Origin of the sequence: Streptomyces mirabilis (assembly GCF_018310535.1) — a bacterium.
Taxonomy (GTDB): Bacteria; Actinomycetota; Actinomycetes; order Streptomycetales; family Streptomycetaceae; genus Streptomyces.
In genome coordinates this window covers 6,418,889-6,532,299 of the sequence record NZ_CP074102.1, presented here as the reverse complement: position 1 = coordinate 6,532,299, position 113,411 = coordinate 6,418,889, and the positions used below count along the sequence as shown (strand labels likewise).

General features: G+C 70.8%; 107 protein-coding genes and 1 riboswitch (2 of these 108 running past the window's edge). Of the genes, 36 read left to right on the top strand and 71 right to left on the bottom strand.

All coding sequences use genetic code 11. The annotated features are described in order from the left end of the window. The 3 genes in view from SMIR_RS28815 to SMIR_RS28805 are tightly spaced (each overlapping or abutting the next) and all read left to right on the top strand, a layout consistent with a single transcriptional unit that may run on beyond the window. A protein-coding gene (locus tag SMIR_RS28815; RefSeq protein ID WP_168490564.1) for a PfkB family carbohydrate kinase crosses the window boundary here: on the top strand, positions 1-816 show its 3' portion. Its footprint begins 30 nt before the window's first position; the window shows 816 of its 846 coding nt (coding positions 31-846); its start codon lies beyond the left edge, outside the window; its stop codon occupies positions 814-816. After that, a complete protein-coding gene (locus SMIR_RS28810; protein ID WP_248002876.1) occupies positions 813-2,063 on the top strand; it encodes a CaiB/BaiF CoA transferase family protein in 1,251 nt (416 codons plus the stop codon). Before SMIR_RS28815 ends, SMIR_RS28810 begins: the two co-directional genes overlap by 4 nt. Beyond that, positions 2,060-2,896: an HpcH/HpaI aldolase/citrate lyase family protein gene (locus tag SMIR_RS28805; RefSeq protein WP_422664471.1), complete on the top strand. Its 837-nt coding sequence runs from the start codon at positions 2,060-2,062 to the stop codon at positions 2,894-2,896. Before SMIR_RS28810 ends, SMIR_RS28805 begins: the two co-directional genes overlap by 4 nt. 56 nt (positions 2,897-2,952) lie before the next feature. Here SMIR_RS28805 and lgt read toward each other — a convergent pair whose 3' ends face one another. From lgt to hisI, 11 genes are all read right to left on the bottom strand, one after another. Next, a complete protein-coding gene (gene lgt, locus SMIR_RS28800) occupies positions 2,953-4,056 on the bottom strand; it encodes a prolipoprotein diacylglyceryl transferase (RefSeq protein WP_212727559.1) in 1,104 nt (367 codons plus the stop codon). Positions 4,057-4,270: 214 nt separating this feature from the next. Then, entirely contained in the window at positions 4,271-5,047 is a 777-nt protein-coding gene (locus SMIR_RS28795; protein WP_168490565.1) for a DsbA family protein, read from the bottom strand. A 117-nt stretch (positions 5,048-5,164) separates the two neighbouring features. Continuing rightward, positions 5,165-5,980, bottom strand: a complete 816-nt coding sequence (trpA, locus tag SMIR_RS28790; RefSeq protein WP_168490566.1) for a tryptophan synthase subunit alpha — start codon at positions 5,978-5,980, stop codon at positions 5,165-5,167. Then, positions 5,977-7,269: a tryptophan synthase subunit beta gene (gene trpB / locus SMIR_RS28785; protein WP_168490567.1), complete on the bottom strand. Its 1,293-nt coding sequence runs from the start codon at positions 7,267-7,269 to the stop codon at positions 5,977-5,979. Before trpB ends, trpA begins: the two co-directional genes overlap by 4 nt. A gap of 185 nt (positions 7,270-7,454) precedes the next feature. Then, entirely contained in the window at positions 7,455-7,733 is a 279-nt protein-coding gene (gene trpM / locus SMIR_RS28780) for a tryptophan biosynthesis modulator TrpM (RefSeq protein ID WP_422664470.1), read from the bottom strand. A 7-nt stretch (positions 7,734-7,740) separates the two neighbouring features. Next, the gene (gene trpC, locus SMIR_RS28775) at positions 7,741-8,550 is read right to left on the bottom strand and encodes an indole-3-glycerol phosphate synthase TrpC (RefSeq protein WP_075026357.1); all 810 of its coding nucleotides are present in this window, start codon (positions 8,548-8,550) and stop codon (positions 7,741-7,743) included. Positions 8,551-8,708: 158 nt separating this feature from the next. Continuing rightward, positions 8,709-9,161: a DUF2752 domain-containing protein gene (locus SMIR_RS28770; protein WP_168490568.1), complete on the bottom strand. Its 453-nt coding sequence runs from the start codon at positions 9,159-9,161 to the stop codon at positions 8,709-8,711. Positions 9,162-9,275: 114 nt separating this feature from the next. Continuing rightward, positions 9,276-9,524: an HGxxPAAW family protein gene (locus SMIR_RS28765; protein WP_101405679.1), complete on the bottom strand. Its 249-nt coding sequence runs from the start codon at positions 9,522-9,524 to the stop codon at positions 9,276-9,278. A 169-nt stretch (positions 9,525-9,693) separates the two neighbouring features. Then, positions 9,694-10,347 (bottom strand): TIGR02234 family membrane protein, encoded by a 654-nt coding sequence (locus SMIR_RS28760; RefSeq protein ID WP_168490569.1) that lies wholly within the window; start codon positions 10,345-10,347, stop codon positions 9,694-9,696. 96 nt (positions 10,348-10,443) lie between these two features. Next, positions 10,444-11,922: an anthranilate synthase component I gene (locus SMIR_RS28755; RefSeq protein ID WP_101405677.1), complete on the bottom strand. Its 1,479-nt coding sequence runs from the start codon at positions 11,920-11,922 to the stop codon at positions 10,444-10,446. Between the two features lie 11 nt (positions 11,923-11,933). Further along, positions 11,934-12,359 (bottom strand): phosphoribosyl-AMP cyclohydrolase, encoded by a 426-nt coding sequence (gene hisI / locus SMIR_RS28750; protein WP_168490570.1) that lies wholly within the window; start codon positions 12,357-12,359, stop codon positions 11,934-11,936. 119 nt (positions 12,360-12,478) lie between these two features. On the opposite strand from hisI, the gene SMIR_RS28745 reads away from it, so the two are divergent. Then, complete coding sequence (locus tag SMIR_RS28745; protein ID WP_168490571.1) at positions 12,479-13,114, top strand: TIGR03085 family metal-binding protein; 636 nt, start codon at positions 12,479-12,481, stop codon at positions 13,112-13,114. A 64-nt stretch (positions 13,115-13,178) separates the two neighbouring features. Here the strand turns inward: SMIR_RS28745 and SMIR_RS28740 are convergent, their stop codons facing one another. From SMIR_RS28740 to hisD, 10 genes are all read right to left on the bottom strand, one after another. Further along, complete coding sequence (locus SMIR_RS28740; RefSeq protein WP_168490572.1) at positions 13,179-14,423, bottom strand: MFS transporter; 1,245 nt, start codon at positions 14,421-14,423, stop codon at positions 13,179-13,181. Positions 14,424-14,513: 90 nt separating this feature from the next. After that, the gene (locus SMIR_RS28735; RefSeq protein WP_168490573.1) at positions 14,514-15,101 is read right to left on the bottom strand and encodes an ArsR/SmtB family transcription factor; all 588 of its coding nucleotides are present in this window, start codon (positions 15,099-15,101) and stop codon (positions 14,514-14,516) included. 129 nt (positions 15,102-15,230) lie between these two features. Then, positions 15,231-15,986, bottom strand: coding sequence for an imidazole glycerol phosphate synthase subunit HisF (gene hisF, locus SMIR_RS28730; protein WP_168490574.1), 756 nt, complete (start codon positions 15,984-15,986; stop codon positions 15,231-15,233). Continuing rightward, the gene (locus SMIR_RS28725; protein WP_168490575.1) at positions 15,983-16,396 is read right to left on the bottom strand and encodes a RidA family protein; all 414 of its coding nucleotides are present in this window, start codon (positions 16,394-16,396) and stop codon (positions 15,983-15,985) included. Before SMIR_RS28725 ends, hisF begins: the two co-directional genes overlap by 4 nt. Continuing rightward, on the bottom strand, positions 16,393-17,118 hold the full coding sequence (gene priA, locus SMIR_RS28720) for a bifunctional 1-(5-phosphoribosyl)-5-((5-phosphoribosylamino)methylideneamino)imidazole-4-carboxamide isomerase/phosphoribosylanthranilate isomerase PriA (protein ID WP_067363806.1): 726 nt from the start codon (positions 17,116-17,118) through the stop codon (positions 16,393-16,395). Before priA ends, SMIR_RS28725 begins: the two co-directional genes overlap by 4 nt. Further along, complete coding sequence (hisH, locus tag SMIR_RS28715) at positions 17,115-17,762, bottom strand: imidazole glycerol phosphate synthase subunit HisH (protein ID WP_168490576.1); 648 nt, start codon at positions 17,760-17,762, stop codon at positions 17,115-17,117. Before hisH ends, priA begins: the two co-directional genes overlap by 4 nt. Next, positions 17,753-17,917 carry a CG2302 family histidine operon protein gene (locus tag SMIR_RS28710; protein ID WP_054231464.1) on the bottom strand — a complete coding sequence of 55 codons (165 nt, stop codon included), beginning with the start codon at positions 17,915-17,917 and terminating at the stop codon, positions 17,753-17,755. Before SMIR_RS28710 ends, hisH begins: the two co-directional genes overlap by 10 nt. Positions 17,918-17,921: 4 nt before the next feature. Beyond that, entirely contained in the window at positions 17,922-18,515 is a 594-nt protein-coding gene (gene hisB, locus SMIR_RS28705; protein ID WP_054217455.1) for an imidazoleglycerol-phosphate dehydratase HisB, read from the bottom strand. Further along, positions 18,512-19,627: a histidinol-phosphate transaminase gene (locus tag SMIR_RS28700; RefSeq protein ID WP_168490577.1), complete on the bottom strand. Its 1,116-nt coding sequence runs from the start codon at positions 19,625-19,627 to the stop codon at positions 18,512-18,514. Before SMIR_RS28700 ends, hisB begins: the two co-directional genes overlap by 4 nt. Further along, positions 19,624-20,949: a histidinol dehydrogenase gene (gene hisD / locus SMIR_RS28695; RefSeq protein WP_168490578.1), complete on the bottom strand. Its 1,326-nt coding sequence runs from the start codon at positions 20,947-20,949 to the stop codon at positions 19,624-19,626. Before hisD ends, SMIR_RS28700 begins: the two co-directional genes overlap by 4 nt. Positions 20,950-21,123: 174 nt before the next feature. On the opposite strand from hisD, the gene SMIR_RS28690 reads away from it, so the two are divergent. The 4 genes from SMIR_RS28690 to ybaK all read left to right on the top strand — a co-directional run bounded on the left by SMIR_RS28690 (position 21,124) and on the right by ybaK (position 25,162). Next, a complete protein-coding gene (locus SMIR_RS28690) occupies positions 21,124-22,701 on the top strand; it encodes an oxidoreductase (protein ID WP_168490579.1) in 1,578 nt (525 codons plus the stop codon). A gap of 160 nt (positions 22,702-22,861) precedes the next feature. Next, the gene (locus SMIR_RS28685; protein ID WP_422664528.1) at positions 22,862-23,893 is read left to right on the top strand and encodes a hypothetical protein; all 1,032 of its coding nucleotides are present in this window, start codon (positions 22,862-22,864) and stop codon (positions 23,891-23,893) included. Positions 23,894-23,904: 11 nt separating this feature from the next. Next, positions 23,905-24,645 (top strand): LON peptidase substrate-binding domain-containing protein, encoded by a 741-nt coding sequence (locus SMIR_RS28680; RefSeq protein WP_168490580.1) that lies wholly within the window; start codon positions 23,905-23,907, stop codon positions 24,643-24,645. Between the two features lie 13 nt (positions 24,646-24,658). Further along, positions 24,659-25,162, top strand: a complete 504-nt coding sequence (ybaK, locus tag SMIR_RS28675) for a Cys-tRNA(Pro) deacylase (RefSeq protein WP_168490581.1) — start codon at positions 24,659-24,661, stop codon at positions 25,160-25,162. A gap of 417 nt (positions 25,163-25,579) precedes the next feature. Here the strand turns inward: ybaK and SMIR_RS28670 are convergent, their stop codons facing one another. The 4 genes from SMIR_RS28670 to SMIR_RS28655 all read right to left on the bottom strand — a co-directional run bounded on the left by SMIR_RS28670 (position 25,580) and on the right by SMIR_RS28655 (position 29,678). Next, entirely contained in the window at positions 25,580-26,245 is a 666-nt protein-coding gene (locus tag SMIR_RS28670) for an AAA family ATPase (protein ID WP_168490582.1), read from the bottom strand. A gap of 34 nt (positions 26,246-26,279) precedes the next feature. Next, on the bottom strand, positions 26,280-27,101 hold the full coding sequence (locus SMIR_RS28665) for an ABC transporter permease (RefSeq protein WP_168490583.1): 822 nt from the start codon (positions 27,099-27,101) through the stop codon (positions 26,280-26,282). Between the two features lie 169 nt (positions 27,102-27,270). Then, positions 27,271-28,293 carry an ABC transporter ATP-binding protein gene (locus SMIR_RS28660; protein WP_177323972.1) on the bottom strand — a complete coding sequence of 341 codons (1,023 nt, stop codon included), beginning with the start codon at positions 28,291-28,293 and terminating at the stop codon, positions 27,271-27,273. 167 nt (positions 28,294-28,460) lie between these two features. After that, on the bottom strand, positions 28,461-29,678 hold the full coding sequence (locus SMIR_RS28655) for an NYN domain-containing protein (RefSeq protein ID WP_099925734.1): 1,218 nt from the start codon (positions 29,676-29,678) through the stop codon (positions 28,461-28,463). A 228-nt stretch (positions 29,679-29,906) separates the two neighbouring features. On the opposite strand from SMIR_RS28655, the gene SMIR_RS28650 reads away from it, so the two are divergent. Continuing rightward, positions 29,907-30,083 carry a hypothetical protein gene (locus SMIR_RS28650; RefSeq protein WP_167552113.1) on the top strand — a complete coding sequence of 59 codons (177 nt, stop codon included), beginning with the start codon at positions 29,907-29,909 and terminating at the stop codon, positions 30,081-30,083. Positions 30,084-30,186: 103 nt separating this feature from the next. Here SMIR_RS28650 and dnaE read toward each other — a convergent pair whose 3' ends face one another. Then, the gene (gene dnaE, locus SMIR_RS28645; RefSeq protein ID WP_168490585.1) at positions 30,187-33,726 is read right to left on the bottom strand and encodes a DNA polymerase III subunit alpha; all 3,540 of its coding nucleotides are present in this window, start codon (positions 33,724-33,726) and stop codon (positions 30,187-30,189) included. 270 nt (positions 33,727-33,996) lie between these two features. On the opposite strand from dnaE, the gene SMIR_RS28640 reads away from it, so the two are divergent. From SMIR_RS28640 to SMIR_RS28620, 5 genes are all read left to right on the top strand, one after another. Next, positions 33,997-35,340: a DUF2252 domain-containing protein gene (locus SMIR_RS28640; RefSeq protein ID WP_168490586.1), complete on the top strand. Its 1,344-nt coding sequence runs from the start codon at positions 33,997-33,999 to the stop codon at positions 35,338-35,340. 92 nt (positions 35,341-35,432) lie between these two features. Further along, complete coding sequence (locus tag SMIR_RS28635; RefSeq protein ID WP_212727558.1) at positions 35,433-36,116, top strand: hypothetical protein; 684 nt, start codon at positions 35,433-35,435, stop codon at positions 36,114-36,116. Positions 36,117-36,209: 93 nt separating this feature from the next. Beyond that, a complete protein-coding gene (locus SMIR_RS28630; protein WP_212727557.1) occupies positions 36,210-37,019 on the top strand; it encodes a thioredoxin domain-containing protein in 810 nt (269 codons plus the stop codon). 92 nt (positions 37,020-37,111) lie between these two features. Then, on the top strand, positions 37,112-38,782 hold the full coding sequence (locus tag SMIR_RS28625) for an alkaline phosphatase D family protein (protein ID WP_168490588.1): 1,671 nt from the start codon (positions 37,112-37,114) through the stop codon (positions 38,780-38,782). A gap of 101 nt (positions 38,783-38,883) precedes the next feature. Beyond that, entirely contained in the window at positions 38,884-39,237 is a 354-nt protein-coding gene (locus SMIR_RS28620) for a hypothetical protein (protein WP_054231476.1), read from the top strand. 124 nt (positions 39,238-39,361) lie between these two features. Here the strand turns inward: SMIR_RS28620 and SMIR_RS28615 are convergent, their stop codons facing one another. Continuing rightward, positions 39,362-39,931 carry a dienelactone hydrolase family protein gene (locus SMIR_RS28615; protein ID WP_212727556.1) on the bottom strand — a complete coding sequence of 190 codons (570 nt, stop codon included), beginning with the start codon at positions 39,929-39,931 and terminating at the stop codon, positions 39,362-39,364. Between the two features lie 99 nt (positions 39,932-40,030). Between SMIR_RS28615 and SMIR_RS28610 the strand changes: the two genes are divergently transcribed. Further along, entirely contained in the window at positions 40,031-41,182 is a 1,152-nt protein-coding gene (locus tag SMIR_RS28610) for a mechanosensitive ion channel family protein (RefSeq protein ID WP_212727555.1), read from the top strand. Between the two features lie 145 nt (positions 41,183-41,327). Here the strand turns inward: SMIR_RS28610 and SMIR_RS28605 are convergent, their stop codons facing one another. The 5 genes from SMIR_RS28605 to SMIR_RS28585 all read right to left on the bottom strand — a co-directional run bounded on the left by SMIR_RS28605 (position 41,328) and on the right by SMIR_RS28585 (position 46,287). After that, positions 41,328-42,914, bottom strand: coding sequence for a Na+/H+ antiporter (locus SMIR_RS28605; RefSeq protein WP_212727554.1), 1,587 nt, complete (start codon positions 42,912-42,914; stop codon positions 41,328-41,330). Between the two features lie 108 nt (positions 42,915-43,022). Beyond that, positions 43,023-43,511: a GNAT family N-acetyltransferase gene (locus SMIR_RS28600; RefSeq protein WP_168490592.1), complete on the bottom strand. Its 489-nt coding sequence runs from the start codon at positions 43,509-43,511 to the stop codon at positions 43,023-43,025. After that, positions 43,508-44,452, bottom strand: a complete 945-nt coding sequence (locus SMIR_RS28595; protein ID WP_097226191.1) for an RluA family pseudouridine synthase — start codon at positions 44,450-44,452, stop codon at positions 43,508-43,510. Before SMIR_RS28595 ends, SMIR_RS28600 begins: the two co-directional genes overlap by 4 nt. A 147-nt stretch (positions 44,453-44,599) precedes the next feature. Continuing rightward, a complete protein-coding gene (lspA, locus tag SMIR_RS28590; protein ID WP_168490593.1) occupies positions 44,600-45,196 on the bottom strand; it encodes a signal peptidase II in 597 nt (198 codons plus the stop codon). A gap of 92 nt (positions 45,197-45,288) precedes the next feature. Further along, complete coding sequence (locus SMIR_RS28585) at positions 45,289-46,287, bottom strand: TraR/DksA family transcriptional regulator (protein ID WP_212727553.1); 999 nt, start codon at positions 46,285-46,287, stop codon at positions 45,289-45,291. Positions 46,288-46,916: 629 nt separating this feature from the next. Here SMIR_RS28585 and ileS point away from each other — a divergent pair. Further along, on the top strand, positions 46,917-50,060 hold the full coding sequence (gene ileS, locus SMIR_RS28580) for an isoleucine--tRNA ligase (protein WP_168490595.1): 3,144 nt from the start codon (positions 46,917-46,919) through the stop codon (positions 50,058-50,060). A gap of 291 nt (positions 50,061-50,351) precedes the next feature. Here the strand turns inward: ileS and SMIR_RS28575 are convergent, their stop codons facing one another. The 16 genes from SMIR_RS28575 to rsmH all read right to left on the bottom strand — a co-directional run bounded on the left by SMIR_RS28575 (position 50,352) and on the right by rsmH (position 68,261). Continuing rightward, a complete protein-coding gene (locus tag SMIR_RS28575; protein WP_099923131.1) occupies positions 50,352-51,602 on the bottom strand; it encodes a DivIVA domain-containing protein in 1,251 nt (416 codons plus the stop codon). A gap of 46 nt (positions 51,603-51,648) precedes the next feature. Beyond that, positions 51,649-51,933 (bottom strand): YggT family protein, encoded by a 285-nt coding sequence (locus SMIR_RS28570; protein ID WP_075026383.1) that lies wholly within the window; start codon positions 51,931-51,933, stop codon positions 51,649-51,651. 51 nt (positions 51,934-51,984) lie between these two features. Then, positions 51,985-52,626: a cell division protein SepF gene (locus SMIR_RS28565; protein WP_101408202.1), complete on the bottom strand. Its 642-nt coding sequence runs from the start codon at positions 52,624-52,626 to the stop codon at positions 51,985-51,987. A gap of 129 nt (positions 52,627-52,755) precedes the next feature. Beyond that, entirely contained in the window at positions 52,756-53,475 is a 720-nt protein-coding gene (locus SMIR_RS28560) for a YggS family pyridoxal phosphate-dependent enzyme (RefSeq protein WP_168490596.1), read from the bottom strand. A 6-nt stretch (positions 53,476-53,481) separates the two neighbouring features. Then, positions 53,482-54,189, bottom strand: a complete 708-nt coding sequence (gene pgeF / locus SMIR_RS28555) for a peptidoglycan editing factor PgeF (RefSeq protein WP_212727552.1) — start codon at positions 54,187-54,189, stop codon at positions 53,482-53,484. Between the two features lie 26 nt (positions 54,190-54,215). Continuing rightward, positions 54,216-55,409, bottom strand: coding sequence for a cell division protein FtsZ (gene ftsZ / locus SMIR_RS28550; RefSeq protein WP_168490597.1), 1,194 nt, complete (start codon positions 55,407-55,409; stop codon positions 54,216-54,218). A 275-nt stretch (positions 55,410-55,684) separates the two neighbouring features. Further along, on the bottom strand, positions 55,685-56,470 hold the full coding sequence (locus SMIR_RS28545; protein ID WP_212727551.1) for a cell division protein FtsQ/DivIB: 786 nt from the start codon (positions 56,468-56,470) through the stop codon (positions 55,685-55,687). A 25-nt stretch (positions 56,471-56,495) separates the two neighbouring features. After that, complete coding sequence (gene murG, locus SMIR_RS28540; protein ID WP_101405646.1) at positions 56,496-57,587, bottom strand: undecaprenyldiphospho-muramoylpentapeptide beta-N-acetylglucosaminyltransferase; 1,092 nt, start codon at positions 57,585-57,587, stop codon at positions 56,496-56,498. Between the two features lie 6 nt (positions 57,588-57,593). Further along, a complete protein-coding gene (gene ftsW / locus SMIR_RS28535; protein ID WP_168490599.1) occupies positions 57,594-58,961 on the bottom strand; it encodes a putative lipid II flippase FtsW in 1,368 nt (455 codons plus the stop codon). A 120-nt stretch (positions 58,962-59,081) separates the two neighbouring features. Beyond that, positions 59,082-60,506, bottom strand: coding sequence for a UDP-N-acetylmuramoyl-L-alanine--D-glutamate ligase (gene murD, locus SMIR_RS28530; RefSeq protein WP_168490600.1), 1,425 nt, complete (start codon positions 60,504-60,506; stop codon positions 59,082-59,084). Beyond that, positions 60,488-61,558, bottom strand: a complete 1,071-nt coding sequence (mraY, locus tag SMIR_RS28525) for a phospho-N-acetylmuramoyl-pentapeptide-transferase (RefSeq protein ID WP_177323990.1) — start codon at positions 61,556-61,558, stop codon at positions 60,488-60,490. The genes murD and mraY overlap by 19 nt, the downstream gene beginning before the upstream one ends. Further along, positions 61,558-62,988, bottom strand: a complete 1,431-nt coding sequence (locus SMIR_RS28520; protein ID WP_168490601.1) for a UDP-N-acetylmuramoyl-tripeptide--D-alanyl-D-alanine ligase — start codon at positions 62,986-62,988, stop codon at positions 61,558-61,560. Before SMIR_RS28520 ends, mraY begins: the two co-directional genes overlap by 1 nt. A gap of 4 nt (positions 62,989-62,992) precedes the next feature. Further along, entirely contained in the window at positions 62,993-64,513 is a 1,521-nt protein-coding gene (locus SMIR_RS28515) for a UDP-N-acetylmuramoyl-L-alanyl-D-glutamate--2,6-diaminopimelate ligase (protein WP_168500958.1), read from the bottom strand. A 226-nt stretch (positions 64,514-64,739) separates the two neighbouring features. Continuing rightward, entirely contained in the window at positions 64,740-66,692 is a 1,953-nt protein-coding gene (locus SMIR_RS28510; RefSeq protein ID WP_283959563.1) for a peptidoglycan D,D-transpeptidase FtsI family protein, read from the bottom strand. 5 nt (positions 66,693-66,697) lie between these two features. Further along, positions 66,698-67,282 (bottom strand): cell division protein FtsL, encoded by a 585-nt coding sequence (gene ftsL / locus SMIR_RS28505; protein ID WP_212727549.1) that lies wholly within the window; start codon positions 67,280-67,282, stop codon positions 66,698-66,700. 22 nt (positions 67,283-67,304) lie between these two features. Then, on the bottom strand, positions 67,305-68,261 hold the full coding sequence (gene rsmH, locus SMIR_RS28500) for a 16S rRNA (cytosine(1402)-N(4))-methyltransferase RsmH (protein ID WP_168490602.1): 957 nt from the start codon (positions 68,259-68,261) through the stop codon (positions 67,305-67,307). 436 nt (positions 68,262-68,697) lie between these two features. Between rsmH and SMIR_RS28495 the strand changes: the two genes are divergently transcribed. The 4 genes from SMIR_RS28495 (at position 68,698) to SMIR_RS28480 (ending at position 74,291) form a co-directional block, all read left to right on the top strand. Next, a complete protein-coding gene (locus SMIR_RS28495) occupies positions 68,698-69,246 on the top strand; it encodes a beta-class carbonic anhydrase (RefSeq protein ID WP_168490603.1) in 549 nt (182 codons plus the stop codon). A 265-nt stretch (positions 69,247-69,511) separates the two neighbouring features. After that, positions 69,512-70,546, top strand: a complete 1,035-nt coding sequence (locus SMIR_RS28490; RefSeq protein ID WP_168490604.1) for an AAA family ATPase — start codon at positions 69,512-69,514, stop codon at positions 70,544-70,546. Then, complete coding sequence (locus SMIR_RS28485) at positions 70,546-71,907, top strand: DUF58 domain-containing protein (protein ID WP_168490605.1); 1,362 nt, start codon at positions 70,546-70,548, stop codon at positions 71,905-71,907. Before SMIR_RS28490 ends, SMIR_RS28485 begins: the two co-directional genes overlap by 1 nt. Next, positions 71,904-74,291 (top strand): transglutaminase TgpA family protein, encoded by a 2,388-nt coding sequence (locus SMIR_RS28480; protein ID WP_168490606.1) that lies wholly within the window; start codon positions 71,904-71,906, stop codon positions 74,289-74,291. The genes SMIR_RS28485 and SMIR_RS28480 overlap by 4 nt, the downstream gene beginning before the upstream one ends. A gap of 273 nt (positions 74,292-74,564) precedes the next feature. On the opposite strand, the gene SMIR_RS28475 is transcribed toward SMIR_RS28480, so the two are convergent. From SMIR_RS28475 to SMIR_RS28465, 3 genes are all read right to left on the bottom strand, one after another. Next, the gene (locus SMIR_RS28475; RefSeq protein ID WP_168490607.1) at positions 74,565-74,963 is read right to left on the bottom strand and encodes an SCO2097 family morphological protein; all 399 of its coding nucleotides are present in this window, start codon (positions 74,961-74,963) and stop codon (positions 74,565-74,567) included. A gap of 275 nt (positions 74,964-75,238) precedes the next feature. Then, positions 75,239-76,009: a methyltransferase gene (locus SMIR_RS28470; protein WP_097284314.1), complete on the bottom strand. Its 771-nt coding sequence runs from the start codon at positions 76,007-76,009 to the stop codon at positions 75,239-75,241. 165 nt (positions 76,010-76,174) lie between these two features. Then, on the bottom strand, positions 76,175-76,747 hold the full coding sequence (locus SMIR_RS28465; RefSeq protein WP_168490608.1) for an SAV_6107 family HEPN domain-containing protein: 573 nt from the start codon (positions 76,745-76,747) through the stop codon (positions 76,175-76,177). A gap of 165 nt (positions 76,748-76,912) precedes the next feature. Here SMIR_RS28465 and SMIR_RS28460 point away from each other — a divergent pair, with 165 nt between their 5' ends. From SMIR_RS28460 to SMIR_RS28440, 5 genes are all read left to right on the top strand, one after another. Continuing rightward, the gene (locus SMIR_RS28460) at positions 76,913-77,686 is read left to right on the top strand and encodes an ATP-binding cassette domain-containing protein (RefSeq protein WP_168490609.1); all 774 of its coding nucleotides are present in this window, start codon (positions 76,913-76,915) and stop codon (positions 77,684-77,686) included. Then, positions 77,658-79,742 (top strand): YhgE/Pip family protein, encoded by a 2,085-nt coding sequence (locus SMIR_RS28455; RefSeq protein ID WP_212727548.1) that lies wholly within the window; start codon positions 77,658-77,660, stop codon positions 79,740-79,742. Before SMIR_RS28460 ends, SMIR_RS28455 begins: the two co-directional genes overlap by 29 nt. 11 nt (positions 79,743-79,753) lie before the next feature. Then, positions 79,754-80,380: a TetR/AcrR family transcriptional regulator gene (locus SMIR_RS28450; RefSeq protein WP_168508203.1), complete on the top strand. Its 627-nt coding sequence runs from the start codon at positions 79,754-79,756 to the stop codon at positions 80,378-80,380. A 384-nt stretch (positions 80,381-80,764) separates the two neighbouring features. Further along, on the top strand, positions 80,765-81,379 hold the full coding sequence (locus SMIR_RS28445; RefSeq protein WP_168490612.1) for a DUF4126 domain-containing protein: 615 nt from the start codon (positions 80,765-80,767) through the stop codon (positions 81,377-81,379). Positions 81,380-81,424: 45 nt separating this feature from the next. Next, on the top strand, positions 81,425-82,918 hold the full coding sequence (locus SMIR_RS28440; protein ID WP_168490613.1) for a phytoene desaturase family protein: 1,494 nt from the start codon (positions 81,425-81,427) through the stop codon (positions 82,916-82,918). A 40-nt stretch (positions 82,919-82,958) separates the two neighbouring features. On the opposite strand, the gene SMIR_RS28435 is transcribed toward SMIR_RS28440, so the two are convergent. From SMIR_RS28435 to SMIR_RS28415, 5 genes are all read right to left on the bottom strand, one after another. Continuing rightward, a complete protein-coding gene (locus tag SMIR_RS28435) occupies positions 82,959-83,957 on the bottom strand; it encodes an SCO2102 family sporulation regulator (protein ID WP_168490614.1) in 999 nt (332 codons plus the stop codon). Positions 83,958-84,013: 56 nt separating this feature from the next. Continuing rightward, positions 84,014-84,937, bottom strand: a complete 924-nt coding sequence (gene metF / locus SMIR_RS28430; protein WP_101405626.1) for a methylenetetrahydrofolate reductase [NAD(P)H] — start codon at positions 84,935-84,937, stop codon at positions 84,014-84,016. Positions 84,938-85,095: 158 nt separating this feature from the next. Beyond that, positions 85,096-85,746 carry a thiamine phosphate synthase gene (gene thiE / locus SMIR_RS28425; protein WP_212727547.1) on the bottom strand — a complete coding sequence of 217 codons (651 nt, stop codon included), beginning with the start codon at positions 85,744-85,746 and terminating at the stop codon, positions 85,096-85,098. 132 nt (positions 85,747-85,878) lie between these two features. Continuing rightward, positions 85,879-86,250, bottom strand: a complete 372-nt coding sequence (locus SMIR_RS28420; RefSeq protein WP_101405624.1) for an Rv2175c family DNA-binding protein — start codon at positions 86,248-86,250, stop codon at positions 85,879-85,881. Between the two features lie 81 nt (positions 86,251-86,331). Then, positions 86,332-87,570, bottom strand: coding sequence for an NAD(P)/FAD-dependent oxidoreductase (locus tag SMIR_RS28415; protein WP_168490616.1), 1,239 nt, complete (start codon positions 87,568-87,570; stop codon positions 86,332-86,334). Between the two features lie 180 nt (positions 87,571-87,750). Further along, positions 87,751-87,862: riboswitch (TPP riboswitch) on the top strand. Between SMIR_RS28415 and thiO the strand changes: the two genes are divergently transcribed. The 5 genes from thiO to SMIR_RS28390 all read left to right on the top strand — a co-directional run bounded on the left by thiO (position 87,860) and on the right by SMIR_RS28390 (position 93,248). Beyond that, positions 87,860-89,065 (top strand): glycine oxidase ThiO, encoded by a 1,206-nt coding sequence (thiO, locus tag SMIR_RS28410; RefSeq protein WP_168490617.1) that lies wholly within the window; start codon positions 87,860-87,862, stop codon positions 89,063-89,065. (Overlaps the previous riboswitch by 3 nt.) Then, positions 89,062-89,262, top strand: a complete 201-nt coding sequence (gene thiS, locus SMIR_RS28405; protein WP_212727546.1) for a sulfur carrier protein ThiS — start codon at positions 89,062-89,064, stop codon at positions 89,260-89,262. The genes thiO and thiS overlap by 4 nt, the downstream gene beginning before the upstream one ends. Before the next feature lie 3 nt (positions 89,263-89,265). Next, positions 89,266-90,060 (top strand): thiazole synthase, encoded by a 795-nt coding sequence (locus tag SMIR_RS28400; protein ID WP_168490618.1) that lies wholly within the window; start codon positions 89,266-89,268, stop codon positions 90,058-90,060. Positions 90,061-90,317: 257 nt separating this feature from the next. Continuing rightward, entirely contained in the window at positions 90,318-92,285 is a 1,968-nt protein-coding gene (gene pknB, locus SMIR_RS28395; protein ID WP_212727545.1) for a Stk1 family PASTA domain-containing Ser/Thr kinase, read from the top strand. Between the two features lie 93 nt (positions 92,286-92,378). After that, positions 92,379-93,248: a deoxyribonuclease IV gene (locus SMIR_RS28390; protein ID WP_168490620.1), complete on the top strand. Its 870-nt coding sequence runs from the start codon at positions 92,379-92,381 to the stop codon at positions 93,246-93,248. A gap of 24 nt (positions 93,249-93,272) precedes the next feature. Here SMIR_RS28390 and SMIR_RS28385 read toward each other — a convergent pair whose 3' ends face one another. Then, complete coding sequence (locus tag SMIR_RS28385; protein WP_168490621.1) at positions 93,273-93,905, bottom strand: sulfite oxidase-like oxidoreductase; 633 nt, start codon at positions 93,903-93,905, stop codon at positions 93,273-93,275. Positions 93,906-94,060: 155 nt separating this feature from the next. Here SMIR_RS28385 and bfr point away from each other — a divergent pair, with 155 nt between their 5' ends. Further along, a complete protein-coding gene (gene bfr / locus SMIR_RS28380; RefSeq protein WP_101405618.1) occupies positions 94,061-94,540 on the top strand; it encodes a bacterioferritin in 480 nt (159 codons plus the stop codon). A 44-nt stretch (positions 94,541-94,584) separates the two neighbouring features. On the opposite strand, the gene SMIR_RS28375 is transcribed toward bfr, so the two are convergent. From SMIR_RS28375 to SMIR_RS28365, 3 genes are all read right to left on the bottom strand, one after another. Then, positions 94,585-94,836 (bottom strand): (2Fe-2S)-binding protein, encoded by a 252-nt coding sequence (locus SMIR_RS28375; protein ID WP_168490622.1) that lies wholly within the window; start codon positions 94,834-94,836, stop codon positions 94,585-94,587. Between the two features lie 149 nt (positions 94,837-94,985). Continuing rightward, a complete protein-coding gene (locus SMIR_RS28370; RefSeq protein WP_054231523.1) occupies positions 94,986-96,338 on the bottom strand; it encodes a class II 3-deoxy-7-phosphoheptulonate synthase in 1,353 nt (450 codons plus the stop codon). 139 nt (positions 96,339-96,477) lie between these two features. Then, entirely contained in the window at positions 96,478-97,683 is a 1,206-nt protein-coding gene (locus SMIR_RS28365) for a glycoside hydrolase domain-containing protein (protein ID WP_212727544.1), read from the bottom strand. Between the two features lie 124 nt (positions 97,684-97,807). Here SMIR_RS28365 and SMIR_RS44980 point away from each other — a divergent pair, with 124 nt between their 5' ends. Further along, on the top strand, positions 97,808-97,864 hold the full coding sequence (locus SMIR_RS44980; protein WP_071528813.1) for a trp operon leader peptide: 57 nt from the start codon (positions 97,808-97,810) through the stop codon (positions 97,862-97,864). A 128-nt stretch (positions 97,865-97,992) separates the two neighbouring features. Further along, the gene (locus SMIR_RS28355; protein WP_168490625.1) at positions 97,993-99,894 is read left to right on the top strand and encodes an anthranilate synthase family protein; all 1,902 of its coding nucleotides are present in this window, start codon (positions 97,993-97,995) and stop codon (positions 99,892-99,894) included. Positions 99,895-99,977: 83 nt separating this feature from the next. Here SMIR_RS28355 and SMIR_RS28350 read toward each other — a convergent pair whose 3' ends face one another. From SMIR_RS28350 to SMIR_RS28335, 4 genes are all read right to left on the bottom strand, one after another. Beyond that, positions 99,978-101,006 carry a 6-phosphofructokinase gene (locus tag SMIR_RS28350; RefSeq protein WP_101405614.1) on the bottom strand — a complete coding sequence of 343 codons (1,029 nt, stop codon included), beginning with the start codon at positions 101,004-101,006 and terminating at the stop codon, positions 99,978-99,980. 167 nt (positions 101,007-101,173) lie between these two features. Then, on the bottom strand, positions 101,174-101,866 hold the full coding sequence (locus tag SMIR_RS28345) for a response regulator (RefSeq protein WP_248002879.1): 693 nt from the start codon (positions 101,864-101,866) through the stop codon (positions 101,174-101,176). Then, entirely contained in the window at positions 101,863-103,098 is a 1,236-nt protein-coding gene (macS, locus tag SMIR_RS28340) for a MacS family sensor histidine kinase (RefSeq protein ID WP_168490626.1), read from the bottom strand. The genes SMIR_RS28345 and macS overlap by 4 nt, the downstream gene beginning before the upstream one ends. Positions 103,099-103,130: 32 nt before the next feature. Then, positions 103,131-103,901 carry a lysophospholipid acyltransferase family protein gene (locus SMIR_RS28335; RefSeq protein WP_249938492.1) on the bottom strand — a complete coding sequence of 257 codons (771 nt, stop codon included), beginning with the start codon at positions 103,899-103,901 and terminating at the stop codon, positions 103,131-103,133. 137 nt (positions 103,902-104,038) lie between these two features. Between SMIR_RS28335 and SMIR_RS28330 the strand changes: the two genes are divergently transcribed. Both SMIR_RS28330 and SMIR_RS28325 read left to right on the top strand, forming a co-directional pair. Then, complete coding sequence (locus tag SMIR_RS28330) at positions 104,039-104,869, top strand: alpha/beta hydrolase (protein WP_422664469.1); 831 nt, start codon at positions 104,039-104,041, stop codon at positions 104,867-104,869. Next, complete coding sequence (locus SMIR_RS28325) at positions 104,862-105,548, top strand: hypothetical protein (protein ID WP_168490627.1); 687 nt, start codon at positions 104,862-104,864, stop codon at positions 105,546-105,548. The genes SMIR_RS28330 and SMIR_RS28325 overlap by 8 nt, the downstream gene beginning before the upstream one ends. 9 nt (positions 105,549-105,557) lie before the next feature. Here SMIR_RS28325 and SMIR_RS28320 read toward each other — a convergent pair whose 3' ends face one another. From SMIR_RS28320 to SMIR_RS28295, 6 genes are all read right to left on the bottom strand, one after another. Continuing rightward, entirely contained in the window at positions 105,558-106,310 is a 753-nt protein-coding gene (locus SMIR_RS28320) for an endonuclease/exonuclease/phosphatase family protein (RefSeq protein WP_168490628.1), read from the bottom strand. Positions 106,311-106,547: 237 nt separating this feature from the next. After that, a complete protein-coding gene (locus SMIR_RS28315; protein WP_054231531.1) occupies positions 106,548-107,501 on the bottom strand; it encodes an ROK family glucokinase in 954 nt (317 codons plus the stop codon). Between the two features lie 54 nt (positions 107,502-107,555). Beyond that, positions 107,556-108,023, bottom strand: a complete 468-nt coding sequence (locus SMIR_RS28310; protein ID WP_101405610.1) for a DUF5304 domain-containing protein — start codon at positions 108,021-108,023, stop codon at positions 107,556-107,558. 57 nt (positions 108,024-108,080) lie between these two features. Beyond that, a complete protein-coding gene (locus SMIR_RS28305; protein WP_212727542.1) occupies positions 108,081-109,250 on the bottom strand; it encodes an ArsA family ATPase in 1,170 nt (389 codons plus the stop codon). A 164-nt stretch (positions 109,251-109,414) separates the two neighbouring features. Further along, the gene (locus tag SMIR_RS28300; protein WP_168490629.1) at positions 109,415-109,861 is read right to left on the bottom strand and encodes an SRPBCC family protein; all 447 of its coding nucleotides are present in this window, start codon (positions 109,859-109,861) and stop codon (positions 109,415-109,417) included. A gap of 107 nt (positions 109,862-109,968) precedes the next feature. Further along, on the bottom strand, positions 109,969-110,766 hold the full coding sequence (locus SMIR_RS28295) for a metallophosphoesterase family protein (protein ID WP_168490630.1): 798 nt from the start codon (positions 110,764-110,766) through the stop codon (positions 109,969-109,971). A 313-nt stretch (positions 110,767-111,079) separates the two neighbouring features. On the opposite strand from SMIR_RS28295, the gene SMIR_RS28290 reads away from it, so the two are divergent. After that, the gene (locus tag SMIR_RS28290) at positions 111,080-112,876 is read left to right on the top strand and encodes an AMP-dependent synthetase/ligase (RefSeq protein WP_168490631.1); all 1,797 of its coding nucleotides are present in this window, start codon (positions 111,080-111,082) and stop codon (positions 112,874-112,876) included. A gap of 19 nt (positions 112,877-112,895) precedes the next feature. Here the strand turns inward: SMIR_RS28290 and SMIR_RS28285 are convergent, their stop codons facing one another. Beyond that, positions 112,896-113,411, bottom strand: the end of a protein-coding gene (locus tag SMIR_RS28285; protein WP_527252127.1) for a GMC oxidoreductase. It continues 1,107 nt past the right edge of the window; only the last 516 of its 1,623 coding nucleotides appear in the window; its start codon lies beyond the right edge, outside the window; the stop codon is at positions 112,896-112,898.

The window sequence follows — 113,411 nt, the reverse complement described above, 5'->3', positions numbered from 1 at the left end:
AACATGGACCTCGTCGCGTACGTCGCGAAGGCCCCGCAGCGCGGAGAGACCGTGACGGGACGGGAGTTCCGTACGATCCCCGGCGGCAAGGGCGCGGGCCAGGCGGTGGCCGCGGCCCACGCGGGCTCCGACGTCTCGATGATCGGCGCGGTGGGCGCCGACGCCTTCGGCTCCCAGCTCCGTACGACCCCGGAGCTCCCCCAAGCTCTCGGCTTCGCTCGAGCAGGGGGGACCCCCATGGGCGTGGACACCGACCACCTGCGCACCACCGAGGGCCCGTCCGGCACGGCGCACATCGTCGTGGACGACGAGGGCGGCAACGCGATCGTCGTCGTCCCCGGTGCCGACGCCACCGTCGACCACCTCGCCCCCGGCGCCGACGCGCTGCTGCTCCAGCCCGAGATCCCGCCGGCCGCCGTCCTCACGGGCGCCGAGGCCGCGCGCCGCCACGACGTCCGGACCATCCTGACCCCCTCCCCCGTACAGTCCCTGCCGCCCGAACTCCTCGCCTCCATCGCCCTGCTCGACCAGGTACCCGAAGTCGTCGTCACCCTGGGCGCGGCGGGCAGTCCGTACGCGGCCCGCGGCGCCGAACCCCTCACCGTGCCCGCGCCCCGGATCACCGCCGTGGACTCGACCGGCGCGGGTGGCATCCTCGCGGTCGCGCCGGCGGAGGGCCGGCCGATGCGCGCCTCCCTCGCGTGGGCGTCGACGACCACGTCCCCGTCGGTGCAGCGCGCCGGCGCCTCGTCCTCGATGCCGTACCGCTCCGAGATCGACGCCCAGGCCGCCTCGAACACCCGGCACACCTCATGAGCGGGCATACGGATCACGAGGCGGGGACGGATCGCGGTCCGCTCACCGAGTCGGGGACGAGTCGTGGCCCGCTCACCGGGCTGCGCGTCCTCGACCTCGCCACCCTGTTCGCCGGACCGCTCGCCGCCACCATGCTCGGCGACTTCGGCGCGGAGGTCGTCAAGGTCGAGCACCCGGCCAAGCCCGACCCCTCCCGGGGCCACGGCCCGTCGAAGGACGGCATCGGCCTGTGGTGGAAGCTCCTCGGCCGCAACAAACGCACCATCACCCTCGACCTGTCCAGGCCCGGCGGCCGCGCCACCCTCCTGCGCCTCGCCGCCACCGCCGACGTGATCATCGAGAACTTCCGGCCCGGCACCCTGGAGAAGTGGGACCTGGGCTGGGCGGAGCTGTCGGCCGCCAACCCCCGCCTCGTCCTCGCCCGTGTGACCGCCTTCGGCCAGTTCGGCCCGTACGCGCACCGCCCCGGCTTCGGCACGCTCGCCGAGGCGATGAGCGGCTTCGCGGCGATCACCGGCGAACCGGACTCCCCGCCGACCCTCCCGCCCTTCGGCCTGGCCGACTCGATCGCGGGCCTGGCGACGGCGTACGCCGTCATGGCCGCGCTCCGCGCCCGCGACGCTTCGGGCCGCGGCCAGGTGGTCGACATGGCGATCATCGAGCCGATCCTCACCGTGCTCGGCCCACAGCCGCTCTGGTACGACCAGTTGGGCCACGTCCAGCCCCGCACCGGCAACCGCTCCGCGAACAACGCGCCCCGCAACACCTACCGCACGGCGGACGGCTCCTGGGTCGCCGTCTCGACCTCCGCCCAGTCGATCGCCGAGCGGCTGATGCGGCTGGTCGGACGCCCGGAGCTGATCGAGGAACCGTGGTTCGCGACGGGCGCCGACCGGGCCCGCCACGCGGACGTCCTGGACGAGGCGGTGGGCACCTGGATCGCCCGCCACCGCCGCGAGGAGGTCCTGGACGCCTTCGAGAAGGCGGAGGCGGCGGTGGCCCCGATCCAGGACGTACGGGATGTGATGGAGGACCCGCAGTACGCGGCCCTGGACACGATCACCACCGTCGCAGACCCCGAACTCGGCCCCCTGCGCATGCAGAACGTGCTCTTCAGGCTCTCCGCCACCCCCGGCGCGATCCGCTGGGCGGGCCGCCCCCACGGCGCCGACACGGACGCCGTCCTCACCGAACTCGGCCTGTCCGAGGCCGAGATCACCACTCTCAGATCGGAAGGCGCCCTATGAGGATCCCGGCCCTCCCGCTCACCTGGCTCTACGCCCCCGGAGACCACCCGGAGGTGGTGGCCAAGGCCCTCGTCTCCGGCGCGGACGTCGTCCTGATCGACCTGGAGGACGCGGTCGCCCCGCACCGCAAGAAGTACGCCCGCGCCGCCACCGCCGAGTTGCTCTCGGACCCTCCCCCGGTCCCGGTCCACGTCCGCGTGAACGCGCTGGACGGTCCCCTCGCCGAGGCGGACCTGAGCACGCTCGCCCCGCTCCCCGGCCTCTCCGGCCTCCGGCTGCCCAAAGTGACCTCCCCCGCCGATGTCGTCCGGGTCGCGGAACACTCGGCCCCCTCCGAGGGAGGCGCGATCCCCCTGTACGCCCTCCTGGAAACCGCCCTCGGTGTCGAACACGCCTTCACCATCGCGGCGGCCCACCCGGCGGTGCGCGGCATCGGACTGGGGGAGGCGGATCTACGGGCCGACCTGGGCGTACGGGAGGACGCGGGCCTGGACTGGGCCCGTGCCCGGATCGTGGTCGCCGCCCGGGCCGCCGGCCTCGCGCCACCCACACAGTCGATCTACCCGGACATCCGGGACCTCGAAGGCCTGGCCGCCTCCTGCGCCCACGGGCGCACCCTGGGCTTCCTCGGCCGCGCGGCCATCCACCCCCGCCAGCTCCCGGTGATCGAACACGCCTATCTCCCGACCCCGGCCGAGGTCGAGACCGCCGAGCTCATCGTCAAGGCCGCCGCCACCGAGCCGGGTGCCCAGGCCCTGCCCGACGGCCGGTTCGTGGACGCGGCGGTCGTGGCGGGCGCCCGCCGCACGCTGGCGCTGTCCCGCCGGAAATGAGCGAAGGGGGCGCCGCGTCCTCAGACGCGGCGCCCCCTTCGACGTACCGGAGGAACTCAGACCTTCTTGGCCGACTCGGCCTCGCCCCTCGCCGCGTCCTCGGACTCCTCGGACTCCACGAGCTCCTCGGATTCCGGGGACTCCACGGGCTCCTTGGACAGCGCGGTCTCGTCGGACTCGGTGTCCGTCTTCGCGCCGGGCTTCTTGCCGTCGGACTTCTTGTCGGTCGTCTCGTCGGCCTTGTCGTCGTCAGCCTTGTCGTCGGCCTTGTCGTCGTCAGCCTTGCTGTCGGCCTTGTCGTCGGCCTTCTTGTCGAGGGCGACGGCATCTCCGTCGGGAGTGTCCCCGTCCGGCTCGACGACCTCCTCGCGTCCCGGCCGCAGCCGCGCCGACACCACGATGTAGGTCACCGCGAGGAGGAAGACCACCATCGCGGTCCAGTCGTTGAGACGCAGGCCCAGGATGTGGTGGGCGTCGTCGACGCGCATGTACTCGATCCAGCCGCGGCCGACGCAGTACGCGGCTACGTACAGCGCGAACGCCCGCCCGTGGCCCAGCTTGAAGCGGCGGTCCGCCCAGATGACGAGGAAGCCGACACCGACGCACCACAGGGACTCGTACAGGAACGTCGGGTGGTAGTACCCCGGCACGCGCCCGTCCGTGGAGGACGTGATGTGCAGCGCCCACGGCACGTCCGTCGCCTTGCCGTACAGCTCCTGGTTGAACCAGTTGCCCCAGCGCCCGATGGCCTGGGCGAAGACGATGCCGGGGGCGAGGGCGTCGGCCCAGGCGGGGAGCGGGATGCCGCGTCGGCGGCAGCCGATCCACGCGCCCACCGCACCGAGCGCGATCGCGCCCCAGATGCCGAGGCCGCCCTGCCACACCTTGAAGGCGTCCACCCAGTCACGGCCGTCGCTGAAGTACAGCTCGTAGTCCGTGATCACGTGATAGAGCCGGCCGCCGACAAGGCCGAACGGGACGGCCCACACCGCGATGTCGGCCACCGTGCCGGGCCGCCCGCCTCGGGCGATCCAGCGTTTGTTGCCGAGCCAGACGGCTACGAAGACGCCGATGATGATGCAGAACGCGTAGCCGCGCAGCGGAATGGGGCCGAGGTGCACCACACCGTGCGACGGGCTGGGAATGTAGGCAAGTTCCATGGCAGGGTCGACGCTACCCTGCCGGACCGGACCCACGGCAAGCAGCCCGGCTACGGGTCCATAACAGGGGCCCTGACGGAGGCCGCGACAAAGGCCGTGCCAGAGGCCGTGACAAAGGCCGTGACGGAGGCCACACCTCGGGTCAGGACGTGAGCCACGACATGAGCCGCCCCCGGCCCGTGTCCGAGCCGGGGGCGCAGGGCAGACGCGGGGCTCAGGCCTTGTTCTCCGCCTCCACCATCTGCTTGAGCTTCGCGGGGGTCATCGTCGAGTCCCCGTAGATGCTCTTGCCGCCCAGCAGCACGGTCGGCGTGCCCCTGAAACCGCCGCTCTGGAAGGCCGCGTTCGACTTCACGACCCAACTGTTGTGCGTGCCGTCCTTCACGCACTTCTGGAAGGCCGGGGTATTCAGCCCGTCGACCTTGCCCGCCAGCTCGATGAGCTTGCCGTCGCTCGAGAAGTCGTCGCTGGCCTCGTTGGGCTGGTTCTCGTACAGCACGTCGTGGTACTGCGTGAACTTTCCGGCGTCCTGGGCACAGGCCGCGGCATTGGCCGCGTGCCGGGATCCGCTGCCTCCCCTGCCGTCGTCGATGAGCGTGACCAGGTGGTATTCGACCCTGAGCTTTCCGGCGTCCACCAGCTCGTGGATCGTCGGCCGGTACACCGTCTCGAAGGCCTGGCAGGCCGGGCAGCGGAAGTCCTCCCAGACCGTGAGGGCCGACTTGGCGCCGTCCTTGCCGACGGGGATCGCGAGGCCGTCCTTGCCGATCGCACCCGAGGGCGACACGGCCGGGCCCGACGCGGCGCTCTTCTTGTCCTTGCCCGAGTTGGCGGCCAAAACGCCCACCACCCCGGCAAGAGCCAGGACACACACCACCGACGCGCCCACGATCAGCGCCCGCCGGCGCTTGTCCGCGGCCTTCTGCTTCTCTCGCTCGACCGCCATCCGCTCGCGGGCGGTGCGCTTTCCGTCACGGTTCTTCTCGCTCACAACCGGCAGAACGAACCGGGGAGGCGCAGCGCGCCTCCCCGGTCCCAGGTCCACCCGTTCGAGTGAGTGGATTGTCCGTTACGTACGCAACAGGACGCGTACGCGGCGGAAGGTGTCTCAGGCCGTGCCGCGCACGCCCTTCGCCAGATCGCCCGCGAGGGCGCGGACCGCGTCGAGGCCCGCGGCCTCGTCCTCCGCGTCCAGCATCCGCTTGACGAAGGCCGAGCCGACGATCACGCCGTCGGCGAAGCCGGCCACCTCGGCGGCCTGGGTGGCGTTGGAGACACCGAGGCCGACACAGACCGGCAGCTCGGTGGTGGCCTTGGTGCGCCGCACCAGGTCCTGGGCCTGGGCCCCCACGGACTCCCGCGTGCCCGTGACCCCCATCAGCGAGGCCGCGTACACGAAGCCGCTGCCCGCCGCGGTGATCTCGGCGAGCCGGGCGTCCTTGCTGCTGGGCGCGACGACGAACACGGTCGCGAGGCCGTGCTTCTCCGCGTGCTCCCTCCACAGCGCCGACTCCTGGACGGGCAGGTCGGGCAGGATGCAGCCCGCTCCGCCCGCCTCCGCCAGCTCCGCGGTGAAGCGCTCGACGCCGTAGCGGTCGATGGGGTTCCAGTACGTCATGACGAGCACCGGCTTCCCGGTGGCCCCGTGCGCCTCGCGGACCGTGCGCATGACGTCGGCGATCTTGACGCCGCCCTTGAGGGCGATGTCGTCGGCGGTCTGGATGACGGGCCCGTCGAGGACGGGGTCGCTGTGCGGCAGACCGATCTCGACGATGTCCGCACCGCCCTCGAAGACGGCCTTGACGGCCGCGATCCCGCCGTCGACCGTCGGGAACCCGGCCGGGAGGTACGCGATGAGGGCGGAACGCCCCTCCGCCTTCGCGGCGGCGAGGGTGTCGCTCAACAGCTGGATGTTGCCGCTCACTTGGCGTCCCCCTCGATCTCGGCGATGTCACCGTCGGCGTCCGGCTCGACGACGGCGTCGGCGGCGGTGTCGTACAGGCCGAAGTAGCGGGCGGCCGTGTCCATGTCCTTGTCGCCGCGCCCGGACAGGTTGACGATGATCAGCCCGTCCTTGCCCAGCTCCTTGCCGACCTCCAGGGCCCCGGCGAGCGCGTGGGCGCTCTCGATCGCCGGGATGATGCCCTCGGTGCGGGAGAGCAGGCGCAGGGCCTGCATGGCCGCGTCGTCGGTGACCGCGCGGTACTCGCCGCGGCCGCTGTCCTTGAGGTACGAGTGCTCGGGTCCGATGCCCGGGTAGTCGAGGCCCGCCGAGATGGAGTAGGGCTCGGTGATCTGCCCTTCCTCGTCCTGGAGGACGTACGACCGCGACCCGTGCAGAATGCCGGGTTCACCGGCGGTCAGGGTCGCGGCGTGCTCCCCGGTCTCCACACCGTGCCCGGCGGGCTCGCAGCCGATGAGGCGTACGTCCGCGTCCGGGATGAAGGCGTGGAAGAGGCCGATGGCGTTGGAGCCGCCGCCGACGCAGGCGATGGCCGCGTCGGGGAGCCGTCCGGCACGCTCCAGGATCTGCCGCCGGGCCTCGACGCCGATGACGCGGTGGAAGTCGCGGACCATGGCGGGGAAGGGGTGCGGCCCCGCGACGGTCCCGAAGAGGTAGTGCGTGTGGTCGACGTTGGCGACCCAGTCCCGGAAGGCCTCGTTGATGGCGTCCTTGAGGGTGCGGGAGCCGGACTTCACGGCGATGACCTCGGCGCCGAGCATGCGCATGCGGGCCACGTTGAGTGCCTGCCGCCGGGTGTCGATCTCACCCATGTAGATCGTGCACTCGAGGCCGAAGAGCGCGCAGGCGGTGGCGGTGGCCACGCCGTGCTGACCGGCGCCGGTCTCGGCGATGACGCGGGTCTTGCCCATCCTCTTGGTGAGGAGGGCCTGACCGAGCACGTTGTTGATCTTGTGGGACCCGGTGTGGTTGAGGTCCTCACGCTTGAGGAAGACGCGCGCGCCACCGGCGTGTTCGGCGAAGCGGGACACCTCGGTGAGTGAGCTCGGGCGCCCGGTGTAGTTGACGAGCAGGTCGTCGAGCTCGCGGGCGAACTCGGGGTCCGCCTTCGCCTTGTCGTACTCGACGGCGACCTCGTCCACGGCGGCGACCAGCGCCTCCGGGATGAACTTGCCGCCGAACGCGCCGAAGTACCCCTCGGCGGTGGGGACTTGACCCTCGGGGTCGGGAATGAAGAACTCGCTGGGCATGCGGATACCTCGCAGGGGCGACAGCCCCGGTTACAGGTCGGACAGGGGTCACGTCAGTCGCGCACGCACAGGTCGCCCGGACGACACCGTTCGCTTCCCGCCACCCGCCCGTACCGAAGACGAAGTTCCCGTCGCGACGGCGAGCGGCCGCCACGACGTGGCACGAGGGAGTCGGAGCTGTCAGCTCACCGCGGGGTGCGGCGGGCCCGGAGCGGCGCCTGTACGCGTGCGCCGGCGGGCCATCGCATGCCGTTGACCTGGCCCGGTTCGTCACCGATGACATACCGCACGCGGCGCCCGTGGACGCGGCGGGCCGGTGCCCGGCAGCCGCGCGGCCGACAGCCGCGGGCGAGGCGGGCGTAGGGATCGCGCACCCCGGCGGCAGCCGCCCGCACGCACGCCACTCCCCCGTCGGGGCGCGAGCCCGGACGGGTGACGGCGGTGGCGTGGAGCGCGCTGTGCACCGGGGTGTCAGCTCCGTCCGTGGCGCAGCGCGGGGTGGGCCCCGGCCGCGACGAGGTCGGCGACCGCCGTCTTCGGGTCGCGGCCGGTGACGAGGGACTCGCCCACCAGGACCGCGTCGGCGCCGGCGTTGGCGTACGCGATGAGGTCGTGCGGCCCGCGGACGCCGGACTCGGCGACCTTGACGAGGCCGGACGGGATCTCGGGAGCGACCCGCTCGAAGGTGGTGCGGTCCACCTTGAGGGTCTTGAGGTTGCGCGCGTTGACGCCGATGACCTTCGCGCCGGCGTCCACCGCCCGCTCGACCTCGTCCTCGTCGTGCACCTCGACGAGCGGCGTGAGTCCGATGGACTCGGCGCGCTCGATGAGGGACTCCAGGGCGGCCTGGTCGAGGGCGGCCACGATCAGCAGCGCGAGGTCGGCGCCGTACGCGCGGGCCTCCCACAGCTGGTACGACGTGACGATGAAGTCCTTGCGGAGCACGGGGATGTCGACCCGGGCGCGGACGGCCTCCAGGTCGGCCAGCGAGCCGCCGAAGCGGCGCTGCTCGGTCAGGACCGAGATGACGGCCGCGCCGCCCGCCTCGTAGTCCGCGGCCAGGGCCGCGGGGTCGGCGATCGCGGCGAGCGCGCCCTTGGACGGGCTGGAGCGCTTGACCTCACAGATGACCTTGACGCCGTCGCCACGCAGGGCGGCCACGCCGTCCTTGGCCGCGGGAGCCTTCGCCGCGCGCTCCTTGAGCTCGTCGAGGCTGACGCGCGCCTGCCGCTCCGCGAGGTCGGCACGGACTCCGTCGATGATCTCGTCGAGCACACTCACGCGAGCGGCCCCCTTCCCTGACGGTGAACGGTTGAGCCTGTCGACCCCAGACCGCCGTCGCGACGGTCATGATGGGTCACTCCGATGGTATCCGGAGGAAGGGCTAGGCATCACATCCGGTTGACGCCGGTCCCACTACCTGGACATTTGTCATTTGATCAAGGGTGCAGCCAGCCACCGAAGGGCAGGTTCCGGACAACGGTGAAGACCAGGAGCACCACGCCCGCGCTCCACAGGTGCACGGGCCCGAGGTCGATCCGCAACGGCCGTCCGCGCGCCGAGCGGACCGCCCAGACGGTCCACACCACCGCGAAGACGAAGTAGCCCATGACGGCGAGCGCGTTGTCCGTGAGCGCCGTCGCGAAGTCCCCGTGCACGAAGGCGTGGGCGCTGCGCAGACCGCCGCAGCCGGGGCAGTACACGCCCGTGTAGCGCTGCAGCGGGCAGACGGGGTAGTGCCCGGGCTGGTTGGGGTCCACGGCCCCGACGTAGGCGAAGGCGCCGACGACGGCCGCGAGCGCCCCCGCGGGGACGACGAGCCGCCGCGGCACGACCCGCTCAGCGGGGCGGGGCGGCGTCACCCTCCGGGTTTCGGCGTTCACCCGTCGCATTCTGCCCGTCCCGGGCGTGGCGCGCTCGTCGCGGGCGTGGCACGCCCGGGCCGGACGCGCGAGAGGCGGTCCCGGCAGGAGTGCCGGGACCGCCTCTCGAGAAGCCCTACGGGGTCAGCTCTCGGCGCCGACGGCCTCGCGGACCGGGTGCGCGACCGAGTGCGCGGTCTTCTTCGGCTGGCCGAGGCCCGCCGCGCGCATGGCCATGCCGACGACACCGCCGAGGACGACGATGACCATGCCGGCCCAGAAGCCCAGCGGATTGGCCATCACCATGAAGGCACCCGCGACGCAGAAACCGATGAAGGCGATGATGACACCGGTCCAGGCGGCCGGGGTGTGACCGTGGCTGCTGCCCGCCATGACTTGCTCCTCGTTGCTGTTTGCGTGTGTGAGTCGGACACTCGTCGTCCATTGTCCCGTACGCACGCCTGCGGCGGGAGCGCGGGGTGGCGACTGGCACGTCACATTCTGCATGTCACGACCGATGTCCCGGGCCGTAGGGCCCGGCCGGTCCGCCCGATTCCGGGTCCTAGGTCCCGGCCGGATCCGGTCCCGTCGGGTCCTCGCCCCGGTCGAGCGCCTTCCAGATGTCCTCGGGCCGGTCGGGGTCGACCGGCTTGGCCTTGCGCGGCCGGGGCGTCCCGTCGCGCTCGTAGCGGCCGGACATCGCGGGCCACAGCCGTCCGTAGCGCAGCGCGAGCAGCCCCGCGAGGAGGATGAGCGCGCCGCCCGCCGCGGCCGCGTAGGGCCAGGCGGTGTGGCTGAGGGCGCTCGCGGTGGCGGCGGTGTCGCCGGAGGCGGCCGCGGCCTTCTCGTCGAGGGCGGAGTTGTCGCTCGCGCCGAGCACCGCCGCCACGACCGTGCCCGCGCCGGAGAGCGCGAGCAGGGCGGAGACGAGGAAGCGCCCGGAGCTGCGGACGGCGAAGACGGCGACGAGTGCGGCGAGGCCCACTATGGCGAGCGCCGCGGGCACGCCCGTGACGTCGCTGCCCTTGGCGGTCAGCGGGAAGGCGCCGCCGGCCACCGTCGCGGTGCCCTCCGACCAGCTCTGCCGGGTGGAGAGCAGCGCCACGGCCGCGCCGAGGGCGCCGCTGAGCAGGGCGACGGCGAGGCTGCGGCGGCCGGACCGGGCGGGTCCTGCGGCTTCGGATCGGGGGGGAGGTACAGCTGTCACGTACTCCACTATCGCCTGAACCCCGGGCGAACCGTCACCCGGGGTTCACGTGAGCCTCGTCCTATTGCCCGAACTCGTACGGCAGGACCCGGGTTTTGCCGCCTTCTACCGGTCGAGCCGGTTGGCGGTGTGCACCGCGCGCAGGACCGCGGCGGCCTTGTTGCGGCACTCGTCGTCCTCGGCGACGGGGTCCGAGTCGGCGACGATTCCGGCGCCCGCCTGGACGTACGCGGTGCCGTCGCGCAGCAGGGCCGTACGGATGGCGATGGCGGTGTCGGAGTCGCCGGCGAAGTCGAGGTAGCCGACGCAACCGCCGTACAGTCCCCGCCGGGACGGTTCGAGTTCGTCGATGATCTGCATCGCGCGCGGCTTGGGGGCGCCGGAGAGGGTGCCGGCCGGGAAGCAGGCGGTGAGCACGTCGAAGGCCGTACGGCCCGCCGCGACACGTCCGGTCACGGTGGACACGATGTGCATCACGTGCGAGTAGCGCTCGATGGACATGAAGTCGACGACCTCGACGGAGCCGGGCTCGCAGACCCGCCCCAGGTCGTTGCGCCCCAGGTCGACGAGCATCAGGTGCTCGGCGCGCTCCTTGGGGTCGGCGATCAGCTCGTCGGCGAGGGCCTGGTCCTCCTGGACGGTGGCGCCGCGCGGCCGGGTGCCCGCGATGGGGTGCACCATCGCCTGCCCGTCCTCGACCTTGACCAGGGCCTCGGGAGACGAGCCGACGACGTCGAAGCCGTCGAAGCGGAAGAGGTACATGTACGGGGAGGGGTTGGTCGCCCTCAGTACGCGATAGACGTCCAACGCGCTTGCCGTGCACGGCGTTTCGAAGCGCTGGGAGGGGACGACCTGGAAGGCCTCACCCGCCCGGATGCGCTCCTTGATGTCCTCGACGGCGTCCTGGAAGTCCGGGCCGCCCCACAGGGCGGTGTACTCGGGCAGCTCGGAGGGCGGGAGCGCGGCGGGCGGCTGGGAGACCGCGCGGGAGAGGTCGGCCTCCATGGCGTCGAGGCGGGCGACCGCGTCCGCGTAGGCCTCGTCGACGCCCGTGTCGAGGTCGTTGTGGTTGATGGCGTTGGCGATCAGCTGGACCGAGCCGTCCCAGTGGTCCATGACGGCGAGGTCGCTGGTGAGCAGCATGGTCAGCTCGGGCAGCTTCAGGTCGTCCCGCTCGCCGGGGCCGATCTTCTCCAGGCGGCGCACGATGTCGTAGCCGAGGTAGCCGACCATGCCGCCGGTGAACGGGGGCAGGCCCTCTCCGTGCGGTGTGTGCAGGGCCTCGATGGTGGCGCGCAGGGCGGCCAGCGGGTCCCCGTCGACGGGGACGCCGACGGGCGGGGTGCCGAGCCAGTGGGCCTGCCCGTCGCGCTCGGTCAGGGTGGCTTGGCTGCTGACGCCGATGAAGGAGTACCTGGACCAGGAGCGGCCGTTCTCGGCGGATTCCAGCAGGAAGGTGCCGGGGCGCTCGGCGGCCAGCTTGCGGTAGAGCGCGACCGGCGTGTCGCCGTCGGCGAGGAGCTTGCGGCTGACGGGAATGACACGGCGGTCGGTGGCCAGCTTGCGGAACGTCTCGAGGTCCATGGCGGCTGACCTTACTGATCCAGTGACGGTACGCCGGAATCGGCGCCCTGGGTGTCCACGGAGGCCGCCTCCTTGAGGAGCACGTCCTCGTCGAAGCAGGTGCGGGCGCCCGTGTGGCAGGCGGCGCCCACCTGGTCGACCTGGACCAGGAGGGTGTCGGCGTCGCAGTCGAGGGCCACGGACTTCACCCACTGGAAGTGGCCGGAGGTGTCGCCCTTGACCCAGTACTCCCGGCGGCTGCGCGACCAGTACGTGCAGCGGCCCGTGGTGAGGGTGCGGTGCAGCGCCTCGTCGTCCATCCAGCCGAGCATCAGCACCTCACCGGTGTCGTACTGCTGGGCGATGGCGGGGACGAGTCCGTCGGCGCTGCGCTTGAGACGCGCGGCGATCTCGGGATCCAGGCCGCTGGGGCTGCTGGGCGGGGGCGTGCTGGTCATGCCGACCATTGTGCCGCGCCCGTGGGACGCACCCGCCGGTTGTCCACAGGCCGGACCGTGCTCCCCCGCCCGCCGGTGTCCACTGTGCGCGGTCCCGGGGCGGTCGTAGGCTTGCTGGCATGTCGACCCATGCCAAGCGTGAACGACTTCTCCTCGCCGACCTTTTGGAGGCCGAGGGCCCGGACGCCCCGACCCTGTGCGAGGGCTGGAACACCCGTGAACTCGCCGCGCACGTGGTGGTGCGCGAGCGCCGCGCGGACGCCGCGGGCGGGCTGCTGGTCAAACAGCTCGCGCCGCGTCTGGAGCGGGTGCAGGCGGAGTTCGCCGAGAAGCCGTACGAGGAGCTGATCCAGCTGATCCGTACGGGCCCGCCGCGCTTCTCGCCCTTCGCGCTGAAGCAGATCGACGAGGCGTCGAACACGGTCGAGTTCTACGTCCACACCGAGGACGTGCGGCGGGCCCAGCCGGACTGGACGCCGCGCCCGCTGGACCCGGTCTTCCAGGACGCCCTGTGGTCCCGCCTGGAGCGCACCGCCCGCCTCGCCGGCCGCGGCGCCCCGACCGGCCTGGTGCTGCGCCGCCCGGACGGCCAGACGGCGGTCGCCCACCGGGGCACACCGGTCGTGACGGTGACCGGCGAGCCCTCGGAGCTGCTGATGTTCGCCCTCGGTCGGCAGAAGACGGCCGACGTGGAGCTGGAGGGCGACAAGGACGCGATCGCGAAACTGAGCGAGACGAAGCAGCTGGGTCTCTGAGCGGCCTCATCGAAGCGGGAGCAGCTCCGAACCGCCGGACCTGCCAGGCATCCGAGCGGCCCGCTCAGCGCGGCAGCTCGGCGCGGCGCAGGGGACGGGAGCAGAGGGCGATGATCCCGCTCAGGGCGCAGATCGCGGCGCAGGCCGTGAAGACCGGGCCGGTGCCCCACCGGTCGACGGCCCAGCCGACCACCGGGAAGGTGAGCGGCGCGACGCCGAAGCTGACCAGGGTCGAGACCGAGATGACCCGACCGGCGTAGGCGGGTTCGGTCTGCGCCTGCACCAGCGCACCGCTCAGGGCCCCGCCCAGCCCGGCCAGCAGTCCGATGAGCAGCGCCACACACGCCCCGGCGGCGACGGACACCACGTGTGCGAGCCCCCCGATGGCCACCGAACCCGCGACGGTCGTCACCGCCATCACGAGTCCGGCGCGGGGCACCCGCCCCCGCAGGGCGAGCAGCAGGGACGCGGCACCGGCGCCGGTCCCGAACCCGGCGAGCACCCAGCCCATTCCGGACGACCCCCATCCGCGCTGCTGCGAGAGCAGGGTCAGGCCGAGGTTCATCGGTCCGACGAACCCCAGGTCGGAGAGGGCGATGGCGAGCACCAAAGGGCGGAGCACCGGGTGTCGGCGGATGCGCCGGAGCCCGTCCCGGAGTTCGGCCATGACCGCTCCGCGCGCCTTCTCGTCGTCCACGGGCAACTGCCCGACCCGTATGGTCAGCAGCATCGGCAGGGACACCCCGATCAGCAGCGCGGCCAGTCCGAACGCTCCGGCGGTACCGCCGAGGGCCACGCCCAGGCCGCCGAGCGGACCGCCGAGGACGGTGGCGAGCCGGGTCGCGAGGCCCCGCATGCCCTGGACCCGGGCGAGCTGGCTCCGAGGGGCGAGCAGGGCGGGGAGAGCGCCCGCGGCGGGCAGGAAGACGGCGTCCACGACCCCGAAGAGCACGGCCACCGTGCCCAGCGCCCAGAGGCCGGGACTGGTCGCGAGGAGCAGCCCGGCGGCGGTCAGGACGAGGGCACAGCGCACCGCGCTGCTGCCGACGACCACGCGACGCGGCCCGAACCGGTCGGCGACCACTCCCCCACCGAGCATCAGCAGGGCGCGGGGCACGGCACTGGCGGCCGACACGAGCCCGGCCTGTGCGGGCGTCCCGGCCTGGACGGCGGCCCAGGACAGGGCGATGTAGTAGACGTTGTCGCCGATCGCCGACGAGGCGTACGCGCCGAGCCAGCGCAGCACGTTGGAGTCACGGTGGGCGGGCCGTTCGCCGGCCGCGCCCGACCGCAGCGCGGTGACGCTCATGGGGTGTGTCCTCTCAGACCTGGATCAGACGCGGATCAGTCCTGGATCAGACCTGGATCAGACGCGGCCGAGATGCGGCCGAGATGCGTCTCAGACGCGGAACGGGAAGGCGTACGTGTGCACCGCGACGTTCTCGCGGCCTTCGGTCTCACCGGCCTCCTCGGCGGCCCGGCCCCGTTCCGTGTAGGCCTTGAGCAGGGCCTGCATGTCCGCGACCAGCTCGGACAGCTCACCGGCCGTCAGCCGCATCGCGGACTCGGAGGACTCTGCGGCGCGGTTCCACTTGGGCGTCCAGTGAGCGCGTTCGTCGAGGTAACGGCGGTACAGGTCGGTGCGCTGCTCGGAGAAGAGCCGACTGGCCGCGGTGTACACAGCGGCCTTCTCGGGCGCGCCGCGGAAGTCCTCGTCGTGGATGCTGACCCCGTCCGAGGCGGGCTGCCACCAGCGCTCCCGGCCGTCGGCGCTCTGTGCCGGCGCCTCCTCGATCACGCCGTGCTCGGCCAGCTTGCGCAGGTGGTAGCTGACCAGTGAGACGGCCTCGTCGACCTGTTCCGCCAGCTGGGAGGCGGTGGCGACCCGGGCCACGATGAGCCCCCGGTAGAGCTTCATCCGCAACGGATGGGCCAGCGCCTTGAGCGTGCCCATGTCCGTGATCCGGCGGTTCTCCTTGCTTGCCATGTCCCCAACCGTAGATACGAAAGAAAAATTGCACAACATATTTTGCGCAACTTGTCTTTCGTATCTGGCCACAAGTGAGCCCCGGCCACCCAGTGACCGGGGCTCAGCGCACTGCCTGCACCGCCGACGTCAGCGAACGGGGTGCCCCGCCCCGTGCAGCGCCTCCTTCACCTGACCGATCCGCAGATCCCCGAAGTGGAAGACGGACGCGGCGAGCACCGCGTCGGCGCCCGCGGCGATGGCGGGCGGGAAGTCGGCGAGCCGGCCCGCGCCGCCGCTGGCGATGAGCGGCACGGTGACGTGCTTCCGGACGGCCTCGATCATCTCGATGTCGTAGCCGTCCTTCGTGCCGTCCGCGTCCATCGAGTTGAGCAGGATCTCGCCCGCGCCCAGCTCGGCGGCCTGGTGTGCCCACTCGACCGCGTCGATGCCGGTGCCCTTGCGCCCGCCGTGGGTGGTGACCTCGAAGGTCCCCCCGGGAGTGCGCCGGGCGTCCACCGACAGCACCAGCACCTGCCGCCCGAACCGCTCCGCGATCTCCCGGATGAGTTCGGGCCGCGCGATCGCCGCCGTGTTGACCCCGACCTTGTCGGCACCCGCCCGCAGCAGCTTGTCGACGTCCTCGGCGGTGCGTACGCCGCCGCCCACGGTGAGCGGGATGAAGACCTGCTCGGCCGTACGGCGCACCACGTCGTAGGTGGTCTCGCGGTTGCCCGAGGACGCGGTGATGTCCAGGAACGTCAGCTCGTCGGCGCCCTCGGCGTCGTACACCTTGGCCATCTCGACGGGGTCGCCCGCGTCGCGCAGGTTCTGGAAGTTGACCCCCTTGACGACCCGGCCGTTGTCCACGTCCAGGCAGGGGATGACTCGTACGGCAAGGGTCATGCTGCGGACACTCCGTCCTCTCCGCCGGAGCGGAACGCCTCCACCTCGACCTCGACGACCAGTCGCGAGTCCACGAAGCCGGAGACGATGATCATGGACGCGGCGGGGCGGACGGTGTCGAACAGCTCCTTGTGGGCGCGTCCGACCTCATCCACATCCCGGGCGTGGGTGATGTACATGCGCGTACGGACGACATCGTCACGGCCGAGGCCGAGCTCCCGCAACGCGGCGAGCGCGACGTTGAAGGAGTTGACCGCCTGCTCGTACGGGTCGCCGTCGACGATCGCTCCGTCGATCACGGAGGTGCAGCCGGAGACCAGCACCAGGCCGTTCGGCAGCTCCACCGCGCGGGAGTAGCCGAAGGCGTCCTCCCAGGGTGCGCCGGTCGTGACACGTCGTACGTCGCTCACTTGGCTACCGCCTCCAGTGCCTCTTCCAGGGTGAACGCCTTGGCGTAGAGGGCCTTGCCGACGATGGAACCCTCGACGCCCAGCGGCACGAGCTCGGCGATGGCGCGCAGGTCGTCCAGGGAGGAGACCCCGCCCGACGCGACGACCGGGCGGTCCGTCGCGGCGCACACATTGCGCAGCAGCTCCAGGTTCGGGCCCTGCAGCGTGCCGTCCTTGGCGATGTCCGTGACGACATAGCGCGCGCAGCCCTCGGCGTTGAGGCGCTCCAGCGTCTCGTAGAGGTCGCCACCGTCGCGGGTCCAGCCGCGGCCGCGCAGCGTCGTGCCGCGTACGTCGAGACCGACCGCGATCTTGTCGCCGTGCTCGGCGATGACCTTGGCGACCCACTCGGGGGTCTCCAGGGCGGCGGTGCCGAGGTTGACCCGGGTGCAGCCGGTGGCGAGGGCCGCGGCGAGCGTGTCGTCGTCGCGGATGCCGCCGGACAGCTCGACCTTGATGTCCATGGCGCCGGCGACCTCGGCGATCAGCTTGCGGTTGTCGCCGGTGCCGAACGCGGCGTCCAGGTCGACGAGGTGCAGCCACTCGGCGCCCGAGCTCTGCCAGGCGAGGGCGGCCTCGAGGGGGGAGCCGTAAGAAGTTTCCGTCCCGGACTCGCCGTGCACGAGCCGGACGGCCTGGCCGTCGCGGACGTCGACGGCGGGGAGGAGTTCGAGCTTGCTCACAGTGTTCCGATCCAGTTGGTGAGGAGCTGGGCTCCGGCGTCGCCGGACTTCTCGGGGTGGAACTGCGTGGCCCACAGGGGGCCGTTCTCGACGGCCGCCACGAAGGGCTTGCCGTGCGTCGACCAGGTCACCAGGGGTGCGCGCAGCGCCGGGTTGCCCACTTCCAGGGACCAGTCGTGGACGGCGTAGGAGTGCACGAAGTAGAAGCGCGCCTCGGGGTCGAGCCCCGTGAAGAGCTGGGAGCCGGCCGGGGCGTCGACCGTGTTCCAGCCCATGTGGGGCACGATGTCGGCCTGGAGCGGCTCGACCGTGCCGGGCCACTCGTCGAGGCCCTCGGTCTCCACACCGTGCTCGATGCCGCGCGCGAAGAGGATCTGCATACCGACGCAGATGCCCATCACCGGGCGGCCGCCGGACAGACGGCGGCCGATGATCCAGTCGCCGCGGGCGTCCTTGAGGCCCTTCATGCAGGCGGCGAAGGCGCCGACGCCGGGCACCAGCAGCCCGTCCGCGTTCATGGCCTTGTCGAAGTCACGCGTTATCTCGACCTCGGCGCCCGCGCGCGCGAGGGCACGCTCGGCGGAACGCACGTTCCCGAAGCCGTAGTCGAAAACGACGACCTTCTTAGGAGCGGTCAATTCCACACCTCCAGCCTCATGACGCCCGCGATCAGACACATCGCGGCGCCGATGGAGAGCAGCACGATGAGACTCGCGGGCATCTTCTGCTTGACGAAGGAGTAGACGCCGCCCAGGAGGAAGAGTCCGACGACGATGAGGATGGTGTTGAGGCCTGTCATGGCTTTACAGCGCGCCCTTCGTGGAGGGGAGGATGCCGGCGGCGCGCGGGTCGCGCTCGGAGGCGTACCGCAGCGCCCGGGCGAGCGCCTTGAACTGGCACTCCACGATGTGGTGCGCGTTGCGCCCGTAGGGCACGTGCACGTGCAGTGCGATCTGGGCCTGGGCGACGAAGGACTCCAGGATGTGCCGGGTCATCGTCGTGTCGTACTCGCCGATCATCGGCGCCATGTTCTCGGGCTCGGTGTGCACGAGGTACGGGCGGCCCGACAGGTCGACGGTCACCTGGGCGAGGGACTCGTCCAGCGGGACCGTGCAGTTGCCGAAGCGGTAGATGCCCACCTTGTCGCCGAGTGCCTGCTTGAAGGCGGCGCCGAGCGCGAGGGCGGTGTCCTCGATGGTGTGGTGCGAGTCGATGTGCAGGTCGCCCTCGGTCTTCACGGTCAGGTCGAACAGACCGTGCCGGCCGAGCTGGTCGAGCATGTGGTCGTAGAAGCCGACGCCCGTCGACACCTCGACCTTGCCGGACCCGTCGAGATCGATCTCGACGAGGACCGACGTCTCCTTGGTCGTCCGCTCCACTCTTCCGACGCGGCTCATGCGCTCTGCTCCTTCTTCAACTCACGGACCGCGTCCAGGAACGCGTCGTTTTCGGCCGGGGTGCCGGCGGAGACCCGCAGCCATCCCGGTACGCCGTTGTCCCGGACCAGGACGCCCCGGTCGAGGATCTTCTGCCAGGCCTCGTGGGAGCCGCCCTCGCCGTCGAATCGCCCGAACTGGACGAAGTTCGCGTCGGACTCGGTCACCTCGTACCCGATCGCACGCAATTCGGCGACCAGGCGGTCCCGCTCGGCCTTCAGCTGCTCGACGTACCCGAGCAGCGTGTCGGTGTGCTCCAGGGCGGCCAGGGCGGTGGCCTGCGCGACGGACGACAGGTGGTAGGGCAGCCGTACGAGCTGGACCGCGTCGACGACCGCGGGGTGCGCGGCGAGATAGCCGAGGCGCAGCCCGGCCGCGCCGAACGCCTTCGACATCGTCCGCGACACGACGAGATTCGGCCGGCCTTCGATCAGCGGCAGCAGCGAGTCGCCGTGGCTGAACTCGATGTACGCCTCGTCGACCACGACCATGGACGGCCTGGCGGCCTGCGCCGCCTCGTACAGCGCGAGGACCGTCTCACGCGGCACCGCGTTGCCCGTGGGGTTGTTGGGGGTGGTGATGAAGACGACGTCCGGGCGGCTCTCGGCGATGGCCCGCTCGGCGGCGGCCCGGTCGATCGTGAAGTCCTCGTTCCTGGGGCCCGAGATCCAGGCCGTGCCGGTGCCGCGCGCGATGAGCGCGTGCATCGAGTACGAGGGTTCGAAGCCGATCGCCGTACGGCCGGGGCCGCCGAAGGTCTGCAGCAGCTGCTGGATGACCTCGTTCGAGCCGTTGGCCGCCCAGACGTTCTCGATGCCGACCCGGTGCCCGCCGGTCCTCGTCAGGTACTTGGCCAGCTCGGTACGGAGCTCCACCGCGTCGCGGTCGGGGTAGCGGTTGAGGTTGCGGGCGGCCTCGCGGACCCGCTCGGCGATCCGCTCGACGAGCGGTTCGGGCAGCGGGTACGGGTTCTCGTTGGTGTTCAGCCGTACGGGCACGTCGAGTTGGGGCGCGCCGTAGGGGGACTTGCCGCGCAGCTCGTCCCGTACGGGAAGATCGTCGATACCGGTCACTTGCTCTCTGGAACCTTCCACCCGAAACGAGCCTTGATCGCCGCCCCGTGGGCCGGCAGGTCCTCCGCCTCCGCGAGCGTCACCACGTGGTGGGCCACCTCGGCGAGGGCGTCGCGCGTGTAGTCCACGATGTGGATCCCGCGCAGGAAGGACTGGACGCTCAGCCCCGAGGAGTGGCAGGCGCAGCCGCCGGTGGGCAGCACGTGGTTGGAGCCCGCGCAGTAGTCGCCCAGCGACACCGGCGCCCAGGCGCCCACGAAGATCGCGCCCGCGTTCTTCACCCGGTCGGCGACGGCGGCAGCGTCCGCCGTCTGGATCTCCAGGTGCTCGGCGCCGTACGCGTCGACGACCCGCAGGCCCTCGTCCACGCCGTCGACGAGGACGATCGCGGACTGCCTGCCGCGCAGCGCGGGGACGATCCGGTCCTCGATGTGCTTGGTGGCCGCGACCTGCGGCTCCAGCTCCTTCTCCACCGCCGCCGCCAGCTCGACGGAGTCCGTGACGAGGACGGCGGCGGCGAGCGGGTCGTGCTCGGCCTGGCTGATCAGGTCGGAGGCCACGTGCACCGGGTCGGCGGTCTCGTCCGCGAGGATCGCGATCTCGGTGGGACCGGCCTCGGTGTCGATGCCGATCTTGCCCGTGAAGTAGCGCTTGGCGGCGGCGACCCAGATGTTGCCGGGCCCGGTGACCATGTTGGCCGGGGCGCAGGACTCGGTTCCGTGCGCGAACATCGCGACGGCCTGGGCACCACCGACCGCGTACACCTCGTCGATGCCGAGGAGGGCGCAGGCGGCGAGGATCGTGGGGTGCGGGAGACCCCCGAACTCCTTCTGCGGCGGGGAGGCGAGCGCCATGGAGGCGACTCCGGCCTCCTGCGCCGGAACCGCGTTCATGATCACTGACGAGGGGTAGACCGAACGTCCGCCGGGCGCGTACAGGCCGACGCGCTCGACCGGTACCCACTTCTCGGTGACCGAGCCGCCCGGCACGACCTGCGTGGTGTGCGCGGCGCGGCGCTGCTCGCGGTGGACCAGGCGGGCGCGGCGGACGGACTCCTCCAGGGCCGCGCGCACGGCCGGGTCGAGCTGTTCCAGGGCGTCGGTGAGCGCCTGGGCCGGAACCCGTACGGATGCCAGCCGCACCCCGTCGAATTTCTCCGCGTAGTCGATCAGCGCCGCGTCCCCACGATGATGCACGGCCTCGCAGATCGGACGCACCTTCTCCAGGGCGGCCTGTACGTCGAAGTCGGCTCGGGGCAGCAGGTCGCGCAGGGCGGAGCCCTCGGGGAGGGCGTCGCCGCGCAGATCGATTCGGGAGATCACGGTCCCAATTCTCTCAGACGGCGATAAGACGCCGGACGCCTGTATCAATGGCTGATACAAGCCGTCCCAGGCTCCCCCCGGAGATCTCCGTCACCAGTAGCGTTCGGCCCGTCACACAGCGGGCATGAACGGCTGTACGAAACCCGCGAGTAGCTGGGGAGGGAGGGACGTGACGTGACCGAGGGTGCCGGCCTTCGCAGTGGGGACCTGCCGGACGAGTTGACCGCCGCCGAGGCCGGGATGTGGCAGGCCTTCCGCAACGGCAGCGTGTACGACCTGCGCGGCGGGGACATGACCGTGGACGATCCGCACGGCGGCCATCCCTGGGGGCCCGAGCGCAGTGTCCGGGCCCGGATCGTGGCGTGGCTGCTGCTCGACGGGCCGCCCGCCCTCCAGGGCCGGGTCGCTTCCCTGAAGCTGACCGGCGTGCAGATCACGGACGTCCTCGACCTCGCGGGCGGCACGGTGGTGCCGTACGTGGAGCTGAAGGGCTGCCGGTTCGAGAAGGAGATCCTGCTGCCGGAGGCGCACTTCACGACCGTGCGCCTGGTCAACTGCTCGGTGCCGCGCCTGGAGGCGGCCCGGGTGCACACCGAGGGCGATCTGCACCTGCCCCGCTGCCGCTTCCACAACGGGGTGCGGCTGACCGACGCGCACATCGGTACGGATCTGCTGCTCAACCAGGCCGTGGTCTACCGGGACCGGCGTGGCCGCTCGCTCACCGGCGACGGGATGACCGTGGGACAGGATTTGCAGGCCGAGATGCTGGAGTCGCACGGCGAGCTGAGCCTGCGCGGCGCCACCGTCGGCGTATCGCTCAGCCTGCGCGGCAGCAAGCTGAACAACCCGTACTCGCGGCTCGCCCTGAACGCTCCCCAGCTGACCGTCAACCGCACGCTCTACATGACCCCCGCGGGCCTCGGCAATCCCCTGCTGACCAGCGGCACCACCCCGGCGCGCGGGACGCTGGTGCAGCGCTTCGAGTGCCAGGGCGGGATCCGCCTCGACGACGGACGGTTCGGGGACGCCCTCGACTTCGAGCGGGCCCGTTTCACCTTCGACGACGACCAGGAGCTGTCCCTGCTGCGGGTGCAGACGCCCGAGCTGCGCTTCCTCGGGGAGCGCCCCGAGCGGGGCAAGGTGGTCCTGTCGGGCGCGCGGATCGTCAATCTCGTCGACCGGGCGGACAGCTGGCCGGGCCCCGGCAACCTCCACATGGGCGGCTTCAGTTACGAGAACCTCGTACCGCAGGGCGCCTTCCCGCTGACCCGGCGCCTGGAGTGGGTGGCGGCGGCGACCGCCGAGTACAGCCCGGAGCCGTACGAGCGGCTGGCCACCGTGCTGCGCGACTCCGGGGAGGACGAGGACGCGCGCGAGGTGCTGCTCGCCAAGCAGCGCCGCCGCCGCGAGACCCTGCCGTTCGCGGCCAAGCTGTGGGGGTACGCGCAGGACTGGACGGTCGCCTACGGGTACCGGCCCGGCCGGGCGGCCCTGTGGATGGCGGTGCTGTGGGCGGCGTCCTCGATCGCCTTCTCGCACGCGACCCACACCCCGGTGAACGGCGGGCATCCGCCGTGGAACGCCGCGCTGTTCGCCCTCGACCTGCTGCTGCCGGTGATCGACCTCGGCCAGGTGGACGTCTGGCAGCTGCGCGGCGGCTGGCAGTGGCTGGCCGCGGTGGTGATCCTCCTGGGCTGGATCCTGGCGACGACGGTGGCGGCGGGGGCGACGCGGCTGCTGCGCCGCAGCTGAGGGGCCCGTGGGACAGCATCCGGCCATACTGTTGACAGGTGTTCAATAGTAGAACAACAGTCACTTTTTACCTATCCTTGACCATCTGACATACAACCAAACGAGGGTTACGAAAGTGTCACCGCGCACCCTCTGGTACAGCTCCGACCTGCGGCTTTCAATGGTCGACACCATGGCACTGCTGCGCGCGTTCATCCGTACGGCCCGGATGGTCAAGAACACTTCGCGCCTCGCCGCCGGACTGCCCGCCGACGACGAGGTACTGCTGGACGCCCCGGACGAACGGCTCGCCCCGGCCCTCGTCGCGGCGGCCCGCGGTGAGTACGACATCGCGGCCAAACTGCTCGCCGCCACCCGCGAGGCCGCCGAGTGGGAGAACCGCGACCGCTACGGGAGACGTCTCGCCGCCTTCGCGTGCACCCGCGACGAATGGCTCCAGACCTGGCAGAGCGAGTCCCCGCACGACCCGGACGCGCTCCTGGTCAAGGCCGAGCTCTCAGTGCGCCGCTGGTGGGAGTCGCCCGCCCGCGCCGAGCTGCTGCGCGAGGTCGGCCCACTGATCGGCGCCGCCGCCGAGGGCGACCCTCGCGACCCGGTGCCCTGGCGGATCGCGCTCGACCACGCCCGTGGCACCAATGCCGGACACACCGAGTTCGAGAAGCTGTGGGGCGAGGCCGTACGCCGCTCCCCACACCACTACGGCTGCCATGTGGCCGCCCTGAAGTACCTGTCGGCCGCCTGGTACGGCTCGCACCGCGAGTGCTTCGACTTCGCCGAGCGGGCCGCGCAGGACGCGCTGCCCGGCTCACTCGTACAGGCGCTTCCGGTGCGGGCGGCCTTCGCCTATCTGACCGAGGGCGGCCGGGCCGTCATCCCGCGTGAGCGGCTCGACGAGGCGGCCGACCTCGCGATCGCGGTCTCGGCGGCATACGCGCCCGCCGACCCGTGGCCCGCGGAGGTACGCAACCTCCTCACCTACGTCCTGATCAGGCTGGAGCGCTGGCAGGACGCCCTGGACCAGCTCCGTCTGATCGGCCCGTACGCGACCTCGTTCCCCTGGGACCGGGTCTCCGACGACCCGCTGGGCCAGTTCCTGGAACTGCGCGACGGAGTCCGCCTGGAGGTCGCCTCGAACATCCCCCTCCATCCATGGAGTGAGCACGGCGGACGTGCCCGCTCCGGCGACCATTAGGCTTTCGCGTCGTGACCACCGTCCGGCTCCCGCTCTTCCCCCTGAACTCGGTACTTTTCCCGGGTCTCGTGCTTCCCCTGAACATTTTCGAGGAGCGCTATCGCGCCATGATGCGCGAACTGCTGAAGACCCCCGAGGACAAACCGCGCCGGTTCGCCGTCGTCGCCATCCGCGACGGCCACGAGGTCGCGCACACCGCACCCGGCATGCCGGACCAGACGGCGCTGCCGCAGCGCGGTCCCACGGCCGGGTTCGGGGACGACCCGCTCAAGGCCTTCCACGAGATGGGCTGCGTCGCGGACGCGGCCACCATCCGGGAGCGCGCCGACGGCAGTTTCGAGGTACTGGCCACCGGCACCACGCGGGTACGGCTCCTGTCCGTGGACGCCACCGGCGCGTTCCTGACGGCCGAGCTGGAGGAACTTCCGGAGGAACCCGGCGAGGAGGCCGGCGCGCTCGCCGAGGGCGTCCTGCGGGCCTTCCGCCAGTACCAGAAGCGGCTGGCGGGCGCCCGCGAACGCTCACTGTCCACCGGCGCGGACCTGCCGGACGACCCGGCGGTGGTCTCCTACCTGGTGGCGGCCGCCGTGATGCTCGACATCCCGGCCAAACAGAAGCTGCTCCAGGCTCCCGACACGGCCACCCGCCTCCACGAAGAGCTGAAACTCCTGCGCGCCGAGACCGCCATCATCCGTAATCTGCCGTCGTTGCCGGCGTCGGAACTGACGCGCAACCCGACAAGTCTCAACTGAAGGCATCGGCACCTTGGCGAAGAAGTCGAAGAAGCAGCAGCAGTCCGGGGGCACACCCGCGACGGTGGCCCTGACGGCGGCGGGCGTCGCGTACACGGTCCACGCCTACGAGCACGACCCCGCGCACCCCTCCTACGGCGAGGAGGCCGCCGAGGCGATGGGCGTCTCCCCCGACCGCGTCTTCAAGACCCTGGTCGCGGACGTGGACGGCTCCCTCGTGGTCGCCGTGGTCCCCGTCGCGGGCTCCCTGGACCTGAAGGCCCTGGCCACGGCGGTGGGCGGCAAGCGCGCCGCCATGGCCGACCCGGCGGCCGCCGAACGCACCACGGGCTACGTCCGCGGCGGCATCTCCCCCCTGGGCCAGCGCAAGAAACTCCCCACGGTCCTGGACTCCTCGGCCGCCCGGCACGCCACGATCTGCGTCTCGGCCGGCCGCCGGGGCCTTGAGGTGGAGCTCGCCCCCGACGACTTGGCGCACCTCACGGAAGCGGTGTCCGCGCCGGTCGCCCGTGCGTGACCCCTCGACGGATGCGTCGTCCTGCGTTAAGCACGAGAGGCATGTCGAAACGAACCCGCAAACGCAAGTGGCGCACGAAGAAGGGCCGCTCGAACCACGGCCACCGACCTCCATGACCTACGCGCCCGGCCCCCTGGAGCCGTTCGACTGACGGCCGGCGGTGGCTGAGCGCGCAGTTCCCCGCGCCCCTAAGACGGGGCTTTGCCCCGCATCTCCGGTCCGTCCGGCGTCTTCAGCCCGTCCGGCGTTTGAGGACGAGCCCTCGGGCGATGCGGGGGTCCAGGGGTTGCGCCCCTGGCGGGGTTGAAGGGGCGGAGCCCCTGGGGATGATGGGGGTCCCCCCTGCTCGAGCGAAGCCGAAAGCTTGGGGGAGGGCAGGGGCGGCGGGGGCGAGGAAAAGCCGCTCGTGCCCCCGGTTCAGACCGCCGGAGGCTGCGGCGGGGTCGGAGCCCCGTACGGGCTCGCGTAGGGGTCCGGATCGCGGGGACCGAACAACGCGGTGAGGCCGAGATGAACCACCAGCCCCGCCAGGGACCACGCCAGCAACGCCCCCTTCGCCCCGAGCTTCAACGGCGCGGAGAAGGTAACCCCCTTGCCCACTTGCTTGGCGTGGGCGACCACGTTCTGCGTCGGCCCGAGCCAGATCCCGATCCGCCAGGCGAGCAGCGACCCGAGCACACCCCCCACCGCCAGCGCCACGACGAGCGGCACACCCCCACGCCGCCGCACCAGAAACACCACCACCGCACTGACCGCACCGAACGCCAGCGCGAGCAGCGTGAACGTTCCGTCGACCCCGATGGCCTGCTCACCCTCGGTGTCCTTCAGATACACCGCGCTGTCGTCCGCGATCAGCGGCACATGCGGCGCCAGCCACCACCACAGCACGCCGAGCAGTACTCCCGCGAGCGCCACCGCCACCGTGACGACGGCGGCCTCCAGCACTTCGGTCTTCATCCCGGGCCCGTCCTGTTCGTACCCGACGGTCCCCGCGCCGCCCCCGGCGGGCGGAGCCTGCCAGGCATGGGCGTCGTCGGAGGGCGGTTGGTGCGGCGGCGGAGGCGGAGTCAGCGGTGCGGTCACACTGACATCGTGCCAGGCCCGGCTGTCGGCCGCGTCACCGGACGGCCGCCCGGCGGTACGCCCAGGTCGCCACCGCAAGCGAGGCCACCCCGACGCCGGCGCAGACGGCGAGGTCGCCGACGACGAAGGCCCAGTCGGGGTGCGCCCCGAAGCTCCGCGCGAAGGCCTCGACGCCGTAGGTGGAGGGCAGCAGATCGCGGCCGTACTGCACCACCGTGGGCAGCCGGTCCGCCGGCAGCACCCCGAGCAACAGCGCCGCCGACATCCCCAGCTGTCCGAGCAGCGTGGCGAGTTCGGGCCGAGGCGCAAGCAGTCCGAGCGCCGCCCCGAGCCCGGCGAGCGCGGCGCCGGCGAGCGGGATCACCGCGACGAGCACCCACAGATGCGCCATCGGCAGCCCGAAGAGGACGCAGCCGACGACGGCGGTGACCACGGTCCCGGGCACGGTGAAGGACGCGTACGCGCCCGCGGCACCGAGCACGACGGCGGCCGGCGGCACCGGCAGGGTCGCGTAGTGGTCGAGCCCGCCGCCGGCCCGCAGCTGTCCGAAGTACTGCGCCAGCAGGTTGAGCCCGACGAAGGCGACGACCAGGACGGACGCCCCGGCCACGATCGACCGGGCCTCGCCCCCGCCGTCCACCACGCCACGCATCATGACCATGATGCCGACGGACTGGACCGTGGCCACGAACAGCAGCGGAATCCGCGCCACGCGCGCGCGGGAGAGCTGGGCCCGGTACATGGCGGCGAGGGAGGGCCACAGCCGCGCCCTCGGCCCGAGTTCGGCGGCGTCACCGGCGTCCTCGGCCATGGACAGCGCACTGCCCGGCAGCACCTCAGCGGGTACGACACTCACGTCGAGCTGCTCCTCTTCACTCCGGCAGCCGTCCTGTCCCTGTTTCCGACGCCGATTCCCACGCCGCTTCCCACACCCACGACGCCCCTCCCCGTCCGTACAGACTCCCCTGTCCGTACAGACTCCCCTGTCCGTACAGATTCCCCTACGGATTCCAGACCCCGCGCGCTCACGCCTTCACCAACCCCTGCGCATTGCCGCCGAGCGCGAGGTACACGTCCTCCAGGCTCGGCGTGGCCAGCGTGAAGTCGTCGAGCGCGGCGAACGCGGCGCCTCCGGTGACCGTGGCGACGGCCGCGCGGGCCTCCTCCGGGGCGAGCCTCAGGGTCCAGCGGCGGCCCGACTCGACGGCCCGGGCGCGCAGCGCGGCGACCTCGGGCACGTCCAGCGGCGCGCTCTCGCGCCAGACGAGTTCGACCCGCACCTCGCCCGCGACCCGCTCCTTCAGCCCGGCCGGCGTGTCACAGGCGATGACGCGGCCCCGGTCGAGGACGGCGACCCGGTCGAGCACGGTCTCGGCCTCGATGACGTTGTGGGTGACCAGCAGCACGGTGGCGCCGTGCTCGGCCCGGCGCCGGTCGACGGCGGACCACACGGCCCGCCGGGCCACGGGGTCCATGCCGGTGGTCGGCTCGTCGAGGACGAGCAGCGGTCGCTGCCCGACCAGCGCGGCGGCGAAGCAGGCCAGCCGCCGCTGCCCGCCGGAGAGCTTCTTCAGGGGGCGGGAGGCGATCGGGGTGAGGCCCAGCTCGTCGAGTACGGCGTCCCGCTCGGCCCGCGCCTCGCGCAGTTCGAGCCCGCGCAGCCGCCCGGTCGTCTCCGCGGCCAGCGACACGGTCAGCTCGTCGAGGGCGGTGGACTCCTGTCCCAGGTAGGCGAGGATGCGCGCAGCCCGTTCGGGGTGACGCACGATGTCGTGTCCGAGGATCTCGACGCTGCCGCTGTCGGGGCGCATGAGCCCGGTCAGCTGGCGTACGAGGGTCGACTTCCCGGCGCCGTTCGGCCCGAGCAGTCCGAAGATCTCGCCGCGCCGGATGTCCAGCCGTACCCCGTCGGTGGCCCGCACCTCGGGTGTACCGGGGCTGCCACGGCGTCCACGGACGGCCGGGTAGGTCTTGGTCAGCGCGCGCACCGAGCACACGACATCGCCCCTGTGCCCGTTCCGGACTGCCTGTGCCGTGCGCGTACTCACGAAGGACGAGCCTACGGGGTCCGATGCCCCGTTATGCGCCCGGGGCCCTCGCCTCAGTCGGTCCACGAGCCGTCCTGGCCCGGGTCTCGAAGGTCTGGCGCGCTGAAGAAGCGCCCCCACCCACCCATACCGGAAGAGCACACCCGGGGTTCAACCGCTCCCCCGGTTCACTCCCCGGCAGGGGCATGCTCCGCCGCCGTACGCACATCGATCTCCCGCCAGAACCCCGCCCTGATCGCATACCGGTCGTGCTCGTCGATCTGGTCGTCCTTGTGGGCGAGCAGCCCGAAGCGCGCGGCGTAGCGCAGCAGCTCGCCGTCCACGCGGTGCGGCACCCGCGGGTACATCGTGGACAGCTTCTGCAGGTGGCTCGGGTCGGTGAGCCGCTCCATCCAGCGGCGCGCGAAGACCTGCCCCACCTCGTAGGGATCGCCGCCGACCGTGGTGATGTCCTCCTCGCGGTCGGCCCATCGCTGCTCGGCGGAGGTGAGCTGGGCGAGCGTGGGCAGCGCGGCGGCCTCCGTGGACTCCGTGGCGCCCCCGGGGCGTTCGATCCACCCCTTGTCGGACGACCACCGCAGCGTCGCACTGGCGGGGTGCTGGGGGGCCTGGACGCCCGGCGCGCGCAGCGCGGCCAGGTCCTTCGGCGTGGGCACGCCCTTGGGGGCGGGAACCCGCTCCTCGGCCCCGTTCTGCGACTCGGCGACGGGGCTGTGCTCCGCGGCCTCGGAGGGGCGCTCGGCCGCGCCGGCGAGCGACGAGTCGGGCAGTGGCGCGGAGAGGATCGCGGCGATCTCGGGGCGCGGCACGGGCTGCGGCGCGCAGATCCCGCCGAGGTCCTTGGCCCGTACGGCCTTCGTGATCCACGCCCGGTCCAGCACCCGGCGCTCGTCGGCCTCGGCGACCAGGTCCTCGGACTGGTTGTAGTCGCCGTCCGCGGCCTGCACGGCCCACAGGTGCACGGCCACGCCGTGCTCCTTGGCGGCCATCATGCCCGGCAGCAGGTCCCCGTCGCCGGTCACCAGGACCACGTCGGAGCAGGCGCGGTTGCGGGCCAGCTCGGTCAGCTCGGCGTGCATGGCGGCGTCGACGCCCTTCTGCGCCCACCGTCCGTCGCTGCGGGTCAGCGCGCCGAGGCGCACGGTGACCCGTGGCATCACGCGCAGCCGGCGGTGCTCCGGTTGCGGTACGCGGTCGGGCGCGCCGTCGAACCAGTAGATGCGCAGCAGGGGCCGCTCCGTGTCGGACTCGGCGCGCTCGCGCAGGCCCTGGATGAGGGCGGCGTGGTCGACGGTGATCCGGGATCGCGAAGGCTCCCCGGCGAGGAGACTGGCGGCAGCCCCGAGCAGATACCCGGCGTCCACCAGGACGATGCAGCGGTCCACGCGGTCCACCCTCTTTCCGGTTCCGGGAGATTCGCTTCGGGCTTCCTTCGAGTCTGCCCGACGGCGCGGAGGTTAACGGCCCGAACTCGATCTTCGGCGTGGCGTATCGGGGGATAACGCTCCGACAGGCCTTATTACGCACGGTAATTCTCCGAAATGCACTGCTTGTCAGGCTATGTGAATCTGGATCCGGCCCTGACCCCGAGGGCCCCACAGGAGGCAATCACCATGGCCAAGAACAAGAACCGCAAGCAGGGCGGCCAGCAGGACCGCTCCTCGCAGGCCGAGCGTGCGCAGGAGCAGGCGCAGCGGTCCTCGACGGAGGCTCACACGCCGATGTCGCAGGCCCAGGGCAGCCCCGCGGACGTCGCCCGCAAGCACCAGAAGCGCTTCGGCCACAACTGAGGCCACGCGTAAGGGCTGTTGAAGCCCAGGTACACACCGAGGGGCGCATCCGACAACGGATGCGCCCCTCGCGTACATCATCTGATCCTGTCAGCTGATCCCGTCAGCCCGCGAGGCAGGACGGGCCCAGCAGCACCTTCAAGTCACCGAACAGCGCCGGATCCGGCTTCACCCGGTGCCGGTCGAGCCGCAGCACGGTGGTCTTGCGCGGGCCCTGGAGCCTGATGCGCACCTCGCTCTCGCCCTTGTGGTGGCTGAGGATCTCGCCGAGGCGGCTCACCATCGGCGGGGTGACCTTCAGCGCCGGGATCGTGAGGATCACGGGCGCGTTGGTGCCCGCGTTCGACAGGTCGGGGACCTGAAGCTCCATCGCGACCAGCCGCGGCACGTCCTCGCGCTTGTCGAGGCGCCCCTTGACGAAGACGACCGCGTCCTCGACGAGTTGGGTCGACACCAGCTGGTACGTCGCCGGGAAGAACATGCACTCGATGGAACCGGCCAGGTCCTCCACCGTGGCGATCGCCCAGGCGTTGCCCTGCTTGGTCATCTTGCGCTGGAGGCCCGAGATGATGCCGCCGATGGTGACGACCGCGCCGTCCGCGTGCTCACCTCCGGTGAGCTGGGAGATGCCCGCGTCGGCCTTGTCGGACAGCACGTGCTCCAGGCCGAAGAGCGGGTGGTCGGAGACGTACAGACCGAGCATCTCCCGCTCCTGGGCGAGCAGATAGGCCTTGTCCCACTCGTCGGTGGTGAACTCCACGTCGAGTCCGAAGCCCGGCTCGCTGGTGTCCTCCTCGCCCATGCCGCCGAAGAGGTCGAACTGGCCCTCGGCCTCCTTGCGCTTGACCTGCACCACGTTGTCGATCATCGGCTCGAACTGCGCGGTGAGGCCCTTGCGGGTGTGCCCCATCGTGTCGAACGCGCCCGCCTTGATCAGCGATTCCGTGGTGCGCTTGTTGCAGGCGACCGCCTCGACCTTGTCGAGGTAGTCCGGGAAGGAGGCGTACTTCCCCTTGGCCTTACGGCTCTTGATGATCGACTCGACGACGTTCGTCCCGACGTTGCGGACGGCGGAGAGCCCGAAGAGGATCACGTCGTCGCCCTGCGCGGCGAAGTTCTGCTCCGACTCGTTCACGTTCGGCGGCAGCACCTTGATGCCCATGCGCCGGCACTCGTTCAGATAGATCGCGGACTTGTCCTTGTCGTCCTTGACCGAGGTGAGCAGGCCCGCCATGTACTCGGCGGGGTAGTTCGCCTTCAGGTAGGCGGTCCAGTACGAGACCAGTCCGTACGCGGCCGAGTGGGCCTTGTTGAAGGCGTAGCCGGCGAAGGGCACCAGCACGTCCCACAGGGCCTGGATCGCCTCGTCGCTGTAGCCGTTCTTCTGGGCGCCGGCCTGGAAGATGGTGAAGTTCTTCGCCAGCTCGTCGGGCTTCTTCTTGCCCATCACGCGGCGGAGGATGTCGGCCTCGCCGAGCGAGTACCCGGCGATGATCTGGGCGGCCTTCTGCACCTGCTCCTGGTACACGATCAGGCCGTAGGTGACCGCCAGGACCTCCTGGAGGGGCTCCTCCAGCTCCTTGTGGATCGGCGTGATCTCCTGGAGGCCGTTCTTGCGGAGCGCGTAGTTCGTGTGCGAGTCCATGCCCATCGGGCCGGGACGGTAGAGCGCCGAGACGGCGGAGATGTCTTCGAAGTTGTCGGGCTTCATCAGGCGCAGCAGCGAGCGCATGGGGCCGCCGTCGAACTGGAAGACGCCGAGGGTCTCGCCGCGCTGGAGCAGTTCGAAGGTCGTCGGATCGTCGAGCGGGAGGGACAGCAGGTCGAGGTCGACGCCCTTGTTGGACTTCACCATCTTGACGGCGTCGTCCATGATCGTCAGGTTGCGCAGGCCGAGGAAGTCCATCTTCAGCAGGCCGAGCGACTCGCACTGCGGGTAGTCCCACTGCGTGATGGTCACGCCGTCGGTGTGCCGCACCCAGACCGGGGCGTGGTCGACGATGGGCTCGCTGGACATGATGACGCCGGCGGCGTGCACGCCCATCTGGCGGACCAGGCCTTCGACGCCCTTGGCGGTGTCGATGACCTTCTTCACGTCCGGCTCGTTCTCGTACATCGCGCGGATCTCGCCGGCCTCGCTGTAGCGCGGGTGCGAGGAGTCGGTGATGCCGCTGAGGTCGATGCCCTTGCCGAGGACGTCGGCGGGCATGGCCTTGGTGAGGCGGTCGCCCATGGCGTACGGGTAGCCCAGGACGCGCGCGGAGTCCTTGATGGCGTTCTTCGCCTTGATCTTTCCGTAGGTGCCGATCATGGCGACCTTGTCGGCGCCGTATTTCTCGGTCACGTACCTGATCACTTCGACGCGCCTGCGCTCGTCGAAGTCGATGTCGACGTCGGGCATGGAGACGCGCTCGGGGTTCAGGAACCGCTCGAAGATCAGACCGTGCGGGATCGGGTCGAGGTCGGTGATGCCCATGGCGTACGCGACGATCGAACCGGCCGCCGAGCCACGGCCCGGGCCCACGGCGATGCCCTGCTTCTTGGCCCACATGATGAAGTCGGCGACGACGAGGAAGTACCCCGGGAACCCCATCTGGATGATGACGTCCATCTCGTACTCGGCCTGCTTCTGGCGGTCCTCGGGGACGCCGCCGGGGAAGCGCCGCTCCATGCCGAGGCGCACCTCCTCCTGGAACCAGGTGACCTCGGTGTAGCCCTCGGGGATGTCGAACTTCGGCATGAGGTTCTTCGCCTCGAACATGCCTGCGGTGTCGATCTGCTCGGCCACCAGGAGAGTGTTGGCGCAGCCCTGCTGCCAGGCGTCCGAGGAGTCGACGGCGTACATCTCGTCCGTGGACTTCAGGTAGTAGCCGGTGCCGTCGAAGCGGAAGCGGTCCGGGTCGGAGAGGTTCTTGCCGGTCTGGATGCACAGCAGGGCGTCGTGGGCGGTCGCCTCGTGCGCGTACGTGTAGTGCGAGTCGTTCGTCACCAGGGGCGGGATGCCGAGCTTCTTGCCGATGTCCAGGAGTCCGTCGCGGACCCGGCGCTCGATCTCGATGCCGTGGTCCATCAGCTCCAGGAAGTAGCGGTCCTTGCCGAAGATGTCCTGGTACTCGGCGGCCGACTTCAGTGCCTCGTCGTACTGGCCGAGGCGCAGGCGGGTCTGGAGCTCGCCCGAGGGGCAGCCGGTGGAGGCGATGAGCCCCTCGGACCACTGGGAGATGGTCTCCTTGTCCATGCGGGGCCACTTCTGGAGCCAGCCCTCGGCGTACGCGTCCGAGGAGAGCTTGAAGAGGTTGTGCAGGCCGGTCCGGTTCGCCGCCCAGATCGTCTTGTGCGTGTAACCACCCGAACCGGACACGTCGTCGCGCTTCTGGTGGGGCTGACCCCACTGGATCTTGCGCTTGTTGCGCCGGGACTCGGGGGCGACGTACGCCTCGATGCCGATGATCGGCGTGACGCCCGCCTTCTTCGCCGTGTGGAAGAAGTCGTACGCCCCGTGGAGGTTGCCATGGTCACTCATGGCGATGTGTGTCATGCCCATCTCATTGCAGGCATTGAACATGTCCTTGAGCCGCGCGGCACCGTCCAGCAGCGAGTACTGGGTATGGACGTGCAGGTGCGTGAACGGCGGCTTTGACACGGCTTCGGCCTCCAAGGAGAACAATCGTCGACAGGCTGCGGACAGTCTGGGGGGACAGCGTCGAAGTCTATGACGCGCCACTGACACTCCGCGGCCGATCACCCGTACCTTCATCCAGGGCGCGGGGCACGCGCGCGTACCGTTCGTCCCCGGCGCGCGGGCACTCCCGCGTACCTTCGTCCGTTGGGACAGGACGGAAGCAACCGTCCCGGCGGACGGACACGTCCTTCCCTCATGTCACGCACCACCTGCACCAGGAGGCACCCAGCGATGTCGGTCCCGCAGCTCAGCGCCGAGCAACGCGGCGAGCAGATCCTCGCCGTCTTCGACACCGCCTTCGGCGAGCTCCTGGCCGCCGACCCGGCCGCGTTCCGCGTCAAGTTCCGCAAGATGGCGGCCTCCGCCTTCGCGTTCTACCGGGGCACGGCGGGCCTCTTCTACCACGACCTCACCGCGGAGATCGGGTTCGGGCCGAGGCGCGGCGGACCCTACCTGGACGAGCGCACCTCCCGCGTGTGGATCCACGGCGACCTGCACGCCGAGAACTTCGGCACGTACATGGACGCCAACGGCCGTCTGATCTTCAACGTGAACGACTTCGACGAGGCGTACGTCGGCCCCTTCACCTGGGACCTCAAGCGATTCGCCGCCTCCGTGGCCCTCATCGGGTACGCGAAGGCGCTCAGTGACGACCAGATCACCGAGCTGGTCAAGGTGTACGCGGCGGCCTACCGCGAGCGCATCCACGCGCTGGCCACCGGCGCCAAGAGCGACGAGGTGCCGCCCTTCACGCTGGACACGGCCGAGGGCCCGCTCCTGGACGCGCTGCGTGACGCACGCTCGCTGACCCGCTTCGGGCTGCTCGACTCGATGACCGAGATCCGTGACTTCGAGCGCCGCTTCGCGCCCGGCGGCGGCTCCATCGAGCTCGACGCGGCCACCCGCTACAAGGTGCTCGCGGCCTTCGACGGCTACCTGGAGACGCTCCCGGAGTCCTCCCTGGCCCGCCCGGACTCCTACCGGGTGAAGGACGTCGTCGGCCGCCGCGGCATCGGCATCGGCTCCGCCGGACTGCCCTCGTACAACATCCTCCTGGAGGGCAACAGCGACGCCCTGGAGAACGATGTCGTGATCTACATCAAGCAGGCCCAGACCCCGGCCGTCTCCCGTCACATCACGGACTCCGCGATCCGCGAGTACTTCCAGCACGAGGGCCACCGCACGGTGATCTCCCAGCGTGCCCTGCAGGCGCACGCCGACCCGTGGCTGGGCTGGACCGAGCTGGACGGCGCCGGCCAGCTGGTCGCCGAGGTCTCGCCGTACGCGGTGGACCTGGACTGGGGCGACATCGACGACCCTGAGGAGATCGCCTCGGTCGTCGCCGACCTCGGCCGGGCCACGGCCACCATGCACGCCGCGGCCGACGACGAGAGCGGCCACTCGGAGCTGGTCCCGTTCTCCACCGAGCGGGCCATCGACGCCGCGATCGCCGCCGACGAGGACGGCTTCGCGGGCCTCCTGGTGGACTTCGCGCACGGCTACGGCGCACGCGCGCGTGCCGACCACCAGATCTTCGTCGACCTGTTCCGCAACGGCCGGATCCCGGGCCTGTAGGCACCCCGGACGACGGAGCCACAACGCTCCTGTAACGCATAGGAACCCTTTAGGGGGCCCTTACGGGAGCACGTGGGACACTCGGCTCCGCTATGGACATACCCGGGACCCAGCTCAGAGCCGTGCGCGCGGCACTGTTCACGGCTGTCGTCGTGACGCTCTCCACCGCGTCGCACGTGCTGCTGTCCCGGGTCCCGCTGCCGCTGGGCACCGTGGCGGCGATCGCCGCGGCCGTCTTCGTCATCGCGTACGCGCTGGCGGGCCGCGAGCGCGGCTTCGGCCGGATCGCCGCCCTGCTCATCCCGCTGGAGCTGACCGCCGACACCGTGTTCACCACGGGCCAGCACGTCTGTTACGGCAGGGCGGGCGGCCCCGTCGCGGGCCCGCTGCGCTCGGTCGGATTCGATGTGCTGTGCGGCGGCAGCGTGGGCACCCCGCTGGCCCATGTGACCGGCGGCAGCGGCGGCCGTGCCGCCGCCCTGCTGGCGCAGACCGACCCGGCCGCCGCCTGGCTGCTGCTCGCCGCCCATGTCACCGTCGGGCTGCTCGCGGCCGCCTGGCTGCGCCGCGGCGACCGCGCCCTGGACCAGCTGCTGCGCGCGGTGGCCGCGGCCACCTTCCGGCCCCTGCTGATCGCGGTCGCCGCCGTGACCGTACGACTCGCCCCGGTACGCCGGCTGCCGCGCCCCGCGCGCCGGAGCGCGGGCGCCCGCACCCGCCTGTTCGTGCACTCCCTGGGACGGCGTGGACCGCCGCTCTCGGCCGCTTTCGCCTGAGCCATCGCTTCTGCGCGACAGCCCTTGAGCACCAGCAGTCCCCCATACGTATCCGCGTACGACGTGTGCGCGTCCCCCATGGAGATCACCAACATGAGCAAGCGGAACAGCCAGGCGGCGAAGACGGCGGCCCGGGAGAAGCTGCGCCTCGAGCGCGAGCGCCAGGCCAAGCGCGACAAGGTCAAGCGCCAGGCCATCGTGGCCGGCTCCATCGTCGCCGTCCTCGCGATAGCCGGCGGCGTCGGCTACGCGGTCGTACAGAAGAACAAGCCGAGCTACTGGGCGGGTCTGAAGGACGCCAAGGTCGTCGCCCCGGCCAACACCACGGGCACCAAGGGCACCACCGTCGTCATCGGCAAGAGCACCGCCAAGAAGACCCTCAAGGTCTACGAGGACCCGCGCTGCCCGGTCTGCGCCCAGTTCGAGCAGACCGTCGGCTCGACCGTGAAGAAGGACATCGACAACGGCAAGTTCAAGTTCCAGTACGTCGGCGCCACGTTCATCGACGACAAGGACAACGGCCAGGGCTCCAAGAACGCGCTGAGCGCCCTGGGCGCCGCGCTGAACGTCAGCCCCGAGGCGTTCCTCGAGTACAAGACCGCGCTGTACTCGACGAAGTGGCACCCGGACGAGACGACCGACAAGTTCAAGGACGACGCCTACCTCCTCCAGGTCGCCGACACCGTTACCGCGCTGAAGGGCAACACCGCGTTCCAGAACGCGGTGAAGAAGGGCACCTACGACGCCTGGGCGATGGCCATGTCGAAGACCTTCGACGACAACAAGGAGGGCGTGACCGGCACCCCGGGCTTCGTCATGGACGGCAAGCAGCTCAACGGCGGCACCCCGCTGCTGACGGTGGCCGACTTCGACAAGGTGGTGGACGCGGCCCTCAAGGGCTGACGCCAACGGGGAATCCGGCCTCCGCATGAAGAGCGGGCGAACTTTCGAGGTTCGCCCGCTCTCGCGCATACCGATCAGTAACCTGTTCGGTCGTGACCAGTCGATACAGATCATCCGAGGCATCTCAGGGCCTCAACTCTCCCTCGCCCCGCCGCCGTACGGTCGTCAAGGCCGCGGCGGCGACCGCTGTCCTGGCCGGCCCGCTCGCCGCCGCACTCCCGGCCCGCGCCGCCACGGACACTCCCGCCTTCCTGCACGGTGTCGCCTCCGGCGACCCGCTGCCCGACGGTGTCCTGCTGTGGACCCGGGTGACGCCCGACTCCGAGGCGATACCCGGCTCGGGGCTCGGCCCGGACACCGAGGTCAGCTGGATCGTCGCCACGGACAAGGCGCTGACGAACGTCGTCTCCAAGGGCTCCCTCACCGCGACCGCCGCCTCCGACCACACCGTGAAGGCCGACATCCGTGGTCTACGGCCGGCCACCGACTACTGGTTCCGGTTCTCGGCCGGCGGCACCGACTCGCCGGTGGCGCGCACCCGCACCGCGCCGGCGGCGGACGCGAGCGTCTCCGGCCTGCGCTTCGGCGTCGTCACCTGCGCCAACTGGGAGGCGGGCTACTTCGCTTCGTACCGCCATCTCGCGGCACGGAGCGACCTGGACGCCTGGCTGCATCTCGGGGACTACATCTACGAGTACAAGTCCGGCGAGTACGCGGCCCGCGGCACGGTCGTACGGCCTCATGCGCCCCTGAACGAGATCATCACGCTCGCCGACTACCGCACCCGGCACGGCAAGTACAAGACCGACCCGGACCTTCAGGCCCTGCACCTCAAGGCGCCGGTCATCGCGATCTGGGACGACCACGAGTTCGCCGACAACGCCTGGTCCGGCGGCGCGGTCAACCACACCGAGGGCGCCGAGGGAACCTGGACGGCACGTCAGGCCGCGGCGAAACAGGCCTACTTCGAGTGGATGCCGGTACGCCCGGCGATCGAGGGCACCACCTACCGCCGGCTGCGCTTCGGCAAACTCGCCGACCTGTCCCTGCTGGACCTGCGCTCCTTCCGCTCCCAGCAGGCGTCCACGGGCAGCGGTTCGGTCGACGACCCGGACCGCACGATCACCGGGCGCGCACAACTCGACTGGCTGAAGGCCGGGTTGAAGGCGTCCGACACCACTTGGCGGCTGGTCGGCAACTCGGTGATGATCGCGCCGTTCGTCATCGGCTCGCTCACCGCCGACCTGCTCAAGCCGCTCGCCAAGCTGCTGGACCTGCCGCAGGACGGCATCGGCGTCAACACCGACCAGTGGGACGGCTACACCGACGACCGCCGTGAACTCCTCGCCCATCTGCGCTCGAACGCGATCGGCAACACGGTGTTCCTCACCGGCGACATCCACATGTCCTGGGCCAACGACGTGCCGGTGGACGCCGGGACGTACCCGCTGTCCGCGTCGGCCGCCACCGAGTTCGTGATCACCTCGGTGACCTCGGACAACCTCGACGACATCGTGAAGGTCCCCGAGGGCACGGTCTCCGCGGTCGCCGCCCCGCTCATCCAGATCGCCAACCGCCACGTCCACTGGGTCGACACCGACCGCCACGGATACGGCGTCCTGGACATCACCGCCGACCGCGCGCAGATGGACTACTACGTCCTGTCCGACCGCACGAACGCCAACGCGACCTCGGCCTGGGCTCGTTCGTACCGCACGCGCACCGGCACGCAGAAGGTCGAGCGCACCTACGACCCGGTATAGAAAACAATTCCGGGTGCCGACCAGGGGGATCTTGATAGCGTCGCACACATTGTCGAATCGTCACACTGGCGATCCGTCAGTTTCATGAGGATTGGAGTCACATGGCCACCCCCCAAAGTGTCCTGACGAAGACCGCAGTGCTCGGCGCCGCCCTGGCCCTCGCCGGACTCACCGCCACATCCGCCGAGGCGCAGGAAGCCACGGCGGCAGCGGCACCGGCCTTCGTCAACCTGACCACGGCGGAAAGCTCTCCCATATACGCCCAGCCCACTTCCTCGTCGACGAGGTACCGCACGGAGCCGCGGGGCACGACCCTGCGGATCCAGTGCTCGACCACCAAGACCCCCTCGGGGGAACGGTGGTTCAGGATCTACGACTCCAAGCCGACGTCCTGGGTGTGGTCCGGTCACTTCCCGTCGCAGGTGCACCCGCCCAAGGAGTGCTTCCCGGGCTAGGGTCTCCGACGTTCCACAACACCGGTAGTCGCAGTTGATCGAAGGTGAACAGGCAGGCCCGGGTCATCCGACAGATGGCCCGGGCCTGTCCGTTGGAAGCCTGTCGCCCCGGTGCGGCGGACCGCTACAGCGAGTCGAGGAAGCCGAGCGCCACCCGCCAGGTGGCCTCGGCGGCCTCCTCGTCATAGTCGGGCAGGTCGGGGTCGGTGTAGACGTGCCCGGCGCCCGCGTACCGGTAGATCTCCACGTCGGCGCCCGCTTTGCCCATCTGCAGGTACCAGGCGCTCAGCCAGTCGTCCGTCTCGAACGGGTCCGGCTCCGCGACATGCAGCTGGACCGGCAGCTCGTCCACCGACGCGCTCTCGGCGATGTCCGACGTGCCGTGCAGGAGCAGCAGCCCACGGGCCTTCTCGTCGCCGAGCGCCAGGGTCTGCGCGATGGAGGCGCCGAGCGAGAATCCCGCGTACACCAGGCCGCGCTCGGAGTAGGGAGCGGCGGCCAGGACGGCTCGTCTGAGCAGCTCCTCCTTGCCGATCCCGTCGTTGAAGGCCATGCCCTCCTCCACGGTCTCGAAGACGCGTCCCTCGAAGAGGTCCGGGGTCCACACCTCGTGCCCCGCGGCACGCAGCCGCTCGGCCGCCGCACGCACCGCGGGCCGGGGCCCGTAGGTCGAGTGAAAGAGCATGATGTTCATGCGCCCCATGGTGCCAGCCAGGACTGACAACACCGGATCGAGGCCCAGGGACCGGGGCGACATGTTCAGAGCGGCCCCGAGCCGGTTACGGTCTCAGGCATGGAGAACGTACTGCGTCCCCTGATCGTCGTCGGTGGCTCGGTCGTGCTCACGCTGCTCATCGGGTGGGCCGTGGACCGCGTACTGCGCAAGGCAGACGCCCGGCACCAGGAAACCTCTCTGTGGGGCCTGTTGCGTCGCGCACGGGTCCCCTTCCAGCTCGTGTTGTTCGCCGCCCTGCTGCGCGGCTCGTACGACCAGGCGAAGCTGCTCGTGGAACACCGGGTCGGCGTCGGCCGCACCCTGACCCTGGTCCTCATCGGATCCGCCGCGTGGCTCGTGATCCGCATCGCGACGGCGATCGTCGAGACCTCCTACACCCGCTATGCGAACGCCCACCGCGACCCGGCGCGGGTCCGCCGGGTGCGCACGCAAGTGACCCTGATCCAACGGGTGGTGTCCGCGATCGTCACCGTGGTGGCCGTCGCCTCGATGCTGCTCACCTTCCCCGCGATGCGCGCGGCCGGTGCCTCGCTGCTGGCCTCGGCCGGCATCCTCGGCATCGTCGCCGGTGTCGCCGCCCAGTCCACGCTGGCGAATCTCTTCGCCGGGCTGCAGATCGCCTTCGGCGACATGGTGCGCCTCGGTGACACGGTCGTGGTGGACGGCGAGTGGGGCACCGTCGAGGAGATCACACTGACGTTCCTGACGGTACGCACGTGGGACGAGCGCCGGATCACGATGCCGGTCTCGTACTTCACTTCCAAGCCCTTCGAGAACTGGTCCCGTGGCACACCCCAGATGACCGGCATCGTCTTCTTCCACGTCGACCACTCGGCGCCCGTGGAGGCCATGCGCGAACAGCTCCGCGACATCCTGCGCGAGTGCCCGGCCTGGGACGGCCGCGACTACGGCCTCGCCGTCACCGACTCCACCCCCAACACCATGCAGGTGCGCGCCCTGGCGACCGCGAAGGACGCGGACGACATCTGGACGGTACGGGTCACGGTGCGCGAGCGCATGATCCGCTGGCTCACCGACGAACACCCCTACGCCCTCCCCCGCGTCAACACCGCCGAAGCGATCCTGCCGCCGCGCTGGCCCAACGGCCACCGCCAGCGCCCGGACCACGACGACACCGACGACGCGATAACCGCCCCCACGACCCCCCACACCCCCGACCCCCCACGAACGGGCCCAGGCCGAGGCTGACCACCAGAGGGGCCCCACCACCCCTCACCACTCGCAGTCGGTGACGACGAGTCACCCCCACATGCGACCGCCGCTTGTCAGCGGGGTGGTGGAAACGGGCGGTGCGCGGGCGGGAGAACAGACTCAGCCCAGGCCCAGTGCAACGTCACCGCAAGCTACGGACGTCCAGGTGCCGCAGCACCCGGTCCACGATCTCCGGATCCGCCCCCGGCTCACTCCGCGCCGACAACACCTCATGCCTCGCCGCACTCAACATCTCCCCCTGAATCCGCCGCAACCGCTTCATCCGTCGAGCCCGCTGCTCATACGCCTCCCTCCGCTCCTCGTCCCCCAGATCCGGACTGATCCGCGTCCCGATGTCGAAGGCCCGCCGAATCAGCTGCTCGGACAACTCCTCCGGCAGCTCCTCCACCTCCTCGATCTCCTTGAGCCTCCGCTTCGCCGCCTTCGCCGCCCGCACCGCCAGCTCCTTCTCGAACGCCTTCTCGACATCCTCGTCGGCCCGTACCCCGAGCCTCCGCACCAGCCACGGCAGCGTGAGCCCCTGGAGCACCAGCGTCGCCATGATCACCCCGAACGCGATGAAGATGATCTCGTCCCGGTCGGGAAACGGCGACCCGTCGTCCATCTTCAGCGGAATGGCCAGCGCAAGGGCCACGGACGCGACCCCCCGCATCCCCGACCACCACATGATCACGGTCTCCCGCCACGAGGTCGGAATCTCCTCGTCGTAGTCCCGTTTCGCATGCAGCCGTTTCGTCAGCCACGTCGCCGGCATCAGATACGCCAGCCGTACGAGCACCACGACGGCGACGACCGCGGCGGCCCATCCCAGCATCTCCCCCCACCGCCCCGACGCCGTCCTGATCGCGTTGTGCAGTTCGAGCCCGATCAGCCCGAACGCGACCCCGGTGACGAGCGTGTCCACCACGTCCCAGAACGTGTACCCGGCGAGCCGAGTCATGACGTCGTCGGCATCGGTGGCGTACTCCGCGAGGAACATCGCGGTGGTGAGCACGGCGAGCACCCCGGACCCGTGCAGCTCCTCCGCCAGGACGTACGACGCGAAGGGCACGAGCAGCGTCAGCCCGATCTGCAACGTGGCGTCGCCGAGCAGCGACATCAGCTTGTTCGCCGCCCACCCCAGCGCCAGCCCGACGGCGACCGCGACCACTGCGGACAGCACGAGATCGAGCCCTGCCCGCCACGGGGAGAAGGTGCCGCTCACCGCGGCGGCGATCGCGACGTGGTAGAGCACGATGGCCGTCACGTCGTTGAAGAGCCCCTCGCCCTCCAGGATCGACACCAGTCGGCGGGGCAGCCCGAGCTGTCCCGCGACGGCCGTCGCGGCGACCGGGTCGGGCGGCGCCACCAGCGCGCCCAGGGCGACGGCGGCGGCGATCGGCAGCCCCGGCACGATGGCGCCCGCGACGAGGGCCACGGCCGCCGTGGTGACGAACACCAGCGCCACGGCGAGCAGGAAGATCGGCCGTTTGTTGGCGGTGAACTGTCTCCACGAGGTGCGCCGCACCGAGGCGTACAGCAGCGGAGGCAGCAGCAGGGGCAGGATCAGGTCAGGCGGGACGTCCACATTGGGCACGAAGTCCAGGACGGCGAGCACGATCCCGAGGAGCGTCATCAGGACCGGCGCCGGCAGCCTGAGCCGGTCCCCCACCGGGACGCTCACCACGGCCCCGAGCAGCAGCACGAACAACAGGGCCAACTGATCCACGGTCCGCGCTCCGGCTAGGTCTAGGCGATCAAGGAAGAGCCAGACCTCAAGCGTGCCACGCGCCTACGACAATGCCCTTCCGGCAGCTCGTGTGCGACGAATCCCGTCTCACAGAGCCTTGCGCATCGCCCGGTGATCGATCCCGGCGTCGAGGAACTCCGCGCCGTACGCCACGTACCCGAGCCGCTCGTAGAACCCCATCGCCTGCGTCTGCGCGTGCAGGTCCACCGCGGCGAGCCCACGCGCGCGTGCCGCGTCCTCGATGGCCCGTACGAGGGCCACGCCGGCGCCGAGCCCCCGCGCCGCCTTCGTCACGGCGAGCCGGCCGAGCGAGCCGACCGTCAGGTCGCCGCCGGTCTTGGCGGCGGCCTCCGGGCCGTACAGGAGCCGGCCGGTGCCCAGCGGCACCCCGTCCTCGCGGACCGCCAGCACGTGCAGGGCACCGGCGTCGTACGCGTCGTACTCGATGTCCTCAGGGACGCCCTGTTCGCCGACGAAGACCTCCTTGCGCACCGCGAAGCACGCCTCGCGGTCCGCGGCGTCCTCGGCCACCCGCACCGCGTAGGAGCCGCCCCGCGCCCCGTCCGAGCCGCTCACGCGTAGCTCTCCTCACGCACCTTGTCGAGCGCCTTCTGCAGGTCCTCGGGGTAGTCGCTCTCGAACTCCGCCCACTGCCCGTCCCCGGGGTGCTCGAAGCCGAGCCGCACCGCGTGCAGCCACTGCCGGGTCAGACCGAGCCGCTTGGCGATCGTCGGGTCCGCGCCGTAGGTCAGGTCGCCCACGCACGGGTGGCGGTGGGCCGCCATGTGGACACGGATCTGATGGGTGCGGCCGGTCTCCAGCTTGATGTCGAGCAGGCTGGCCGCGCGAAACGCCTCGATCAGGTCGTAGTGCGTGACGGACGGCTTGCCCTCGGCCGTCACCGCCCACTTGTAGTCGTGGTTCGGGTGCCGGCCGATGGGCGCGTCGATGGTGCCGCTCATCGGGTCGGGGTGCCCCTGGACCAGCGCGTTGTACCGCTTGTCGACCGTGCGTTCCTTGAACTGTCGCTTCAGCGAGGTGTACGCGCGCTCCGACTTGGCCACGACCATCAGCCCGGAGGTGCCGACGTCCAGCCGGTGCACGATGCCCTGCCGCTCGGCGGCACCCGAGGTCGAGATCCGGTATCCGGCCGCCGCGAGGCCGCCGATCACCGTCGGACCGCTCCAGCCGGGGCTCGGGTGCGCGGCCACACCGACCGGCTTGATGATCACGACGATGTCGTCGTCGTCGTGCACGATCTCCATGCCCTCGACGGGCTCGGCGACGATCTGCACGGGGGCGGGAGCCTGCGGCATCTCCACTTCCAGCCAGGCGCCGCCGTGCACCCGCTCGGACTTTCCGACCACCGAGCCGTCGACCGTGACCTTCCCCGCCGCGGCGAGCTCGGCGGCCTTCGTGCGGGAGAAGCCGAACATGCGGGAGATGGCGGCGTCGACGCGCTCGCCCTCCAGGCCGTCGGGCACGGGCAGGTTGCGGATCTCGGGAATGGTACTCACCCGTCGAGTATGCCGGACGGGTCGGACACCGCCGGACCATCGCCCGAACAGCAGTGCCCGTGGACCTGTCTCCAGACGTCCTTCCAGAGTCCTTCCAGACGTCCCCGTACGACACTCCGTGCGGGCCGATCAGTCCTTGTGGACCGATCAGTCCTTGTGAACCGTGCCGTCCGGGTCGAGCCCGCGGAAGGACAGCAGCACGATCAGGATGCCGCCGCAGACGATCGCCGAGTCGGCCAGGTTGAAGACCGCGAAGTGCTTGGGCGCGATGAAGTCCACGACCGCGCCCTCGAAGATCCCGGGCGAGCGGAAGATCCGGTCGGTCAGGTTGCCGAGCGCACCGCCCAGCAGCAGACCGAGCGCGATCGCCCAGGGCAGGCTGTAGAGCTTGCGCGCGAGCCGCGCGATCACCACGATCACGGCCGCGGCGATCACCGTGAAGATGATCGTGAACGCCTCGCCGAAGCCGAAGGCCGCTCCCGCGTTGCGGATCGCCTCGAGCCTCAGCCAGTCCCCGATGATCTGGATCGGCGCGTGGTGCTCCAGCTTCGCGACCACGATCAGCTTGCTGACCAGGTCGAGGGCGTACGCCAGGGCGGCGACGGTGAACAGGACGGCGATCCTGCGCCTGCCCCTGGGCCCCTCGGCCGGGGCCCCGGTCCCTTCCGCGCCGGACTGCTCCGGCTCGGCGCCGCCCGCTCCTGGGGTATCCGGCGTACCGATGATGCGCTCCGCCTCTGCCACGTGAGTGAGTCCCTCGACCTAGGTGCCTGACTGAGGACGAGGGTACGGCACACCCCCCGGCGCCCACGTGCGCAGGAGCCCTCCCGCGTCATTCAGTAGCGGCGTTCCTGCTTCTGCTTGCACTCGACGCACAGGGTGGCCCGCGGGAAGGCCTGCATCCGCGCCTTGCCGATGGGGTTGCCGCAGTTCTCGCAGAGCCCGTACGTGCCCGCGTCGAGCCGCTCCAGCGCTCGCTCGGTCTGCTCCAGCATCTCGCGCGCGTTGGCCGCCAGGGCCATCTCGTGCTCGCGTGTGATGTTCTTCGTGCCGGTGTCCGCCTGATCGTCGCCCGCGCCGTCGCCGGAGTCGCGCATCAGGTCCGCGATCGCCTCTCCGGACGACGAGATCTCGGTGCTCAGCCGCAACGCCTCGGACTGGAGTTCGGCGCGCGCCTCCGCGGCCTCCTCCGGAGTCCAGGGGTCCTCGCCGGGGCGCACCGCGAGCTCGCCGGGCTCCACCGCGGCGATCCGTGCCTTGGGAACCGCGGTGGGGTTCTGCGCCGCCGTGGCCGTGCCAGGAGTCTTCTTCGCAACCACCGTCGTGGCTCCCGTCGTCTTCGCGGCCTTGGCCGCGCCTTCGGCCGCGGAAGCGACCGACTTCTTCGCCGTACTGGTGCTTTTCCTTGCCGTGTCGGTGCTCTTCCTCGCCACGCTCTTCCCGTCGGCCTTCTTGGCCACCGCCTTCCGGGCCGCGGCTTCCTTGGCCACCACTTCCTTGGCCACCGTTTTCTTGGAGACCGCTTTCTTGGCGACCGTTTTCCTGGTGGCTCCCTTCGTAGCGGCCGCTTTGCCGGTGGTGGTCTTCGGAGCGGCCGTCTTCCCGACTCCGGCGGCCTTACCCGCAGCCGCTTTCCTGGTGGCCGCCGCCTTCTTGCCGACAGCGGCTTTCGTGGCCGTCTTGGTGACGGTCTTCGTGGCGGTCTTCACCGGGCTGGCCGCCGCGTGCGCCACGGGCGCCACCGACGCGCTCTTCTTGCCACCCACGTCCTTGGCCGCCGGACCCGTGGATCTGCCGGACGCCGACTGCTGTACGGCGGTCTTCTTCGCCACCATGGCCGCGGCCCCTTCACATATTGTGATTTTGCGCGCAAATCGTGCTGGGACGATAAATCGACTTCTGGCCCGCGGCAACCGGGCCCACCAACGTTTCGTCCGCCCCGCGGGTCTCGCGCGACGAACCTTCATGCGTTGTGCCCAGCTCCCCGCCGGGTAATCCGCCAGGTCCGGCGTCCCAGGATCCGGACCCCCGCGCCTCGCCGTTCGGGTCACCGCGCAGGCCACGGCACCACCCCGGGGGCCCCGGCGGCGTACCCCGGAAAACCGGTCGGCCGCCGTCCGCGCGGCGCCGTACACTGGGCGCAGCGAGAAGCGTGGATGGGGACGAGTAGCGGCGTACGCAGCCAAGAGCGACCCGGGGACGGTGGAAGCCCGGGGGCGAGCGCGACGCGAAGATCACCCCGGAGCCGCCGGAAGAAAGCCGCAGCGAGCGAGCAGCGGCCGGTAGAACCGGCATCGCGACCCCAATGAGGGGGCTCACCGGTGCACAGCACGCATTGGGGAGCCAAGGAGGGTGGTACCGCGGGAGCGCGCCGCGCACGGCGTCCGCAGCATCCAGGAGATGGCTGCTCAGGCTCTCGTCCCTCCGGACGGAAGGCAGAAAGTCCGCCGGAGGAAGCTCGCTGATGACAACGCCGACGTACCGCCAGGTGCCCGCCCAGGTCGACCTGCCCGCCCTCGAGCACGCCGTGCTCGACTTCTGGCGCGAGCAGAAGATCTTCGCCAAGAGCCTTGAGCAGTCCGAGGGCCGCCCTGAATGGGTGTTCTACGAGGGCCCGCCCACCGCGAACGGCATGCCGGGCGCCCATCACATCGAGGCGCGCGTCTTCAAGGACGTCTTCCCGCGCTTCCGCACCATGCGCGGCTACCACGTGGCCCGCAAGGCCGGCTGGGACTGCCACGGCCTCCCGGTCGAGCTCGCGGTGGAGAAAGAGCTCGGCTTCACCGACAAGCAGGACATCGAGGCGTACGGCATCGCCGCGTTCAACGCCAAGTGCCGCGAGTCCGTGACCCGGCACACCGACGCGTTCACCGAGCTCACGAACCGCATGGGCTACTGGGTCGACCTGGACGACGCCTACCGCACGATGGACCCCGAGTACGTGGAGTCCGTGTGGTGGTCGCTCAAGGAGATCTTCAACAAGGGTCTGCTGGTCCAGGACTACCGCGTGGCCCCGTGGTGCCCGCGCGACGAGACGGGTCTGTCGGACCACGAGCTGGCGCAGGGCTACGAGACGGTCGTCGACCCGTCCGTGTACGTCCGTTTCCCGCTCACCTCCGGTCCGCTGGCCGGCCAGGCCGCGCTCCTGGTGTGGACGACGACCCCGTGGACGCTGGTCTCCAACACCGCGGTCGCCGCGCACCCCGAGGTCACCTACGTCGTCGCGACGAATGGTGAGGAGAAGTTCGTCGTCGCCGCGCCGCTCGTCGAGAAGGCGCTCGGCGAGGGCTGGGAGACCACCGGTGAGACCTTCACCGGCGCCGAGATGGAGCGCTGGACCTATCAACGTCCGTTCGAGCTGGTCGAGTTCCCCGCCGAGGCCCACTACGTGGTCAACGCCGAGTACGTGACGACCGAGGACGGTACGGGTCTGGTCCACCAGTCCCCCGCCTTCGGCGAGGACGACCTCAAGGTCTGCCGGGCGTACGGACTGCCGGTGGTGAACCCCGTCCGCCCGAACGGCACCTTCGAAGAGAGCGTCCCGCTCGTCGGCGGTGTCTTCTTCAAGAAGGCGGACGAAAAGCTCACCGAGGACCTCCAGCAGCGCGGTCTGCTGTTCAAGCACATCCCGTACGAGCACAGCTACCCGCACTGCTGGCGCTGTCACACCGCGCTCCTCTACTACGCGCAGCCGTCCTGGTACATCCGCACCACCGCCATCAAGGACCGTCTCCTCCAGGAGAACGAGAAGACCAACTGGTTCCCGGACTCGGTCAAGCACGGCCGCTTCGGCGACTGGCTGAACAACAACGTCGACTGGGCGCTCTCCCGCAGCCGCTACTGGGGCACCCCGCTCCCGCTGTGGCGCTGCGAGGAGGGCCATCTCACCTGTGTCGGCTCCCGCGCCGAGCTCTCCGAGCTCACGGGCACCGACCAGTCGAACCTGGACCCGCACCGCCCGTTCATCGACGAGGTCACCTTCGCGTGCCCGCAGGACGGCTGCGGGCGGACGGCGACGCGCGTGCCGGAGGTCATCGACGCCTGGTACGACTCGGGTTCGATGCCGTTCGCGCAGTGGGGCTACCCGTACAAGAACAAGGAGCTCTTCGAGAGCCGCTACCCGGCGCAGTTCATCTCCGAGGCCATCGACCAGACCCGCGGCTGGTTCTACACGCTGATGGCCGTCGGCACGCTGGTCTTCGACAAGTCCTCGTACGAGAACGTGGTGTGCCTCGGCCACATCCTCGCCGAGGACGGCCGCAAGATGTCCAAGCACCTGGGCAACATCCTGCAGCCGATCCCGCTGATGGATCAGCACGGCGCGGACGCGGTGCGCTGGTTCATGGCGGCCGGCGGCTCCCCCTGGGCGGCCCGCCGCGTCGGCCACGGCACCATCCAGGAGGTGGTGCGCAAGACGCTCCTGACCTACTGGAACACGGTCGCCTTCCAGGCCCTGTACGCCCGCACCTCCGACTGGGCCCCCTCCGAGGCCGATCCCGCCCCGGCCGACCGTCCGGTCCTCGACCGCTGGCTGCTCTCCGAGCTGCACGCGCTCACCGACCAGGTCACACAGGCACTGGAGGCGTACGACACCCAGCGCGCCGGAAAGCTCCTCTCCGCGTTCGTCGACGACCTCTCGAACTGGTACGTGCGCCGGTCCCGCCGCCGCTTCTGGCAGGGCGACAAGGCCGCGCTGCGGACCCTGCACGAGGTCGTGGAAACGGTCACGCGGCTGATGGCCCCGCTGACCCCGTTCATCACCGAGCGGGTCTGGCAGGACCTGATCGTCCCCGTGACGCCGGGCGCCCCCGAGTCCGTACACCTGTCCTCGTGGCCGGAGGCGGACCTGTCCGCCATCGACCCGGAGCTGTCGAGGCAGATGGTCCTCGTCCGGCGTCTCGTGGAGCTGGGCCGCGCCACGCGCGCGGAGTCGGGCGTCAAGACGCGCCAGCCGCTGTCCCGCGCGCTGGTCGGGGCGATCGGCTTCGAGTCCCTCGACGGGGAGCTGCACGCGCAGATCACCGAAGAGCTGAACGTCACCTCCCTCGCCTCCCTCTCCGAGGTGGGCGGCTCGCTGGTCGACACCACGGCCAAGGCGAACTTCCGCGCGCTGGGCAAGCGCTTCGGCAAGGGCGTCCAGGCGGTCGCCAAGGTGATCGCCGAGACGGACGCGGCGGCCCTCTCCCTCGCCCTGCGCGAGGGCACTGCCTCGGTCGAGGTCGACGGCGAGACGGTGACGCTGGCCGCGGACGAGGTCATCATCACGGAGACCCCGCGCGAGGGGTGGTCGGTGGCGTCCGACTCGGGTGCCACGGTCGCTCTGGACCTGGAGATCACCGAGGAGCTGCGGCAGGCGGGCCTCGCCCGTGACGCGATCCGGCTGATCCAGGAGGCCCGCAAGAACAGCGGCCTCGACGTGGCCGACCGGATCGCACTGCGCTGGACGTCCACCGACCCGGCCGTCATCGCCGCCCTGAACGAGCACGCCGCGCTGATCGCCGACGAGGTACTCGCCACCGACTTCGCCCAAGGCGAGGCCGGCGACACCTACGGCGCTCCGTTCACCGACGAGGGCCTGTCCCTCACCTTCCACCTCCGCAAGGCATAGCCCCGGGCGGCGGGGCCGTACCCACGCCCCGGCCCAAGGGGCGCGGGGAACTGCGCGACCAGCCCCCACCCACCCGCAGCCGAAGAACAACCCGGCCGGGGCCCACCAAAGATCCCAAAGATCTTGGTGGGCCCCGGCCTTCGGCGTTGCGTACCCCGTACAGATGCCCCAAGGGAACCGCACGCCCGCCCGAAACAGCACAGCGAAAGAGCACAGCAAAAGGGCGGAGCCCCGGAAAGATCCGGGGCTCCGCCCTGAACGCTGCCGACGCCTAAGGCGTACTCAAGGCCGTCAGTTGTCGTCCTCGTCGATGAGGAACCCACGCATCGGCGAGGGAGCCTGCTGCATCGGCGACGGTCCCTGGGGCCGCACCGGAGCCATCGGCTGGGTCATGGCCGGCGACATCTGCTGCTGCCCGCCGTAGGAGGGCGCGGCCGGTGCCGGGGCCCCGCCCATGCCCTGACCGCCGTACGACGGCGCACTCGCGCCGGCCGGAGCCATCGAGGGCGCGGAGGGCGACGGCAGGGAGGCCGTGGCCGGAGTACGCGGCGGGGCGAGCGAGTCGTCCGCCTGCGTCTCCAGCTGGCGCAGCTGCGACTCCAGGTAGGACTTCAGACGCGTGCGGTACTCGCGCTCGAAGCCACGCAGGTCCTCGACCTTGCGCTCCAGCGTGGCGCGGGCGGACTCCAGGGAGCCCATCGCGACACGGTGCTTCTCCTGCGCGTCCCGCTCCAGCGCGTCAGCCTTGGCACGGGCGTCACGCTCGAGACCCTCGGCGCGGCTGCGGGCCTCGCCGACGATCTTGTTGGCCTCGGAGCGGGCCTCGGCAATCGCCTGGTCGGCGGTCTGCTGAGCCAGCGAGAGGACACGCGCGGCGCTGTCGCCACCGGGACCCTGCTGCGGCATCTGCGGGCCGTGACCGCCCATGGGGCCACCCATGGGTCCGCCCATCGGGCCACCCATCTGCTGCTGCATCTGGGGCTGCATCTGGCCCGGCATCTGCTGCTGCATCTGCTGGCCGGGACCCTGGCCCATCGGACCCTGGCCCATCTGGCCTTGACCCATCGGACCCTGGCCCATGGGGCCCTGGCCCATCTGGCCCTGACCCATGGGGCCCTGGCCCATCGGACCCTGACCCATGGGGCCCTGGCCCTGCTGGCCGCCCTGGGCACTGGGGCCCGCGGGCAGCTGCGGCGCACCGCTCGGCAGCTGGGGCGGCCCACCCATGGGGCCACCCATCTGCTGCTGCGGCGGGCCCGATATGCCGGCGGGTACGGGGGCGCCGGGACCTCGCATGCCCTGCGGCGGGCCCTGCTGATCCTGCTGCTCGGGCGGCTTGCGCATGCCCTGCTGCTGGTTCTGCGCAGCCGCGCGCGTGGCCGCCGCCAGTTTGGCGCGCAGGTCCTCGTTCTCGCGGAGCAGTCGCGTCAGTTCGGCTTCGACCTCGTCGAGGAAGGCATCGACCTCGTCCTCGTCATAGCCTTCTCGGAGGCGGACGGTCGTGAACTGCTTGTTCCGCACGTCCTCGGGGGTCAACGGCATCTCTTCACCTCAACGTAGTCGTCGGCATTCGGCAAGACCGTATCGTTCACAGCCGGCTCACGACGGAGATCAGGATGTAGACGATGATCATCAGTACGAAGAAGGACAGGTCAAGCGCCACGCCCCCGAGACGCAGCGGCGGAATGAACCGCCGCAGAAGCTTGAGCGGTGGATCGGTGACAGTGTAGGTGGCCTCGAGAACGACCACCATCGCCTTGCCGGGTTGCCATGAGCGGGCGAACTGGAAGACGTAGTCCATGACCAACCGGAAAATCAACACGACGAGGAAACACGTCAGCGCGACGTAGAGAACCTGCCCGACCACGCTCATGATCCGCGCTTCCCTCTCCCCTGTTTCCGTACCTTGATCCGGTCCTGCGTCTCAGCTCTGGTTGAAGAACCCGCCCTCTGCGATGCGGGCCTTGTCCTCCGCCGTGACATCGACGTTAGCAGGCGACAACAGGAACACCTTCTGCGTCACCCGCTCGATGCTGCCGTGGAGACCAAACACCAAACCGGCCGCAAAGTCGACAAGTCGCTTCGCATCTGTGTCATCCATCTCAGTCAGATTCATGATCACCGGGGTGCCCTCACGGAAGTGTTCCCCGATGGTACGGGCCTCGTTGTAGGTCCGCGGGTGAAGTGTGGTGATCCGGTACGGCTCTCGTTCCGACACGACTTTGGGCATGATCACCGGTGCGTTCTTCTCCAGGCTTGCGCGTTCTTGTGTGATGGACGCCACGGGCGCGATCCGCGCCGGACGGCTGGATTCCGCAGCGAGCGAAGCGGAATGCGGCACCGGATCGCGAGGCGCCGGAGGCTGCACCATTCGTACCGATTCGTCCCGTTGGGACTGGTGTGCCTGATGCGACTGGTGGGGCGGCTCGTGCCGCCGCCGGTCGCGCTCGGGCTCCGGGTCGAGCTCGGGCTCGAACTCGTCATCGGGGTCGAATCCCCTGCCGTCGTACCCATCGTCCTCCACGAGGCCGAGGTAGACCGCCATCTTGCGCATCGCGCCGGCCATGCTCTGAGTCCTCCGCTCTGTGGTGGATCGGCTGACGAAGTGCCAAGTGCCCGCGATCCACGAGGTCGTTATGCCCGCCAGTGGCGGTAATGACCATATTTTCTGCTGTGGTCCGACTTCTTGGCGACGTTACCCGAGCCCGGGTCGGACTCCGAGTACCGCCGTACCGACGCGTACATGTGTCGCTCCGGCCGCCACGGCCTGCTCGAGGTCCGCACTCATCCCTGCAGACACCATGTTCGCAGCAGGATGCGTGCGGCGCATAGCAGTCGACAAATCCATCAGCCGCTCGAACGCCGCTTGTTGGCGCCCGGCGTACGCCCCGGTGAGCGGTGCGACGGTCATCAGTCCGTCGAGCCGGAGCCCGGGCGCCCCGGCGACGAGGTCGGCCAACTCTTCGATTCCGCCGACTCCGACGCCTCCCCGCTCACCCCGGCCGCTCTCCTGCGCGTCCAGTGCGACCTGGATGAGGCAGCCCACCTCGCGCTCCACCCGCACCGCTTCCTTCGACAGGGCCGTGACAAGCCGGGCACGGTCCACGGACTGCACCACATCCGCATAACCGACCACAGAACGCACCTTGTTGGTCTGCAACTGACCGACAAAATGCCACGAGAGGGGCAGATCCGAGCAAGCCGCTGCCTTGGGCGCCGCGTCCTGGTCCCGGTTCTCGGCGACGTGGCGCACACCGAGTTCCGACAGGACCCGCACATCACTGGCGGGGTAGGTCTTGGTGACCACGATCAGGGTCACCTCTTCACGCTTGCGCCCGGCGGCCACACAGGCCGCCGCGATGCGCTCTTCCACTTTCGCCAGATTTCCGGCGAGTTGAGCCTTACGGTCCGTCATGCCCCATCAGTCCAGCCAGACATAGCCTGCGAGCCGCCCGGTCGTGCGGTCCCGTCGGTACGAGAAGTGGTCGTCCGACTCCAGCGTGCACACCGGCGACTGCGCCCGGTCGCGCACCCCGAGTCGTTCCAACTGCGCGTGCACTCCGGCGGTCACATCGACCGCGGGAGTGCCCCAGCTGGTCTCGCCGTACGCCGCCGGCTCGACGGCGGCGACTTCGGCGCGCATCTCGTCCGGCACCTCGTAGCACCGGCCGCAGACCGCGGGTCCGGTGCGGGCGACGATCCGCTCGGGCTCGGCGCCGAGTTCCACCATGGCCCGTACGGCGGCGGGGACGACCCCTGCGACCATGCCGGGCCGCCCCGCGTGGGCGGCGGCCGCGATCCCGGCGACCGGGTCGGCCAGCAGGACCGGCGTGCAGTCCGCGGTGAGGACGGCGAGGGCGAGCCCGCGCCGCGCGGTCACGATCGCGTCGACCGACGGGATCTCCGAGGAGAGCCACGGTCCGTCGACCACCGCCACGTCCGGCCCGTGCACCTGGTTCATCCACACGACCAGGGCCGGGTCCAGTCCGAGCGACTTGGCGGCCAGTTCACGATTGGTCCGTACGGCGTCGGGATCGTCGCCGACCGCTCCGCCGAGGTTGAGCTCCTCGTACGGAACGGCGCTCACCCCGCCCCACCGGTCGGTGAAGGCGAAGTGCGCGCCGCTCACGGTGCTCGTTTCGGAGCGATGTCCTATCACTTCAGGAAGTCCGGCACGTCCAGCTCCTCGGCCGCGCTGTCCGAGTAGGCGCGGGACGGCGGGACCGGCGGAGCGACCTGGACCTCGTTGACCGGCTCCGGGGTGAGCTCCGGGGCCTCCTTCGGCGTGACGCTGCCGAGCGAGCCGAAGGACGGACGGCTCTCGGCGGCCCGTACCGGCGCGGGCTCCTCGCGCTGCTTGGCGGAGGTGGAGCCGAGGATGTTGTCCCGCTTGGCCGGCGGCTGGCCGCCGTCGAAGCCGGCGGCGATCACGGTGACCCGCACCTCGTCGCCGAGCGCGTCGTCGATGACCGCGCCGAAGATGATGTTGGCCTCGGGGTGCGCGGCCTCGCTGACCAGCTGGGCGGCCTCGTTGATCTCGAAAAGGCCGAGGTCGGAGCCACCGGAGATGGAGAGCAGGACGCCGCGTGCGCCGTCGATGGAGGCTTCCAGGAGCGGCGAGGAGATCGCCATCTCGGCCGCCGCCACGGCGCGGTCGTCGCCGCGGGCCGAGCCGATGCCCATGAGCGCGGAACCCGCCTCGGACATCACGGACTTGACGTCGGCGAAGTCGAGGTTGATCAGACCGGGCGTGGTGATGAGGTCGGTGATGCCCTGAACACCCGACAGCAGGACCTGGTCCGCCGACTTGAAGGCGTCGAGGACGGAGACCTGGCGGTCCGAGATGGACAGCAGCCGGTCGTTCGGGATGACGATGAGGGTGTCGACCTCTTCGCGGAGTTCCGCGATGCCGTCCTCGGCCTGGTTGGCGCGACGCCGTCCTTCGAAGGTGAAGGGACGGGTGACCACGCCGATGGTGAGGGCGCCGAGCGAGCGGGCGATGTTGGCCACGACGGGTGCGCCGCCGGTGCCGGTGCCGCCGCCTTCACCGGCCGTCACGAAGACCATGTCGGCCCCCTTGAGGACCTCCTCGATCTCCTCGCGGTGGTCCTCGGCCGCCTTGCGGCCGACGGCCGGGTTGGCTCCGGCGCCGAGTCCGCGCGTGAGTTCGCGGCCGACGTCGAGCTTGACGTCGGCGTCGCTCATCAACAGAGCTTGCGCGTCCGTGTTGATGGCGATGAACTCGACGCCCTTGAGACCGACCTCGATCATCCGGTTGATGGCATTGACACCACCGCCGCCGACACCGATGACTTTGATGACTGCGAGGTAGTTCTGCGGTGCTGCCACGTCGAAGGCCTCTCGCCTCGAGTTACGTGTCGTCGCCTCGCACGCTCGCGATCCGACGACTGATGCCGAATGGGACGGTCCGAACGCCGACCCGAACCCTAACGCTGAAGTTTAGGGTTACCAGTGTGTCTGTTCCTTGGACTCTTCCGAACAGGACACTAAGTCGACAAGTGGCGCACGTTCAACGAACACGCCGAACCTCCCGTTTTTCTTTTCACCCTATGTGATCAGCCGTAGCGCTGCCCAACCAGGGTGCTGGCCTGCACTGATGTGCGTCAACTCCCCGATGAAGCAGGGGCGATGGGGGCACTCACATCGAAGTGCCGGGCCCCTGGAGCTGCTTTCATGAGAGCGGTGAGCGTCCTGGCCTTCGCGCGGCCCTTGTCGCCGCTCCCCCACTCGACGCTGCGTCCGCCGCTCAACTCCAGCGAGATCGAGTCGTACGAACGGACCTTGACGATCCTGGTGTCGCGACGGACGGCGGCCGGAATGTCCCCGGCCACCCCCACCGCCTCGCGCACCAGCCGGTCGACCGGGAAGCGGCGCAGGACGGCCGCCTTGGACACCGCCAATTCCAGCGCGGGCACGCCCTTCGGGGCAGCCGAAACCGTCGCGAAACGCACGCCCTTGGCATCCACTTCGACGTACTTGCCACCGCTTCCGGTGCTTTTGAGAATGAGCACCGGGGTGCGTTCGGTCACTTTCAGCCCGATTCCGTGCGGCCAGGAACGGACGACATCAACCGAGTCGATTCGGGGCAATTTCCGGCGCAATCGCGCCTCAACGGCATCGGTGTCGATAGAAATCAGCGGCGATCCGACCGGCACGTCGGCCGCGTCGCGCACTTGCCGGTCCGTCAGGACCCGCACCCCGGAGACCGACACCTTCTCGACCCGCAGCCACGGCGAGCCGTAGAGCAGCCAGAGCGTGGCCGCCGTCACCAACACCACCACGGTCAAAAGGATGATGAGCACACGAAGGCGACGCAGCCGCCTGAGGCGGGGCGAGCCGGACTCCACCTTCTGCCGTTCACCGCGCTCGGCGGTCGTCGGTCCGGCCACGCTCCCTGCCTTCCCTCATGCGGTCCTAGCGGTGGCGAGAGGCGATCGCCTCGTACACCATGCCGACGAGCAGGTCGTCGGCGTCCCGGCGACCGAACTCACTGGCGGCGCGGGACATCTCGTACAGCCGGTGCGGGTCGGCGAGCACGGGCAGCACGTTCTGCTGCACCCACTGGGGCGTCAGCTCCGCGTCGTCGACGAGGAGGCCGCCACCGGCCTTGACCACCGGTTGGGCGTTCAGCCGCTGTTCGCCGTTGCCGATGGGCAGCGGGACGTAGGCGGCGGGCAGCCCGACGGCGGAGAGTTCGGCGACGGTCATCGCGCCCGCGCGGCAGAGCATCATGTCGGCCGCGGCGTACGCGAGGTCCATCCGGTCCACGTACGGTACCGGGATGTACGGGGGCATTCCCGGCATCTGGTGGACCTGCGGCAGTTCGTTCTTCGGGCCGACCGCGTGCAGGATCTGGATACCGGCCTGCTGGAGGTACGGAGCCGCCTGCTGGACGACCTCGTTGAGGCGCCGTGCGCCCTGCGAGCCGCCGGAAACCAGCAAGGTCGGCAGCGAGGGGTCGAGACCGAACGCGGCGCGCGCCTCGGGGCGTACGGCGGCCCGGTCGAGGGTGGCGATCGAGCGGCGCAGCGGGATGCCGATGTAGCGGGCTCCGCGCAGCTTGTTGTCCGGGGTCGAGACGGCGACCTGCGCCGCGTACCGGGAACCGATCTTGTTGGCGAGGCCCGGCCGGGCGTTGGCCTCGTGGATCACGATCGGCACGCCGAGGCGCTTGGCCGCGAGGTAGGCGGGCAGCGCCACATAGCCGCCGAAGCCGACGACCGCGTCCGCCTTGGTGCGCTCCAGGACCTGCTCGGCCGCCTTGATCGTGCCGCGCAGCCGCCCCGGGACGGTGATCAGCTCGGGTGTGGGCTTGCGGGGCAGCGGGACGGCGGGGATCAGCGCGAGTTCGTAGCCCCGCTCCGGTACGAGCCGGGTCTCAAGTCCGCGTTCCGTGCCCAGGGCCGTGATCCCCACGGTCGGGTCCTGCCTGCGCAGGGCGTCCGCGAGGGCGAGCGCGGGCTCGATGTGGCCGGCGGTCCCCCCGCCGGCGAGTACGACATGCACCGAAATTCACCGCTCTCCGGACGAACGCGCCGCCGAGGCACGCCGTCGCATCGTGTTCCATCTCCGAGGCCCCGCGGCCCCCGCGGAGCCTCTCACCGCAGCACGCTTTCTGCCAAAGCGGGGTTGCCGCATCGCAAGCGCCGCCCGCGCAGCGGGCTCGTCGCGTGCGAAGGCGATCAGCAGCCCGATGGCGAACATGGTCGGCAGCAGGGCGGACCCTCCGTAGGAGAACAGCGGGAGCGGGACTCCGGCGATCGGCAGCAGACCGAGCACCGCACCGATGTTGATCACGGCCTGGGCCGTGATCCAGGTGGTCACGCCTCCCGCGGCATACCTCACGAAGGGGTCCTCCGTGCGTCCGGCCACGCGGATACCCGCATAGCCTAGAGCCGCGAAGAGGGCGAGCACCGACAGCGTCCCCGCGAGGCCCAGTTCCTCCCCGGTGATGGCGAAGATGAAGTCGGTGTGCGCTTCGGGAAGTTGGCCCCATTTCTCCACACTGGCGCCGAGGCCGGAACCGAACAGTCCGCCGGAGGCCAGGGCGTAGATGCCGTGCACGGCCTGCCAGCAGGTGTCGTTCGGGCCGGGTTCGGTGGCGCCGATGCAGGCGAGCCGGGACATCCGGTTGGGGCTCGTCTTGATCAGGATGAAACCGATGGTCACGGCGACCGCCAGCACGCCGCCGAACAGCCGCGTGGGCGCTCCGGCCAGCCACAGCAGTCCGAAGAGGATGGCGGTGAGGATGATCGCCGTGCCCATGTCGCCACCGAGCATGATCAGCCCGAGCAGCAGGAAGGTGCCCGGGACGAGCGGCACCAGCATGTGCTTCCACTGCGCGAGCATGCCCTTGTCCTGCTTGCGGGCGAGCAGGTCGGCGCCCCACAGCACGAGCGCGAGCTTGCCGAACTCGCTGGGCTGGATCTGGAACGAGCCGCCCAGGGAGATCCAGTTCTGGTTGCCGTTGACCGCCATCCCTATCCCCGGGACCTGCACGAGGATCATCAGGAAGACCGCGACGGCCAGGATCGGATACGCCAGCGCCCGGTGCAGTTTCACCGGCACCCGCATGGCGATCAGGAGCAGCACGGTGCCGATGGAGGCCGCGAGGAACTGTTTGCGGAAGAAGAACGACCCCGGCAGCGAGAGCTGCAGCGCCGTGATCATCGAGGCCGAGTAGACCATCACCAGGCCCAGCACGGTGATCAACAGGCTGCTGCCGAAGATCAGATAGTACGCGGTGAGCGGACGGTCCCAGGCCTTGCGGGCGCGCAGGTAGAGCAGACGCAGGGGGTTGTCGCGCGGGGGCCGGGGGCGTCCGGCGGGGCGCCGTGGGGCACGCTGGACGGGGGGACGGCCAGTACGGCTACTGGCCATCACCGGCTCCGTCCGCCGTGCCCCGGGAGGGCGTCCCGCAGGGCGATGAGGGTCCCCACAATGGCGTCACGCGTCCCTCCCAAGGGTCCCGGGCGCGCCCGGACCGTCCGAGACCCGCCGTCAGGCGCTCGCGCCGAGTTCGCGGACCGCCTCCGCGAACGCGTCCCCGCGCTTGTTGTAGTTGGCGAACATGTCCATGGAGGCACAGGCCGGCGCCAGCAACACCGTGTCGCCCTCGCGGGCGAGCCCCCGCGCCTCCCGAACCGCCGCGAGCATCGCCCCAGTGTCGGTCCGGTCGAGGTCGACGACGGGTACTTCCGGCGCGTGTCGCACAAGGGCTTCACGGATCAGAGCCCGATCCGCGCCGATGAGCACGACGCCCCGAAGTCGCTTTGCCGACTTGGCGACCAGCTCGTCGAAGGTCGCGCCCTTGGCGAGCCCGCCCGCGATCCACACGATCGACTCGTAGGCCGCCAAAGAGGCTTCCGCGGCATGCGTGTTGGTCGCCTTGGAGTCGTCGATGTACGCGACGCCGTCCACGTCGGCGACGTGCGCGATGCGGTGGGCGTCCGGCGTGAAGGCCCGCAGCCCGTCCCGTACGGCCGCGGCGGGCACCCCGAAGGCGCGTGCCAGGGCCGCCGCCGCAAGGGCGTTGGCGATGTTGTGCGGGGCGGGCGGGTTGACGTCGGAGACCTCGGCGAGTTCCTGGGCGTTCTTCTGCCGGTTCTCGACGAAGGCGCGGTCGACCAGGATGCCTTCCACGACGCCGAGTTGGGACGGTCCGGGGGTGCCGAGGGTGAAGCCGACCGCCCGGCATCCCTCCTCGACGTCCGCCTCGCGCACCAGGTCCTCGGTGGCCTTGTCGGCGAGGTTGTAGACGCAGGCGACCCGATTGCCTTCGTAGATACGGCCCTTGTCGGCGGCGTACGCCTCCATGGAGCCGTGCCAGTCGAGGTGATCCGGTGCCAGGTTCAGTACGACGGCCGAGTGCGCGCGCAGCGACGGCGCCCAGTGCAGCTGATAGCTCGACAGCTCCACCGCCAGGACGTCGTACCGCTCCTCGCCGAGGACCGCGTCGAGGAGCGAGACCCCGATGTTGCCGACAGCGGCCGTGCGCAGCCCGGCCGACGTCAGGATCGAGGCGAGCATCTGCACGGTGGTGGTCTTGCCGTTGGTGCCGGTGACGGCCAGCCAGGGGGCCGCGTCAGGGCCTCTCAGCCGCCAGGCCAGTTCGACGTCCCCCCAGACCGGGACGTCCGCCGCGGTGGCCGCGGCGAACAGCGGCTTGTCCGGCTTCCAGCCGGGCGCGGTGACGATGAGTTCGGTGCCCTCGGGCAGGGTGGCGCCGTCACCGAGGCGCACGGTGATGCCGAGCGCCTCCAGCTCCGCGGCCTGCGCCCGGGAGCGCTCGTCGTCGCCGTCGTTGACGACCGTGACGACTGCGCCGAGACCGTGCAGCACCTTGGCCGCCGGGATACCGGAGACGCCGAGCCCGGCGACGGTGACGTGCTTGCCCTGCCAGTCGGTCACTTCTTGGCTGCCCATCCTGCGTAGAAGAGGCCCAGACCCACGATGACGCACATGCCCTGGATGATCCAGAAGCGGACCACGACAAGGACTTCGGACCACCCCTTTAGTTCGAAGTGGTGCTGGAGTGGCGCCATGCGGAAGACGCGCCTGCCGGTGAGCCGGAAGGAGCCGACCTGGATGACGACCGACATGGTGATCAGGACGAAGAGGCCGCCGAGGAGCGCGACCAGCAGCTCCGTGCGGGAGCAGATCGCGAGACCGGCAAGCGCGCCGCCGAGGGCCAGCGAACCGGTGTCACCCATGAAGATCTTGGCGGGCGAGGTGTTCCACCACAGGAAGCCGAAGCAGGCTCCCATCAGGGCGGAGGCGACGACCGCGAGGTCGAGTGGATCTCGTACCTCGTAGCAGGCGGCCGGGTTGGTCAGGGTCTGCGCGTTGGCGCAGGACTCCTGGAACTGCCAGACGCCGATGAAGGTGTACGCGCCGAAGACCATGGTCGCGGCGCCGGTGGCGAGACCGTCCAGACCGTCGGTCAGGTTCACGCCGTTCGACATGGCGAGAATCATGAACAGGGCCCAGACCACGAAGAGCACCGGGCCGATGGTCCAGCCGAAGTCCTCCACGAAGGAGAGCCTGGTGGAGGCCGGGGTGTTGCCGTGGTTGTCCGCGAACTGCAGTGCGAGGACCGCGAAGGAGATGCCGACGATCAGCTGACCGGCCATCTTCGCCTTGGCCCGCAGACCGAGCGAACGCCGCTTGACGATCTTGATGTAGTCGTCCAGGAAGCCGACCAGGCCCATGCCGGCCATCAGGCCGAGCACCAGCAGACCCGAGAAGGTCGGCGGCTTGCCCGTGATCACCTTGGACAGGAAGTACGCGATGATCGTCGCCAGGATGAAGGCGATACCACCCATGGTCGGAGTACCGCGCTTGCTGTGGTGCTCCTTCGGGCCGTCGTCGCGGATGTACTGCCCGTAGCCCTTGCGGGCCAGCAGCTTGATCAGCAGCGGGGTCCCGATCAGGGTCAGGAACAGACCAATGACTCCTGCGAACAGGATCTGGTTCATCATCGGGCCGCGACCTCACCCTCGGCACCGCTGTCGAGCAGCGCCTGCGCCACCCGTTCGAGCCCGACCGACCGGGACGCCTTCACGAGCACGACGTCCCCCGGGCGCAACTCGCTGCGCAACAGGTCGACAGCCGCCTGTGCGTCGGACACGTGCACCGACTCCTCACCCCACGAACCCTCGTTATATGCGCCCAGTTGGAGCCAGGAAGCTTCCCTGCCCCCGACCGCGACGAGCTTGCTGACGTTGAGTCGGACGGCGAGCCGCCCGACCGCGTCGTGCTCGGCGAGCGCCTCGTCCCCGAGCTCGGCCATCTGACCGAGCACCGCCCACGTCCGACCCCCTTCTGCCTGTGAGGCTTTGCCCATTGCCGCGAGCGCGCGCAGGGCGGCTCGCATGGACTCGGGGTTCGCGTTGTAGGCGTCGTTGACGACCGTCACGCCGTCCGGGCGCTCGGTGACCTCCATCCGCCAGCGGGAGAGGGAGCCCGCCTCGGAGAGCGCGAGGGCGATCTCGTCTGCGGACATGCCCAGCTCATGGGCGACGGCGGCCGCGGCGAGCGCGTTCGACACGTGGTGCTCACCGTACAGGCGCATGGTCACATCGCTGCACCCGGAGGGTGTGTGAAGCCTGAATGCGGGCTGTCCGGCGTCCGTGAGACGGACGTTCTCGGCACGTACGTCCGCTTCGCCGGACTCTCCGAAGAGAATCACGCGCGCCTTCGTGCGGGACGCCATGGCGCGTACGAGGGGGTCGTCGGCGTTGAGGACGGCGACGCCGCCCGCTTCCGCCGACGGAAGGCTCTCGACGAGCTCGCCCTTCGCCTGTGCAATCTGTTCGCGGCCGCCGAACTCACCGATGTGGGCGGTCCCGACGTTCAGGACGAGGCCGATCCTCGGTGGCGTGAGGTCCGCGAGGTAGCTGATGTGGCCGATGCCGCGGGCGCCCATCTCCAGGACGAGGAACCTGGTCTCCTCGGTGGCGCTCAGCGCGGTCAGCGGCAGTCCGATCTCGTTGTTGAGCGAGCCGGGCGTGAAGACGGTCGGCGCCTTGCTCCGCAGGACCTGGGCGATCAGGTCCTTGGTGCTGGTCTTGCCCGCGGAGCCGGTGAGGGCCACGAGGGTCGCGCCGAGCCGTTCGACGACGTGACGCGCGAGGGCGCCCAGGGCCGCCTGCACGTCCGCGACGACGATCGCGGGCACGCCGACGGGCCGGGAGGCCAGTACGGCGACCGCGCCCGCCGCGACGACGGCCTCGGCGAAGTCGTGGCCGTCCACGCGCTCGCCGACGAAGGCGACGAAGAGGCTGCCTGGCTCCACTTCACGGGAGTCTCTGACGACCGGTCCGGTGACCTGTACCGCCGGATCCGGTATGTCGTACGTCTGCCCGCCGACGACTGCTGCGATCTCGGCGAGAGAGAGGGCGATCACAAGTTCATCCCTGGGTCTTCTGGATAGCTTCGCGAAGCACCTGGCGGTCGTCGAAGGGACGCACCACCCCGGCGATGTCCTGGCCCTGCTCGTGGCCCTTGCCCGCGACCAGCACGGTGTCGCCGGGCCGCGCCCGGGCGACGGCGGCGGCGATGGCGGCGGCCCGGTCCTCGAAGACCTGGACCTCGCCACGCTCGTGCGCCGGCACCTCGGCGGCGCCCGCGAGCATCGTCGCGAGGATCGCGAGTGGGTCCTCCGAGCGGGGGTTGTCCGATGTCAGTACGGCGGTGTCGGCGAGCCGCGCCGCGGCGGCGCCCATCGGCATCCGCTTGGTCCTGTCACGGTCGCCGCCGCAGCCGAGCACGATGTGCAGCCTGCCCTCGGTGACCTTGCGCAGTGCGCGCAGGACCGATTCGACGGCGTCCGTCTTGTGGGCGTAGTCGACGACCGCGAGGTAGGGCTGGCCCGCGTCCACGCGCTCCAGGCGGCCCGGCACGCCCGGGACGACGGCGATGCCGTCGGCGGCGGTCTGCGGGTCGATCCCGGCGACGGCGAGGGCGACGATCGCGGCGAGGGTGTTCGCCACGTTGAAGGGGCCCGCGAGCGGCGACTTGGCGGTGATCCGCTCACCCTTGGGGCCGACCGCGACGAACGCGGAGTCCATCGGGCCGACCTCGACCTCCTCGGCGCGCCAGTCGGCGTCCGGGTGCCCTTCGGCGGAGAAGGTGACGACGGGGACGGTGGCCTCCTCGGCCAGCCTGCGCCCGTACTCGTCGTCGAGGTTGACGACGCCGAGTTTGCTGCGTTGCGGTGTGAACAGCTGCGCCTTGGCCCGGAAGTAGTCCTCCATGTCGGAGTGGAACTCCATGTGTTCCGGGCTGAGGTTGTTGAAGACCGCGATGTCGAAGACACAGCCGTCGACCCGCCCGAGGACGAGCGCGTGGCTGGAGACCTCCATCGCGACCGCGTCGACGCCGCGCTCGCGCATGACCGCGAACAGCGCCTGGAGGTCGGTTGCTTCGGGGGTGGTGCGCTCCGACTTGATGCGCTCCTCGCCGATGCGCATCTCCACGGTGCCGATCAGGCCGGTGGAGCGGAGCGTCTTCAGCCCGCCCTCGACGAGATAGGCCGTGGTGGTCTTGCCGGAGGTGCCGGTGATGCCGATCTGGAGCAGATCGCGCCCGGGATGGCCGTAGATGGTGGCCGCGAGCTCTCCCATCAGGCCGCGCGGGTCGTCGACGACGAGGACCGGCAGCCCGGTGACGGCGGCGCGCTCGGCGCCGGTCGGGTCGGTCAGCACGGCGACCGCGCCGAGACCGGCCGCCTGTGTCACGAAGTCGGCGCCGTGCAGGCGGGCGCCCGGCAGCGCGGCGTAGAGGTCTCCGGGGCGCACCGCGCGGGAGTCATGGGTGATGCCCGTGACCTCCGCGTTCGGCGCCGGGGCGGTGACACCCAGCTGATCGGCGAGCTCCGCGAGGGGTGTGGCGGAGTTCTGGACCGGTCGCGGCGGCCCCGGATATGTCACAGGAACGCCCTTCTGGGTGGTTTGGGACTGATCAGCGTGTGGCACGGCGGTGAGCGTACCGGGCGCACCCCCGCCGGAGCGAAGCGAGGGGCGTGGCGAGCCGTGGTTCCCGGAATCCGGGGTGATCGTTGTCACGAGCTGGTTCCTGGTCCGTTGTGCGTGCGGTCTTGTCCGGGTCCTGGCCGGACCTGATCAAGTCCTGATCAGGGAGTATGGCCGGAATCGATCACGGCGTGAAGGTCACGGGCAGATTGGCGGCCCCCGCTCCGGTAGGCGGGACCTGGAGGGTCTTGAGCGCGAACTCCATGACCTGCTTGTAGATGGGTCCGCAGATCTGGCCGCCGAAGTAGCTGCCCTTGGTGGCGTTCTGGATCGCGCAGTAGACGGTGATCCGGGGCTTGTCGGCGGGGGCGAATCCGGCGAACGACGAGGTGTAGCCGTGGTACTTGCCGGTGGCCGGATCCACGCGGTTGGCCGTACCCGTCTTGCCCGCGACCCGGTAGCCGGGGATGCGCGCCTTGGCGCCGGTTCCCTGCTCGTCGTCCACGACGGACTCCAGCATCTGGGCGAGGGTCTTCGCCGTCTTCTCGCTCACGACCCTCGTCTTCTTCGGCTGGGCGGCCGGGGTGAAGCGGCCGTCGGGCCCCTTCGTGCCGCGCACCAGCGTCGGCTCGACGCGTACACCGCCGTTGGCGATCGTCGAGTAGACGGAGGCCGCCTGCATCGCGTTGATCGACATGCCCTGGCCGAAAGGAATCGTGTACTGCTGGGAGGTCGACCACTTGTCGGCGGGCGCGAGGATGCCCTTCGTCTCGCCGGGGAAGCCGAGCCCGGTGTAGCTGCCGATGCCGAACTTGCGCAGATAGGAATAGAGGACCTTGTTCGCGTCCTTCTGCGTCTTGCCGAGCTGGCCGGTCGCCAGGATGGTGCCGATGTTGCTGGACTTGGCGAGCACGCCGTTGAGCGTCAGGTTCCAGGTCGCATGGTCGACGTCGTCCTGGAAGAGGCGGTCGCCGCGGTGCAGCCGGTTGGGCACGACCACGTGCGTCTCGGGCGTTGCGGCGTTCTCCTCCAGTACGGCTGCCATCGACATGACCTTGGCGGTGGAGCCTGGTTCGTACGCGTCCTGGAGGGCCGCGTTGCCCAGGGCCGCCGCGTTGGCCTGGGTGAGGTCGTTGGGGTCGAAGCCCGGCGAGTTCGCCATGGCGAGGATCTCGCCGCTGCGGGCGTCCTGCACGATCACGTACCCGCGGTCCGCCTTGGACGCCTTCACCTGCTCGGTGATGGCGTTCTGCGCGGCCCACTGGATGTCGCGGTTGATGGTCAGCTCGACGTCGGAGCCCGCCACGGCGGGTGTCTCCGTCGACCCCGCGGTCGGCACCTGACGGCCGCCGGACTGGGCGTAGCGGATCTTGCCGTCCTTGCCGGCGAGTTCCTTGTTCAGTTTCTGCTCGACCCCGCCGCCGCCCTTGCCGTCGGCGTTGACCCAGCCCAGTATCCCGGCGGCGAGATCGCCGTTCGGATACACGCGCTTGCTGGCCGGGACCGCGACGACGCCCGCGAGGAAGTTGACGGTGCTCTTGTCGGTCTCCGCCTTGACCGCGAGCGTGTTCCTCAGGTCCTTGATCTGCTTCCAGATCTGGGGGGTCTGGCGGTGCGCGAGCAGTGTGTAGCGGGTGTTCTTCGTACGGAGCTTCTTGGCGACGGTGTCCATGTCCTGGCCGAGGATCGGCCCGAGCAGCGCCGCGGCCTGCTCGGGCGCGTCCGTCACCTTCGTCGCTTCCCGCGTGAACATCGTGGGGTCGGCCGTGATGTCGTACGCGTCCACGCTCGTCGCGAGCTCCACGCCGTTGCGGTCCGTGATCCCGCCGCGGGTGGCGGCCAGGGTGCGGCCGACGTACCGGTTCTGCTCGGCCTTCGCGGCGTACGCGTTGGCATCCACGGCCTGTACCTGGAGCAGGCGCACGACGAAGGCGATCATGACCAGCGTCAGGGTGAGGCTGACCATGCGCAGCCGGGGCCGGGGGCTGCCCAGCCGCAAAACCTGCGGGCCGCCGGGCCGGGGCGCGCCCGGGCGGCGTGCGGGGCGGGCGCCGGGGCCCGGACGCCGCTGGCCGCCGGGGCGTACGGGCCTGGCGGGGCCGGGCACACGGCGGCGCGGCGGTTCCCTGTCGGACACTTCCGTCACCTGCCGGGGGTCGAGGAGGGCTGCGCGGACGGGGTGGGGGCGGGGGTGTGCGGGGTCGGGGTATGCGGGGTGGCGGTATGCGGGGTGGTGGTATGCGGGGTGGCGACGCCGGCGGAGGGGACGGCGGCCGCCGGGGCGCTGGTGGCCGGGGCCGTGGTCTGCGTGAGGGCGAGGACCTCGGGCGGGCGGACCACCGGGGTGCGTGCGGAGGACTGCTGGGCGGCCGTTCCGGGGACGCCCTTGACGCTGCCGTCCGGGTTGAGGAAGGCCGGGTCGCCGCCCGGCACCATGCCCAGCTCGTGGGCGCGGCGCTGGAGAGCGTCGGGCGCGGAGTAGGTATCCACGTCCCGCTGTAGCGCCTGCTCCTCGTCGGTGAGGCTCTTGGTGTCCCTCTGCAGGTCGTCCAGGCGGAACGAGCCCTCGCTCAGCGCGGAGTTCAGCACGAGGAGGCCGATCAGGCCACCGCCGAGCAGGAGCACGACGAGCAGGACGAAGGGCGTGCGGGCGGCATGGCCCCCGCCGACGGGGAGGAGCCGGGCGAGCCGGGCGGCCCGGCCCCTGAGTTCGGGTTTCCTACTCACTCGATCTCCCCCTCCTGGTGCCTCACTCGGCGTCCTCGCGGATGCGCTGGGCCCCGCGCAGCCGTGCGGGAGCCGCTCGCCGGTTCTCGGCGACCTCTTCCTCGGTGGGAAGTTCGGCACCGCGGGTGAGCAGCTTGAGGCGGGGCTGGTAGCGCTCGGGCACGACCGGCAGACCGGGCGGCGCGGTGGTGGCGGCACCGGCCGCGAACACCTGCTTGACCAGCCGGTCCTCCAGCGAGTGGTACGACAGGACGGCGATCCGGCCGCCGACGGCGAGCGCCTTCACGGCCGCGGGAATCGCCCGCTCCAGGACGCTGAGCTCCCCGTTGACCTCGATGCGCAGCGCCTGGAAGGTGCGCTTGGCGGGGTTGCCGCCAGTGCGCTTGGCGGCCTGCGGCAGGGAGTCGCGGATCAGCTCGACGAGCCGCGCGCTGTTGCTGAAGGGTTCCTTCTCGCGTTCGCGCACGACGGCGGAGACGATCCGCTTGGCCTGCTTCTCCTCGCCGTACGCGCGCAGGATCCGCACCAGTTCGCCCGCCGGGTAGGTGTTGAGCACCTCGGCAGCGCTGATGCCGGTCGTCTGGTCCATCCGCATGTCGAGCGGGGCGTCCTGGGCATAGGCGAATCCGCGGTCGGCCTCGTCGAGTTGCATCGAGGAGACACCGAGGTCGAACAGGACGCCCTGGACACGCGGAATGCCGAGGCGGTCGAGCACCTCGGGCAGTTCGTCGTAGACCGCGTGCACGAGGTTGGCACGGTCGCCGAAGGGAGCGAGCCGCTCTCCGGAGAGGCGCAGCGCCTCCTTGTCCCGGTCGAGGGCGACGAGACGGGCCTCGGGGAACTGTGTCAGCAGCGCCTCGCTGTGGCCGCCGAGTCCCAGGGTGCAGTCGACGACCACGGCGCCCGGCTCGGTGAGGGCCGGGGCCAACATGTCCAGGCACCGCTGGAGCATCACCGGGACGTGTCGACTCTGGCTCAAGGGGCCCTCTCAGGTCCGGCGCGGCCGTACGCACCGCCGGGTCCCCACCCGCTCGAGAAGGGGAGGCCTGCTGGCGCCGGGTGAGTGGCGTCAGCCGACCGGGAGCGGGAGGAGGCCGAGCCGTACGTACGCGCCGCGCACGCGGGGGAGACGCCGGAAAATCGCCGGGTCTCCAGGGGAAAGCAGTCCAGCAGGGAGAGCCTCGCCTCCCGCTTCGCGTCACTTTAGTCCACGGTGTCTCGCGGTCAATCAACCGGCATGCGCGTCGCGGACCACTCCTCCATGAACCCCCGATCGAAGCTATGAATCAGCAAAAATCACCTATCCAGGCGATCTCCAAACACCCATGTGGGTTACCTCACAACAAGACACGATGACGTTCTTTGTCCCCTCTCACAGCAGGACTACTTCTTACGTGACCAGTAACGTCATAGCTATGACGACTTCTGCATCCGTACCCACAGAGCCCGAAGACGCCATAACAACGGGCGGCGGCGTGACCGACCGTCTCGTCAAGGCGAACCAGCAGTACGCCGGCGCGTTCACCGATCCCGGGATGGACGCCCACCCCGTGCTGCACGTCGCGGTGGTCGCGTGCATGGACGCCCGGCTCGACCTGCACGCCGCACTCGGCCTGGAACTGGGCGACTGTCACACCATCCGCAACGCCGGCGGCGTCGTCACCGACGACGTGATCCGCTCCCTCACCATCAGCCAGCGGGCGCTCGGCACCCGCAGCGTCGTGCTCATCCACCACACCGGCTGCGGCCTGGAGTCCCTCACCGAGGACTTCCGGCACGACCTGGAGATGGAGGTCGGCCAGCGCCCCGCCTGGGCGGTCGAAGCCTTCCGGGACGTCGAACAGGACGTACGGCAGTCGATGCAGCGCGTGCGCACCTCACCGTTCCTCCTGCACACGGACGACGTGCGCGGCTTCGTCTTCGACGTGACGACGGGTCTGCTGCGCGAGATCGACCCCGCCTGAACGCTCCCACCGGGCCCCTCGTAAGACTTCCTGGGGTCCTCGTGGGACCCTCACTTCACGAAAGAACCCCGACCCACCGGCGCCCAAAGGGTCGCAAGACCTGACATATCGCAGCCAGTTATCCACAGGCGAGTGACACGAACCGGTAACGGCAACAAGAATGCGGTTGTGGCGTCACGCGGAACCTCTCGCGCGTGGTGTCCGTGTTTCGGGGTGGGCCGGTCCGCACAGGGCGTCGGCCCGAGAACGGGCCGAGGAGGGCCGGGTGACGACCTATGACGATCGAGCGAGCCTTACAGATCTGACCGCCACTGTGGAGCGTGTCCGCAGTTCGGTGGAAGGAGTGATCGAAGGCAAGCCTGAGGTCGTACGGCTTTCGCTGACCGTGCTGCTCGCCGAGGGACATCTTCTGATCGAGGATGTCCCCGGCGTCGGCAAGACCATGCTGGCCAAGGCACTGGCACGGTCCATCGACTGCTCGGTGCGGCGTATTCAGTTCACGCCCGACCTGCTGCCCTCGGACATCACGGGTGTGTCCATCTGGGACCAGCAGCGCCGGGACTTCGAGTTCAAACCGGGTGCGATCTTCGCGCAGATCGTGATCGGCGACGAGATCAACCGCGCCTCCCCCAAGACGCAGTCCGCGCTCCTGGAGTCGATGGAGGAGCGCCAGGTCACCATCGACGGGCAGACCTACGAACTGCCCAGCCCCTTCATGGTGGTGGCCACGCAGAACCCGGTCGAGATGGAGGGCACCTACCCGCTGCCGGAGGCCCAGCGCGACCGCTTCATGGCCCGCGTCTCCATCGGCTACCCCAGTGCGGAAGCCGAGCTTCAGATGCTGGACGTCCACGGCGGGGTCTCCCCGCTGGACGACCTCCAGCCGGTGGCGCACGCGCACGAGATCGTGAAGCTGATCGACGCGGTCCGCACGGTCCACGTCGCGGAGACGGTCCGGCGGTACGCGGTGGATCTGGTCGCCGCCACGCGCACCCACCCCGACCTCAGACTCGGCGCCTCACCGCGTGCCACGCTGCATCTGCTGCGCGCGGCGAAGGCCTCCGCGGCGCTCAGCGGCCGGGAGTACGCACTGCCGGACGACATCCAGGCACTCGCCGTGGCGGTCCTGGCCCACCGTCTGCTCCCCACGGCCCAGGCGCAGTTGAACCGTCGTACGGCCGAGCAGGTCGTCCAGGAGATCCTTCAGCACACCGCCGTTCCCGCGGCGCCCCAGCAGCCGGGCTTCACGATGGGCCGCGGCGCGCCCGCGTACGACCAGCAGCCGCCCCGGAGGCTGTGATGACGCCCGGGGGGACCGGCGACGCCGAGGAGGACAAGGGCGGGCTGCGCACCGCGCTCACCGGTCTCACCACCCGCGGACGCTCCTTCCTGGCCGCCGGCATCGCGGCCGCGATCTGCGCGTACGTCCTGGGGCAGAGCGATCTGCTCCGGGTCGGCCTGCTTCTCGCGGTCCTGCCGCTGGTCTGCGCGACCGTGCTGTACCGCACGCGCTACCGGGTCGCGGGCAGCCGCAGGCTCTCCCCCGGGCGGGTGCCCGCCGGTTCCGAGGCCCGCGTCCATCTGCGGATGGACAACGTCTCGCGGCTGCCCACCGGCCTGCTGATGCTCCAGGACCGGGTGCCGTACGTGCTCGGTCCGCGGCCCCGGTTCGTCCTGGACCGGGTGGAGGCGGGAGGCCGACGCGAGGTGTCCTACCGGGTCCGCTCCGACCTGCGCGGCCGCTATCCGCTGGGTCCGCTGCAACTGCGTCTGACGGACCCGTTCGGGATGTGCGAGCTGACCCGCTCCTTCTCGACGTACGACACCCTGACGGTCATCCCGCGCGTCGAACCGCTGCCGCCGGTGCGGCTGAGCGGTGAGGCGAAGGGGTACGGCGACGGGCGGCAGCGCTCGCTGGCACTGGCGGGCGAGGACGACATCATCCCGCGCGGCTACCGCTACGGCGACGACCTGCGCCGGGTGCACTGGCGCCTGACCGCGCGCTACGGCGAACTGATGGTCCGTCGCGAGGAACAGCCGCAGCGCTCCCGCTGCACGGTGCTGCTCGACACCCGGGGCATCGCCTACGAAGGCGCCGGCCCGGACTCCGCCTTCGAGTGGGCGGTGTCGGGGACGGCGTCGACGCTGGTGCACATGCTCGAGCGGGGCTTCTCGGTGCGGCTGCTTACGGACGACGGCAACTCGGTGCCCGGCGAGGGCGCCGAGGGCTTCGCGGGCGCGAGCCAGGAGTCGGCGGACGCGGCCGGACTGATGATGGACACGCTCGCGGTCATCGACCACTCGGACGGCGCCGGGCTCTCCCGGGCCTACGACGTCCTGCGCGGGGGCAGCGAAGGGCTGCTGATCGCCTTTCTCGGCGACCTCGACGAGGAGCAGGCGACGGTGCTCGCCAAGATGCGCCAGCGCAGCGGCGGGGCCGTCGCCTTCCTGCTGGACAGCGAGACCTGGGTGCGGGAACCGACCGACGTTCCCGGCCCGTTGGACAGGAGCGAGGATCGACTGCGCATGCTGCGCGAGGCGGGCTGGACCGCCGTGACGGTGCCACGGGGGGCGGAGCTCGCCGATCTGTGGCGGCAGGCGGACCAGCAGCGCATGGGTGCCGCCTCGACGGGGAGTACGGCTGGGGGTGGAGGATCATGAGCGGGCGGGCTCGGCTGACGCTGTATTCGGCGGCGGCCACACTGATGGCGGCGTGCGCGCTGCTGCCGCTGGTCAAGCCGGCGACGTGGATCCTCCAGGCGGCGTTCCTGCTGGCGCTGCAGTCCGGTGTGGGCGCGCTGACCCGGCGGGTTCCGCTGGCCCGGCCGCTGACGGTGGCGGCGCAGGCGCTGGTGACGCTGATGCTGCTGACGCTGGTCTTCGCCCAGCAGCAGGCCCTCCTCGGCTTCGTCCCGGGACCGGATGCGTTCCGGCATCTCGGCGATCTGCTCCAGGCGGGCACGGACGACGTCGGGCGGTACGCGATTCCGGCGCCGCTGTCCGACGGCATCCGCCTGATGCTGATCGGCGGTGTCCTGGTGATCGGTCTCGCGGTGGACACGCTCGCGGTGACGTTCCGCAGCGCGGCCCCCGCCGGACTCCCCCTGCTCGCGTTGTACTCGGTCGCCGCGGGCCTGTCGGGCGGCGGCTGGGCCTGGCTGTGGTTCCTGCTCGCGGCCGCGGGCTATCTGATGCTGCTCCTGGCGGAGGGCCGCGACCGGCTCTCCCAGTGGGGCCGGGTCTTCGGCGGCGCGCCCCGCTCACAGGGGCTGGACGCCTCCTCGGGCACGGTCGCACCGGTCCGCACGGGGCGGCGCATCGGCGCGGTCGCGCTGGGCATCGCCCTGGCGGTGCCGCTCGGCCTGCCCGCCCTCGGCGACGGTCTGCTGGGCGGCGCGGGGGCGGGCGTCGGCTCGGGTTCCGGGGGCGGCACGATCTCCGCGGTGAACCCGCTGGTCTCACTCCGCGACAGCCTGAACGTGGACGAGGACCGCCAGGTCATGTCCTACCGCACCAACTCCGAGGACACCCAGGACATGTATCTGCGGATCGTGTCCCTGGACGACTTCGACGGCACGGCGTGGAAGCCGGCCCAGCGACACATCCAGGACGTGCCGGACACGTTCCCGACGCCGATCGGCCTCGGGGCCGACGTCCAGCGCAGCGAGATCCAGACCCGCATCTCGGCGGCCGACTGGTACGCGCAGGACTGGCTGCCCATGCCGTACCCGGTCAGCAAGGTGAACATCAGCGGCAGTTGGCGGTACGAGCCGGTCGGCCGCACGCTCGTCGGTGACCACGGTCAGAACACGCGCGGCGTGCAGTACGAGGTGACGAGCCTGATCGTGCAGCCGACCGCGGAGCAGTTGGCGAACGCTCCGGAGCCGTCGAAGGCCCTGAAGCGCGAGTTCACCAAGGTGCCGTCGTCGCTGCCGGCGGTGGTGGCCGCCACCGCGCGCAAGGTCACCGCGGGCTCGACGAACCACTACGAGCAGGCGGTCAAACTCCAGGACTACTTCGCGGTGAACGGCGGATTCACCTACAACACCCAGGTGCAGGTGGGCAGCGGCTCGGCCGCGATCGCGCGCTTCCTGAAGGACAAGCAGGGCTTCTGCGTCCACTTCTCCTTCGCGATGGCCTCGATGGCCCGCACGCTGGGGATTCCGGCCCGGGTCGCGGTGGGATTCACGCCCGGCTCCCCGCAGGCCGACGGTTCGATGTCGGTGGGGCTGCGGGACGCGCACGCCTGGCCCGAGCTGTACTTCGAAGGCGTGGGCTGGACCCGCTTCGAGCCGACCCCGAACCGGGGCTCGGTGCCGGAGTACACCCAGACGAACACGCCCGGATCGGACTCGTCGACGGTGCCGAAGCCGTCCACGTCGTCCTCCGCGGCGCCCTCCACCGCCCCGTCGGCCAGCGGCAACTGCCCGGCCGAGCAGAAGAAGCTGGAGGCGTGCCCGAGCCAGTCCGCGCTGGCCACGGTGGGCTCGAAGGACGACGGCACTCCGTGGTTCCAGATCCTGGGGTACACACTGGCCGGGCTCCTGCTGCTGATCGTGCCGATGCTGCCGATGCTGTGGCGGATGCGGCTCCGGTCCGTGCGGCTGGGTGCGCACGGCCGCAGTGAGGCGGACGCACCCGCGTACACGCTGGCGACGTGGCTGGAGGTGACCGATACGGCGTGGGACTACGGAATCGTGCCGGACGAGTCCCAGACACCACGGAAGGCCGCGGCGCGGATCGTGCGGCTCGGGCTCCTCGAAGCCGAGGCGTCGGAGGCGGTGCACCGGATGGCCGCGGCGGTCGAGCAGGTGCTGTACGCCCCGCACCCGCGGCTGACGGCGGGGCTCGCGGAAGACGCCCGTCGTGTCACGGACGCCCTCGGCGCCCGGGCGAGCCGCACCGCCCGCCTGCGTGCCCTGCTCGCGCCCCGCTCAGCCGTCCGGGTGGCCTGGGCGGCGTCGGCCTACTGGACGGCTCTGTCGGCCCGGCTGGCGGCGCGCAGAGAGACCCTGCTGCGACGTCCTTCGGGGCAGAACAGCTGACGTCGCGTTGAACCATGTGGCCCGTGTCCCCGGCCGGGGACACGGGCCACATGTGGTTGGTGCGCGACCGGGACGGAGGCCGCCGGTGCAGGCCGGCGCCCCACGGGCGAGGGTCCGGTGCACGTCGGCGTCACGGCCGCCGATTCACCTCGGCGCGGGCAGAACGCCCGGCCCGGGTACGACTGAGGGGGTGTCCCACCCGGCCCGGGTGGGACACCCCCTCATGCGTTGTCTTCGACTGCGGGCGCCCGCAGGGCTACTGACCCCGCGGGGCTACTGCCCCTGCTCGTCCCGGCGTCGCTGCCAGCGTTGTTCGATGCGGTCCATCATGGAGCGGCGCTGTCGGCCCTGGTGGCGGCGCGCGGCGGGTGCGCCGGGCGCGGCCGGCTGTTCACCCGGCTTGGGAGCCTTGCGCCAACCGGTGACGGCGAGCACCGCACAGCCCAGCATGACGAGAAAACCCACCACGCTGACCCAGATCTGCTTCGAGACCATTCCGGCCATGAGGAGCGCGATACCCACCAGAAAGCCCGCGAACGCCTGGTAGACCCGTCGCCGGGTGTACGTACGCAGCCCGCTTCCCTCAAGCGCTGTCGCGAACTTGGGATCTTCGGCGTACAGCGCTCGCTCCATCTGCTCGAGCATTCGCTGCTCGTGCTCCGAGAGCGGCACGGCGTCCTCCTCATCGTGCAGTCGCCGGGGCGACCGGGGGTCCCCTTCAGGATAGGCAGGGAATCGCCCCCGTGAAACCCGCCCCTCTGCGCCAATTCGCCAACCGGAACCCGCCATGGCACCCCGATTCACTGAGGCGTGCATTCCCCAGCAACCGGCCCGTCATGCCGGACGGTCTCCCTCGATCATACGGCGCCGAGCGCCCGATCGGGCGGCCTGTGGCGTACTCCATCTGCCGCCCCGCCCCTGATCAGGGGCGCAACATGAGAGGCGGCTCAGCCCTCGTCGGCCCCCTGCGCCTCACCGAGCACATGAAGCTGAGTGGCCACGGAGTGGAACGCGGGGAGTTCGGCGGCCGCCGCCTCGAGCTTCAGGAGGGCTTCCACGGCACCCGGCTCGGTGTCCACGAGGACGCCGGGGACCAGGTCCGCGAAGACCCGTACGCCGTGCACGGCGCCGACGCGCAGACCCGCGCCCTCGACGAGCGCGGTGAGCTGGTCGGCGGTGAAGCGGTGGGGTACGGGATCACCCTCGCCCCAGCGTCCGTCCGGGTCGTCGAGCGCCTGCTTGGCCTCCTTGAAGTGCCCGGCGAGGGCGCGGGCGAGCACGGCGCCGCCCAGGCCCGCCGCGAGGAGGCTGAGAACGCCCTCGGGACGCAGCGCGTCCACCACGTTGCGCACACCGTCGGCGGGGTCGTCCACGTACTCCAGGACCCCGTGGCACAGCACGACGTCGTAGCCGCCGCGCTCGACGACGTCGAAGAGGCCGTGGGCGTCACCCTGGACACCCTTGACGCGGTCGGCGACCCCGGCCTCGGCGGCCCGGCGCTCCAGCGCGAACAGCGCGTTCGGGCTGGGGTCGACGACGGTGACACGGTGGCCGAGGCGGGCCACGGGCACCGCGAAGTTGCCGCTGCCGCCTCCGGTGTCGAGGACGTCCAGGGACTCCCGCCCCGTGGCCTTGACCCGGCGGTCTAGAGCGTCCTTGAGGACCTCCCACACCACGGCGGTACGGAGAGAAGCGCGGGGGCGCGTCGGGTCCGGCACGGCAGTTGACTCCTCGGAGCGGCACCGCCTCTTGCGCGGCGGAGCGATCGGGGGGCCTCCCGGCAGGAGGCTTCAGGCGCCTCCACCCTATTGCCTCCGCCGTCGTACCCGACCCTCCGTCTCACCCGGCGGATCACGCGTCGGATCACCGGGCGGATCACGGGGTCAGCCCGCGTCCGGGACCTCCCTGTTCCCCCTGCCCTCCCTGTCTCCGTCCCCCTCCTCGCCGGTCCGACGGGGCTGGGGCAGTACGGGTTGCAGCACCAGCATCCGCTCGACGATGCGCAGGAACATCGCCACGTCCCGTATCAGGTCGTCGGCGTCGCGGGTGCCGGCCGCGCCCCGGATGCCCGCCTCGGCGCGGGCGCGCCGGTCGGCTCCGGAGGCGAACAGGGCGCTCCACTCGGTGAGTTCGGGGGCGATCTCGGGGAGCACTTCCCAGGCGCTCCGGATGCGGGCGCGGCGTCGGGGTGAGGGCTCCGGGCGGCCCCGTGCGGCGAGGACGGCGGCGGCGGTGCGCAGGGCCGCCAAGTGCGCCGTCGCGTAGCGCTCATTGGGTGTTTCCAGGGCGGTCGCCTCGTCGAGGCCGGCGCGGGCCTGGGCGAGCAGGTCGAGGGCGGCGGGCGGGGCCGTGGCCCGGCGGAGCACGGGGTGTACGTCGCTCGCCGGGCCGGTCAGTGAGGGGGCAGGGCCGGTGGCGCGGCGCCGGTGGGCGGCGGCTGCGGAAGAGGTGGCCATGACGAACCTCCTGTCGTCTGTGTGACGGCACTGTGGCCGTATGTGCCCATCGTGAGGTATGGCACTGACAATCCGTTCTGACCTGGGCCTTTGCTTCGATCGAGAGTTCGGGTTAGTTTTTGCACTGACCAGTCAGTTCAAAAATGTTCAAGGGATGGGGACGCTGTGGACGGTCCGCGCGGACTCGGTGTCACGGCCAGGGACTTCGGACTCGAGGGCCCGCGCGGCTGGGCGTTCCGCGGGGTCGGTGTCGATGCGCGGCCCGGCTCGCTGATCGCGGTCGAGGGGCCGTCCGGCTCGGGCCGTACGTGCCTGCTGCTCGCGCTCACGGGCCGGATGCGGTCCACCGGGGGGACGGCCACCGTGGGCGGGGCGACGCTGCCGCGGCAGATGGCCGCGGTGCGTCGTGCCAGCGCGCTCGCCCATGTCCCGGGTGTCACCGACCTGGACCCCGCCCTGACCGTCGGGGAGCACCTGCTCGAACGGGCGCTGCTGCAGCGGCGGTTCGGGGGTTCCCTGAAGGAGTCCCTGCGCGGGCCGCTGCGTCCGCGAGCCGGGCGGGCGGCCGAGCAGAAGCTGCGGATCGACTCCGCGCTGGCCGCCGCCGGCCTGGACCGGGAGACCCTGCCCAAGGGCTCCCGGACCGCCGTACGTGACCTGGAGCGGCTCGAAGCCCTGCGGCTGTCCGTCGCGTTGGCCCTCGTCGGCCGCCCGGGGCTGCTCGGCATCGACGACACCGACCTCAAGTTGTCGGATGCCGAACGGGCCGAGACCTGGGCCCTGTTGAAGTCGATCGCCCAGTCGGGCACCACGGTCGTGGCGGTGTGCAGCGAGGCTCCCGAAGGGGCCGTCCTCGTGTCCACCCGCCCGACCGACCACACCAGCGAGACCGACGACAAGGAGACGGCCGATGCGCTCGCCGAGACTGGCCGTTCTTGAACTCAGGCGCTTCGGCCGGGGCAAACTCCCGCGCGCCGCGCTGGCCGCGCTCCTGTTGCTGCCGCTGCTGTACGGCGCCCTCTACCTGTGGTCGTTCTGGGACCCGTACGGCCGGCTGGACCGCATCCCCGTGGCGCTCGTGAACGACGACAAGGGGGCGAGCGTCGCGGGCAAGAAGCTCTCGGCGGGCGAGGACATCACCAAGGGGCTGCGCGACAGCGACACCTTCGAGTGGCACGAGGTGAGCGCGGCCGAGGCCCGCCGGGGCGTCGAGGACGGCACGTACTACCTGTCGCTGACCATGCCGTCCGACTTCAGCCGGAGGATCGCCTCCAGCTCCGGACAGGCGCCGGAGACGGGCGCCCTCCAGGTGCGTACGAACGACGCGAACAACTACATCGTCGGGCAGATCTCACGGACGGTGTTCGGCGAGGTGCGCACGGCGGCGTCCACGAAGGCCTCCCGGTCGTTCCTCGACAAGATCTTCATCTCGTTCTCGGACATCCACGGGGCGACCGAGAAGGCCGCCAAGGGGGCCGACAAACTCAGCGGTGGCATCGGCAGGGCCCGGAGGGGCTCCGAGGACCTCGCCGGCGGCCTGAAGGACGCCAAGGAGGGCAGTGGCAAGCTCTCCGGGGGCCTGCGAAAGCTCGACAAGGGCGCCGGCGACCTGGCGGACGGCTCGCGGCAGGTCGCCGACGGCACGGGGGCGCTGGCCGACAAGGTCAACGGGGTCGCGGACAAGGTGGGCCCCTTCCTGAAGGACAACGAGAAGTCGATCGGCGACACGGCCCGGCTCGTCGCCGACTCCGCCGCGGGGATCCGCCACAACCTCGACACGCTGGTGAAGACGGCCCCGGCCGCCGCCAAGGGCGCCCATACGGCGTCCGACGCGCTGAACGCCGTCTACAGGGCACGCTGCGAGACCCTGCCGTTGCCCGACGCCGCGTGCCCCGACCTGAAGAAGGCCCAGCAGGCGGCCGCGGACGTGGCCGAGGTCGCCGACGACGTGAACACGCTCATCGGCGACCAGAACGGCGATCTCGACCGGCTCGACAAGAACCTGGGCACCCTCCAGAAGCAGGCCCAGGCCCTCGCCGACCGCTCGCCGCACCTCTCCGAAGACCTCGCCGACGCCGTCTCCAAAGTCGACAAGCTGAACGAGGGCGCCGAAAAGGTCGCCGCGGGGGCCAAGAAGCTGCGCACGGGGCTCGGAACGGCCAAGACAGGCGCGGCGGACCTCGACACGGGTGTCGGCAAGCTGAAGACGGGCGCCAGCACCCTCGACGAGGGCATGTACAAGCTCGTCGGCGGCTCGGGGCAACTCGCCGGCGGACTGCACGACGGCGCCGGGCAGATCCCCGACTACGACCGGCAGGACCGCGACCTGCGCACCCAGGTCATGGCAGACCCGGTGAAGCTCGCCTCCAAGGACCTGCACAAGGCGCCCAACTACGGCACGGGCTTCGCCCCGTACTTCATCGCGCTGTCCCTGTGGGTGGGCGCGATGGTGGCGTACATGCTGATCCAGCCGCTGAACCGGCGCGCGCTCGCGGTGGGTGCCTCGGCCTGGCGCATCGCGCTGGCGGGCTGGCTGCCGGTGGCCGCTCTGGGCGTGCTCCAGACGGTGGCCCTGATGTCCGTGCTGCACTGGGCGATCGGCCTGGAGATGGTGCGGGCGGCCGGGACCGTCGGCTTCCTGTGCCTGGTGACGGCGTGCTTCGCGGCGCTCGTGCAGTGGCTGAACGCACGCTTCGGAGCGGCGGGCCGGATCCTCGTACTCGCCCTCCTGATGCTCCAGCTGACTTCGGCGGGCGGCACGTACCCCGTCCAGACCAGTCCGGGCTTCTTCAACGCGATCCACCCCTTCTTGCCGATGAGTTACGTCGTCGAGGCCCTCCGCAGGCTCATCACGGGCGGCGGTCTCGGACCGGTCTGGGAAGCGTGCGCCGTCCTGACGGCGTTCACCGCGGGCGCGCTCGCGCTCACCGCCCTGTCGGCACACCGCAAGCAGGTGTGGACCCTCGACCGTCTGCACCCCGAGCTGAGCCTGTGACAATCAGGGCCATGGAAAGCAGCAGCACCACGGCAGGCGGCGGCCGTCGCGAGGCGACCCGGCAGAAGCTCTACGAGGCGGCGGTCACCCTCATCGCGGAACAGGGGTTCTCCGCCACCACCGTGGACGAGATCGCCGAGCGGGCCGGGGTCGCGAAAGGCACCGTCTACTACAACTTCGCGAGCAAGTCCGTCCTCTTCGAGGAGTTGCTGCGGCACGGCGTGGGACTCCTCACCGCCTCCCTGCGGGAGGCCGCCGAGCGCACCGAGCGGGACGGCGGCACCAAGGTCGACGCACTGGACGCGATGATCAGGGCCGGGCTCGCCTTCATCAACCGCTACCCGGCCTTCACCCAGCTCTACGTGGCCGAGCTGTGGCGCACCAACCGGGCCTGGCAGTCCACGCTCATGGTGGTCCGGCAGGAGGCGGTCGCGGTCGTCGAGCGCGTGCTGCGCGAAGGGGTGGCGAACGGCGAGCTCAGCGACGAGATCGACATTCCGCTGACGGCCGCCGCACTGGTCGGGATGGTCCTGGTGGCCGCCCTGGACTGGCAGGCCTTCCAGCCCGAGCGTTCCCTGGACGACGTCCACGCGGCGCTGTCGCGGCTGCTCCAGGGGCGCGTGAGCGGCAACCGGTGAGCTGACAGGGCTCGGTACGGAAGCGGAGCACGGCCAAGCGCCGGTCCGAGGTGGCCGCGTCCCCCGCGGGCCACCTCGAACCGGCGCTTCGCCGTGCTCCCCCGTACTCCCCCGTTGGGCCCCCGTTCGGTCGTCCCCCGGGTTCCCCCGTGCCTCACTCCCGCCGACGGAGTCGGCGGAAGGAGCGGCCAAGGGCGCGAGGACCGTTCCGCCGCCCCGTGTCGGCGGTGCCGGAGCCGCGCCCCTTTCCGTGCCTCCACTCTCTCTTTCGCGCAGGTCGGGCCCCATCCGCGCGCGTACTCATCTCACTCACTAGGTACGGATACTCAGCCGTACGCACTCATGCCCAGGACGGGCCATCGTCGACTGGTTACGATCGCGTCCGTGTCCGTACTCCCCCTGGTCTTCACCAGCGGCTGGGCCAGTGGCATCAACGCGTACGCGGTGGTGCTGCTCCTCGGCGTCTTCGGAGCGACCGGTCTGAGCGACGACGTCCCGGAGTCCCTTCAGCGCCCTGAGATCCTGATCACAGCGGGCGTTCTCTTCCTGTGCGAGGCGGTCGCCGACAAGATCCCGTACGTGGACTCGGTGTGGGACTCGGTGCACACCGTGATCCGTCCAGCGGCGGGGGCGTGGGTCGGGGCCCTGCTCGCCGGGCAGAGCGGTTCGCTCTCCGATCTGGCGGCGGGTGCGATCGGCGGTTCGACGGCATTGGCGAGCCACACGGTCAAGGCCGGGACACGGATGGCGATCAACACCTCGCCGGAGCCCTTCAGCAACCTCATCATGAGCACCGCCGAGGATCTCGGGGTCGCCGGGATCCTGACCTTCGCGATGTTCCACCCCGAGGCCGCGGCGATCATCGCGGGCGTGCTGCTGCTCGCGGGGCTGCTGGCGCTCTTCTTCCTCATCTCACGGATCCGCCGGTTCCTGCGCCGCAGGGCCCAGCGCCGGGAGGAGAGACGCCTGGCCGAGCGAGTGGGACAGCCACCCGACTGAGCACCGCGGGCCGGGTTGTCAGTGGCGGCCGATAAAGTCGGCGGCATGGGACGGATTGCGGTGATCGGCGCCGGGATGGGCGCGATGGCGGCCGCCGCCCGGCTGGCCGTCGCGGGCCACCGGGTGGTGGTGTACGAGCGCGCGGCGACGTACGGCGGTGCGGTGCGCCGCTTCGAGCGCGACGGCTTCATGTTCGACACGGGCCCGGGACTGCTCCCGCTGCCCGCGGTCTACCGCGACCTGTTCGTCAAGACGGGCAAGGAGCCGCTGGAGGCGTGCGTCGAGCTGGTCCAGGTGGACCCGTCCTCGCGCCATGTCTTCGCCGACGGCACGGAGGTCGGTCTGCCGAACGCCTCGCGCGCGGGCGCCGTCACCGCCCTCGACGAGGCCCTCGGGGCGGGCGCGGGCGCACGGTGGGGCGACTTCCTGGTGCGGGCGCGCGAGGCCTGGGACCGCACCCGCAGGCCGCTCCTGGAGGAGCCGTTGTGGCCGAACTGGTCGGTGCTCGCCGAGCGCGAGCCCTACCCCTCGGTGCCGCACAAGAAGCTGCTGCGCACCCGCCGCGCCACGACCCTCGCCGAGGTCGGCGCCTGGGAGTTGCGCGACCCGCGCCTCACGGCCCTGCTGGAGAGTCACGCCCTCGCCCACGGGCTCGATCCGCGCGTCACCCCGGCGAGCGCCGCCGTGCTGCCGTACATGGAGCACGCCTTCGGCACCTGGTATGTGCGCGGCGGCATACGGGAGTTGGCGCGCGCGGTGTACGAGCGGTGCGTGGCCCGCAGGGTGGAGTTCCGCTTCGGGTCGCCGGTCGCGCGGATCGCCGAGAAGGACGGCCGGGCGGCGGGTGTGGAGCTGACCGACGGCGAGGTCGCGGACGCCGACTTCGTGGTCGCCGGTGTCGCGCCCGCAGCGCTCGACGCTCTGGTCCCCGGGGCGGCGCTGCGGGGCGGTGACGAGGTCGCGCCGCAGCGCGGGGCGCCGAGTCGGCTGACCGTGCTACTGGCGTTGCACGGAGGGCGTCCCGAGGGAGTGGCACACCGCACGGTGGTGCACGCGGCGGACCGGGCCGAGGAGTTGGACCGGCTCTTCGGTGAGCGTCCGGGGTTCCCTTCCTCGCCCACCGTGACGGTGTCGCGCCCTGACGACCCCGCCCTCGCGCCGGACACGGGGCACGAGGCGGTCACGCTGAGCGTCACCGTGCCGTCGGGCCTGTCGGTGTCCGAGGCGGACGTGGAGGGGGTGCTCGCTATCGCCGAGCGCGCGATACCGGGCCTGCGCGACCGTCTGCTGTGGCACGAGGTCCGCACCCCGGCCGACTTCGCCGAGGAGACGGGCACGGACGGCGGCGCCGTCCCCGCCCCGGCGCTCGCCGCGGCGGACGGTCGGCTGCTGCACGCGTCGAACACCACCCGCGTGCCGGGGCTGTTCGTGGTCGGCGGCTGGGCCCACCCGGGCGGTGGCCTCCCGCACGCGGGCATGTCGGGCGCCCTGGTGTCCGGACTGATCGTGGAGGGACCGCAGTTCCGGGGCTCTCAGTGAGCGCACCGGCGCGCCGAAGGCCGCCCGGGGAGGGCGGCCCTCAGTACCGGTACTGCTCGTCGTACCCGGCGCCGTTGGCGTTACCGTTGCCCTGGTACGGGTAGGGCTGCTCCGGCGGGAGTTCGCCGCCGTAGGGGTCGTCGGTGCTGCGCTGCTGCGGGACCCAGACACCGCCGGCCGGGGTCTCGCCGCCGTAGCCGCCGGTGGCGTACTGGTCCTGGCCGTAGGCCTGCTGCTGCGCGTACTGCTGGTCGCCGCCGCCGTAGGTCGTGTCGTACGAGGCGCCGCTGTAGGTCTGGGTGCCGATGTACGGGTCGGAGTAGGCCGCGTACTGCTGCTGGCCGTTGTCGTAGCCGTACTGCTGCTGGTCGTACCCGGTCGAGTAGCCGTCGTACGCGTAGGCCTGCTGGTCCTGGGACTGGGCCGCGGCGGCGTAGGACTGGTCGGTGGCGCCCGCGTAGGCGGTGTCGCTGTAGACGCCGTAGGAGCCGGTGTCGTCGGGCAGGGGCTGGGGCTCGTACACGGCGGTGGCCTCGGCGGCCGTCAGGTCGCCGGAGCCGGGCGGCATGAACCGGTCGGAGTGCGCGGGCGAGAACACGTCGTCCTCGCGGGTGAAGTCGTCGTCCTGGGAATACGCCGCGCCTCGGGCCGTTCCTTCGGCCCTGGCCTCGGCTCCCTCGGCCGTTTCGAGGTCGGAGACCTCCAGCGCCGGGTCCTGGTGGTCCTCACCGCGGCGTCGCTTGCTCTTGCCGAAGCCCTTGCCGGCGCCGCTGTCGGCGCCCTGCCGGTTGCCCACGGCCCAGCCCTCCGCGAAACCGCGGCGGAACGACAGGGTGACGTACGTCTGGCCGACCGCGAAGGCCGCCGCGCCGAGCCCGATGACGATCACGGAGGGGATCAGCACGCCGAAGACGACGCCGAGGAAGCCCACGAACGCGAGCAGGCGCCAGCGCAACCGCGCCTTGTACTGCAGCAAGACCTCGCCGAGCAGCCACAGCGCGACGATGCCGAACGCGATATAGAGGACCGTCCAGCCCATGTACGCCCCTCTCCCAGTGGCCGCTACGCAGTGTGTCGTACGTGGGTGCGACCGGTCTAGGCCTGCTGCGGGTGGTGCAGGCCCAGATTCTCGTAGATTTCCAGCGTCGCCGTCGAGTTGTTGAGCGTGATGAAGTGAAGTCCGGGGACTCCCTCGTCCAGCAGTCTCGCGCAGAACTCCGTCGCGAACTCGATGCCAATGGAGCGTACAGCCGCCGGATCGTCTTTGGCTGTGAGGATCCGCTCTTTCAGGACGTCCGGGAACGAAGCGTTGCTGAGCTTCGGAAGTCGTTCCAGCATCTTCACACTCGTCACCGGCATGACCTCCGGGATGACCGGTGTCGTACAGCCGGCCGCCACCACCCGGTCACGCAGGCGCAGATACGACTCGGGCTGGAAGAACATCTGGGTGATCGCGTAGTCCGCGCCGGCCCGGCACTTGTCGACGAAGTGCGCGACGTCCACGTCCCAGTCCGCGGAGCGGGGGTGCATCTCGGGGAAGGCGGCGACGCCGACACAGAAGTCGCCGGACTCCTTGATGAGACGGACGAGTTCGGCGGCGTAGGTCAGGCCCCGGGGGTGCGGGACCCAGTCGCCCATCGGGTCGCCGGGCGGGTCGCCGCGGACCGCGAGCATGTTCCGGATGCCGGCGTCGGCGTACTGGCCGATGATGTTGCGCAGTTCGGCGATGGAGTGGTTGACCGCGGTGAGGTGGGCGACCGGGGTGAGCGTCGTGTCGGCGACGATCTGCTCGGTCTCCTTGACCGTGCCCGCGCGGGTGGAGCCACCGGCACCGTAGGTGACGGAGACGAAGTCGGGGGCGACGGCCTCGACGCGCCGCAGCGCGTTCCACAGGTTCCGCTCGCCCTTGGGGGTTTTCGGCGCGGAGAACTCGAACGAGTACGTCGCCTTGCCGGTGGCGAGCATGTCGCGCACGGTGCGTGCGCGATCAGTCCTGGTGGAAGCAGATCCGAGGGCCATACCCGCAGGTTAGTCAGGGGGCGCCGGTCTCCCAACCGAACCGACGCCAATTGTCCGATTTGTCGACTTCTTGTCCACCCCTCGGACACCGGTGGGACAACCGGTCCAACCGTTGACCGGACCATCGACGAGCGCGCTGTGCCTGACGCAGCCGCCGCTTACGCCTGACGCAGCCGCTTGGCGAATTCTCCCGCCGCCGCGCCGGGATCCGCCGCCTCGGTGATCGCCCGTACGACGACGACGCGGCGGGCGCCCGCCTCCAGTACCTCGTCGAGGTTGCCGAGGTCGATGCCGCCGATGGCGAACCAGGGGCGGTCGGTGGCGAGGGAGGCCGTGTATCGGACCAGGCCGAGGCCCGGGGCGTGGCGGCCGGGCTTGGTGGGGGTGGGCCAGCAGGGGCCGGTGCAGAAGTAGTCCACGCCGTCCTGGACGGCGGCGGCCGCCGCCTCGGACTCGGCGTGCGTGGAGCGGCCCACCAGGACCTCGTCGCCGAGGATCGCGCGGGCGGCGGGGACCGGGAGATCGCCCTGGCCCAGGTGGAGTACGTCGGCGCCGATGGCATGGGCGACGTCCGCGCGGTCGTTGACCGCGAGGAGCTTGCCGTGGCGGGCGCAGGCGTCCGCGAAGACCTGGAGGTGCTCCAGCTCCTCGGCGGCCTCCATGCCCTTGTCACGCAGCTGCACGATGTCGACGCCGCCTGCCAGGACCGCGTCCAGGAACTCGGCGAGGTCGCCCTGGCGCTTGCGGGCGTCCGTGCAGAGGTAGACGCGGGCGTCGGCGAGGCGGGTGCGGGCGGCGTTCTCGGGCATGCGTGTATCCCCCGTGGTGCGGTGCGTACGGCTGTCGTACGCACCCTACGGACGTGGTGCGGTGCGTACGGACCGCGGCGGCCGGGGTGGTCCGGGGCCGGCCGTGGTCCGTACGCCGGACGGTCGGTCGAATCAGACGGCGAGCGCCTGGGCGCGGCGCTTCACCTCCGTGCCGCGATTCTCGCTCAGAGCCTGCGCGGGGGTGCCGGGCAGGCTCGGGTCGGGGGTGAAGAGCCACTCGAGCATCTCTTCGTCGGAGAAGCCGTCGTCCCGCAGGAGCGTCAAGGTACCGGCCAGGCCCTTGACGACCTTCTGCTCGTTCCCGTCGATGAAGGCGGCGGGGACGTGCAGCGCGCGGTTCTCACCACGGCGTACGGCGATCAGCTGGCCCTCCTTGACCAGCTGCCGGACGCGGGTCACCTCGACGCCGAGCTGTTCGGCGATGTCGGGGAGGGTGAGCCAGGCAGGGACGAGAGCATCGATCTTTGCGTCAATCTCGGTCACGGGACAAGCCTGCCATCCCGGACTGACACTCGGTACCCGAGCGCCCCCCGGACCGCCGTCCGGGCGACGGAAACCGGGCGGTCATGCCGTGGCGTCCTTCAGAGGGCGGGACGGGTCGGCCAGGATGTCCGGGTTCATGGGCATGCCTGCCTCGATCAGGCGGCGGCCCTGGGCCAGGTCACGGGGACGCCCCACGGCCAGGAGGGCGACGAGGCGGGTCTCGCGGAGCCAGCAGACCGTCCAGGCCGCGCCCGACGGGTCGCCCCGCCAGACGGTCGTATCGGCGGGGGCGTGATGGCCGACGTACTGGACGAAGCGGCCGAACTGCTCTGACCAGAAGTACGGGATCGGGTCGTACGCCGCCGGGGCCTCGCCGATGATGTTCGCCGCGACCGTGCGCGGCGCCTGGAGGGCGTTGTCCCAGTGGTGGACGAGGAGCCGCTCCTCGTAGCGGCCCGACGGGAAGGAGGCGCAGTCGCCGACCGCGTAGATGTCCGGTACGGAGGTGCGCAGGTGGCTGTCGGCCACCACCTCCCGGTGGGCGCCGAGCTCGACGCCGGAGCCGGCCAGCCAGGCGGTGGCGGGGCGCGCGCCGATACCGACGACCACGGCGCCCGCCGGCACCCGCGAGCCGTCGTCGAGGACCACCGCACCGGGCTCGACGCGCTCCACGCGCGCGTGGGTGCGCAGCGACGCGCCGCTGTCCGCGTACCAGGCGGTCATCGGCGCGGCCACCTCCGCGGGCAGCGCCCCGGCCAGCGGCCGGTCGGCGGCCTCGACGACCGTGACCGCGCACCCGGCCTCACGCGCCGCCGTCGCGAACTCCGCGCCGATCCAGCCCGCCCCGACGACCACGATGTCGTGCTGCTGGGCGAGCACGGGGCGCAGTCGCTCGGCGTCGTCCAGGGTCCGCAGCAGATGGACGCCGGGGACGCCCTGCGCGCCGGGCAGCTGGATCGGTTCCGCGCCGGTCGCGAGGACCAGGACGTCGTACGGCACCGGTCCTGCCTCGGTGTCCAGCTCGTGGTCTGCGGGGCGCAGGCCCAGCGCCTCGCAGCCGAGTCGCAGTTCGATGCCCAGCGCCTCGAAGTCGATGTCGAAGGCGGAGCCCTCGGCCTTGCCGAGCAGCACCGCCTTGGACAGGGGTGGTCGGTCGTACGGCTGGTGCGGCTCGGCGCCGATCAGCGTCACGTCCCCGGTGAAACCCTGTTCCCGCAGGGCGACCGCCGTCTGCACGCCGGCCATGCCCGCGCCCACGATGACGACCCGCCGTGCCGTACGCCCCTGCGTCCGCACCTGTGCCCGCGTCTGCTCGCTCACCTGATCACCATAGACAACTGACAATCTGTCAGTCAGGGGACGTGCGCAGTGACCTGTTCCACAACGGATCTCGCCGTCCTGCTCGTCGTACGCGAACCGCGTGCGCGTACCGACCCGCGAACGGGCCCTGGACGGACGCTCCCTTACTGAGACATACGGCAGCGGGCTAGGGTGGCGAAGTAAAGCACTCGCGGGAGCCCGGACGCACCGGGCTGAGAGGGAGGCTGGCGGCCTCCGACCGTACGAACCTGATCCGGGTCATGCCGGCGAAGGGAGGGGCTGGACGCCCATGTCGCCTACGCGTACACCTGCACGTTCATCGGACGCGCCGTCATCGGACGCACGTACGTCGGACGTCCTCGTCATCGGGGGCGGGATCATCGGTCTCGTGACCGCCTGGCGGGCCGCGCAGCGCGGGTTCACCGTCGCGGTCGTGGACCCCGAGCCGGGCGGCGGAGCGGCACGGGTGGCCGCCGGAATGCTCGCCGCCGTCACCGAACTGCACTACGGCGAGCAGACCCTGCTGGGCCTGAACCTCGCCTCCGCACGCCGCTATCCCGACTTCGCCGCCGAACTCACCGAGGCGAGCGGCCAGGACCTCGGCTACCGCCGGTGCGGCACGCTGGCCGTCGCGCTGGACGCCGACGACCGCGCCCACCTGCGCGAACTGCATGCCTTGCAACACCGCTCGGGGCTCGAATCGGAGTGGCTCAGCGGCCGGGAGTGCCGCCGTCTGGAGCCCATGCTCGCGCCGGGCGTGCGCGGCGGGCTGCGGGTCGACGCAGACCACCAGATCGACCCGCGCCGGCTTGCGAAGGCCCTGGTCACGGCGTGTGAGCGGGCCGGAGTGGAGTTCCACCGGACGTGGGCGGAGCGCCTGACCGTCGTACGGGACCGGGCCGCCGGGGTCGTCACGACGGACGATGAACGGCTGGCGGCGGGGCAGGTGGTGCTCGCCGCCGGGAGCCTCAGCGGAAAGCTCCCGGGCGTGCCCGCCGACGTACTGCCGCCCGTACGGCCCGTGAAGGGTCAGGTGCTGCGGCTGACCGTGCCGAAGCGGTACGCGCCGTTCCTGAGCCGGACCGTGCGGGCCGTGGTGCGCGGCAGCCAGGTCTATCTGGTGCCGCGGGAGAACGGTGAGCTCGTCGTGGGCGCCACCAGCGAGGAGCTGGGCTGGGACACGACGGTGACCGCGGGCGGGGTCTACGAGCTGCTGCGCGACGCCCATGAGCTGGTGCCCGGAATCACCGAGCTGCCGCTCACCGAGACGCGCGCGGGCCTGCGGCCGGGGTCGCCCGACAACGCTCCACTGCTCGGCCCGACCGCGCTCGACGGGCTGCTGCTGGCCACCGGGCACTACCGCAACGGCGTCCTGCTCACGCCCGTCACCGGGGACGCCATGGCGCACGTCCTGACCACCGGCGAGCTTCCGGAAGAGGCCCGCCCCTTCGCCCCCGGGCGCTTCAGCACAGCACTCACGGAGCAGACCGTATGAACATCTTCGTCAACGGAGAGCGACGGCACGTCGCCGCCGACACGGCCCTCGACACGCTCGTCGCCACCCTCACCGTCGCGCCCTCCGGCGTCGCCGCCGCGCTCAACGAAACCGTTGTCCCGCGCACGCAGTGGTCGTCCACGGCCCTCTCCGAGGGAGACCGCGTCGAAGTCCTCACCGCAGTCCAAGGAGGCTGAACCATGGCCGACGACCCGTTTGTCCTCGGAGGTACGTCCTTCTCGTCCCGGCTGATCATGGGTACGGGGGGTGCGCCCAGCCTCGACGTCCTGGAGCGGTCGCTCGTGGCGTCCGGCACGGAGCTGACGACGGTCGCGATGCGCCGGGTGAATCCCTCGGCGCACGGCTCGGTGCTGTCCGTGCTCGACAGGCTGGGCATCCGGGTGCTGCCGAACACGGCGGGGTGCTTCACCGCGGGCGAGGCCGTGCTGACCGCGCGGCTCGCGCGGGAGGCGCTCGGTACGGAGCTGGTCAAGCTGGAGGTCATCGCCGACGAGCGGACCCTGCTGCCGGATCCGATCGAGTTGCTGGACGCCGCCGAGACGCTGGTCGACGACGGTTTCACCGTACTGCCGTACACCAACGACGATCCTGTGCTCGCGCGGAAGCTGGAGGACGTGGGCTGCGCGGCGGTCATGCCGCTCGGGTCGCCCATCGGGTCCGGTCTCGGCATCCGCAACCCGCACAACTTCCAGCTGATCGTGGAGCACGCGCGTGTGCCGGTGATTCTGGACGCGGGGGCCGGTACGGCGTCGGATGCGGCGTTCGCGATGGAGCTGGGGTGTGCGGGCGTCATGCTGGCGTCGGCCGTGACCCGGGCGCAGGAGCCGGTGCTGATGGCCGAGGGCATGAAGCACGCGGTGGAAGCCGGGCGGCTTGCCTGGCGTGCGGGGCGGATTCCCCGGCGGCACTTCGCCTCCGCGTCGTCTCCTGCGGAGGGGCTGGCCCGGTTGGATCCTGAGCGTCCTGCTTTCTAGGCACCCGGCGCTGGTGTGTCTTTTCTCCCGTCCGCGCACCGCCCGTTTCCGGTCGGCCGGAAAGCGGGGGTCGCCTGTGGGGGTGCGGCGCCGTCGGCGGCTGCGGGGTGGCGGGGCAGCCTGCCTTACATCCCCTGTGCACGACATGTGGACCGCATCGATCAGGCGTGCGAGAAGCGTCACAGGTCGGCTGCAGTCCCGCTCCGGAATTGGCCGGAAGGGTGGGGGTGACAGTGGCGGCTCGTAGACTCGCCTGCGTGGATACGACCCTTCAGGACCCGCTTGTCGGGCAAGTGCTCGACGGCCGCTACCGCGTCGACGCACGGATCGCGGTCGGCGGGATGGCCACGGTCTACCGGGCCCTGGACACCCGCCTCGACCGCGTGCTCGCGCTCAAGGTGATGCACCCGACGCTGGCCGCCGACGGCTCGTTCGTCGAGCGGTTCATCCGGGAGGCCAAGTCGGTGGCCCGGCTCGCGCACCCCAACGCGGTGCAGGTCTTCGACCAGGGCGCGGACGGGTCGTACGTCTATCTGGCCATGGAGTACGTCGCCGGCTGCACCCTGCGCGACGTGCTGCGCGAGCGCGGGGCGCTGCAACCGCGGGCCGCCCTGGACGTCCTGGAGCCGGTGCTCGCCGCGCTCGGCGCCGCGCACCGCGCCGGGTTCGTGCACCGCGACATGAAGCCGGAGAACGTCCTGATAGGAGACGACGGCCGGGTCAAGGTGGCCGACTTCGGCCTCGTCCGGGCCGTGGACACCGTCACGAACACGACAGGGGCCGTACTCGGCACCGTGTCGTACCTCGCCCCCGAACAGATCGAGCACGGCACCGCGGACACCCGCGTCGACGTCTACGCCTGCGGGGTCGTCCTCTACGAGATGCTCACCGGCGGCAAGCCGCACTCCGGGGACTCCCCCGCCCAGGTGCTCTACCAGCACCTGCACGCGGATGTGCCGCCTCCTTCGGCCGCCGTGCCCTCAATGCCCTACGCCCTCGACGAGCTGGTCGCCGCGGCGACCGCCCGCAATCCCGAGGTGCGCCCGCACGACGCGGTGGCGCTGCTCGGCCAGGTCCTCCAGGCGCGGGCGGGCCTCACCGCCGAGCAGCTCGACGCCATACCCCCGCAGGCGCTCGCCGTGGGGCACGACAACGCGGGCGACCGTACGAGCGTGATCCCGCGCTCGCTCTCCGTGCCCCGCCTGCTGCCGGTGAACGAGGGCTACGAGGACGGCGGCGACGGCGGCGACGGCGGCGACCCGCTGAACCGGACCAGCCGGTTCGAGCAGACCAGCCCGTTCGAGTCCGGACCGCCCGCTCCCCCGCGGCGCGGCTCACGGCCCCGGCGCGGAATGTTCGCGATCATCGCCGCGGTCGTGCTGGTGCTCGGGCTCGGCGCGGGAATCTGGTACATCAATTCCGGCCAGTTCACCAAGGTCCCGCTGCTGCTGGCGAAGACCGAGGCGCAGGCCAAGGCCCGGATCGAGCAGGCCGGTCTCGACGTCGGGCAGGTCAAGCACGCGTACAGCGACACCGTGAAGCGCGGCACCGTCATCAGCAGCGACCCGGCGCCCGGCGCGCGCATCCGGGACAACGACTCCGTGACGCTGACGATCTCCAACGGCCCGGAGACGGTGAAGGTGCCCGACCTGACGGGACTCGCGCTGTTCAAGGCGCGGGAGGTCCTGAAGGGGGACGGGCTCGCCGCGGGCATGGTCACCCGGGAGTTCAACCAGGACGTTCCCAAGGGCTTCGTGATCAGTTCGGATCCGGGCGCGGGCACGGAGCGGCACGCCGGTTCGGCCATCGCCCTCACCGTCAGCAAGGGCAGCCCGGTGGAGGTCGCGGACGTCACGGGCGCGTCCGTCGCGGACGCCACCTCGGAGCTGGAGCAGGCGGGCCTGAAGGTGAAGATCGCCACCCAGCGGGTCAACTCGGAGTTCGACCAGGGCCAGATCGCCCAGCAGTCGCCGAAGGCGGGCAGCCAGGTCGCCGGGGGCGACACCGTCACACTGACGGTCTCCAAGGGCCCCGAGATGCTCTCGGTGCCGGACGTGGTGGGCAACAGCGTGGACGACGCGAAGAAGACGCTGGAGGACGCCGGGTTCCAGGTCAACGAGGACCGCGGGCTGCTCGGGCTCTTCGGGGACCACGTCAAGAGCCAGTCTGTGGAGGGCGGCAAGACCGCGCCCAAGGGATCCACGATCACCATCGTGATCCGCTGAGGCCACGGCGATGCTGAGGCCACGGCAGCGCCGAGGCCACGGCGGTGAGGTGCGCCGACGGGCCGCCCGGGAGCACGTGACACCCTGAAGGGCGTGACCAGCAAGCAGCTCCGCAACCCCGTCGGCGGCCATGTCCCCGTGGCCGGCGGCCTCAGCTCCGTCGGCCTGACCTACGCACGCGAGATGGGCGCCGAGACCGTCCAGGTCTTCGTCGCCAACCCGCGCGGCTGGGCGACGCCCGTCGGCAGTCCCCGCCAGGACGAGGAGTTCCGGGCGGCCTGTGCCGCCGAGTCGATCCCCGCGTACGTCCATGCCCCGTATCTGATCAACTTCGGCTCGCACACCGAGGCGACGGTCGAGAAGTCGGTGGAGTCGCTGCGGCACTCGCTGCGGCGGGGCCGGGAGATCGGGGCGCTCGGCGTGGTCGTGCACACGGGGAGCGCCACCGGGGGCCGGGAGCGGTCCGTCGCCCTGGAGCAGGTACGTGAGCATCTGCTGCCCCTGCTGGACGAGCTGACGCATGACGACGACCCGTATCTGCTCCTGGAGTCGACCGCGGGCCAGGGCGCCTCGCTCTGCTCGCGCACCTGGGACTTCGGGCCGTACTTCGAGGCGCTGGACGCCCATCCGAAGCTGGGCGTGTGCCTCGACACCTGCCACATCTACGCGGCGGGGCACGACCTGACCGGGCCGAGCGGCATGCACCAGACACTCGACCTGCTGGTGGACACGGTCGGCGAGGGCCGGCTCAAGCTGATCCACGCCAACGACTCCAAGGACGTGGTCGGCGCCCACAAGGACCGCCACGAGAACATCGGCTCCGGTCACATCGGCGAGGACCCGTTCCGCGCGCTGATGACCCACCCCGCCACCGAGGGCGTACCCCTGATCATCGAGACGCCGGGCGGGAAGGAGGGGCACGCGGCGGACGTGGAGCGCCTGAAAAAACTCAGGGACGGCTGACGCCGCCCGAAAAGGCGGCCCGAGTCAGAGCTCGGGGCCGTCCCCGGGCTCCTCCTGGTAGGAGTAGCGCTGTTCGCGCCAGGGGTCGCCGATGTTGTGGTAGCCGCGCTCCTCCCAGAAGCCGCGGCGGTCGGCCGTCATGTACTCGACGCCGCGGACCCACTTGGGGCCCTTCCAGGCGTAGAGGTGCGGGACGACGAGGCGGAGCGGGAAGCCGTGCTCGGCGGTGAGGAGTTCGCCGTCCTTGTGGGTGGCGAAGATCGCGCGGTCGGAGGCGAAGTCGTCGAGGCGCAGATTCGAGCTGAAGCCGTACTCCGCCCAGACCATGACATGGGTGACGGTGGGCGCGGGCGGGGCGATCTCCAGGATCGTGCGCGCCGGGATACCGCCCCATTCGGCGCCGATCATGCTGAACTTCGTGACGCAGTGCAGATCGGCCACGACCGAGGTGTACGGCAGGGCCGTGAACTCCTCGTGGGTCCAGCAGTGCTTCTCACCGTCGGCGGTGGCACCGAAGACCCTGAACTCCCAGCGTTCGGGACGGAACTTGGGTACGGGACCGTAGTGCGTGACCGGCCAGCCGCGCTGCAGTCGCTGCCCCGGCGGAAGGTCCGACTGTGCCGCTTCTCCCGTTCCACGTTCCACCGGCTGACCCATGACTCCATCCTGACAGACCCGGGACAGTGCACATGACCAGCCCAGTACGGAATCGGGCAACTCATACTAAGCATGCACTTACTGGACGACCCGGGACGCCGATGCGAGGATGCGGCGCAATCTGCCCAGTCCCCCGCTTGGAAGGAGCCTCTGCGATGCAGGGCGACCCCGAGGTCATCGAATTCCTCAACGAGCAGCTGACCGGCGAGCTGACCGCGATCAACCAGTACTTCCTGCACGCGAAGATGCAGGAGAACTTCGGCTGGACGAAGCTCGCGAAGTACACGCGCCACGAGTCCTTCGACGAGATGAAGCACGCGGAGGTGCTCACCGACCGGATCCTCTTCCTGGAGGGCCTGCCGAACTACCAGCGGCTCTTCCACGTCCGGGTGGGGCAGACCGTCACCGAGATGTTCCAGGCCGACCGGCAGGTGGAGGTCGAGGCGATCGACCGCCTCAAGCGCGGGATCGAGGTGATGCGCAACAAGGGCGACATCACGTCCGCGAACATCTTCGAGTCGATCCTCGAGGACGAGGAGCACCACATCGACTACCTGGACACCCAGCTGGAGCTGGTGGAAAAGCTCGGCGAGGCGCTCTACATCGCCCAGGTGATCGAGCAGCCCGACAGCTGACCCGCCTCTCCGGCGCGATCCGCCGGACAGGCCCTAGGCGTGCCCTAGGCGGCCTCTTCCAGGCTCCGCGCCGGGGACAGCTCGGCCAGCACCGGCTTGCCCTGTTCGGCCAGCTCACGGCGGGGGCAGGTGCCACGGCCGAGGATCGCCTGGATACTGCGGACGCAGGAGCCGCAGTCCGTGCCCGCCTTGCTGGCGGAGGCTATCTGGCGGGGCGTGCAGGCGCCGTTCTCCGCGTGCTGCTTGACCTGCTGTTCGGTGACCCCGAAGCAACTGCATACGTACACGCGGTTCACCTCCCGGCGGGATTGATGTCTGGCGCCGTCCCGTTAATCGGTGAGGCTAACCTAACCTTACCCATCACTCAGGAGCCGCAAAAGTGGGAGGGGGCGCGGATCGTATGTGATCCGCGCCCCACTTCACTCAGGTGTAACAGGCGAACCCGTCACTGGTCCCTGTACATCTCCGCGACCAGGAAGGCCAGGTCGAGGGACTGGCTGCGGTTCAGACGCGGGTCGCAGGCCGTCTCGTAGCGCTGGTGGAGGTCGTCGACGAAGATCTCGTCGCCGCCGCCCACGCACTCGGTGACGTCGTCACCGGTGAGCTCGACGTGGATGCCGCCCGGGTGCGTGCCCAGACCCTTGTGGACCTCGAAGAAGCCCTTGACCTCGTCGAGCACGTCGTCGAAGCGGCGGGTCTTGTGACCGGAGGCCGCCTCGAAGGTGTTGCCGTGCATCGGGTCGGTCACCCAGGCCACCACCGCGCCCGACGCCGTGACCTTCTCGACCAGCTCGGGGAGCTTGTCGCGGACCTTGTCGGCGCCCATCCGCACGATGAAGGTCAGCCGGCCGGGCTCGCGGTCCGGGTCGAGACGGTCGATGTACTGGAGCGCCTCCTCGGCCGTCGTCGTCGGGCCGAGCTTGATGCCGATCGGGTTGCGGATCCGCGAGGCGAACTCGATGTGCGCGCCGTCCAGCTGCCGGGTGCGCTCACCGATCCACACCATGTGGCCCGAGACGTCGTACAGCTGGCCCGTACGCGAGTCGACCCTGGTCAGCGCCGCCTCGTAGTCGAGGAGCAGCGCCTCGTGGGACGCGTAGAACTCGACGGTCTTGAACTCCTCCGGGTCGGTCCCGCAGGCCCGCATGAAGTTCATCGCGTTGTCGATCTCCCGCGCCAGCTGCTCGTAGCGCTGCCCGGACGGGGAGGACTTCACGAAGTCCTGGTTCCAGGCGTGCACCTGGCGCAGGTCGGCGTAACCGCCGGTGGTGAAGGCGCGCACCAGGTTGAGCGTGGAGGCGGAGGCGTTGTACATCCGCTTCAGGCGCTCGGGGTCCGGGATACGGGCCTTCTCGTCGAAGTCGAAGCCGTTGACCGAGTCGCCCCGGTACGTCGGCAGGGTCACTCCGTCGCGGGTCTCGGTCCCCTTGGAGCGCGGCTTGGAGTACTGGCCGGCGATGCGGCCGACCTTCACGACCGGCACCGAGGCGGCGTACGTGAGCACGGCGCCCATCTGGAGCAGGGTCTTGAGCTTGTTGCGGATGTGGTCGGCCGACACCGCGTCGAAGGCCTCGGCGCAGTCGCCGCCCTGGAGAAGGAACGCCTCTCCCTTGGCGACAGACGCCATCCGGGCGCGCAGCTGGTCGCACTCGCCCGCGAAGACGAGCGGCGGATACGACTCGAGGTCCGCGATCACATCGCGCAGAGCCTCGGCATCGGGGTACTCGGGCTGCTGCGCCGCGGGCAGGTCTCGCCAGGTGTTGCCAGCGCTTGCGCTGGGCTTAGCGTTCACGGTCACCCTGACAACATTACGGGGTCGTGTCGGGCGTCCATCCCCATGCCCATCAATTGAGACGGACCGCGCTCGATCGGGACGCGCTCCGGGCGGCCGCACGGCAGGTCCCCGCGGCCGCCCGGAGCGGGTGGGCGGCCAGGCCCTAGTCCACGTCGAGCCGGTCACGGTCGATGGAGATCGTCACGCCGCCGTGCGTCTCGGTCGTGTCGCCCACGTACTGGTGGATGCGCTGGTGGTCGGCCCACAGGTTCGCGGGGATCGTCGAGTCGGTGGTCGTCGACTTGCCGTTCCAGCGGGCGAAGTGGAGCACGTCGGGCAGGGTGACGCGGCTCTTGTTGGCGACCAGGTCGGTGACCAGGGACGAGGTGTTGCCGTAGACGCCGGAGCGGTAGCCCAGTGCGTGCAGGCGCTTGGTGTAGGCATCGAGGTACGACAGCACCCGGCTGGTGACGGTGGAGCCGGGGGCGTAGTTCTCCAGGTCGTCGTAGATCACCGTGCCCTTGGGGAAGCCCAGCGTGTTGGCCTGCTCGACGGCGTCGTCGGCGGCCTCGGTGCCCTGCGGCGCGGGGTCGGTGATCGCCTCGCAGCCGCCTTTGCAGCTGCCCCCGTCGGAGGTGGGCTGGCGGCCGACGTACAGCGGGAAGAAGCGCCAGCCGTTCGCGTACTGCGTCCGCAGCCAGCCGGCGGTGAGTCTGCTCTGGGCGCAGGCACGGTTGACCCCGCCGAGGTAGACGCCGACGGCCCCGTAGTCGGAGTCGTCCCGCCAGGCGTCCATCGCCGTCTGGCCCGGCGCGGTGCAGGCGTCGAAGCCCTCGCCACGGAAGGACGTCGCGTCGGCGGGCAGCGGCGCCGCGGCGGGCGCGCCCGCGGTCACCTCGGTCCCCACGACGGCGTCCGGCAGACCGGCGTCGCGCAGGATGTCCCGGATCCTCGTACGGTCCTTCGCGTACGCGGCCGTCACGGCGATCCGGTCGGCGGTGACCCGGAACGTGCGGGCCGTGCGGTTCTCGCTGGCGGTGCGGCCCTTGACGACGGACGGCTGGATCAGGAACGCCTCGGTACGTCCCCTCGCCCCCGCCGGACACTGCTGCTGGTCGCCGGGCGTGCCGAGGTACACGGCGTGCCGGTCGAAGCGGACACAGACGTCCGGATGTTTCTCCAGGTCCACGATCGGCCAGGAAGCGGGGACGGTGAACTCGTGGCCGCGGTAGGTGACCTTGACGGTGTCGTCGGTCCCGGCGGCGCGTGCGGTGCCGGGCGGGCCGGCGGCGAGGGCCGCGGCGGCGGCGCACACGGTGAGCGTTCGGACGCCGCCACGACGGGGCCGGGGTGAACGGGGTGCGTACATGGTTCTCTCCTCGATCGGGCTTCCTGGGCCATGCCATCCATGGCCGGTGACCGAGCAGTAGGAACGCAGGGGGCGGACGGTTCACGCTGTTGCCCGCCCCTCGACGTCGGGTAAGGTGCGGCGCATGTTCGCGCACTCGACCCAGAACTGGTGGTGGACCGCTCATCCGGCGGCCCACTGACTGCGCGTACGCAAGACTTCGCGAAGGCCGCCCGAGGGGCGGCCTTCGGTGTTTGCGGACACGGGCCGTTCCTCTCCGAGTTTTCGGGAATCCGAGAATCCGGGAATCCGAGAGAAGGAACAGGACCGATGAACCTGCTCGACCTACTGGACGATCCCCGTCCGTTCGCCCTGCTGCGCCGCCGCACCCCCGGTCACGATCACGACACCGTCGAGCTGCTGCTCGGCCCGGTCAGCACCTGCGACCGCCTCGCCGACCTCCCCGACGAGGGCCTCGCGCTCGTTCCCTTCCGCCAGATCAGGGAGCGCGGCTTCGACGTCCGTGACGACGGCACGCCGCTCTCGGTGCTGACCCCCGAGGAGACGCACGTCCTGCCGCTGGAGCAGGCGCTGGCGGAGCTGCCGACGCACGAGGTGCGTGTCACCGGCGGGGGCTTCGACGTCGCCGACGAGGAGTACGCGGGGATCGTCGGGCGCGTGCTGGAGGAGGAGATCGGGCGCGGCGAGGGCGCGAACTTCGTGATCCGGCGTACGTACGAGGGCTCCATCCCGGGGTTCGGGAGGGCCGACGCGCTGGCCCTGTTCCGGCGGCTGCTTGTCGGTGAGCGGGGCGCGTACTGGACGTTCGTCGTGCACACCGGGGAGCGCACGCTTGTGGGCGCGAGCCCCGAGGTGCACGTGCGGATGTCGGGCGGGACCGTCGTGATGAACCCCATCAGCGGCACGTACCGCTATCCCGCCGAGGGGCCCTGCGCGGAGGACCTGCTCGGCTTCCTCGCCGACGGCAAGGAGATCGAGGAGCTCTCGATGGTCGTCGACGAGGAGCTCAAGATGATGTGCACGGTCGGTGACATGGGCGGCGTGGTGATCGGTCCGCGGCTCAAGGAGATGGCCCACCTCGCGCACACCGAGTACGAGCTGCGGGGCCGGTCCTCGCTGGATGTGCGCGAGGTCCTGAAGGAGACCATGTTCGCGGCGACCGTCACGGGGTCACCGGTGCAGAACGCGTGCCGGGTGATCGAGCGGCACGAGGTCGGCGGACGGGGCTACTACGCGGGCGCGCTGGCCCTCATCGGCCGGAACGCGGGTGGCGGGCGGGATGGGTCTGTCGGTGCCCAGACCCTCGACTCGCCCATCCTCATCCGGACCGCCGACATCGACGCGGACGGGCGGCTGCGGGTGCCGGTCGGCGCCACCCTCGTCCGGGGATCGGATCCGGCGGGCGAGGTCGCCGAGACGCACGCGAAGGCGGCGGGGGTGCTGGCGGCGCTGGGGGTCGTGGAGGCCGGGGCTCGCACGGAGGGCGTACGGCCGAGGCTGGCCGACGATCCCCGGGTGCGGGCGGCGCTGGACGGGCGGCGGGCCTCGCTCGCGCCGTTCTGGCTGCGCATGCAGGAGCAGGCGCGCGAGTTGCAGGGGCATGCGCTGGTCGTGGACGCCGAGGACACCTTCACGGCGATGCTCGCGCATGTGCTGCGGTCCTCGGGACTCACGGTGACCGTGCGGCGCTACGACGAGCCGGGGCTGCGGGAGGCGGTGCGGGCGCACGAGGGGCCGCTGGTCCTGGGCCCCGGCCCGGGCGACCCCTTGGACATGGACGATCCCAAGATGCGGTTCCTGCGGGAGCTCACCGCCGAGGTGATCGGGGGGCACGGGCACGGTGTGCTCGGCGTCTGCCTCGGCCACGAGCTGATCGCGGCGGAGCTGGGCCTGGGGATCGTACGCAAGGAGGTCCCGTACCAGGGCGCGCAGACGCGGATCGATCTCTTCGGGCGGGCCGAGACCGTCGGTTTCTACAACAGCTTCGTGGCGCACTGCGACGAGGAGACGGCGGCCGAGCTGTCGGCCCATGGCATCGAGGTCAGCCGCACCGGAGGCGGCGAGGTACACGCGCTGCGCGGGCCCGGGTTCGCGGGCGTGCAGTTCCACCCGGAGTCGGTGCTGACGCTGAACGGGACGGCCGTCGTGCGGGAGCTGGTCGGTCGCCTGCGGGGCACCGGCACGCTGTCGGAGCGGCGGCCCTCCGTGTAGTCGTGGCAGCCGTGGTCGAGGACGCCGGCCGCACGGGTGTCGGGAGGCCCGTGCGGCCGACGGGATCGCGGGGAGGGGGCGCGTCAGCCGAAGAAGACCGCGACCTCCTCGTACAGCTTCGGGTCGACCGTCTTCAGCTTGGCCGTGGCCTCCGCGATCGGGACCCGGACGATGTCCGTGCCGCGCAGGGCGACCATCTTGCCGAAGTCGCCGTCACGGACGGCCTCGATGGCGTGCAGCCCGAAGCGGGTGGCGAGCCAGCGGTCGAAGGCACTGGGGGTGCCGCCGCGCTGGATGTGCCCGAGGACCGTGGTGCGGGCCTCCTTGCCGGTGCGCTTCTCGATCTCCTTGGCCAGCCACTCGCCGACCCCGGAGAGGCGCACATGGCCGAAGGAGTCGAGGGACTCGTCCTTCAGGACCATCTGGCCGTCCTTGGGCATCGCGCCCTCGGCGATGACCACGATCGGCGCGTACGAGGCCTTGAACCGCGAGGTCACATAGGCGCACACCTGGTCGACGTCGAAGCGCTGCTCGGGGATGAGGATGACGTTGGCGCCGCCGGCCAGGCCCGAGTGGATGGCGATCCAGCCCGCGTGACGGCCCATCACCTCGCAGACGAGGACGCGCATGTGCGACTCGGCGGTGGTGTGCAGGCGGTCGATCGCCTCGGTGGCGATACCGACGGCGGTGTCGAAGCCGAAGGTGTAGTCGGTGGCGGACAGGTCGTTGTCGATGGTCTTCGGTACGCCGACGACGGGCACGCCGTACTCGTCGGTGAGGCGCGCGGCGACGCCGAGCGTGTCCTCGCCGCCGATCGCGATGAGCGCCTCGACCTCCAGCTTGGCGAGGTTCTCCTTGATGCGGCGGATACCGTTCTCCTGCTTGAGCGGGTTCGTCCGCGAGGAGCCGAGGATGGTGCCGCCGCGCGGCAGGATGCCGCGCACGGCGGGGATGTCCAGCCGGACGGTGTCGTTCTCGAGAGGTCCGCGCCAGCCGTCCCGGAAGCCGACGAAGTCGTACCCGTACTCCTGCACGCCCTTGCGGACGATGCCCCGGATGACGGCGTTGAGTCCGGGGCAGTCGCCGCCTCCGGTCAGTACTCCGACCCGCATGGAAAAGTCCCTTCGCCGCGGTTGCCTGATGAGACTCACGCTAATAGTGATCCAGGTCACTTCGGCATGGTGCGGAAGGGCAATTCCGGTGAATTGTGCGGGTGTTGATCACATGCCTTCACTCGATGGTGGGTCAACCAGGGTTTACGCCGGCCACTCGTGGGGGCCTATGCCTCGTCGAGACCGCGCTCTATGGCATAGCGCACCAGCTCCACCCGGTTGTGGAGTTGGAGCTTGCCCAGGGTGTTCTGCACATGGTTTTGGACCGTGCGGTGGGAGATGACCAGGCGCTCGGCGATCTGCTTGTAGCTCAGGCCCTTGGCGACCAGGCGCAGCACCTCGGTCTCGCGGTCGGTGAGCTGCGGGGCCTTTGGCTCGTCGGCGCCCGCGGCGGGGGCGGGCTCGGAGGCCAGCCGGCGGTACTCGCCGAGGACCAGGCCCGCGAGGCCCGGCGTGAACACGGGGTCGCCGACGGCCGTGCGGCGCACCGCGTCGATCAGCTCCTCCGTGGACGCCGACTTCAGCAGATAGCCGGTGGCGCCGGACTTCACCGCCTCCAGGACGTCCGCGTGCTCGCCGCTGGCCGACAGGACGAGGACGCGCAGCGCCGGGTTGGTGGCGACCAGTTCCTTGCAGACCTGGACGCCGGGCTTGGCGGGCAGGTTCAGGTCGAGCACCAGGACGTCGGGCGCGGCGGCCCGGGCACGGCGCACCGCCTGCTCGCCGTCGCCCGCGGTGGCGACCACGGCGAAACCCGACGCGTCCAGGTCGCGGGCGACCGCGTCGCGCCACATGGGGTGGTCGTCCACCACCATGACCTTGATCGGATCCTGCCCCGCCACGTCGGTGACCTCCGTCATCGCTGCTCCGCCTTCCCCCGTGAAACCCTGGAAACCTTCGGTATCTTCAGCTCGACCTCCGTGCCCTGGCCCGGCACCGAGATCAGTTCGGCGGCGCCGCCGAGGTCGCGCAGCCGGCCCCGGATCGACAGGGCCACACCGAGCCGCCCCTCCCCCTCGGCCTGGGCGAGCCGCCCCTCCGGGATGCCCGGGCCGTCGTCGCGTACGGTCACGATCACCTCGTCCGGCTCGTCCTCGACGAGGATCCAGGCGCGGGCGTCCTCGCCGACGTGCTTGCGGACATTGTCCAGGGCGGCACCGACAGCGGCGGCCAACTCCCGGGCGGCGGCCGGGGAAAGAGGAACCGGGGCGCCCGGCTCGGAGAAGGTCACGCGCGCGGTCGCGTACGGGGCGAGCAGGGCGCGCAGGTCGACAGGGCCCCGGGAGTCCTGGTCGTCGTCCGGTTCCTCGACGGCCCGTACGACGGCGCCGAGGGAGGCGTCCTCGGACACCCGCGAGACGGGCACCAGGCCGCCCGAGACCAGGGTGCGCAGCGCGACCTCCTGCTCGCCGGCCATCCGGCCCAGCTCCGCGGCCTCGCCGCCGAGCGCGGAGGCCCGTCGCTGCACCATGGCGAGGACCTGCAGGACGCCGTCGTGGATGTCACGGGCGAGGCGCTCGCGCTCGCGGGTCGCGGCCTCGATCTCCAGGGCGCGGGCGAGGGTGAGCTCGGAGGCGCGGGCGACCTCGACTACGTATCCGATGGCGATGGAGGCGACCCAGACGAGGATCACGTTGTGGATCGTGTCGCGGGTGGGGGCGCCGCGCTCGACGAGGTTGGCGACCGCGACGAGCGTCGAGGCGAACGCCGCCCAGCGCCAGCCGCCCTTGATGGCGAAGGCCAGGACGGAGCCCGCGGTCCATATCGACGGGAGTGTGGGACCACCGGTCACCACGCGGTGGTGGGCGTCCGCGACGGGCGTGAGCATGATGCCGGTGAGCGCGATGGTCAGGTCGACGGCGAGGAAGCGCTTGGTGCAGCTCGCCGCGTTCGCGACCCTGGGCAGGGTGGCGAGCGTCCAGACGGACAGGACGGCGAAGTACCCGATGGCCACCCAGGGGTGGGCGAACTTGCGGAACGCGGTGGCGAAGAGCCCGATCGCGTACAGCATTGTCAGCACGCGGTAGGCGGTGAGCGCACGCCACAGCGGCTGCTCGACCGACATCCTCATGACTCTCTCGCGCTTGGCCATGTCCCCCACCCCCCGCCCCCCGACGCAAGCGTCTAGGAGCCGGCCCGTCCCTCTTCGGTTTCGGCTTCGGCCGCCTTCGCGGCTTCCTTCTGCGCCTGTTCTACTTCCTTGAGCACCTGCTTCTCGGCCTTCGCCACCTCCGCGATCTGCCGCTTGGCGGCCGTCGCGTAGATGTCGACGTACTCCTGGCCGGAGAGCTTCATGATCTCGTACATGACCTCGTCGGTCACCGCGCGCAGCACGAAGCGGTCGTGCTCCATGCCGTTGTAGCGGCTGAAGTCGAGCGGCTTGCCGATGCGGATGCCCGGACGCATCAGCTTGGGCATCACCTTGCCCGGCGGCTGGATCTTCTCGGTGTCGATCATGGCGACTGGGATGACCGGGGCGCCGGTGGCGAGCGCCACGCGCGCGAGGCCGCCCGGCTTGCCGCGGTACAGCCGCCCGTCGGGCGAGCGCGTGCCCTCCGGGTAGATACCGAACAGCTCACCGCGCTCGATGACGTCGATGCCGCTCTTGATGGCCGCCTCGCCCGCGCCGCGCGCGCCGGAGCGGTCCACCGGGAGCTGGCCGACGCCCTTGAAGAAGGCGGCGGTCATCCGGCCCTTGACGCCGGGCGTCGTGAAGTACTCGGCCTTCGCGATGAAGGTCACCTTGCGGTCGAGGACCGCGGGCAGGAAGAACGAGTCCGAGAACGACAGATGATTGCTTGCCAGGATGGCGGGGCCCTCGGCGGGAATGTTCTCGAGGCCTTCCACCCAGGGCCTGAAGGCAAGCTTCAGCGGCCCTCCGATGGAAAACTTCATGGCGCCGTAGATCAACCGAATGCCTCCTGTGTAGTCGATGAGACCTTATCCCGGAGCACTGTCAAAGGCCCCGACGACCCTGGTCGGTGTCAGTGCGGTCGCGTACGGTGAAGTACGCCTCGCATTCCGCCCGCCTGATGAACAGGAGACCGAAGGTGCCGGTCGTCCTTCCTGGAGCCGAGCCGTTCCGCCACGAGGGCGGAGAGGTCGGTGTCCTTCTCTGCCACGGCTTCACCGGTTCCCCGCAGTCGCTGCGCCCCTGGGGGGAGTATCTCGCCGAGCGCGGTCTGACCGTCGCGCTGCCCCTGCTGCCGGGGCACGGCACGCGCTGGGAGGACATGCAGCTCACGGGCTGGCAGGACTGGTACGCGGAGGTGGACCGCGAGTTGCGCGCCCTGCGGGAGCGCTGCGCCCGCGTGTTCGTCTTCGGCCTGTCCATGGGCGCCGCGCTGACCCTGCGGCTCGCCGCGAAGCACGGGGACGAGGTGAGCGGCATCGTCGTCGTCAACCCGGCGAACAAGGTGCACGGGGCGGCCGCCCGCGCCCTTCCGGTGCTCCGCCACCTCGTCCGGACGGTGAGCGGCATCACCAGCGACATCGCCAAGGAGGGCGTCGCGGAGGTGGGCTACGACCGGGTGCCCCTGCACGCAGCCCACTCCATGCGGAACTTCTACCGGATGGTCGACGGTGAACTGCCCCAGGTCACCCAGCCGATGCTGCTGCTGCACAGCCCCCAGGACCATGTGGTGCCGCCCGTCGACTCGGCCCGGATCCTGAGCCGGGTGTCGTCCACCGATGTGACGGAGATCCTGCTGGAACAGAGCTACCACGTGGCGACGTTGGACCATGACGCGGACCGGATCTTCGAGGAGAGCCACGCGTTCATCGCCCGGCTCGCGCCCAGTGTCGGCAAGCGGTCCGACACGGGTCAGGTGGGTCAGCAGGAAGGGACGGCCACTGGTGGCTGAGCACGACGCGGAGCGCGGCGAGCCCGACGAGAAGGGCGTACCCGTCGGCGAGCCTCTCGGTGACGAGCAGGGTGTGCCGTTCGACGAGGACGCCGCGTGGCAGGCGATCGTCGCCGGGTACGGCGAGGAGCCGCCGGACCCGCCTGGCGCGAAACCGTTCAAGTCGATCGAGGACCTGGCGCTCCTCGACCCGGTGACGAACGCCGCCCCGGGCGGCGAGGACGCACCCGAGAGGCCCGAGAAGGGCAAGAAGAACGAGACCGGCGGGACCGTCGGGACGAGCGAGAAGGACGGGGCAGGCGACAAGGCCGGGGAGCCGCCCGCTGCGGCGAAGCCCCTCGGCGGCTCCGTCTCCTTCGCGCCCGGCGTCGGCGGTCCGCGCGACTACCAGGCGCCCGAGCCCTCCGAGGACGACTTCGACGGGGACGACGAGGGCCACTTCGTCCCCCCGGAGCCGCCCCCACTGCCCAGCGCCGACACCACGGCCAAGTTCGCCTGGCTCGCCGTCGTCGGCGGCCCGATCGTGCTGCTGCTGGCCATCCTTCTCGGCTGGGACATGACGTGGTGGCTCGCCACGGTCGGCATCGGCGGCTTTCTGGGCGGCTTCGCCACCCTCGTGGCGCGCATGAAGCCCGACGACGAGGACGAGGACGATCCCGGGCGGGGCGCGGTGGTCTGACGCGGCCGGTTACGCGGCGGGCACTCTGAGGGCGGCCAGCACGGGCAGATGGTCCGTGGCCGCCCTCAGGTCCGTCTCCGTGACCCCGGGGTGGCCGTACGGGACCCCGCAGCCGAGGACCTCGATGCCGCGGGTGGCGAAGATCGCGTCGATGCGCTGGTGGGGGTCGGTGGGCGTCGAGGTGTACTCCGTGCCCCAGGGCGCGGTGGCCCGGCAGTCCTGGAGGCCGGCGGCGAGGCGGGTGAAGGCGGGGCCGTCGGGGCGTTCGTTCAGGTCGCCGCCGGCGAGGGCGTGCGGGGTGCCGAGGGCCGCGAGGCGGTCGAGGAGCAGACCGCTCTGCGTGTACCGCTCGTCCTTCTGGAGCGAGAGGTGGCAGCTCACCACGCCGAGCCGGGCGGCACCGAAGCGGACGACGGCGGTGGCGAGGCCGCGGCGGTGCAGGCCGGGGGTGAGGGGCAGCAGGACGTCCTCGGTGCGTTCGACGGTGGCCCGCATCGAGCACAGGAGCGCGGGTCCCGCGGCGGTCGCGCCGCCGGACAGGATCGTCTGGCCGGACGCGGCCGCGAGCCGGGCCAGCTTCTTGCGCCAGCGGAAGAAGCGGGGGGCTTCCTGGACGAGGACCAGGTCGGGGGCGCAGGCGTGGATGACACGGGCGAGGGCGGTGGTGTCGTCGCGCATCGAACGGATGTTGTAGCTGAGGACGCGGATGACGGCGGAGCCGTCGGGTTCGGTGTGGGAGCGGGGCAGCGGGGTCGTCGCCATGTGGATCAACATACGTGGATGCGCTGCTCGGGGGAGCCGGAACGCTGCGGGTGGTTTGTCGTCTGCCGGCCGGCCGTGGCTGGTCGCGCCCACGCGGCGGAGCCGCATGGGCGCGACCGGCCCCGCGCCCCTTTCGGGGCGCCATCCGCTCCCCCGCCGAAAGGGGTTCGGTACGACATCGCCCGCCGTCCCCCTGAAGGGCGCGGCGGGCGGGTCGTACGAACAGGACACGCAGAGTTACATGATCGGGTCGGGTTCCCGGGCCAGGTCCGCCGCGCCCACGAGGCCGGCTTCGTTGCCGAGCTGGGCGGCGATCACTTCGGCCACGGGGCGCCAGTTGCCGCCGACGAGCCAGCGCTTGTACGACTTACGGATGGGGTCGAGGACCAGCTCGCCCTCGTCCGAGAGGCCGCCGCCGACGATGAAGGCGGAGGGGTCGAAGAGCGAGGCCAGGTCGGCGAGGCCGGCGCCGGCCCAGCGGGCCAGCTCGCGGTAGGAGTCCACCGCCACCGGGTCGCCCTGGCGCGCGGCCACCGAGATGTGCTTGCCCTCGATGCCGTCGGGGGTGCCGTTGCCCAGCGCGAGCAGGATCTCCGCGTTCTCGGGGGTGGCGTTGGCCCGCTGCTTGGCGTAGCGGACGAGGGCCCGCCCGGAGGCGTACTGCTCCCAGCAGCCCTGCGAGCCGCAGCCGCACAGCAGACCGTCCGGCACCATGCGGATGTGGCCGAACTCGGCGGCCACGCCGAAGTGCCCGCGGCGCAGCTTGTTGCCGATGATGATGCCGCCGCCGAGGCCCGTGCCCAGGGTGATGCAGATGACGTTCCGGTGACCCTTGCCCGCGCCGAACTTGTACTCGCCCCACGCCGCCGCGTTCGCGTCGTTCTCGACGACGACGGGCAGCCCCACGCGCGCCTCGACCTCGGCCTTGAGCGGCTCCTGCCGCCAGTCGATGTTGGGCGCGAAGTACACGGTCGAGCGCTGGCGGTTCACGTATCCGGCGGCACCGATGCCCACGCCGACGATGTCGTGACCTGCGCGCGCGCCCTCCACTGCGGCGGCGATGGCGTCCACGATGGCCTGCGGCGTGGTGGGGGTCGGCACCTTGTGCGTCGAGAGGATGTTGCCTTCCTCGTCGACCACACCGGCCGCGATCTTCGTGCCGCCGATATCGACGCCGATGGTGAGTCCCATGAATCCCTCAGTTTCGGTCGAGCCCCGCTACGGCCAACCGTACCCGAGCAGCCTTTAGTCCAAGTCAATCCGCTCCCCCGGACCGGTCCCCTCGTCGCGGGGGCCACGCTCCCGGGTGGTCCAGCGTCGTTCCTGTGCCTCGACGGCCGAGCGGTAGGCGGCGAGCAGCTCGTTGCCCGCGGCCGCGAGGTGATCGAAAACATCGGGGTTGCGCTCTATGACCGGTTCGACGGCGGCCTTGGCCTGCTGTACGACCTGGTTGACCATCTGCTGGGCGGTGCCGGAGGCGACCACACCGAACAGCGGCGAGTTCAGTCCGGACAGCTTGTCGGCGACCGTGTCGACCAGCTTGCGCAGTTCCTCCGCGGCCGAGCCGGGCGGCGGGCCGTACTGGGCGCGGCGGCGGGCCTTCTCCGCCGCGAGGTCCTCGGCGCACGCCTTCGCCCAGGCGTCGGCGTCGCTCGCGCGCGCTTCGTCGTTCGCCTCCTGAGCGGCGTCGGACGTGGGGCGCTCTTCGCTCATGGCGGACTCCTGCCTATGGTTCTTCCTTTCGACGGTACCCGAACGGGGGTACGCCGTTCACCGTGTCCGGGGCCACAGATCCGGGTCCGGCGCGAAACGCACCCTGAGTTCCCCCTCGCGCAGGGCGGCGCCGGCCACGGTGCAGCGGCGCAGCGCGGACGGCAGCGGCACGATCCTGCGGAACTGGCCCACGGTGACGACGAGTTCGTCGCCCCGGCGGATCAGGTCCAGTTCCTCGCGTATCGCGCCGGGCAGCGGGATGTGCCATACGAGGACGCCGTCGTCGGCGAGGTGGTCCAGGACGGGCCACTCGACCGGGGTCGGCGCCCGGTTGACGCCGGGCACGGGGAGCGCGCCGAGGTCGTCGGTGCCGCGCGGGTCGCGGCCGAGGTGCGGGACCTCGTGGACGGTGTACGTCTCCTGCCACTCGTCCAGCGCCTTGCGCTGCTGGGCGGCGAGGGCGCCCAGCCAGGCGTCCGCGCTGGCGGCGGGCAGTACCCGGCTCGCGACCAGCGCGTCCACGCGCAGACCGTGCAGGGCGAGCGCGGTGGTGGCGGCGTGTACGGCGTCGGTACCGGCCGGGCCCGGCTCGGCGACCAGCCGTACGGTCGTGGCGCGGTCCTCGACGACCGCCGCGACGGCGGCCAGCTCGATGTCCCAGCGTGCCGCCGTCTCGTACAGCCACTCGGCGGGCATCGGGACGCCCGCGAGGCGGCCCAGCACGGGGCGCAGGGCGCGGGCCGCCTGGCGCTCCGGCGGGAGCAGTCGGCGCAGGTAGCGGCGCAGCTCCTCCGGGAGGGCAAGGAGGGCGAGCGCCTGCGGGGTCGGCGGGAGGTCCACGACCAGCAGGTCGTACGTCTCCGAGGTCGCCGCGTCGCGCAGGGCGCGCAGCAGGGCGAGTTCCTCGGCGCCGGGCAGGGGGGTGAGTTCCTCGGCGTCCAGGCGGGAGGCGCCGAGCAGGTCCAGGGCGGTGGTCGCGCGGTCCTGGAAGGCGGTGAGGTCCTCGCGGAAGCGGGCGTTCGCGTCGGGGCGCCACGTCGTGAGGCGGGGCGCGGTGTCGGTGGGTTCCGCGCCGGTGGGTACGCCGAGGACGGCGCCGAGGGTGTCGGTGCGGTCGGCGGTGAGCAGGAGGGTGCGGGTGCCCTCGCGGGCGGCCTTCAGCGCGGTGGCCGCCGCGACCGTCGTACGGCCCGTGCCGCCCTGGCCTGTGATCAGGATGGTGCGCATTGGATGAACGCTACCTGCGTCGAGCGCCCCCGGGCTCCGCCCCCAGCCCCCCGATCGGCCTGAACGGCCCCGTCCTCAAACGCCGGACGGGCTGGAGACGCGGGCGCGCCCCGCAGGGGCGCGGGGAGCCGCGCGAACGGCCCCCACCGGCCCGCGGAGCGGGATCAGGCCGCCTCGCCCGACTCCACTCGCTTCTTCAGACCTGCCAGCGCGCGGTCGATGATGACCTTCTCGGCCTTGCGCTTGATCATGCCCAGCATGGGGATCTTGACGTCGACCGTGAGCCGGTAGGTGACCTCGGTGGCGCCGGCGCCCGCGGGCTTGAGGATGTACGAGCCGTCCAGGGAGCGGAGCATCTGGGACTTGACCAGGGTCCAGGAGACCTCGTGGTCGCCGGTCCAGGTGTACCCGAGGGTCTGGTCGTCCTTGATCGCACCGGCGTCCATGACGAGGCGTACCTGCTCGGCGCGGCCCTGCCCGTCCGTGGCGAGTACCTCCGCCTCCTTCACCTCTCCCGTCCAGTCCGGGTAGCGGGCGAAGTCGGCGATGACCGCCATGACATCAGCCGGTGCCGCCTCGATCGTGATGCTCGAGCTGGTGTGTTCCGCCATCGCGGTGGCTCCTCCAGATGCGGTCCGGTGAGGGAGGGTGGTACGCACGTGTGTGCAGCGTGAAGGCTACCGCGCGCCCGCCGAACCATCGCCACCCCACCTGCTGTTCACCACTCCAGGACCCACGGGCGGCCCGACGCCGCGAAGTGGCCGACGTTCACGCACTCGGTCGCCCCGATCCGCATCCGGCGCGCGAGCGGCTGGTGAACATGGCCGAAGAGGGAGTAACGGGGACGTACGCGGCGGATCGCGTCCAGGAGGGCACGGGAGCCGCGCTCGAAGCGGCGCGCCACCGTGTCGTAGACCAGCTCCGGTACGTCCGGCGGGATGTGCGTGCACAGGACGTCGACCTCGCCGACCGCCTCGATCTTCGCCGCGTACTCCTCGTCGTCGATCTCGTAGGGCGTCCGCATGGGGCTGCGCAGCCCCCCGCCGACGAAGCCGAAGACCCGGCCGCCGATCTCCACCCGCTCACCGTCGAGGACCTTCGTGCCGGGTCCGGCGTACTCCGCCCACAACGGGGGCATGTCGACATTGCCGTAGGTCGCGTACGTCGGTGTCGGGAACGCGGCGAACAGCTCGGCGTACTGCTTGCGCACCGCCTTCTCGATGGCCACGGAATGGTCCATCCCGATCTCGTCCCACAGCCGCCGCCCGAACTCCCGCGCCTCGGCGAAGCGGCGGGCGGTGCGCAGCTCGACCAGCCGGTCGGCGTTCTCGGCGCCGAAGAGGTCGGGGAAGATGCCGCGCGCGTGGTCCGCGTAGTCGAGGAAGAGCACCAGGTCACCGAGGCAGAGCAGGGCGTCCGCGCCGTCGCCGGCCCGGGCCAGGTCACGCGCGTTGCCGTGCACGTCACTGACCACATGAATGCGCGTCCTGCGGTTACCGCCTGGTGTGGGTGCCATGACGATCAAGCGTAGGCGTGTGGGGCAAACGTGAATAGAGGCGGTCGGACCTGCGGTTACTGGCATGGCAAGAAGAGCGTGGACTACTGTGCGTGAAGGAACGCCATCCGGTGCGACGCGCCAACCTGTGTGACGCAGGGAACATCTCGGCGGGACCCCCTATCGAAAAAGCCGTACCGGTGGGTAACGTCCGGGCAGTCCAGTCGTACTCAGGATTTCAACAATGATGTTCCTGGGTACCTGCCCGAGCCTTGGACCGCTCCGTCGCATCACACACCGTCGTGGCGTCGGCGCCCTATGAGGAGCAGCAGTCTTGCGCGAGTTCAGCCTTCCGGCTTTGTACGAGGTCCCTGCGGACGGAAATCTGACCGACATCGTCCGCAGAAACGCCGCGCAGCATCCCGACGTCGCCGTCATCGCCCGCAAGGTGGGCGGCACGTGGACGGACGTCACCGCCACCACCTTCCTCGCCGAGGTGCGGTCCGCGGCCAAGGGTCTGATCGCCTCGGGCGTACAGCCCGGCGACCGGGTCGCTCTGATGTCCCGTACCCGCTACGAGTGGACGCTGCTCGACTTCGCGATCTGGAGCGCGGGCGCGGTCACCGTGCCGGTGTACGAGACCAGCTCGGCGGAGCAGGTGCAGTGGATACTCGGCGACTCGGGCGCGACCGCCTGCATCGTCGAGCTCGACACGCACGCGGCCTCCGTGGAGTCGGTGCGCGACCGGCTGCCCGCCCTCAAGCACGTCTGGCAGATCGAGGCCGGCGGGGTGGAGGAACTGGGGCGCGCGGGCCAGGACGTCAGCGACGCCACCGTCGAGGAGCGCAGCTCGCTCGCCAAGGCGGACGACCCGGCGACCATCGTCTACACGAGCGGTACGACCGGCCGCCCCAAGGGCTGTGTCCTCACCCACCGCGCCTTCTTCGCGGAGTGCGGCAACATCGTGGAGCGGCTGCGTCCCCTGTTCCGTACGGGCGAGTGTTCCGTCCTTCTCTTCCTGCCGCTCGCGCACGTCTTCGGACGGCTGGTGCAGGTCGCGCCGATGATGGCGCCGATCAAGCTGGGCTGCGTCCCGGACATCAAGAACCTCACCGACGAGCTGGCCGCGTTCCGGCCGACGCTGATCCTCGGTGTGCCGCGTGTCTTCGAGAAGGTCTACAACTCGGCGCGTGCCAAGGCGCAGGCGGACGGCAAGGGCAAGATCTTCGACAAGGCGGCGGACACGGCGATCGCCTACAGCCGCGCCCTGGACACCCCCTCCGGCCCGTCGCTCGGTCTGAAGATCAAGTACAAGACCTTCGACAAACTCGTCTACAGCAAGCTGCGCGCGGTGCTGGGCGGTCGCGGTGAGTACGCGATCTCCGGCGGCGCCCCGCTCGGCGAGCGCCTGGGCCACTTCTTCCGCGGCATCGGCTTCACGGTCCTGGAGGGCTACGGCCTGACCGAGTCCTGCGCGGCCACCGCCTTCAACCCCTGGGACCGTACGAAGATCGGTACGGTCGGCCAGCCGCTGCCCGGCTCCGTGATCCGGATCGCCGACGACGGCGAGGTGCTGCTGCACGGCGAGCACCTGTTCAAGGAGTACTGGAACAACGAGGCCGCGACCGCCGAGGCGCTCGCGGACGGCTGGTTCCACACGGGTGACATCGGCACCCTCGACGAGGACGGCTACCTCCGTATCACCGGCCGCAAGAAGGAGATCATCGTCACCGCGGGCGGCAAGAACGTCGCCCCGGCCGTGATCGAGGACCGCATCCGCGCGCACGCGCTGGTCGCGGAGTGCATGGTGGTCGGCGACGGGCGCCCGTTCATCGGCGCGCTGGTCACCGTCGACGAGGAGTTCCTGGGCCGCTGGGCCGAGGAGCACGGCAAGCCGGCGGGTTCCACCGCGGCGTCGCTGCGCGAGGATCCGGATCTGATCGCTGCGATCCAGGACGCGGTCGACGACGGCAACGCCGCGGTGTCGAAGGCGGAATCGGTGCGGAAGTTCCGCATTCTGTCCTCCCAGTTCTCGGAGGAGTCGGGCCACCTCACGCCGTCCCTGAAGCTCAAGCGCAACGTGGTGGCGAAGGACTACGCGGACGAGATCGAGGCCATCTACCGGGGCTGACAGCCCGACCTGGCGGTTCTCATGGCGCGGTGTCCTCGGCGAGGATCCGCGCCATTCCGCGTTCCGCGAGCGCGGTGATCGTCACGAACGGGTTGACCCCGATCGAGCCCGGCACCAGTGAGCCGTCGGTGATGTACAGGTGCGGATAGCCCTTCACCCGGCCGTAGTTGTCCGTCGCCCTGCCCAGCACGCAGCCACCGAGCGGGTGGTAGCAGAAGTCGTCGGCGAAGGTCTTGTTGTTGCCGAAGAGGTCGTAGCGGTAGATCGTGGCGTTGGCCAGGTTGATCCGGTCGAAGAGCTTCTTGGCCATGCTCACGGAGACCGCGCTCTGGGCCGCGGTCCAGCCGAGCTTCGCGGAGTCCGTGGTGGCGTCGTAGGTGAAGGACGCGCGCTCCGGGTTCTTGGTGATCGCCAGGTAGAGGCTGATCCAGTGTTCCAACCCCATGGGCAGCGGGGCGATTTCGGCGAAGACGGGGTTGGCGGTGTTCGCCCAGTCGTCGATGCCCATGACCGGCATCGTCGACTGGTTCGCCCC

What these genes read in the sequence shown, in the direction of transcription:
- SMIR_RS28810 (WP_248002876.1), top strand. Translation starts at nt 813, where the DNA reads ATGAGCGGGCATACGGATCACGAGGCGGGGACGGATCGCGGTCCGCTC.
- SMIR_RS28805 (WP_422664471.1), top strand. Translation starts at nt 2,060, where the DNA reads ATGAGGATCCCGGCCCTCCCGCTCACCTGGCTCTACGCCCCCGGAGAC.
- lgt (WP_212727559.1), bottom strand. Translation starts at nt 4,056, where the DNA reads ATGGAACTTGCCTACATTCCCAGCCCGTCGCACGGTGTGGTGCACCTC.
- trpB (WP_168490567.1), bottom strand. Translation starts at nt 7,269, where the DNA reads ATGCCCAGCGAGTTCTTCATTCCCGACCCCGAGGGTCAAGTCCCCACC.
- SMIR_RS28770 (WP_168490568.1), bottom strand. Translation starts at nt 9,161, where the DNA reads ATGCGACGGGTGAACGCCGAAACCCGGAGGGTGACGCCGCCCCGCCCC.
- SMIR_RS28765 (WP_101405679.1), bottom strand. Translation starts at nt 9,524, where the DNA reads ATGGCGGGCAGCAGCCACGGTCACACCCCGGCCGCCTGGACCGGTGTC.
- SMIR_RS28755 (WP_101405677.1), bottom strand. Translation starts at nt 11,922, where the DNA reads ATGGACCTCGAGACGTTCCGCAAGCTGGCCACCGACCGCCGTGTCATT.
- hisI (WP_168490570.1), bottom strand. Translation starts at nt 12,359, where the DNA reads ATGACCAGCACGCCCCCGCCCAGCAGCCCCAGCGGCCTGGATCCCGAG.
- SMIR_RS28745 (WP_168490571.1), top strand. Translation starts at nt 12,479, where the DNA reads ATGTCGACCCATGCCAAGCGTGAACGACTTCTCCTCGCCGACCTTTTG.
- SMIR_RS28740 (WP_168490572.1), bottom strand. Translation starts at nt 14,423, where the DNA reads ATGAGCGTCACCGCGCTGCGGTCGGGCGCGGCCGGCGAACGGCCCGCC.
- SMIR_RS28735 (WP_168490573.1), bottom strand. Translation starts at nt 15,101, where the DNA reads ATGGCAAGCAAGGAGAACCGCCGGATCACGGACATGGGCACGCTCAAG.
- hisF (WP_168490574.1), bottom strand. Translation starts at nt 15,986, where the DNA reads ATGACCCTTGCCGTACGAGTCATCCCCTGCCTGGACGTGGACAACGGC.
- SMIR_RS28710 (WP_054231464.1), bottom strand. Translation starts at nt 17,917, where the DNA reads ATGACAGGCCTCAACACCATCCTCATCGTCGTCGGACTCTTCCTCCTG.
- hisB (WP_054217455.1), bottom strand. Translation starts at nt 18,515, where the DNA reads ATGAGCCGCGTCGGAAGAGTGGAGCGGACGACCAAGGAGACGTCGGTC.
- SMIR_RS28685 (WP_422664528.1), top strand. Translation starts at nt 22,862, where the DNA reads ATGGTCGACACCATGGCACTGCTGCGCGCGTTCATCCGTACGGCCCGG.
- SMIR_RS28650 (WP_167552113.1), top strand. Translation starts at nt 29,907, where the DNA reads ATGGCCAAGAACAAGAACCGCAAGCAGGGCGGCCAGCAGGACCGCTCC.
- SMIR_RS28640 (WP_168490586.1), top strand. Translation starts at nt 33,997, where the DNA reads ATGTCGGTCCCGCAGCTCAGCGCCGAGCAACGCGGCGAGCAGATCCTC.
- SMIR_RS28635 (WP_212727558.1), top strand. Translation starts at nt 35,433, where the DNA reads ATGGACATACCCGGGACCCAGCTCAGAGCCGTGCGCGCGGCACTGTTC.
- SMIR_RS28630 (WP_212727557.1), top strand. Translation starts at nt 36,210, where the DNA reads ATGAGCAAGCGGAACAGCCAGGCGGCGAAGACGGCGGCCCGGGAGAAG.
- SMIR_RS28620 (WP_054231476.1), top strand. Translation starts at nt 38,884, where the DNA reads ATGGCCACCCCCCAAAGTGTCCTGACGAAGACCGCAGTGCTCGGCGCC.
- SMIR_RS28615 (WP_212727556.1), bottom strand. Translation starts at nt 39,931, where the DNA reads ATGAACATCATGCTCTTTCACTCGACCTACGGGCCCCGGCCCGCGGTG.
- SMIR_RS28610 (WP_212727555.1), top strand. Translation starts at nt 40,031, where the DNA reads ATGGAGAACGTACTGCGTCCCCTGATCGTCGTCGGTGGCTCGGTCGTG.
- SMIR_RS28585 (WP_212727553.1), bottom strand. Translation starts at nt 46,287, where the DNA reads ATGGTGGCGAAGAAGACCGCCGTACAGCAGTCGGCGTCCGGCAGATCC.
- ileS (WP_168490595.1), top strand. Translation starts at nt 46,917, where the DNA reads ATGACAACGCCGACGTACCGCCAGGTGCCCGCCCAGGTCGACCTGCCC.
- SMIR_RS28575 (WP_099923131.1), bottom strand. Translation starts at nt 51,602, where the DNA reads ATGCCGTTGACCCCCGAGGACGTGCGGAACAAGCAGTTCACGACCGTC.
- SMIR_RS28570 (WP_075026383.1), bottom strand. Translation starts at nt 51,933, where the DNA reads ATGAGCGTGGTCGGGCAGGTTCTCTACGTCGCGCTGACGTGTTTCCTC.
- SMIR_RS28565 (WP_101408202.1), bottom strand. Translation starts at nt 52,626, where the DNA reads ATGGCCGGCGCGATGCGCAAGATGGCGGTCTACCTCGGCCTCGTGGAG.
- SMIR_RS28560 (WP_168490596.1), bottom strand. Translation starts at nt 53,475, where the DNA reads ATGACGGACCGTAAGGCTCAACTCGCCGGAAATCTGGCGAAAGTGGAA.
- ftsW (WP_168490599.1), bottom strand. Translation starts at nt 58,961, where the DNA reads ATGGCCAGTAGCCGTACTGGCCGTCCCCCCGTCCAGCGTGCCCCACGG.
- murD (WP_168490600.1), bottom strand. Translation starts at nt 60,506, where the DNA reads ATGGGCAGCCAAGAAGTGACCGACTGGCAGGGCAAGCACGTCACCGTC.
- mraY (WP_177323990.1), bottom strand. Translation starts at nt 61,558, where the DNA reads ATGAACCAGATCCTGTTCGCAGGAGTCATTGGTCTGTTCCTGACCCTG.
- SMIR_RS28495 (WP_168490603.1), top strand. Translation starts at nt 68,698, where the DNA reads ATGACGACTTCTGCATCCGTACCCACAGAGCCCGAAGACGCCATAACA.
- SMIR_RS28485 (WP_168490605.1), top strand. Translation starts at nt 70,546, where the DNA reads ATGACGCCCGGGGGGACCGGCGACGCCGAGGAGGACAAGGGCGGGCTG.
- SMIR_RS28480 (WP_168490606.1), top strand. Translation starts at nt 71,904, where the DNA reads ATGAGCGGGCGGGCTCGGCTGACGCTGTATTCGGCGGCGGCCACACTG.
- SMIR_RS28465 (WP_168490608.1), bottom strand. Translation starts at nt 76,747, where the DNA reads ATGGCCACCTCTTCCGCAGCCGCCGCCCACCGGCGCCGCGCCACCGGC.
- SMIR_RS28455 (WP_212727548.1), top strand. Translation starts at nt 77,658, where the DNA reads ATGCGCTCGCCGAGACTGGCCGTTCTTGAACTCAGGCGCTTCGGCCGG.
- SMIR_RS28450 (WP_168508203.1), top strand. Translation starts at nt 79,754, where the DNA reads ATGGAAAGCAGCAGCACCACGGCAGGCGGCGGCCGTCGCGAGGCGACC.
- SMIR_RS28440 (WP_168490613.1), top strand. Translation starts at nt 81,425, where the DNA reads ATGGGACGGATTGCGGTGATCGGCGCCGGGATGGGCGCGATGGCGGCC.
- SMIR_RS28435 (WP_168490614.1), bottom strand. Translation starts at nt 83,957, where the DNA reads ATGGGCTGGACGGTCCTCTATATCGCGTTCGGCATCGTCGCGCTGTGG.
- metF (WP_101405626.1), bottom strand. Translation starts at nt 84,937, where the DNA reads ATGGCCCTCGGATCTGCTTCCACCAGGACTGATCGCGCACGCACCGTG.
- thiE (WP_212727547.1), bottom strand. Translation starts at nt 85,746, where the DNA reads ATGCCCGAGAACGCCGCCCGCACCCGCCTCGCCGACGCCCGCGTCTAC.
- thiO (WP_168490617.1), top strand. Translation starts at nt 87,860, where the DNA reads ATGTCGCCTACGCGTACACCTGCACGTTCATCGGACGCGCCGTCATCG.
- thiS (WP_212727546.1), top strand. Translation starts at nt 89,062, where the DNA reads ATGAACATCTTCGTCAACGGAGAGCGACGGCACGTCGCCGCCGACACG.
- SMIR_RS28400 (WP_168490618.1), top strand. Translation starts at nt 89,266, where the DNA reads ATGGCCGACGACCCGTTTGTCCTCGGAGGTACGTCCTTCTCGTCCCGG.
- SMIR_RS28385 (WP_168490621.1), bottom strand. Translation starts at nt 93,905, where the DNA reads ATGGGTCAGCCGGTGGAACGTGGAACGGGAGAAGCGGCACAGTCGGAC.
- bfr (WP_101405618.1), top strand. Translation starts at nt 94,061, where the DNA reads ATGCAGGGCGACCCCGAGGTCATCGAATTCCTCAACGAGCAGCTGACC.
- SMIR_RS28365 (WP_212727544.1), bottom strand. Translation starts at nt 97,683, where the DNA reads ATGTACGCACCCCGTTCACCCCGGCCCCGTCGTGGCGGCGTCCGAACG.
- SMIR_RS28355 (WP_168490625.1), top strand. Translation starts at nt 97,993, where the DNA reads ATGAACCTGCTCGACCTACTGGACGATCCCCGTCCGTTCGCCCTGCTG.
- SMIR_RS28350 (WP_101405614.1), bottom strand. Translation starts at nt 101,006, where the DNA reads ATGCGGGTCGGAGTACTGACCGGAGGCGGCGACTGCCCCGGACTCAAC.
- SMIR_RS28345 (WP_248002879.1), bottom strand. Translation starts at nt 101,866, where the DNA reads ATGACGGAGGTCACCGACGTGGCGGGGCAGGATCCGATCAAGGTCATG.
- macS (WP_168490626.1), bottom strand. Translation starts at nt 103,098, where the DNA reads ATGGCCAAGCGCGAGAGAGTCATGAGGATGTCGGTCGAGCAGCCGCTG.
- SMIR_RS28335 (WP_249938492.1), bottom strand. Translation starts at nt 103,901, where the DNA reads ATGAAGTTTTCCATCGGAGGGCCGCTGAAGCTTGCCTTCAGGCCCTGG.
- SMIR_RS28330 (WP_422664469.1), top strand. Translation starts at nt 104,039, where the DNA reads ATGAACAGGAGACCGAAGGTGCCGGTCGTCCTTCCTGGAGCCGAGCCG.
- SMIR_RS28320 (WP_168490628.1), bottom strand. Translation starts at nt 106,310, where the DNA reads ATGGCGACGACCCCGCTGCCCCGCTCCCACACCGAACCCGACGGCTCC.
- SMIR_RS28315 (WP_054231531.1), bottom strand. Translation starts at nt 107,501, where the DNA reads ATGGGACTCACCATCGGCGTCGATATCGGCGGCACGAAGATCGCGGCC.
- SMIR_RS28310 (WP_101405610.1), bottom strand. Translation starts at nt 108,023, where the DNA reads ATGAGCGAAGAGCGCCCCACGTCCGACGCCGCTCAGGAGGCGAACGAC.
- SMIR_RS28305 (WP_212727542.1), bottom strand. Translation starts at nt 109,250, where the DNA reads ATGCGCACCATCCTGATCACAGGCCAGGGCGGCACGGGCCGTACGACG.
- SMIR_RS28300 (WP_168490629.1), bottom strand. Translation starts at nt 109,861, where the DNA reads ATGGCGGAACACACCAGCTCGAGCATCACGATCGAGGCGGCACCGGCT.
- SMIR_RS28295 (WP_168490630.1), bottom strand. Translation starts at nt 110,766, where the DNA reads ATGGCACCCACACCAGGCGGTAACCGCAGGACGCGCATTCATGTGGTC.